The organism is Marinobacter profundi (genome assembly GCF_002744715.1).
Classification (GTDB): domain Bacteria; phylum Pseudomonadota; class Gammaproteobacteria; order Pseudomonadales; family Oleiphilaceae; genus Marinobacter; species Marinobacter profundi.
Map to the genome: position 1 here is coordinate 1 of NZ_KZ319369.1, position 115,343 is coordinate 115,343.

Annotated in this window: 97 protein-coding genes, 1 tRNA gene, 1 other RNA gene and 1 pseudogene (1 of these 100 running past the window's edge); 67 read left to right on the forward strand and 33 right to left on the reverse strand. The window is 60.5% G+C overall.

Annotation, left to right across the window (positions count from 1 at the left end):
* Positions 1–160: 160 nt before the first annotated feature.
* Entirely contained in the window at positions 161–925 is a 765-nt protein-coding gene (locus CLH61_RS05535) for a lysophospholipid acyltransferase family protein (RefSeq protein ID WP_099613728.1), read from the forward strand.
* A 20-nt stretch (positions 926–945) separates the two neighbouring features.
* Here CLH61_RS05535 and CLH61_RS05540 read toward each other — a convergent pair whose 3' ends face one another.
* Both CLH61_RS05540 and nhaD read right to left on the reverse strand, forming a co-directional pair.
* Positions 946–1,917: a calcium/sodium antiporter gene (locus CLH61_RS05540; RefSeq protein WP_211289074.1), complete on the reverse strand. Its 972-nt coding sequence runs from the start codon at positions 1,915–1,917 to the stop codon at positions 946–948.
* 9 nt (positions 1,918–1,926) lie between these two features.
* Positions 1,927–3,177 carry a sodium:proton antiporter NhaD gene (gene nhaD, locus CLH61_RS05545; protein WP_099613729.1) on the reverse strand — a complete coding sequence of 417 codons (1,251 nt, stop codon included), beginning with the start codon at positions 3,175–3,177 and terminating at the stop codon, positions 1,927–1,929.
* Positions 3,178–3,475: 298 nt separating this feature from the next.
* Here nhaD and mqo point away from each other — a divergent pair, with 298 nt between their 5' ends.
* Positions 3,476–4,960: a malate dehydrogenase (quinone) gene (gene mqo, locus CLH61_RS05550; RefSeq protein WP_099613730.1), complete on the forward strand. Its 1,485-nt coding sequence runs from the start codon at positions 3,476–3,478 to the stop codon at positions 4,958–4,960.
* Positions 4,961–5,038: 78 nt separating this feature from the next.
* Here the strand turns inward: mqo and CLH61_RS05555 are convergent, their stop codons facing one another.
* Both CLH61_RS05555 and CLH61_RS05560 read right to left on the reverse strand, forming a co-directional pair.
* On the reverse strand, positions 5,039–5,740 hold the full coding sequence (locus CLH61_RS05555; protein WP_099613731.1) for an outer membrane beta-barrel domain-containing protein: 702 nt from the start codon (positions 5,738–5,740) through the stop codon (positions 5,039–5,041).
* Positions 5,710–6,507, reverse strand: coding sequence for an SH3 domain-containing protein (locus tag CLH61_RS05560; protein WP_099613732.1), 798 nt, complete (start codon positions 6,505–6,507; stop codon positions 5,710–5,712). The genes CLH61_RS05555 and CLH61_RS05560 overlap by 31 nt, the downstream gene beginning before the upstream one ends.
* Before the next feature lie 441 nt (positions 6,508–6,948).
* On the opposite strand from CLH61_RS05560, the gene CLH61_RS05565 reads away from it, so the two are divergent.
* The 11 genes from CLH61_RS05565 to CLH61_RS05615 all read left to right on the forward strand — a co-directional run bounded on the left by CLH61_RS05565 (position 6,949) and on the right by CLH61_RS05615 (position 19,865).
* Positions 6,949–7,581 (forward strand): AraC family transcriptional regulator, encoded by a 633-nt coding sequence (locus CLH61_RS05565; protein ID WP_228152547.1) that lies wholly within the window; start codon positions 6,949–6,951, stop codon positions 7,579–7,581.
* 4 nt (positions 7,582–7,585) lie between these two features.
* Positions 7,586–9,406, forward strand: a complete 1,821-nt coding sequence (locus CLH61_RS05570) for a tetratricopeptide repeat protein (RefSeq protein ID WP_099613733.1) — start codon at positions 7,586–7,588, stop codon at positions 9,404–9,406.
* Entirely contained in the window at positions 9,396–12,242 is a 2,847-nt protein-coding gene (locus CLH61_RS05575; RefSeq protein ID WP_170003612.1) for a tetratricopeptide repeat protein, read from the forward strand. Before CLH61_RS05570 ends, CLH61_RS05575 begins: the two co-directional genes overlap by 11 nt.
* Positions 12,223–13,101, forward strand: a complete 879-nt coding sequence (locus CLH61_RS05580) for a tetratricopeptide repeat protein (RefSeq protein WP_099613735.1) — start codon at positions 12,223–12,225, stop codon at positions 13,099–13,101. The genes CLH61_RS05575 and CLH61_RS05580 overlap by 20 nt, the downstream gene beginning before the upstream one ends.
* Before the next feature lie 9 nt (positions 13,102–13,110).
* Complete coding sequence (locus CLH61_RS05585) at positions 13,111–13,422, forward strand: hypothetical protein (protein WP_211289075.1); 312 nt, start codon at positions 13,111–13,113, stop codon at positions 13,420–13,422.
* Positions 13,423–13,498: 76 nt separating this feature from the next.
* On the forward strand, positions 13,499–14,164 hold the full coding sequence (locus CLH61_RS05590) for a MotA/TolQ/ExbB proton channel family protein (RefSeq protein WP_099613737.1): 666 nt from the start codon (positions 13,499–13,501) through the stop codon (positions 14,162–14,164).
* A 19-nt stretch (positions 14,165–14,183) separates the two neighbouring features.
* Positions 14,184–14,714, forward strand: a complete 531-nt coding sequence (locus CLH61_RS05595) for an ExbD/TolR family protein (protein ID WP_099613738.1) — start codon at positions 14,184–14,186, stop codon at positions 14,712–14,714.
* Complete coding sequence (locus CLH61_RS05600; RefSeq protein WP_099613739.1) at positions 14,711–15,214, forward strand: ExbD/TolR family protein; 504 nt, start codon at positions 14,711–14,713, stop codon at positions 15,212–15,214. The genes CLH61_RS05595 and CLH61_RS05600 overlap by 4 nt, the downstream gene beginning before the upstream one ends.
* 15 nt (positions 15,215–15,229) lie before the next feature.
* Positions 15,230–16,177, forward strand: a complete 948-nt coding sequence (locus tag CLH61_RS05605; protein ID WP_099613740.1) for an AgmX/PglI C-terminal domain-containing protein — start codon at positions 15,230–15,232, stop codon at positions 16,175–16,177.
* A 74-nt stretch (positions 16,178–16,251) separates the two neighbouring features.
* Positions 16,252–19,170 (forward strand): hypothetical protein, encoded by a 2,919-nt coding sequence (locus CLH61_RS05610; protein ID WP_099613741.1) that lies wholly within the window; start codon positions 16,252–16,254, stop codon positions 19,168–19,170.
* A 17-nt stretch (positions 19,171–19,187) separates the two neighbouring features.
* The gene (locus CLH61_RS05615; RefSeq protein ID WP_143752096.1) at positions 19,188–19,865 is read left to right on the forward strand and encodes a hypothetical protein; all 678 of its coding nucleotides are present in this window, start codon (positions 19,188–19,190) and stop codon (positions 19,863–19,865) included.
* A 164-nt stretch (positions 19,866–20,029) separates the two neighbouring features.
* Here the strand turns inward: CLH61_RS05615 and CLH61_RS05620 are convergent, their stop codons facing one another.
* Together CLH61_RS05620 and CLH61_RS05625 are read right to left on the reverse strand one after the other, a co-directional pair.
* Complete coding sequence (locus CLH61_RS05620) at positions 20,030–20,275, reverse strand: hypothetical protein (protein WP_099613743.1); 246 nt, start codon at positions 20,273–20,275, stop codon at positions 20,030–20,032.
* A 170-nt stretch (positions 20,276–20,445) separates the two neighbouring features.
* Positions 20,446–22,020 (reverse strand): hypothetical protein, encoded by a 1,575-nt coding sequence (locus CLH61_RS05625; protein WP_099613744.1) that lies wholly within the window; start codon positions 22,018–22,020, stop codon positions 20,446–20,448.
* A 275-nt stretch (positions 22,021–22,295) separates the two neighbouring features.
* Between CLH61_RS05625 and CLH61_RS05630 the strand changes: the two genes are divergently transcribed.
* A complete protein-coding gene (locus CLH61_RS05630; protein ID WP_099613745.1) occupies positions 22,296–22,814 on the forward strand; it encodes a hypothetical protein in 519 nt (172 codons plus the stop codon).
* 62 nt (positions 22,815–22,876) lie between these two features.
* Positions 22,877–23,755 carry a hypothetical protein gene (locus CLH61_RS05635; protein ID WP_143752097.1) on the forward strand — a complete coding sequence of 293 codons (879 nt, stop codon included), beginning with the start codon at positions 22,877–22,879 and terminating at the stop codon, positions 23,753–23,755.
* 62 nt (positions 23,756–23,817) lie between these two features.
* Here the strand turns inward: CLH61_RS05635 and ssrA are convergent.
* The 3 genes from ssrA to smpB all read right to left on the reverse strand — a co-directional run bounded on the left by ssrA (position 23,818) and on the right by smpB (position 26,191).
* Positions 23,818–24,184: a transfer-messenger RNA gene (gene ssrA, locus CLH61_RS05640) on the reverse strand.
* Positions 24,185–24,267: 83 nt separating this feature from the next.
* On the reverse strand, positions 24,268–25,665 hold the full coding sequence (locus tag CLH61_RS05645) for a WS/DGAT/MGAT family O-acyltransferase (RefSeq protein WP_099613747.1): 1,398 nt from the start codon (positions 25,663–25,665) through the stop codon (positions 24,268–24,270).
* Positions 25,666–25,708: 43 nt separating this feature from the next.
* On the reverse strand, positions 25,709–26,191 hold the full coding sequence (gene smpB / locus CLH61_RS05650) for an SsrA-binding protein SmpB (RefSeq protein WP_099613748.1): 483 nt from the start codon (positions 26,189–26,191) through the stop codon (positions 25,709–25,711).
* A gap of 178 nt (positions 26,192–26,369) precedes the next feature.
* Between smpB and CLH61_RS05655 the strand changes: the two genes are divergently transcribed.
* From CLH61_RS05655 to CLH61_RS05665, 3 genes are read left to right on the forward strand one after another with little or no spacing between them, the layout of a single operon-like run.
* Positions 26,370–27,977 carry a sodium-dependent transporter gene (locus CLH61_RS05655; RefSeq protein ID WP_099613749.1) on the forward strand — a complete coding sequence of 536 codons (1,608 nt, stop codon included), beginning with the start codon at positions 26,370–26,372 and terminating at the stop codon, positions 27,975–27,977.
* Between the two features lie 38 nt (positions 27,978–28,015).
* On the forward strand, positions 28,016–28,462 hold the full coding sequence (locus CLH61_RS05660) for a type II toxin-antitoxin system RatA family toxin (protein WP_099613750.1): 447 nt from the start codon (positions 28,016–28,018) through the stop codon (positions 28,460–28,462).
* A complete protein-coding gene (locus tag CLH61_RS05665) occupies positions 28,459–28,743 on the forward strand; it encodes an RnfH family protein (protein ID WP_170003615.1) in 285 nt (94 codons plus the stop codon). The genes CLH61_RS05660 and CLH61_RS05665 overlap by 4 nt, the downstream gene beginning before the upstream one ends.
* 15 nt (positions 28,744–28,758) lie before the next feature.
* Here CLH61_RS05665 and CLH61_RS05670 read toward each other — a convergent pair whose 3' ends face one another.
* Positions 28,759–29,085 carry an outer membrane protein assembly factor BamE gene (locus CLH61_RS05670; protein WP_099613751.1) on the reverse strand — a complete coding sequence of 109 codons (327 nt, stop codon included), beginning with the start codon at positions 29,083–29,085 and terminating at the stop codon, positions 28,759–28,761.
* A gap of 120 nt (positions 29,086–29,205) precedes the next feature.
* On the opposite strand from CLH61_RS05670, the gene fur reads away from it, so the two are divergent.
* Positions 29,206–29,616, forward strand: coding sequence for a ferric iron uptake transcriptional regulator (gene fur / locus CLH61_RS05675; RefSeq protein ID WP_099613752.1), 411 nt, complete (start codon positions 29,206–29,208; stop codon positions 29,614–29,616).
* 196 nt (positions 29,617–29,812) lie between these two features.
* Here fur and recN read toward each other — a convergent pair whose 3' ends face one another.
* Positions 29,813–31,492: a DNA repair protein RecN gene (recN, locus tag CLH61_RS05680; protein WP_099614189.1), complete on the reverse strand. Its 1,680-nt coding sequence runs from the start codon at positions 31,490–31,492 to the stop codon at positions 29,813–29,815.
* A gap of 268 nt (positions 31,493–31,760) precedes the next feature.
* Here recN and grpE point away from each other — a divergent pair, with 268 nt between their 5' ends.
* The 7 genes from grpE to greA all read left to right on the forward strand — a co-directional run bounded on the left by grpE (position 31,761) and on the right by greA (position 41,687).
* Positions 31,761–32,342 (forward strand): nucleotide exchange factor GrpE, encoded by a 582-nt coding sequence (gene grpE / locus CLH61_RS05685; RefSeq protein ID WP_099613753.1) that lies wholly within the window; start codon positions 31,761–31,763, stop codon positions 32,340–32,342.
* A 133-nt stretch (positions 32,343–32,475) separates the two neighbouring features.
* Positions 32,476–34,401, forward strand: coding sequence for a molecular chaperone DnaK (gene dnaK / locus CLH61_RS05690; protein ID WP_099613754.1), 1,926 nt, complete (start codon positions 32,476–32,478; stop codon positions 34,399–34,401).
* An 81-nt stretch (positions 34,402–34,482) separates the two neighbouring features.
* Positions 34,483–35,607, forward strand: a complete 1,125-nt coding sequence (gene dnaJ / locus CLH61_RS05695; protein WP_099613755.1) for a molecular chaperone DnaJ — start codon at positions 34,483–34,485, stop codon at positions 35,605–35,607.
* 31 nt (positions 35,608–35,638) lie between these two features.
* Entirely contained in the window at positions 35,639–36,439 is an 801-nt protein-coding gene (gene dapB, locus CLH61_RS05700) for a 4-hydroxy-tetrahydrodipicolinate reductase (protein ID WP_099613756.1), read from the forward strand.
* 339 nt (positions 36,440–36,778) lie between these two features.
* Entirely contained in the window at positions 36,779–37,909 is a 1,131-nt protein-coding gene (gene carA / locus CLH61_RS05705) for a glutamine-hydrolyzing carbamoyl-phosphate synthase small subunit (protein ID WP_211289076.1), read from the forward strand.
* A gap of 75 nt (positions 37,910–37,984) precedes the next feature.
* Positions 37,985–41,203 carry a carbamoyl-phosphate synthase large subunit gene (gene carB, locus CLH61_RS05710; RefSeq protein WP_099613758.1) on the forward strand — a complete coding sequence of 1,073 codons (3,219 nt, stop codon included), beginning with the start codon at positions 37,985–37,987 and terminating at the stop codon, positions 41,201–41,203.
* 4 nt (positions 41,204–41,207) lie between these two features.
* Positions 41,208–41,687, forward strand: coding sequence for a transcription elongation factor GreA (gene greA / locus CLH61_RS05715; RefSeq protein ID WP_099613759.1), 480 nt, complete (start codon positions 41,208–41,210; stop codon positions 41,685–41,687).
* 92 nt (positions 41,688–41,779) lie between these two features.
* On the opposite strand, the gene yhbY is transcribed toward greA, so the two are convergent.
* Positions 41,780–42,091, reverse strand: coding sequence for a ribosome assembly RNA-binding protein YhbY (yhbY, locus tag CLH61_RS05720; protein ID WP_099613760.1), 312 nt, complete (start codon positions 42,089–42,091; stop codon positions 41,780–41,782).
* Positions 42,092–42,482: 391 nt separating this feature from the next.
* On the opposite strand from yhbY, the gene ftsH reads away from it, so the two are divergent.
* From ftsH to pnp, 13 genes are all read left to right on the forward strand, one after another.
* A complete protein-coding gene (gene ftsH, locus CLH61_RS05725; RefSeq protein WP_228152548.1) occupies positions 42,483–44,429 on the forward strand; it encodes an ATP-dependent zinc metalloprotease FtsH in 1,947 nt (648 codons plus the stop codon).
* 98 nt (positions 44,430–44,527) lie between these two features.
* Positions 44,528–45,361, forward strand: a complete 834-nt coding sequence (folP, locus tag CLH61_RS05730) for a dihydropteroate synthase (protein ID WP_099613761.1) — start codon at positions 44,528–44,530, stop codon at positions 45,359–45,361.
* Positions 45,358–46,701, forward strand: coding sequence for a phosphoglucosamine mutase (gene glmM, locus CLH61_RS05735; protein ID WP_099613762.1), 1,344 nt, complete (start codon positions 45,358–45,360; stop codon positions 46,699–46,701). Before folP ends, glmM begins: the two co-directional genes overlap by 4 nt.
* A 75-nt stretch (positions 46,702–46,776) precedes the next feature.
* Positions 46,777–47,559, forward strand: coding sequence for a triose-phosphate isomerase (gene tpiA, locus CLH61_RS05740; RefSeq protein ID WP_099613763.1), 783 nt, complete (start codon positions 46,777–46,779; stop codon positions 47,557–47,559).
* A 28-nt stretch (positions 47,560–47,587) separates the two neighbouring features.
* Positions 47,588–47,959: a preprotein translocase subunit SecG gene (gene secG / locus CLH61_RS05745; RefSeq protein WP_099613764.1), complete on the forward strand. Its 372-nt coding sequence runs from the start codon at positions 47,588–47,590 to the stop codon at positions 47,957–47,959.
* Positions 47,960–47,966: 7 nt separating this feature from the next.
* A tRNA-Leu gene (locus CLH61_RS05750) sits at positions 47,967–48,051 on the forward strand.
* A gap of 329 nt (positions 48,052–48,380) precedes the next feature.
* On the forward strand, positions 48,381–48,842 hold the full coding sequence (rimP, locus tag CLH61_RS05755; RefSeq protein WP_099613765.1) for a ribosome maturation factor RimP: 462 nt from the start codon (positions 48,381–48,383) through the stop codon (positions 48,840–48,842).
* 30 nt (positions 48,843–48,872) lie between these two features.
* Positions 48,873–50,366 (forward strand): transcription termination factor NusA, encoded by a 1,494-nt coding sequence (gene nusA / locus CLH61_RS05760; RefSeq protein ID WP_099613766.1) that lies wholly within the window; start codon positions 48,873–48,875, stop codon positions 50,364–50,366.
* Between the two features lie 17 nt (positions 50,367–50,383).
* Positions 50,384–52,951: a translation initiation factor IF-2 gene (gene infB / locus CLH61_RS05765; RefSeq protein ID WP_099613767.1), complete on the forward strand. Its 2,568-nt coding sequence runs from the start codon at positions 50,384–50,386 to the stop codon at positions 52,949–52,951.
* On the forward strand, positions 52,951–53,367 hold the full coding sequence (gene rbfA / locus CLH61_RS05770; RefSeq protein ID WP_099613768.1) for a 30S ribosome-binding factor RbfA: 417 nt from the start codon (positions 52,951–52,953) through the stop codon (positions 53,365–53,367). Before infB ends, rbfA begins: the two co-directional genes overlap by 1 nt.
* On the forward strand, positions 53,364–54,284 hold the full coding sequence (gene truB / locus CLH61_RS05775) for a tRNA pseudouridine(55) synthase TruB (RefSeq protein WP_099613769.1): 921 nt from the start codon (positions 53,364–53,366) through the stop codon (positions 54,282–54,284). Before rbfA ends, truB begins: the two co-directional genes overlap by 4 nt.
* An 89-nt stretch (positions 54,285–54,373) precedes the next feature.
* Positions 54,374–54,643: a 30S ribosomal protein S15 gene (rpsO, locus tag CLH61_RS05780; protein WP_091987887.1), complete on the forward strand. Its 270-nt coding sequence runs from the start codon at positions 54,374–54,376 to the stop codon at positions 54,641–54,643.
* 422 nt (positions 54,644–55,065) lie between these two features.
* Positions 55,066–57,171 (forward strand): polyribonucleotide nucleotidyltransferase, encoded by a 2,106-nt coding sequence (gene pnp / locus CLH61_RS05785; RefSeq protein WP_407657558.1) that lies wholly within the window; start codon positions 55,066–55,068, stop codon positions 57,169–57,171.
* A 161-nt stretch (positions 57,172–57,332) separates the two neighbouring features.
* Here the strand turns inward: pnp and CLH61_RS05790 are convergent, their stop codons facing one another.
* The 9 genes from CLH61_RS05790 to CLH61_RS05830 form a co-directional block, all read right to left on the reverse strand.
* On the reverse strand, positions 57,333–58,223 hold the full coding sequence (locus CLH61_RS05790; protein ID WP_099613770.1) for an alpha/beta hydrolase: 891 nt from the start codon (positions 58,221–58,223) through the stop codon (positions 57,333–57,335).
* A complete protein-coding gene (locus CLH61_RS05795; protein WP_099613771.1) occupies positions 58,193–60,061 on the reverse strand; it encodes an Lnb N-terminal periplasmic domain-containing protein in 1,869 nt (622 codons plus the stop codon). The genes CLH61_RS05790 and CLH61_RS05795 overlap by 31 nt, the downstream gene beginning before the upstream one ends.
* 92 nt (positions 60,062–60,153) lie before the next feature.
* A complete protein-coding gene (locus CLH61_RS05800; RefSeq protein WP_099613772.1) occupies positions 60,154–60,618 on the reverse strand; it encodes a DUF3015 domain-containing protein in 465 nt (154 codons plus the stop codon).
* Between the two features lie 196 nt (positions 60,619–60,814).
* Positions 60,815–61,516, reverse strand: a complete 702-nt coding sequence (locus CLH61_RS05805) for an ABC transporter ATP-binding protein (RefSeq protein ID WP_099613773.1) — start codon at positions 61,514–61,516, stop codon at positions 60,815–60,817.
* Positions 61,517–61,525: 9 nt separating this feature from the next.
* Positions 61,526–62,281, reverse strand: coding sequence for a high-affinity branched-chain amino acid ABC transporter ATP-binding protein LivG (livG, locus tag CLH61_RS05810; protein WP_099613774.1), 756 nt, complete (start codon positions 62,279–62,281; stop codon positions 61,526–61,528).
* A 6-nt stretch (positions 62,282–62,287) separates the two neighbouring features.
* A complete protein-coding gene (locus CLH61_RS05815; RefSeq protein WP_099613775.1) occupies positions 62,288–63,559 on the reverse strand; it encodes a high-affinity branched-chain amino acid ABC transporter permease LivM in 1,272 nt (423 codons plus the stop codon).
* Complete coding sequence (gene livH, locus CLH61_RS05820) at positions 63,559–64,482, reverse strand: high-affinity branched-chain amino acid ABC transporter permease LivH (protein WP_099613776.1); 924 nt, start codon at positions 64,480–64,482, stop codon at positions 63,559–63,561. Before livH ends, CLH61_RS05815 begins: the two co-directional genes overlap by 1 nt.
* A gap of 162 nt (positions 64,483–64,644) precedes the next feature.
* Complete coding sequence (locus CLH61_RS05825) at positions 64,645–65,757, reverse strand: branched-chain amino acid ABC transporter substrate-binding protein (RefSeq protein WP_099613777.1); 1,113 nt, start codon at positions 65,755–65,757, stop codon at positions 64,645–64,647.
* A 90-nt stretch (positions 65,758–65,847) separates the two neighbouring features.
* Positions 65,848–66,825: a TPR end-of-group domain-containing protein gene (locus CLH61_RS05830; protein ID WP_228152549.1), complete on the reverse strand. Its 978-nt coding sequence runs from the start codon at positions 66,823–66,825 to the stop codon at positions 65,848–65,850.
* Positions 66,826–67,170: 345 nt separating this feature from the next.
* Here CLH61_RS05830 and CLH61_RS05835 point away from each other — a divergent pair, with 345 nt between their 5' ends.
* Positions 67,171–67,665 (forward strand): MarR family winged helix-turn-helix transcriptional regulator, encoded by a 495-nt coding sequence (locus CLH61_RS05835; RefSeq protein WP_099614193.1) that lies wholly within the window; start codon positions 67,171–67,173, stop codon positions 67,663–67,665.
* Positions 67,666–67,712: 47 nt separating this feature from the next.
* Here CLH61_RS05835 and lon read toward each other — a convergent pair whose 3' ends face one another.
* A complete protein-coding gene (lon, locus tag CLH61_RS05840) occupies positions 67,713–70,163 on the reverse strand; it encodes an endopeptidase La (RefSeq protein WP_099613778.1) in 2,451 nt (816 codons plus the stop codon).
* Positions 70,164–70,348: 185 nt separating this feature from the next.
* On the reverse strand, positions 70,349–71,443 hold the full coding sequence (locus CLH61_RS05845; protein WP_099613779.1) for a fatty acid desaturase: 1,095 nt from the start codon (positions 71,441–71,443) through the stop codon (positions 70,349–70,351).
* Positions 71,444–71,578: 135 nt separating this feature from the next.
* Between CLH61_RS05845 and CLH61_RS05850 the strand changes: the two genes are divergently transcribed.
* From CLH61_RS05850 to CLH61_RS05860, 3 genes are all read left to right on the forward strand, one after another.
* Positions 71,579–72,628, forward strand: coding sequence for an AraC family transcriptional regulator (locus CLH61_RS05850; RefSeq protein ID WP_099613780.1), 1,050 nt, complete (start codon positions 71,579–71,581; stop codon positions 72,626–72,628).
* Between the two features lie 80 nt (positions 72,629–72,708).
* Positions 72,709–73,572: a thioredoxin gene (gene trxA, locus CLH61_RS05855; RefSeq protein WP_099613781.1), complete on the forward strand. Its 864-nt coding sequence runs from the start codon at positions 72,709–72,711 to the stop codon at positions 73,570–73,572.
* 51 nt (positions 73,573–73,623) lie between these two features.
* Positions 73,624–73,944 carry a hypothetical protein gene (locus CLH61_RS05860; protein ID WP_099613782.1) on the forward strand — a complete coding sequence of 107 codons (321 nt, stop codon included), beginning with the start codon at positions 73,624–73,626 and terminating at the stop codon, positions 73,942–73,944.
* A 76-nt stretch (positions 73,945–74,020) separates the two neighbouring features.
* Here CLH61_RS05860 and CLH61_RS05865 read toward each other — a convergent pair whose 3' ends face one another.
* Complete coding sequence (locus tag CLH61_RS05865; RefSeq protein ID WP_099613783.1) at positions 74,021–75,385, reverse strand: KamA family radical SAM protein; 1,365 nt, start codon at positions 75,383–75,385, stop codon at positions 74,021–74,023.
* Positions 75,386–75,962: 577 nt separating this feature from the next.
* On the opposite strand from CLH61_RS05865, the gene aceE reads away from it, so the two are divergent.
* The 3 genes from aceE (at position 75,963) to CLH61_RS05880 (ending at position 81,819) form a co-directional block, all read left to right on the forward strand.
* On the forward strand, positions 75,963–78,635 hold the full coding sequence (aceE, locus tag CLH61_RS05870; protein ID WP_099613784.1) for a pyruvate dehydrogenase (acetyl-transferring), homodimeric type: 2,673 nt from the start codon (positions 75,963–75,965) through the stop codon (positions 78,633–78,635).
* Between the two features lie 10 nt (positions 78,636–78,645).
* Entirely contained in the window at positions 78,646–80,304 is a 1,659-nt protein-coding gene (gene aceF / locus CLH61_RS05875) for a dihydrolipoyllysine-residue acetyltransferase (RefSeq protein ID WP_099613785.1), read from the forward strand.
* A gap of 261 nt (positions 80,305–80,565) precedes the next feature.
* Positions 80,566–81,819: an NADH:flavin oxidoreductase/NADH oxidase family protein gene (locus CLH61_RS05880; protein WP_099613786.1), complete on the forward strand. Its 1,254-nt coding sequence runs from the start codon at positions 80,566–80,568 to the stop codon at positions 81,817–81,819.
* A 63-nt stretch (positions 81,820–81,882) separates the two neighbouring features.
* On the opposite strand, the gene CLH61_RS05885 is transcribed toward CLH61_RS05880, so the two are convergent.
* Positions 81,883–83,025: a DcaP family trimeric outer membrane transporter gene (locus CLH61_RS05885; protein WP_099613787.1), complete on the reverse strand. Its 1,143-nt coding sequence runs from the start codon at positions 83,023–83,025 to the stop codon at positions 81,883–81,885.
* A gap of 161 nt (positions 83,026–83,186) precedes the next feature.
* On the opposite strand from CLH61_RS05885, the gene CLH61_RS05890 reads away from it, so the two are divergent.
* The 6 genes from CLH61_RS05890 to astB all read left to right on the forward strand — a co-directional run bounded on the left by CLH61_RS05890 (position 83,187) and on the right by astB (position 91,069).
* Positions 83,187–84,638, forward strand: coding sequence for an exonuclease domain-containing protein (locus CLH61_RS05890; RefSeq protein ID WP_099613788.1), 1,452 nt, complete (start codon positions 83,187–83,189; stop codon positions 84,636–84,638).
* 91 nt (positions 84,639–84,729) lie between these two features.
* Positions 84,730–85,944 carry an aspartate aminotransferase family protein gene (locus tag CLH61_RS05895; protein WP_099613789.1) on the forward strand — a complete coding sequence of 405 codons (1,215 nt, stop codon included), beginning with the start codon at positions 84,730–84,732 and terminating at the stop codon, positions 85,942–85,944.
* A 46-nt stretch (positions 85,945–85,990) separates the two neighbouring features.
* On the forward strand, positions 85,991–87,007 hold the full coding sequence (locus CLH61_RS05900; protein WP_099613790.1) for an arginine N-succinyltransferase: 1,017 nt from the start codon (positions 85,991–85,993) through the stop codon (positions 87,005–87,007).
* 28 nt (positions 87,008–87,035) lie between these two features.
* Complete coding sequence (gene astA / locus CLH61_RS05905; RefSeq protein ID WP_099613791.1) at positions 87,036–88,148, forward strand: arginine N-succinyltransferase; 1,113 nt, start codon at positions 87,036–87,038, stop codon at positions 88,146–88,148.
* A 49-nt stretch (positions 88,149–88,197) separates the two neighbouring features.
* Positions 88,198–89,679 (forward strand): succinylglutamate-semialdehyde dehydrogenase, encoded by a 1,482-nt coding sequence (astD, locus tag CLH61_RS05910; RefSeq protein ID WP_099613792.1) that lies wholly within the window; start codon positions 88,198–88,200, stop codon positions 89,677–89,679.
* 40 nt (positions 89,680–89,719) lie between these two features.
* Positions 89,720–91,069: an N-succinylarginine dihydrolase gene (gene astB, locus CLH61_RS05915; RefSeq protein WP_099613793.1), complete on the forward strand. Its 1,350-nt coding sequence runs from the start codon at positions 89,720–89,722 to the stop codon at positions 91,067–91,069.
* Positions 91,070–91,083: 14 nt separating this feature from the next.
* On the opposite strand, the gene CLH61_RS05920 is transcribed toward astB, so the two are convergent.
* Complete coding sequence (locus tag CLH61_RS05920; protein WP_228152550.1) at positions 91,084–91,764, reverse strand: TetR/AcrR family transcriptional regulator; 681 nt, start codon at positions 91,762–91,764, stop codon at positions 91,084–91,086.
* Between the two features lie 144 nt (positions 91,765–91,908).
* Here CLH61_RS05920 and CLH61_RS05925 point away from each other — a divergent pair, with 144 nt between their 5' ends.
* The gene (locus CLH61_RS05925; protein ID WP_099613794.1) at positions 91,909–92,997 is read left to right on the forward strand and encodes an efflux RND transporter periplasmic adaptor subunit; all 1,089 of its coding nucleotides are present in this window, start codon (positions 91,909–91,911) and stop codon (positions 92,995–92,997) included.
* Positions 92,994–96,020 (forward strand): efflux RND transporter permease subunit, encoded by a 3,027-nt coding sequence (locus CLH61_RS05930; RefSeq protein ID WP_099613795.1) that lies wholly within the window; start codon positions 92,994–92,996, stop codon positions 96,018–96,020. Before CLH61_RS05925 ends, CLH61_RS05930 begins: the two co-directional genes overlap by 4 nt.
* Positions 96,021–96,029: 9 nt before the next feature.
* Here CLH61_RS05930 and CLH61_RS05935 read toward each other — a convergent pair whose 3' ends face one another.
* The 5 genes from CLH61_RS05935 to CLH61_RS05955 are packed head-to-tail and all read right to left on the reverse strand — an operon-like array spanning position 96,030 to position 100,152.
* Entirely contained in the window at positions 96,030–97,076 is a 1,047-nt protein-coding gene (locus CLH61_RS05935; RefSeq protein ID WP_099613796.1) for a succinylglutamate desuccinylase, read from the reverse strand.
* Positions 97,077–97,087: 11 nt separating this feature from the next.
* Positions 97,088–97,810, reverse strand: coding sequence for an ABC transporter permease (locus CLH61_RS05940; protein WP_099613797.1), 723 nt, complete (start codon positions 97,808–97,810; stop codon positions 97,088–97,090).
* Positions 97,811–97,813: 3 nt separating this feature from the next.
* Positions 97,814–98,518: an ABC transporter permease gene (locus CLH61_RS05945; RefSeq protein ID WP_099613798.1), complete on the reverse strand. Its 705-nt coding sequence runs from the start codon at positions 98,516–98,518 to the stop codon at positions 97,814–97,816.
* Between the two features lie 47 nt (positions 98,519–98,565).
* Positions 98,566–99,321, reverse strand: a complete 756-nt coding sequence (locus CLH61_RS05950) for a transporter substrate-binding domain-containing protein (protein ID WP_099613799.1) — start codon at positions 99,319–99,321, stop codon at positions 98,566–98,568.
* Between the two features lie 60 nt (positions 99,322–99,381).
* Positions 99,382–100,152 carry an ABC transporter ATP-binding protein gene (locus tag CLH61_RS05955; RefSeq protein ID WP_099613800.1) on the reverse strand — a complete coding sequence of 257 codons (771 nt, stop codon included), beginning with the start codon at positions 100,150–100,152 and terminating at the stop codon, positions 99,382–99,384.
* A gap of 378 nt (positions 100,153–100,530) precedes the next feature.
* Between CLH61_RS05955 and CLH61_RS05960 the strand changes: the two genes are divergently transcribed.
* The gene (locus CLH61_RS05960; protein WP_099613801.1) at positions 100,531–100,734 is read left to right on the forward strand and encodes a hypothetical protein; all 204 of its coding nucleotides are present in this window, start codon (positions 100,531–100,533) and stop codon (positions 100,732–100,734) included.
* Between the two features lie 30 nt (positions 100,735–100,764).
* Here CLH61_RS05960 and CLH61_RS05965 read toward each other — a convergent pair whose 3' ends face one another.
* A complete protein-coding gene (locus CLH61_RS05965) occupies positions 100,765–101,541 on the reverse strand; it encodes an FCD domain-containing protein (RefSeq protein WP_099613802.1) in 777 nt (258 codons plus the stop codon).
* Between the two features lie 260 nt (positions 101,542–101,801).
* Here CLH61_RS05965 and dctP point away from each other — a divergent pair, with 260 nt between their 5' ends.
* The 12 genes and pseudogenes from dctP (at position 101,802) to CLH61_RS06020 (ending at position 114,392) form a co-directional block, all read left to right on the forward strand.
* Entirely contained in the window at positions 101,802–102,914 is a 1,113-nt protein-coding gene (gene dctP, locus CLH61_RS05970; protein WP_099613803.1) for a TRAP transporter substrate-binding protein DctP, read from the forward strand.
* Positions 102,915–103,015: 101 nt separating this feature from the next.
* Positions 103,016–103,729 (forward strand): TRAP transporter small permease subunit, encoded by a 714-nt coding sequence (locus CLH61_RS05975; protein WP_099613804.1) that lies wholly within the window; start codon positions 103,016–103,018, stop codon positions 103,727–103,729.
* Complete coding sequence (locus CLH61_RS05980) at positions 103,726–105,264, forward strand: TRAP transporter large permease (protein ID WP_099613805.1); 1,539 nt, start codon at positions 103,726–103,728, stop codon at positions 105,262–105,264. The genes CLH61_RS05975 and CLH61_RS05980 overlap by 4 nt, the downstream gene beginning before the upstream one ends.
* A gap of 21 nt (positions 105,265–105,285) precedes the next feature.
* A complete protein-coding gene (locus CLH61_RS05985) occupies positions 105,286–105,711 on the forward strand; it encodes a GlcG/HbpS family heme-binding protein (protein WP_099613806.1) in 426 nt (141 codons plus the stop codon).
* Positions 105,712–105,714: 3 nt separating this feature from the next.
* On the forward strand, positions 105,715–107,178 hold the full coding sequence (locus CLH61_RS05990; RefSeq protein WP_099613807.1) for an FAD-linked oxidase C-terminal domain-containing protein: 1,464 nt from the start codon (positions 105,715–105,717) through the stop codon (positions 107,176–107,178).
* Positions 107,171–108,235, forward strand: coding sequence for a glycolate oxidase subunit GlcE (gene glcE, locus CLH61_RS05995; protein WP_099613808.1), 1,065 nt, complete (start codon positions 107,171–107,173; stop codon positions 108,233–108,235). The genes CLH61_RS05990 and glcE overlap by 8 nt, the downstream gene beginning before the upstream one ends.
* Positions 108,236–108,248: 13 nt before the next feature.
* Positions 108,249–109,457 carry a glycolate oxidase subunit GlcF gene (gene glcF / locus CLH61_RS06000; protein ID WP_099613809.1) on the forward strand — a complete coding sequence of 403 codons (1,209 nt, stop codon included), beginning with the start codon at positions 108,249–108,251 and terminating at the stop codon, positions 109,455–109,457.
* 101 nt (positions 109,458–109,558) lie between these two features.
* Positions 109,559–109,708: pseudogene (locus CLH61_RS18540) on the forward strand (DUF4124 domain-containing protein); the annotation flags it as partial.
* 18 nt (positions 109,709–109,726) lie between these two features.
* Positions 109,727–109,993, forward strand: a complete 267-nt coding sequence (locus CLH61_RS18545) for a hypothetical protein (protein WP_228152574.1) — start codon at positions 109,727–109,729, stop codon at positions 109,991–109,993.
* Positions 109,994–110,083: 90 nt separating this feature from the next.
* Positions 110,084–111,277 carry a multidrug effflux MFS transporter gene (locus tag CLH61_RS06010; RefSeq protein ID WP_099613811.1) on the forward strand — a complete coding sequence of 398 codons (1,194 nt, stop codon included), beginning with the start codon at positions 110,084–110,086 and terminating at the stop codon, positions 111,275–111,277.
* Positions 111,278–111,311: 34 nt separating this feature from the next.
* Positions 111,312–112,277, forward strand: coding sequence for a LysR family transcriptional regulator (locus CLH61_RS06015; protein ID WP_228152551.1), 966 nt, complete (start codon positions 111,312–111,314; stop codon positions 112,275–112,277).
* A gap of 72 nt (positions 112,278–112,349) precedes the next feature.
* Positions 112,350–114,392: a TonB-dependent receptor domain-containing protein gene (locus tag CLH61_RS06020; protein WP_099613812.1), complete on the forward strand. Its 2,043-nt coding sequence runs from the start codon at positions 112,350–112,352 to the stop codon at positions 114,390–114,392.
* Positions 114,393–114,572: 180 nt separating this feature from the next.
* On the opposite strand, the gene CLH61_RS06025 is transcribed toward CLH61_RS06020, so the two are convergent.
* Positions 114,573–115,343 carry the 3' portion of a flavin reductase family protein gene (locus tag CLH61_RS06025; protein ID WP_170003618.1) on the reverse strand. It continues 246 nt past the right edge of the window, so only the last 771 of its 1,017 coding nucleotides appear in the window; the start codon falls outside the window, past its right edge — the gene reads right to left on this strand; the stop codon is at positions 114,573–114,575.

A 115,343-nucleotide genomic window follows, 5' to 3' on the forward strand; every position in this document is an offset into this window, starting at 1 on the left:
ATTTGCCGGTTAAAACCAAGATCGGCAAAAATCAGCGCTTATTCAGACCTTCCATAGATATAATTTATAGCGCTGGTTCGGAAATTGATCAACGGGAGTTTGCGGATGCAGCGCGCTATAATCGCCCCGGCCTGAATCCTCTGCAACCGGAAGGCAAGTTATGATCCGACTGAAGATGAGTCCCCTGGTGGAATCCGCCACCCTGCTGCGTCGCGCGGGCGTTGTGCTGGGTTCGGTCGGGTTGACCGCGCTTTACTCCCTGCTGGTTCTGCTGCGAGCCCTGTTTGGCCGCCTTGACCGGCGCATTGTCGACCAGTACACCCGGGAGTGGTCGGCGGCGCTACTGCGCCTGGTGCGGGCGAATCTGACGGTCCGGGGCGCCGTGCCGGATTTTGCCGACGGCCGCCGTTATATCATCATGTGTACCCACGCCAGCCACTATGATATTCCGGCCAGTTTTGTGTCCTTGCCGGGCTCCATCCGGATGCTCGCGAAAAAGGAGCTGTTCGGCATTCCGTTGCTGGGGCAGGCGATGCGGGCGGCGGAGTTTCCTTCAGTGGACCGGGCCAATCGTCACCGGGCCGTACAGGATCTGAAAAAAGCCCGCGAGATGATGGAGAGCGGCATTGTTTTGTGGGCCGCGCCGGAGGGCACCCGGTCGCCGGATGGCCGGTTGTTGCCATTCAAGAAGGGCTGTTTCCACCTGGCTCTGGATACCGAGGCGGTGATCGTGCCGGTTGCCATCCGTGGTATTCACCGGGTGTTGCCGGCGCGAACCTGGCAGATCAATCTTGGCCAGCCGGTGGATGTCCGGGTGGGGCGGCCAATCGATACGGCAGGCAGGGATAAAGAGGCGTTGGCGGAGCTGATGCAGGAAGTCCGCAGCAGCCTCGAGGAACTGCTGGGGAACGGCGAGGCGGAATAGCGTCCGCCCCGCCCTCCGGGTCAGCGCAGTACCGTGGAAACCAGGTAGGCGGTATAGCCGACGTAGCTGGCCAGCAGGATTCCCCCCTCAAGCCGGTTGATGCGGCCTTTCGGGCGGATCAGCCCGTAGCCCATGAGGAACAGCAGGGCAGTCAGGGCGGTCATGACCGACCAGTCCCGGTACAGCACTTCCATGTCCACGGCGAGCGGGTGAATGGTGGCGGCCAGGCCTACCACCGCCAGGGTGTTGAAAATGCCGGAACCGAGGATGTTGCCCAGAATCAGGTCATGCTCATTTTTCTTGACCGAAGCCAGCGCAGCCGCCAGTTCCGGCAGCGAGGTGCCCACGGCCACCACAGTCAGACCGATAATCAGGTCACTGATACCCAGGCTCTGGGCGACCGTCACGGCGCCCCAGACCAGGATCCGCGAGCTGACCAGCAACAGGGCGAGCCCGGCAATCAGCCACAGGATGGCGGTTCTCAGCGGCATCGGGTGCGCCGCCAGTTCCTCTTCGGTTTCCCCGACCAGCACATCATCCTTGCCGCGGATACCCTGGAAAATCGACCAGCCCATCACCACGCCGAACACCGCCAGCAGAATCCAGCCATCCAGGCGCGACAGCTCGCCGTCAATCAGCTGACTGCCGGCAATCAATGACAGTACAAACAGCAACGGCAGTTCTTTGCGCAACACCTGCGAGTGCACGGCAATCGGAGCAATCAGTGCGGTCAGGCCGACGATCAGCGCAATGTTGGTGATGTTCGAGCCGTAGGCATTACCCAGGGCGAGACCGGGGTTGCCATCCGAAGCCGCCATGGCGGATACCGCCAGCTCCGGTGCCGAGGTGCCAAAGCCGATGATGACCATGCCGATGAGCAGGGCGGGCATGCCGAGGTGCTTGGCGGTGGCTGCGGCGCCGTCCACAAACTTGTCCGCACTCCAGACCAGCAGAACCAGTCCGGCGATGATAGCAGTGACTGCCATTAACATAGAAAAACCTCAGTTGATGAACCGGCCGAGCAGGAAAACCCCTGCATAGCCCAGGGTGTAAGCCAGGAAAAGGTGGCCAAGATAACGTGCATAGGTGGCAAACGTCAGCCCCGGAATTTTACTCATGGCAACAATGCCGGCCGCCGAGCCAATGACCAGCAGCGAGCCGCCGACGCCAACTGCGTAGGTCAGCCCCATCCATTCGCCGGGCGACATCTCGATGCCGGCCTTGAGCAGGGCGGCGGTAAGCGGCACGTTGTCAATGATGGCGGAGAAGACGCCCATCAGATAGTTCGCGGCGAGTGGCGGCATGACATCGTAGATGGCCACCAGCGAATGCAGAATGTCGATTTCCTTGAGCATGCCCACCAGCAGCAGGATGCCGAGGAAAAACAGCAGGGTTTCGAACTCGATCACCCGGATATACTCCAGGATCGGGTCCAGGTCGCTGTCGTCACTCATGAAGCGGGAAACCAGGAACATGATCGACAGGCCGAACAAAAACATCAGTACTGGCGGCATGCTGAACAGCGCGTTGGCGGAGATGGTGGCCAGGATGGTGAGCAGGAACAGCGCGCCGATCACAATATCGACCCGGCGCACGTCGTTTTTCTTGGTGGCCAGGGTCACGGTGCCGGTCATGCCGCCGGACAGCAGTACTGCCAGCAGGAAAACGGTAATCGAGGCCGGAATCGCGAGGGTCAGCAGGGTGAGGATTTCCACCTTGTCGGCGAGGAAGATCATCAGGGTGGTGACGTCACCGGTAATCAGTGATACGCCGCCGGAGTTGACCGCGAACACCACCAGGGTGATGAAACGCAAGCGTTTTTTCAGTTCCAGGTCCAGCGACAGGATGAGCGAGCATGAGACTAAAGTGGCGGTGATATTGTCTGCCAAAGACGAGAAAATGAAACAGAACAGACCGGTCAGAAACAACAGTTTGCGCTCGCTTACCTGCCGGGGCATGATCAGATAGACCACATTTTCAATCATACCTTTCTTGTTCAGGTAGGCGACGAACGTCATGGCCGCGACCAGGAACAGCCAGAGTCCGGCTATCTCGGCAATACTTTCCGTCAGCCCAGCCGATATCTTTGCGGTCTCCGCTTCACCGCCACTGAAAAGAAACAGCAGTACCCAGGACAGGGTGCCGAAGAACAGCGTAACCTTGGCCTTGTTGACGTGAGTGACTTCCTCGAAGATCACCCCGAGCAGGGCAAGGATGGCAAGGGCCAGCAGGGTGGATTCCAGGGCGGGCATAATCGGTCCTGATACAGTGGTCGTAGTTCGTAGTTCGTAGGTCGTAAAGAGTGGCTGTAAATAGCCGGGACGCAAACGCGAGGCGGATTTTAGACCTTTGACCCGGCAGGGGCCAGTGGTCGTCGCACCAATAACCCGCGCCAACCAGTGCCGGTTGTTGTCACTGCGGTGTCAGGCAATTGAGAATCGCAATTTATTATCCGGTCAAAAAACGGGATAATCGCGCCAAAATTTCGAACAGGCCCCGCTGCTGATCGTGGCGAGGCGACAGGCTCAAAACTACTTAGGGTGATAACCAATGGCCGCAAGACAGGCAGATGTGGTGCTGGTCGGAGGTGGCGTCATGAGCGCCACCCTCGGCATGATGCTCAGGCAGCTGGATCCTTCCCTGGACATCATCATGGTAGAGCGTCTCGATCACGTTGCCCATGAAAGCACCGACGGATGGAATAATGCGGGGACCGGGCACGCCGGCTACTGCGAACTGAACTACACCCCCGAAACCGACGATGGCGATGTGGCCATCGAGCGGGCCCTGAAGATCAACGCATCGTTCGAAGTTTCCCTGCAGTTCTGGTCTTACCTGGTCGAGCAGGGCATGCTGCCGTCACCGTCTTCCTTTATCAACCGCACACCCCACCAGAGCTTCGTCTGGGGTGACAAGGACGTGGCATTCCTCAAGCGCCGCTTCGAGAATCTGAGTGCCCACCATCTGTTCCGGGAAATGGAATACACCGAATCCCCGGATGAGCTGGCACAGTGGATGCCCCTGGTGGTCAAGCATCGCGATCCGATGCAGAAAGTGGCGGCGACCCGGGTGCGGCATGGCTCCGATGTGGATTTCGGCTCGCTGACCCGCAGCATGGTCAAGTATCTGGAGAGTACGCCCAATTTCGAGCTTATGCTCAACCATCCGGTCCATTACCTGGCCCAACGGGATAACGGACGCTGGAAGGTGCGGGTCCGCGACCAGAAAACCGGTGAGACCAAGAAGCTGGAAGCCGGTTTCGTTTTCCTCGGCGCCGGTGGTGGTGCCCTGCCACTGCTGCAGAAATCCGGTATCGACGAAGCCAAAGGCTACGGCGGCTTCCCGGTCAGCGGCCAGTGGCTGGTCTGCCAGAAGCCGGAAATCGTGAGCCAGCACCACTCCAAGGTCTATGGCAAGGCACCCATCGGTGCGCCCCCGATGTCGGTTCCGCACCTGGACACCCGCATTATCAATGGCGAACCGGCGTTGCTGTTCGGGCCGTTTGCCGGTTTTACCACCCGCTTCCTGAAGCAGGGCTCGGTGTTTGACCTGTTCGGATCGGTCAAGCCCAACAACCTGTGGCCGATGCTGTCGGTGAGCAAGAGCAACATGGACCTGACCCGCTACCTGATCGGCGAAGTGTTCCAGTCCCACAGCGAGCGGGTGGAATCCCTGCGCAATTTCTTCCCTGATGCCCAGGAAAGTGACTGGAAACTGCAGAATGCCGGCCAGCGGGTACAGATCATCAAGAAATCACCCGATGGCGGCGGCAAGCTGGAATTCGGCACCGAAATCGTCGCCGCCCAGGACGGTACCCTGGCTGCTCTGCTGGGCGCCTCACCGGGTGCGTCTACCGCCGCCGATGCGATGATCGATGTGCTCAAACGCTGCTTTGCGGACAAGCTCAATACACCCGAGTGGCAGGAGCGGATGAAGGTCATGGTGCCGTCCTACGGCCAGTCCCTGGTGGAGGATGAGGCGTTGCTGACCGAGGTCCGCCAACGGACCCTGGCGACGCTGAAGCTGGTGGACTAGGCCCCGCCGCTTCCTGGAGCGCAAAAAGCCCCGGCGTGCTGACCCGCACGCCGGGGCTTTTTTGTGGTCGGAGTCACTTCAGAAAAACAGGGTGATTCCCGACGACAATTCGATATTGTGGGTCAGCTGGGACTCCCGGATCAGGTCACTTTTGAACATGTGGTCCCGGAAGTCCACGTGTACCGTCAGCCAGTCCAGCAGGACCACCCGGAAGCCGGTGCCGAAGGTGGTGGTGAAGTTGCTCTCGCCGCCGAATTCGGTGTTGCCAACCCCGCCCACCAGGTAGAACGCCGAGTTGAACGTCAGTGAGTCGCTGAAAAATACCTCGCCGGGGAAGATGTTGTAGCCCACCAGAAAATCGTAATAGGTGTAGTCCCGGTCCGAGTCCGTCAGCAGGCGGACATTGCTGCCACTGAGTTCCTCGAAGGAAGTCAGGCCGGCCTCGGTCATGCCGTAATTGAACTGGATGAAGAAGTCCTCGGTGGCATGGAAGGCCGCGCTGACGCCCATCAGCGGTTCGCTGCTGAAGTTGTCGATGGTCATCATGCCGGCGAAGGCGCCGATTTCGAAGAACTCCGCGTCGATGTCGGCCTCCCGGATGGTCCGGGGCTGGATTTCGGGTGTGATGACCTGCACCGGTGCCGGCTTGTCGGCGGCATCGGTTTCCTGGGCGGCGGTCGGCGTGGCCAGCATCATGCTGCCGGCCAGCGCCAGGGCTGCACTGACGCCAACACTACGGTGGCCCGCTTTCAGAAGAAGGTGTTCAGACCGATTTTCCATTCGCTTAAACCTGTGCTGTCAGAATTGGAGTCCACCGAGTAGACACGGTACTCGGCACGGATCAGGAAATTGCGCCCGATGTAGTAGCTGGCGCCGCCGCCAAAATGAACCGCATCGGCATCACCCAGCTCGCTGAGCAACACCTTCTGGCGGGCATCGAACGAGAAGCGTGATACCCCGGCCACGGCATAGGGCGTCAGGTCCCAGCGATGGAAGGGCTCGAGGATCAGGTTCGCGCTGTAGTAATCGCTGGTCACCGACTGGTTGTAGATCTTGCCGGCTTCGATTTCGGCCCCGGCCCAGGTCAGCGGGCGGAAGCCGAGGGTCAGGCTGAAGCTGGTGGATTTCTCGAACTGTCCGGTGGTGAAGCCTACCCGCCAGCTTGATGTCAGGTATTCGCCATGGCCGACTTCCGGGAGGTCGGCAGGGATGCCGGTTGGCTCCAGGGTGCGACCGAGCTGGGTTGCCTTGGTCCAGCCCTCCTCGCCGGAGGCGGCGCGCACCTTATACCAGTTGGTCTTGCGTTTGAGCAGCTCGACCTGTTCACCCTGCTCGATGACGTGGAACACCGGGTAGCCGCGCCCGGGAGCTGTGTGGAGTTCGATGAACGGATCCACCACCTCCAGCACCGCGCCGTCGCCAGCCGTTCCGGCCTGGGCGCCCAGGCCGGGCAGGAGGAGCATGGCCATCAGCAGGGCGCGGGCATGTCCGCGCTTTCGCCCTGCCGGTGGCCTACTGTGTTCGGGTTTGTCTCTGAGTACCGTCATTGTCCTGCCGTAACCGTTCCGGTCCCTGTGTAAAATAATGTTAAATCATGTAATTAATTGTTTTTGCAGAAAAAAATCACAAGTTGCTGGCGGACTCTGACGATCAAACAGATGTTGGGCAAGGGTCTTGCAGTGATTTCTTGAGGAAAGTCACAGAAACGGCAACCGATACACTTGTGCTACTTGGCAGGCCCGCTCTCTGTGCTAGTTTGTTTAACGTTATTTAACGAATGAAACATCTTCAAAAAGAACGCTGACCTTCCAAGCGAACGGGCCATTCGAAAAGAGCCCGGGAAACGAGTCAGTGACTTCAAAAGTCAGTCCCCGGGTTGTTCATAGTCTGGAGCCAGTGGCCGTTTAACGGTCGGGCAGAGGAGCACGACGGTGACTGTTAGAATTCAGGGAACATGCGGCCGGTCTGGCCTGGCCGGACTGCGGGCAATGTGGCTGGTACTGCTGGCGCTGATGGTAAGCCTGCCGGCAACCGGAGCTACCGCCGTAGAGGGTGATGAGCCTGCCAGTGAGGCTGTTGACGGTGCGGCGAAGCGCAGTGCCGCGGCGGCCACGATTGATCAGATTATTGAGACACCGCTGTCGGTGCGCAAAAGCCGTGAGCAGGCGCAGCGGGCGGTCAACGAACTGTCTCGGGATATTCAGGACCTGAAGCAGTCGGTGGTGGTACTGAACAAGGATCTTCGCGTGCTCGAGGAGGATCTGCTGTTTCCGGCCAACACCCGGCTGAGCGTGTTCCTGTCGCTCAACGTCGGTGAATTCTTCCGCCTCGAAGGGGTCGAGCTGAAGGTGGACGGCGAAACCGTCACCAGTTACCTGTACAGCGACCGTGAGCGGGAAGCCCTCGCCAAGGGCGGCATGCACCGGCTGCACCTGGGTAACCTCAGCGCCGGCGAGCACACCCTGTCTGCGTTCTTTATCGGGGCCGGCCCCAACGGTCGTGAATACAAGCGTGGCAGTACCCTCCGCTTCACCAAGGGCCAGGGGCCCAAGTACGTCGAGTTAAGCGTTGCCGACTCGGAAGCCCGTCAGCAGCCTGAATTCGCCGTGCGGGAGTGGTGAGGTCATGATGCGGAACTTCTTCGCCAGAACCCGCGCCGGCATCACCGGCGCAGCCTTCGGGGTCGCCGTGCTGGCGGCCACGCCGGCGGCTGCGGTGACCGCGGTGCAGGATCTCAAGTACGGCGCCATCCTGTTCGAGTTCTACCAGCAGAATTATTTCGAGGCGCTGGTGGAATATGCCTGGGCAGAGGATCAGGGCGGTATTGTCAATCACGGCACCTATCCGGAACTGCTGAAGGGTGGCGTCAGCCTGTCCTACGGTCTGGATGCCCAGGCTGAAGACATCTTCACCCGGGTGGCGGAAGGTAACGTGTCCGAAGAGGCCCGCAATCGCGCCTGGTTCTACCTGGGCAAGATGCAGTATCTGCGGGGCGATGCAGTCCGGGCAGCCCGCAACCTGGCAAACGTTCGTGGCGCGCTGCCGGAGGACGTGGATGCGGAATACCGTTACCTGGCCGCACTGGTCAACGTGAAGCTGGGTTATTACGAAGCCGGCCAGGCGGTGGCCGACAGCTTCGATGATGACAGCCCGTTCGCACCTTATTTCTACTTCAACCTCGGTATTGCCTTTGGTGGCCAGCAGCAGCCGGACCGCGCCATTGCTGCGCTGGAGCGCGCGGTGTCCTTCGAGGACGAGAACGCGGAACTCCGCCGCCTGGCTGACCGGGCCCGCATGGCGTTGTCCTACCTCTATGCCGGTCGGGAGGATATGGCGAACTCCCGGCTCCAGCTGTCCCGGGTGCGTACCTCCGGTGCCTATTCCAACCGCGGCCTGCTGGGCGCCAGCTGGCTGGCGGTGAACGAGGGTGCTTTCCGTGATGCCCTCGGCCCGCTCGATACCCTGGCGACCCGTTCCATAGCCTTGCCGGAAGTCCAGGAAGCCCTGTTGCTGCGACCCCATGTTTATGAGCAGCTGGGGCTGAATGGTCGTGCCGCCCAGGGCTTTATCGATGCCGACGGCAAGTTCCGTGAAGCGCTGAAATGGCTGGCCACCGCCCGCGATTCTCTGCAGGGTGCGGACATCATGGAGCTGTTTGTCCAGAACCTGGACCAGGTGCTCGGCGAGAGCGACTGGTTCGGTCGCGCGCCGTCGGTGTCGGTCAACCATCTGTCGCCGTTCCTGGTGGAGCTGATGTCGGATCACAGCTTCCAGTCGGTCCTCAAGGACCTGCGGGACCTCTACGCCATCCGCAATAACCTGGAGGGCTGGAAGGCTCGCCAGGACGATTTTGACGTCATCCTGGCGGCGCGTACCGGCAGCCTGGATGGCGAAAGCCACAGCCAGAGTCTGTCCCGCCTGGGTCGCCAGGTCGACGAGGCCCGCCAGCGGCACGCAGCGCTGACCGCCCGGGCGGCACGGCTGTCAGGGGATGACCGGCAGCAGTTGCAGTGGCTGCTCGACGAGCTGGCGTTCGATATCCGTCGTGGTGAAGGCATGCTGGAGAGCCTGCGGGGTAGCGGCCAGTCCCTTGGCAGTGCCCGCTTTGAGGCCGACGTGGTGCGGATGATGGCGGCAGTGGATGACAACGTCGCCCGTACCGATGCCCTGATTGCCCACCTCGAGGATGTCATGCTCACCCTGGTGTCCACCGAGCTGGATATCCATGAGCAGCGCCTCAAGCACTACCAGGTCGAGGCCCAGCTTGCCAAGGTGCGGATCCTTGACCGTTCCCTGCTGGAGCTGGATGGCTCTGAGGTTAACCCCGACGCTAACTCTGAATTTAACCCCGAAGCCGCCCCCGCGAAGGCGCCGGCGGCAGAAGCCGTAACTTCGGCTAACCACGGCGATGACGCCGCGAAAGGAGAGGGTGACCATGCGATATAGTGTCGTCATGCTGGCCCTGGTGATCGGGGGCTGTGGCACCTTTGACGGTGGCAAGACCATCGGGCGCCTGCAGGAACGCAACCAGGAGCTGACCGATATTCCGCTGCCGCGGGTGATGCATGCAGACGTGCGGGAAGAATACCGCGAGCTGCTGAAGACCATCGAGGACCGCAAGCTCCAGGAGCAGATTGAGCGCCGGATTGCCAGTGTTTATATGCTGGAAGGTGACTACAACCAGTTGCGAGGCGTACTGCCCGGTGCCAACGGCTATTTCCCGGATGCCATTACCGCCTACCACGACCTGCTGGAGAAGTACCCGGCTTCTGCCGAGAACGCCGAGGCCATGTACCAGCTGTCGAAGGCCTACGATCTGGATGGCCGCGACCAGGAAGCCAAGGCCATTCTGGAGCGCTTCATCGAAGATCACCCCGAGTCCGGTCGCCTCGCCGAGGTCTATTTCCGCAAGGGTGATATCCACTTCCGTCACGAGGAGTACGAAGAGGCCGAGCAGGCGTACCGCTCGGTGGTTCGTATTGGCAAGGAATCCACCTTCCTCAACAACTCCTGGTACCTGCTGGGCTGGTCCCAGTACAAGCTGGCGGATTACGACAACAGCCTGATGTCCTTCTCCCAGGTGCTTGACCGGCTGGTGCCGGAGGACGGCAAGGTGGAGAAGCTCGACAACGTCAACCGCTCCCTGGTCGATGACACCATGCGCATCATGAGTGTCGGCCTGGCCTACGCCGGCGGTGCCAGCAAGATTGACAGCATGTTTGCCAACCGGCCGGAGAGTGCCAAATACACCTGGATCCTCTACTCCAGCCTGGGCAAGCATTACCTGGAAAAGGAACGCTACGAGGATTCCGCGTCGTCGTTCCGCGCGTTCGTGGTGCAGAACCCGGACTCCGACCGGGCACCGGAAATGCACGCCGAGATGATCCGTGCCTATGTCGACGGCGAGTTCTCCCAGCAGGTACTGCCGGAGAAGGAAAGCTACGTCCGCAACTACGGCGTGGCGTCCGAGTTCTGGCGCACCAAGCCGGCGGACATCAAGGCCAAGGTCATCCCCAACCTCAAGGTCTACATCGACGAGCTGGCCCGCCATTACCACGCCACCGGCCAGCGGCTGAAGCGTGAACTCGCCGAGGGAACGGTGAAAGCCGCGGCCCAGGTGGCGATGGCCAGCGAACAACGCACCAGCTTCCTAAAGGCGGCCGGGTTCTACGGTGAGTTCGAACAGACCTTCCCGGACGATCCGAAAGTGCCGGAAATGGTCTACATGCGTGCGGAAGCGGCGTTTGACGGTGGCGATTACCCCGCCGCCATCGCCGGCTACGAACGCAGTGCCTATGAGTTCCGTCACCCGAAGTACGGTCCTGATGCCGGTTATGCCGCCATCATCGCCTACCAGAAAGAAGTCGAGCGGATGATTGCCGCCGGCGGTGACGGCAGCGCCGAACTGGTGGCCTGGCGCAGCAAGGGGGTCGACAGCCAGCTGCGGTTTGTCCAGGAATACCGTGACGACGAACGCTCCGGCGCCGTGCTGGCCAAGACGTCCGAAGAGCTGTTCGCCCTTGGCCGTTACGAGAAGGCCCTGGAAGTGGCGACCGGTATCGTCAGCCGCGACGGCAAGGTGGATCCGGAGCTGAACCGCACCGCCTGGGGCGTGATTGCCCACAGCCAGTACGAACTGGGCGATTTTGCGGCCGCCGAAGAAGGCTACCGCAACCAGCTCCGTTACGTTGCTGCTGGCAGCAAGGAGCATAAGGACGTGACCGAGCGGATGGCTGTCACCATTTACAAACAGGGCGAGCAGGCGCTGGCGGCCAAGGACCTCAAGGGTGCGGTGGACCAGTTCCTGCGCATCAAGGCGGTGGCACCGGCAACCGATGTGCGGGTAATTGCCCAGTTTGATGCGGCAACCCATCTGATGACCCTGGAGGACTGGGACCGTGCGCTCACTGAAATGAACGAGCTGCGCCGGTTGTTCCCCAACCACAAGCTGGCGGCCGACCTGTCCCAGAAGATTGCCTGGGCCTACGAGCAGGACGAACAGTGGCTGCGGGCTGCCCGCGAGTATGAGGACATCTACCGCAGCCACGGCAAGGCCGAGGTGCGCCGCGACGCCCTGTTCCTGTCTGCGGAGCTGTATGAGAAGGCCGGTGAGGACCAGCAGGCTCTGGAGTACTTCAAGAAGTGGGCCTTCGACTACGAAGAACCCTACGACACCCGCATGGAAGCCCGTTACCACGTCGCCTACCTGTACAAGCAGATGGACGATCTCAACCGGCATCTGTACTGGCTGCGCCGGGTGATCGATGGCCACAACAAGGCACCGTCCAACTGGCAGAGCGACCGTTCTGCCTGGCTGGCGGCCTGGGCCAACAATGAATACGGCGACTACTGGCGCATCGAATTTGACCGGGTGAAGCTCCGTCATCCGCTGAACGCCAGTATTCCGCGCAAGAACGAAAAGCTGAAGAACGCCCTCGATCGGTACCAGCAGGCGGCCGAATACCAGGTGCTCGACCAGACCACCCGGGCGTCATTCAATATTGCCGACCTTTATGGCCAGTTCGCGCGGGAGCTGATGGATGCGCCGCGCCCTGCCGGCCTGAGTTCGCTCGAGGCCATGCAATACGAACTGATTCTGGAGGAGCAGGCCATCCCGTTCGAGGAGCTGGCCATCGAGGTTCACCAGGCCAACATCGAGCGCTCCTGGAGTGGCATGTTCAACAGCTGGATCGGGAAGAGCTTTGCCGCCATGGCCAAGCTCAACCCGGCCCGATTTGATAAACAGGAAGTACAGGTGGCTTATGGCGATGGTATCCGTTAATTCCGTGCGCACCGCCGGAGTGCTGGCGGTTCTGCTGGTATCCGGTTGCGCAACTCTGATGCCGCAGGGCACAGGCGAGACTGGCCAGACGACACAGACGCGCCCGGCAGAGCCGGCAGTGGTGGCCGCGGTTGTTCCCGTTACCGATACCTCGGCCACCCTGCCCGTGCAGGAATATTCGGCGGACGGCAAGAAGGTCGCCTATGTGGCAGCGCCGAATCCCTACCTGGCGGCGCCTTCCGAGGTGCCGCCGGCAGCCGTGGCGGCATTCCGCACAGCCAGCCAGTTGATGGCCGATGAAAAGTACCGGGATGCCCGCAAGGCGTTCTGGGCGATGACCAATGACTATCCGACCTTGTCCGGTCCCTGGGTCAAGCTGGGCGAAATCGCCGACCTGCGGGAAGACCCGGAGCGGGCCGAGAAGGCATTCCGCAAGGCCCTCGAAATCAATCCCGAGAACGTCAATGCCTATATGGCGCTGGCGCTCCACCAGCGTCGCAAAGGGGATTTTGCCGGCGCCCGGGAAACCTACCTGACAGCCCTGGGGCTGTGGAAGGATTTCCCCGGCGCTCACCTTAATCTGGCGATTCTCTATGACCTATACCTGAACCAGCCGGAACAGGCACAGCCCCATTACGAAGCCTACGACTTCCTGACCGGAGGCAACGACCCGAAGGTTGGCAACTGGCTGATTGAAGTGCGTCGCCGCACCGGGATTGAAACCAGTTTTATCGATAACCCACCCCCCGCACCGGAACCTGAACTGGCACCGGAGCAACCGGCGGCAGAGCAACCGGCGGCCGAAGAACCCGTAGCGGCAGAAGCCGGCACCAACAGCGGGCCCGCAGAGCAAGGCTAGGAGAACACCATGCGAACACACAGCATGCGACCGGCTTCCCCCCTGGTCGCGGTCACGGCTCTTTTGTCCCTGATGTTTGTCGGGGAGGCATTCGGCCAGGACAAGATCGACCTCGAAAGCACCTTTGTGGGGGATAAGGAGCAGCCGTCGGTGAGCTATTTCATTCCCTGGAAGCCACCCGAAGGCCCGGAAAAACTCTACCGTTCCATCACCTCGGTATCCGGCAAGGTGTTTGAGGTGGTCGACCGGGATGTGCATTCAAGAACCATGCAGTTTTATGACGAACTTTCTCTGGAACAGCCCTCCGGGCCAACCAGATAAACGCCCAGGCAATACGAAAACTGACGTAACCAGCAAATAACCAACCAGACAAGCAGCTAGCTGTGGAGTGATAACCATGAACCTGTACTCGACAATTGTTTCTTTCTTCCAGGAAGGCGGTGCCTTTATGTTCCCGATCGCCCTGGTCCTGATGGTGGGCCTGGCCATTGCGGTTGAACGCTGGCTGTTCCTCAAACGGGCCTACAGCGCCAACAAGGCCGCCTACAGCACACTGCTGCCGCTGGTTAACAGCAGCAAGTTCGACGAAGCAGAAAAGGTCGCGGAAAACAACGGTTCTGCAATTGGCCGGCTGATTGCGGTGGGTCTCGATACCATGCGCTCTTCGCCCCGTCGTGACGATATCCATGCCGCCATGCAGGAAGGTGTGATGGAAAGCATTCCCCGGCTTTCCAAGCGCACCAACTACCTGTCCATCCTGGCCAACGTGTCCACCCTGCTGGGACTGCTCGGTACCATCATCGGTCTGATCGCGGCGTTTACCGCGGTTGCCAACGCCGACCCGGCTGACAAGGCCACCCTGCTGTCCCAGTCGATCTCCGTAGCCATGAACACCACCGCCTTCGGTCTGATTGCGGCGATTCCGCTGCTGCTGATCCACTCCCTGCTGCAGAACAAGACGCTGGAAATTGTCGAGAGTATCGAAATGGCCGGTGTGAAGTTCCTCAACTCCATCGTGCGCAGCAACCGTGGCTCCGTGGCCACCCGCGAGTCAGACGCCTGATCAACAGTGGTGCAAAACTATGTTTGCAAAACGAAGAGAGCCTGAAGAGTCCGACATCGATATCACTGCGTTCATGAACCTGATGATCGTGTTGGTGCCGGTGCTGCTGATGAGCATGGTGTTCAACCATATTTCCATCCTGGAGCTCAATCTGCCGGACCTTACCGGTGCCCAGACCGCCAGCGCGGAAGAAAACCGCCAGCTGGAAGTGGTGGTGCGGGAGTCGGGGATCGAAGTCTATTACCCCAGTGGCCGGCTGGTAAAAGCCATCGACAACATCAAGTCAGAGGATGGCAGTGAAGACCGCCACGATTTCCAGACCCTGTCCAAAGTGCTGCAGGAAATCAAGCGCCAGCTGGCGGCCAAGAACATTGCCAAGCGCGATGCGCTGCTGCTGTCCGAGGCGGGCGTCACCTACCAGTCCCTGGTGAGCACCATGGATACGCTGCGGGCAGCCAAGACGGTGGTGGTGGCCGAGGCAGTGGATGTTGAGCTGTTCCCGGAGATTTCCCTGGGTGATGCACCCAAGAAGAAGGGGGCCAAATCATGAGCGGGAAAATTACCTCGTTCGGCCTGCAGACCAGCCGCCATCAGTTCATGAAGCCGGCCAAGCTGAACCTGGTGTCGCTGATGGACATCTTCACCATCCTGGTGTTCTTCCTGCTGCTGAACTCCGGCACTAACGAAATCCTGCGGGTCAACGACATTACCCTGCCGGATTCCACTGCCCAGGAACAGCCCAGGGAAACCACGGTGGTGATGATTACCGATGAAGAAATCCTGGTGGATGGCCGGCCGGTGGCGGCGATGGTGGATGTGGTCAACAGCAACGGCCTGATCGACGGGCTGATGGCGGAGCTGAAGTTCCAGGCCTCCAAGCGCACCGAGTTGACCGAAGAAGAGAAGCAACTCGGTCGCCAGGTGACCATCCTCGGTGACCAGGAAATTCCATACGAGATCCTCAAGCGGGTCATGCTGACCTGCGCGAAAGCGAACTATCGCGATCTCTCCATGGCCGTTTCACGGGTTTCCGGAAGCAGCGGCGCCTAAGCCCGGGGGATATCGATGACGACACTGACAACTACACCCTATGAGTTTGCCATGCCGTGGGAGGCCAGTGGTGAAGAGGACAGTCGCTTCAAGCGCATCCTCAAGCGCCTGTTGCTGCTGTTCCTCCTGCTGGCCCTGGTGTTTCCGTGGCTGCCGCTGCCGGAGATCGACCGGGAGGAGAAGGAGCGGATTCCGCCCAGTCTCGCCAAGGTGCTGATCGAGCAGCGCACGGTGGCCCCGCCACCGCCGCCGCCCCCCGAGCCGGTGGCCCAGGAAAAGACCGAGCAGCCCAAGCCGGAAGCCACCCCCAAGCCGGCTCCGAAGAAGGAAGTGCAGGCGGCGCGGGAGAAGGTTTCCAAGATGGGCGTCGCGGCGTTCTCCAATGAGCTGTCCTCGCTGCGCAGCTCACTGGACGTAGCGAAGCTGCAGGCCCGTAACACCAACGTCACCACCGGCGCCGCGGCCAAGGCCGCCCGCAATGTGCTGGGTGCCACCTCGGCCACCAAGACCAGTGGTGGGGTGAACAGCTCGGTGATGAACAGCACCGGAACCGGCACCCAGCTGGCCAGCCATTCGGCTACTGCGGTGGACAGCCCGATCGGTGGCGGCACCGGAGGTGTCGGTGGCGGCGGCAGTGGCAGCGGTGGTGGGAAGAAGGGCTCCACCGTGGACGGCGGCCGCGACATGGAGTCCATCCGCCGGGTGTTCGAGCAGCACAAGGGCGCGATCTACGCCTTGTATAACCGGGCCCTGCGGAGCGATCCCAGCCTGAAAGGCAAGTTTGTGTTCCACATCGTGATCCAGCCGGACGGCAGTATCTCCAGCATCAAGCTGGTGGACAGCCAGCTGGGTGACCAGATGCTGGAAATGAAACTGCTGGCACGGATTCAGATGATCTCCTTCGGACCGGAGGACGTCGCTGCCACACCGGTGAATTACAAGTTTGATTTCATGCCTGGCTGACAGGCGACTGGTGCCCCGGTTTGAACCGGGGCACCGCCAAGGTTTCTGTGGTTCAGGAGCTGGAGAGGAAAGTCATGAACACATTGCGCAGGAAAGTGACCGGTCTGGGATTCGCCGGCCTGGCATTGCTTGGACTGAGCGGCTGCTTTGAAGGCGAGCTCAGTGAGAACGAACAGAGCATCATGTCGGATCAGCCGTTCGCCTACGTGGTGCGGGACTATCCGGACATGGGCGATACTTCGTCGCTGAACTTGCGGCCGCCGCTGGATCCGCGGGCCCCCTATGCCTTCAATCCGGGGGCGAAGCTGATGGTGCGCGACCGGATTGCCCTGAGTTCCTCCGAGCGCAATATCCTCGACCGCTACTTTGGCGGCAGCGGCTACGACGTCAAGGACCTGGACGTGTCGGCCGATGGCGAGCGGATGGTGTTTGCCGCCCATGGCCCTGCCGGTAACGCCTCACACAGCACCTGGAACATCTACGAATACACCTTTGCCAGCGGCGAGATCCGGCGCATCTTTGCCGATGACGACGTGGCCAATGCCGGCGAAGACACCAACCCGACCTACACCAACGAAGGCCGGATCATTTTCTCCTCGTCCCGCCAGCATGGTCGTGGTGACTGGCGCCTGCTGGACCTGCGGGAGTATCTGGAAGACTTCAATGAGCCGGCGTCGCTGCTGCACTCGGTAAACCGGGATGGCAGCAACCTGGCGCAGATCACCTTTGGCCAGTTCCACGACATCGAGCCGGGTACCATGAACGACGGCCATGTGGTGTTTATCCGCTTCGGTCGCATCTACGAGACCCTGCAGGACTGTACCCTGGAGAACATTGATAACCCCAACTTCAACACCCATCCCCACGGTGGCGGCTACGGTCAGGGCAATGGCAACGGTTTCCCCTCCGGGCTGGAAGAGCCGAAAGAGTGGACCGTAGAGGACAAGTGCGGCGCCTCGCTGGCCGGCCAGGTGGAAGGTGAACGGGTTTTTGTCGAAGACGTGCTCAGCATGTACCGCATCACCCCCAGTGGCGGCAACGTACACCGCTACTTTGGCAGCCTGAGCGAGGAATTCTCCGATGCCTCATTCATCCACTACATGGATCCGATCCCGCTGGATGACGGCAACCTGCTGACCATCATGCGCCACGTCTACAACCCGATCTATGGTGGCGACGTGGTCAAGGTGAACAGTGCCAACTTCTTTGCGGTGGGCAAGCCGGTGGCCGAATCGGTGATCGGCGAGGCGGAAGAATCCATGACTCCGGGTCTGGTGAACTTCTATCCCAGCCAGGTTTCGCCAGCGGGCTGGTACAGCGCCGTTGCGCCCTATGGTGACGGTACCGGCCGTCTGCTGGCCAGCTGGGCCCAGTGCCTGGTGACCGACAGCACCATTACCGGCGCCTGCGAGGGTTCCTCGACCGTTGATAACCTCGGCGAACCGCAATACGGCATCTGGATGGTGGATCCGGCGCAGAATACCCGGCTGCCGGTGGTGCGTGGTCACCAGAATGCGCTGTACACCGACGTGGTGATTGCCGACCGCAACGAACTGGCCCGCCCCTACACCGGCAACCAGCACAATCTGGACCTGGAAGAGAATACCGCGCTGTTTCACATCCGCAGCGTCTACGACATGGACGGCGCCGATATGGCGGCGTTGTACGACGGCGGCATCGAAACCCGCCGTGATCCGTCCCTGACCCATCCCGATGACCGTTCCGAGCGGTTTATCCGGGTCCTGGGCAAGCGCAGCATTCCACCGCTGCTGGAGCAGGCCATCCTCTCCGACCCGATTCTCAACCCGGCGGAAGGCCCGCAGCCGCCGCTCGGGCTGACTCCGCTGATCGGCTCCGGTGATCGCAATCTTTATGACATCCTGTCCTACGCCATGGTGGAGCCGGACGGCTCGGCGATGGTGAAGGTGCCGGCGGATACCAGCTTCACCTTCGAAGTGGTCAACAAGTATGGCAAGCGGGTCGACCTGATTGCTGCCCCCGACTACAACTACAACTACCTGATCCAGCACCCCCAGTCCCTGCTGCTGGAAAATGGCGAAGTGCTGAAGTGTTACGGTTGCCATGACCCGGAAGTGGACATTCCCCACGCCCGGACGGACGTGGAACTGGCCTCGGCCAACCCGGGGGCGCCGGCCGCTGCCATGCCGTTCCCCAATGCCAACCCGATGATCATCGCCCAGAACTGGAAAGACACCATGGCGGAGGCGCTGGTGGACTCGCTCAGTTATCTGCCCACCACCTGGGCCGACGACATGCGTTACGAGGATTTCTGGAGCAACCCGCCGGATGCCAGCTTGGCCTTCAGCAATCCCTATTCCGGGCTGACGACCCCGGTGCCGGCAAACGATCCGTCGTGCCTGACCAACTGGACGAGTAACTGCAAGGCCACCATCAACTACGTCGAGCACATCCAGCCGATCTGGAATGCCTGCCGGGTGGACCCGAACCAGAACGTGGTGACCTCGTGCCAGAACTGCCATCGCGCGGCCGAGAGCAAGTCCTGCGCTGCAGGAGTCGGCGGCGGCGGCCCCGGCACCGGCCTGATGCTGGGCTCGGGCAACGCGTCCTGGGACGGTCGCCAGCTGGAGTCGTATGTCGAGCTGTTCAAACCGGATTATTACATCCGCGAGACCACGACCGGAGACTGGGTGGAAGTGGATGAGACCAATCTCGATGCCGAGTGTCCGGACGGTATCCAGGGTGACATGACGGTGTTGCCGGATCCGGGAGTGTGCTTTGCCCGTCGCCTGATGAGCGCCCGTGGCGCCATTGCCAGTGCCCGTTTCTTCAGCCTGTTTGATAACGACCCGGACGACGACGAGTACCAGGTGGAAACCACCGGCACCGAGGCGATCCGCCAGAGTCATATGGGCATGCTGAGCAGGGCCGAACTGAGGCTGATCGCCGAGTGGCTGGACACCGGTGCCCATCTCTTCAACGATCCCGACAAATTCGAGTTCCCGGTGGAATAACAAGAAGGAAAACGACCGTGACAGTAGCAATGAGCCAGACTGACGTCATCTACCTGGACAGCTGGGCGCTGCCGGACTTCGAGCTGGAGCGCCAGGGCTGGGGTATCCCGCCGCGGGAATCCTGGCAGGTGGACCGCAAGTTCCGCCAGATCCATGCCGCGCGCAAGAGCAGCACCCTGTTCAAACGCTTTAACCGGCATTACCTGGCGATCTCCCGCCACCGCGGCCGCAGGGAACTGCCGGAGCAGGTCATCGACCTGGCGTTTGTCGAAGCCGAGGCCCGCGAGGTGCGGGATTTCAAGGCCAGGTTGTGGTTGCTGGCGGCCTGCCTGCTCACCATTCCGGTGGCGTTCACCGGCCTGATGCCGGTGGCACCGCTGTGGATGTTACCGCCGGTGCTGATTGCGGTGGCGCTGGTGGCCGTTGCCCTGCGGCTGCGCAAACATCATTACGAGTTCCGCGCCCTCAACAGTGACGTGGTGGTCTTTACCGTGGATGCCGGCGTGCCGGCCAAGGAAGACGCCGAGGCCTTTGTCCGCGACCTGTCGCTCAGCATCGCGGATGCCCAGCGGGTACTGCCTGCGGGCAAACAGCGGATTCCGGTGGCGGTGGCGGAAATGCGCCGGCTGGCAGAGCAGGGAATCATCAGCAAGGACGACTACGAAGCCATCAAACGCAACTGGTTCCGCAGCTGACGCCTGCGGCCTCTACCCCGTGTTGCGGGTGGGGGGGTGAGGGAAGGGTGCCGGTTTGCCCGCGCAAGCGGGAAACCGGCTTAAAGGGACAGACCCAAGGTCAGTCCCTGTCGACTGTTCCACTCAGGGACTGACCTCAGGTCTGTCCCCGTTGGCGGTCCAGGCTACAGCTTGGCGAAGGCCGCGTCGAAATCGGCAGCGGCGGCATCGGTAAACTCGAAAGTTTGCCGGATATACGCCAGGGTGCTCTTTTCGGTCTCGGTAACGCCGGGACCATCCTGGGCGGATTTGAACAAATCGGCCACTTCATCCTTGGAAAGCTTGCCCTCACCGCGGCCAGTCGTGTGCTTGCGGGCGAGATCCAGCAGTTCTTTTTCGTATTTTTGACCGTCTATCGTTTCGTAAGCCATAACCAAACAACTCCATTTGACATCTGATCAGCACTAACCCGAACGATTCGCTGCCCGGGCCGGCAGTGAGGGCGAAAGCACGGACCACAAAACCGAACGTTCATTAACATCCAAGCACACAGACCATGGTTGCGCAAATTTTGACCTTGCCGGGCCCGTGCTGGGGCTGATCAGTGCTCGGGAAAGCTCGTCCAACCCTCCAGCCAGCTCTTCGATGCCACCGGACTGATTGCACCAAAGTACACCGCAGACTCATCAAAAAACTCGCTTTGTGGCGGCGGGGTCGCGGTCTGCATGTGCTTCATCAGCACCTTCGGCACAAAACTTGGATTAACCTCGTCAGCGGCGCTGGCGAACAGCGCGGATTCCACTTGCGATTCGTTCCTGTTGCGGGCGGTTCCCAGCCACGCCTGCTCGTCAAAGCCGAAGTCATCATCCTCGGCTTCGTGGTCGATCTGGCCTAGGTGCCCGATACTGGCGAACAGGTTGTTGCTGAAGGTCAGCAGTGAGCGGCTGGTCAGTGACAGGGCGTCATCCCGGGTGTCGAGCGCCTCGATACCGAAGCTGTCGATCAGCATGTTATGGAAATGGCCGCCGCTGCCTTCCCGCAGCACAATCGCCCGGTGTTTCTTCTCGGACACCCCCGCGCCCACCAGCGTGACATTGTAGAAGCTGGGTTCGGAGCGGGGCAGGGCTTCGTGTTTTTTGCCGTTGTTGTCACCCTCGAAGGCATTGTCGCCGGTGGCCTTGTGTTGCTGGATGACGGCAAACTGGACGTTACCGGTCCAGCCCCAGTCCCAGTCGATACTGTCGTCACCGGCACCGGTCACCACAATGTTCTTGAGGTCGACACTGCCGCCGAACATCTCGATGCCATCATCCAGTGAGCGATGCACCTGGACGTTGCGCACAATGGTGTTCTTGCCGCAGCCGCCAAGCGTTAGGCCATTGAGTTCGTTGTCCTTGTAGACCTCGAAACCGGCAAACTCGATCCGGGTGAATTCGATGACGCCACAGGAGTGCTCCCCATCCTGGCCGCCAAACGCGCCCCGGGCCTCCCCTTCGGGCAGGCCTTCAATGGCGGCACCCGGCTGGTTGACCGGCGCCTTGCCGAGCAAGACCACTCCACCCCAGTCGCCCCGGCCGCGGCTGCCTTTGGCCTCGGCACTGGTGAACACAACCGGGCTCTCGGCCTTGCCGCGGGCAAACAGTTTGGCCGACGGCGTGACAATCAGCGCCGCGCCGTTCTCGCCTTCAATGGTGACGCCGGGCTCTATGGTCAGGCTGGCGTTTTCGACGTAAACGGTGTCTGTAAGGACGTAGCGCTTTCCGGATGCCCAGGTGGTGTCTGCGACGATGTCCGAATCGATGCGGACCACCCGGTTCTCAAAGGCCGTGAAGCCCACGGCGACGCCCGCCATCGCGGCGACTGCCAGTACCGCCGGGAAATTGCGGCGGAGCCAGCTTCTGTTCTCAGAGCGCTCGGCTGGGGTAATCGCCAGCCGGTTGATGCTTTCTTTCACCATCAACGGCTGGTTGTCATCGTTGGCCCGGATTTCCCTCACCAGCGCCTTGAGCTCTTTTGAACCGGATTGCTCGACGCGCCGCAGCACGTCCTGGCGATAGGCCGGCTCCTTCAGCAGGGTGTTCAGGTGCACGAACTCGATGCCGGGGCAGCCGCCTTTATCAATGCGACGCTTCAGGCGCCAGAGTTTTTCGACAAGTAGGGAAGAATCTCCAGACATTTGCTACCGCTCTCTTAAAAAATGGTAAGCAAGAGTCTAGGAAGGTTTGATGACTGTCCTGTGAAACCTGTCGTTGCAGACGGGTCGTTGGCGGTTCAGGTCAAGCCCGCCGGTCGGTATGATGCAGTTCACATAATGGGTCTGGTGGCGATGTTCCGCAGGGGGTGGCGGCGGCATTCCGCCGGCGAATCTGGGATAATTGACGGCCTTGCCCCAGGCCCACCGTCGAATGTGAGCCCGACGCTGAATTGATGCCACATAGAAAGGATTTGTTTATGAAAATCAGTAGTATTCTTTGTGTTTCCGCGCTTTCTCTTGGCCTTTCGGTGCTTGCCCCCGTTGCACTGGCCGATCGTGGAGCGAGTCCGGGTGAGCGCCTCGCTGATGAGATTGTCGGGGACATCATCGACCGTACCGCGGATGCGGCGCGGGATGAGGTTCGTCGCCAGATCGGTATTGACCCGCTGGAGCGTGGTTATGGCGACCATGAGCGCTCCCACCGTGCCCCTTCGAGGCTATCCGATGAAACCCGCCGTGAGCTGTATGCCCTGGATGAAGAGCATGACCGCAAGATTTCCCAACTCGAACGCGAGCTGGAGCAAAAGCTGAACAAGGCGGAAGCCGAGTTTCGCCGGGAAGCGGCAAGGGAAGACAAGCCGGAGAAAATTGCCGAGAAGCGCGACAAGCTGCGCGAAAAAGTCGACAAAGCCCACGACAAGTTTGAAGAAAAAGTGCGCGAAGAGAATGATCGTTTCGACCGCAAGCGCAACAATCTTCTGTCCAAACACGATTGATGACCAAGTCCAATCACCGGCCAGTGACCTGGCCGGTAGTCCCGATCATGGAGTTTCCCCTAATGATGCGCAACGTTTTCAAACTGGCCGCCGTGTGGCTGTCACTGTTCTTGCTTACCGCCTGTAGCGGACCTGAAACCCCCCAGGAAGTCACCGAGGCCTTCTGGCAGGCGGTCATGGAAGATGATGCCGATGGCGTGGCCCGTTACTCCACCATGGCCACCCCGGCCGAGTACCCGCAGCTGGAAGCTGACTGGTCGGCTGCAAGCCTGGCGCTGGGCCGCACCGTTATCGAAGAGCGTGAGGCTACCGTGGTGACGGTCTTCAAGGGGATCGAGGGAGCCGGCGACGAAGGCCGGGAAGTGGCGACCTATCTGGTCCTGCGGGATGAGCAATGGAAAGTAGACTACCAGCCCACCGCGGATGCCTTCGCGGCCCGCTCGGCCCTGCAGAAGTTTGTGGGCGAGCTCGGCCGGCTGAGTGACCAGATCAAATCCAGTTTCAGCCGCTCGTCCGATGCCCTGGCAGAACGGATGGACGACATGGCCAGCGAAATGCGGGCCCTGTCAGACTCCGCCACCGCAGAAGCCAGCGCCGCACTGGAAGAATACAGCGAGCGGCTGCGGAAACACATCGAGGAGCTCACCGAGTCCCTCGAAGAGGCGCTGAAGGACGAAAAACAGGCCAGCCCCCAGGACCGCGAACTGCTGGAAACCTCCATCCGCGACCTGAACACCCGCAACGCGCAACTGGAAGACCCGGATTTCGAGTCCATTGCCGCCAGCAGCACCACCGTTGCAGAAACCCGCGTGCGCCTCCAGGCGCTGGATCAGCAGGTCTTTGCCGATTACGAGGAGGACTGGCAGGAGTGGGTCGAGGACATCGAACAGGACGTCAACGACCTGCTTGAGGATATCCGGGCGGGGTTGCGGAAAGGTTAATAGAAAACTGCGCTCGAGAAACGAGAAAAGCCCCTGAAATCAGGGGCTTTTCTCTTGGAAGGTGGTGGAGACGGCGGGAATTGAACCCGCGTCCGCCAGCACTAGGCCTTGAGATCTACATGCTTAGTGTCCTTCTATTGATTTAACCTCAGGCGACCCGAAGGCCAGGGTGCGAGAGGCGAGCTCTTTGAATCTTAGCCGTTAACCAGTGAGCTCTGGTTAGCGGAGCATCCTATTAGCGATGACGTCCTGGAATGTAGCTACTGAGTTATAGGCATCTCAGCCAGGACGACTGGAACGGCTTACGCCGCCAGTGCGTAGTTTTCGTCGTTTGCGACTATTAAATTGCAGCTTTGGATTTACGAGATTGGCTGCCATCTCGACATGCACCCAAGGGTTCGTCACCAGCGTCGAAGCCAAGTCGTCCCCTCTTGACTGAGTATATGTGGGTGGCTACCGAAACTTCAAGGGCCGTGCCGTTAAAAGCCAAAATCAGGGCTGCGCAGTTGTACCTACCCGGCGTCCTGCTTGCCGGTCACGCTGCCGTGGCGGGTTGCCCGTTCCAGCAGTTCGGCAAAGCTCTCGCGGAAGTAGCCGGTGAGGGCTTCCGGGTCCGCCTGGATGCTTTTATCGAGGGTGATGCCGAACTGGACGGTCCCTGCGTAGCTCAGCACGCTCATGCCGATTCCGATGTCGCCGCTTTGCGGTACCCAGAACATGGGCTGCTTGAGCCGGGCACCGGCCAGGTACACCGGTTCTTTCGGGCCCGGAACGTTGGTCAGCACGGCTGAGGCCTTGTGGCTGAGCAATTTCATGGCCCGACGTTCTAGCATGTCCGGGCCCTGGCCAAACAGGTCCAGCAGGCTGTAGGTCACCTGGGCCTGGTAGGAGCGTTTCAGCCGGTTCATGTTCTCCTGCACCTGGCGAAAGCGCATGATCGGATCCGTCACTTCCACCGGTAGGGTAACCAGCACCAGACCGAACTGGTTGCCGAGGGTCTCGATGGGCTTGTTCAGCGGGCGCAGGTTGAACGGCACCGCCACCCGGATGCCGCAGGGGGGGATGGCTTCACCGGTTGCCAGGAAGTGCCGGTGAACGGCCGCGGTGACCACGCTCAACAGCACGTCGTTCACGGTGCCGTTCAGGGAGCGGGCACACAGCTTGACCTCGGCCAGGCTCAGTGGCGTGGCCCAGGCCACCCGTTTGCGACCGCTGAGTGCCCGTTTCAGTCCGGTCCGGGGTTCGAAGGGGGCGAGGCCCAGCTTGACCAGGTCCAGGGCAATGTTGCCGGCTGCGCTGGCCAGTTTGATGGGGTAGTCCGGCTCGCGGGCGACGGATTGCATGAACAGTCGGCCTTGCTCAAGGGCGGTCTGGCCGCTGTCGATGACCCGGCGGGCAAACTGCTGCAGGCCCAGGGTGCGGGATCGTGCGGCCTCCTTGATCGGTACGATGTGGTGGACCTTGGCGTCGGGCGTCGGGTCGGTCAGTGACAACAGTACCCGTACCAGGGAGATGCCATCGGCAATGCAGTGGTGGATCCGGATCAGCAGGGCGCAGCCACCGTCATAGCGGTCGATGTAGTGCATCTGCCAAAGTGGCCGGTTAAAGTCCAGGGGCGTGCTGTTGAGGTCGCTGACCAGTTGCTGCAGATCCTGCTGGGTGCCCTTGCCGGGGAGGGCGATGGTATGGATATGATTGTCGATATCGAACAGCGGGTCGTCCTGCCAGAACACCTTGTCGCCTTGTTGCACGACCCGCTGGCGGAAACGGCGGAAACACAGGAAGCGTTCGTTGAACACCCGTTTCAGCCGCTTGAGCGTGATTGGTTGGTCGAGAATCAGTACACCCGAGATCATCATGGGGTTCTCGACGCTTTCCATACGCAACCAGGCGCGGTCAACGGCGGACATTGGAGTCTGCTGTGGCAAGATGATCCCTCCCTTCAGGCTCAGCTCAGGCCCCGTTGGCCTCGCGAATGACCCGCTGCTTCTGCCGGTTCCAGTCACGCTCCTTCTCGGTGGCGCGTTTATCGAACAGCTTCTTGCCTTTTACCAGGGCAATCTCGCACTTCACCTTGTTGTTTTTCCAGTACAGCGCAAGCGGAATGCAGGTGTAGCCGCTCTGGTTCACCTTGCCGATCAGCTTGGCGATTTCCTTGCCATGCAGCAGCAGCTTGCGGGTGCGGGTCGGGTCCGCAATGACGTGGGTCGATGCGGTACTCAGCGGCATAATGTGGGACCCCAACAGCCAGGCTTCGCCGTCCTTTAGCAGCACGTAGGCATCGGTGAGCTGGCCCTTGCCGGCGCGCAGTGATTTCACTTCCCAGCCGAGCAGCGCGAGCCCCGCCTCGAAGCGTTCCTCGATATGGTACTCGTGTTTGGCCTTTTTGTTCAGGGCGATGGTGTTGCTGGGGGTTCCGGGCTTCTTTTTGCTCATGTATCGGTAATCCGGGGTTCGGATGATGAATGCGGCCGGTAGTCACGGTTCCGGCAAAGCCGCCATTGTAGCCCAGGAGGGGCAAGGCGGTCACGAAATCGGCAGATTGTGCGGCGATGGTCGTCCCGGTTTGATGACTTCCGCTACAATACCGATTCCATATGATTCAGGGTTCGGAATGCCGACACCATACGAGACAGCCATCGGGTCGTGGACCCGGCGATCCACTTTTTTCTGGGCAGCGACGGGGGCGACCGTCGGGCTCAGCAACCTGTGGCAGTTTCCCTACCTGGCCCGCAGTCATGGTGGCGGCGCCTTCATTCTGATCTACCTGGCCTGCCTGCTGCTGGTGACCCTGCCGCTGATGTTGACGGAAACCGCTATTGGCCGCCATTCCCGTCATGGCATCGTGCTGGCGATGGACGGTCTCATCCGCAGTGCCCGCCAGCCCCGCTGGTGGATGTGGGCCGGTCGCCTCAGCATCCTGTCGGCGTTCCTGGTGCTGTCGTTTACCGTGGTGATCGGTGCCATCTGCCTGGCCTATGTGTTCTATGGTGCGCTCGGGCGCTTCAGCCCGGGCGACGAACTGGGAGCGGCAGCCCTGCTCAACGATCTGGTAGCCAATCCCTCCGACTACCGCGAGTTCATGGCCTGGCACGGTTTCTTCATCGTGCTGGTACTGTGGGTTTCGGTGCAGGGTGTGGTGGGCGGTCTCGAGCGTGCGCTGCGGGTGGTGGTGCCGGGGTTCCTGGTCCTGCTGCTGGCATTGCTCCTGTTCAGCGCCCGCCATGGGGATGTGCCGGCGGCGCTGCAGCACATGCTGTCGTTCCGCACCGACGATGTGACCTGGGCCAGCCTGCGGGCGGCGTTGTTTCATGCCTTCTTCACCCTCGGCCTGGGCATGGGGGTCTGGGCGATCTTCGGGTCCTATATGCCGGCGATTGCACCGCTCAAACGGTCTGTGGTTGCAGTGGTCCTGATGGATACCCTGATTGCGGTGATGGCGGGGCTGGTGTTGTATGCCCTGGTGTTGCCCCATGCGCCCGCGTCGGGGGAACAAGGCTTCGCCCTGCTGTTCCTGGCCTTGCCGGTCAGCCTGGCGGAACTGCCGGGCAGCCAGTTTGTCACAGCGGCGTTGTTCCTGTTTGTGGTGCTGGTGGCGTGGACCACCTCGCTGGCCCTGCTTGAACCGGTGGTGGGCTGGTTTCGCGAATGGACCGGGGCGCCCCGTGGCTGGAGCGTCTTTATTATTGGTTCATTTACCTGGTTTGTCGGTCTTGGCTCGATGTTTTCCTTCAACATCTGGTCCGATCGGGTGCTGTTGGGCGGTACCCTGTTCCGGTGGCTGGAGATCATTGCCAGTGGTTTGCTGATTCCGGTGGTCAGCATCCTGCTGGCGGTGTTTGTCGGCTGGATCCTTACCCGCAGCCTGGCATTCCGGCTGATCGGCAAAGCTCCCGGGCTGCTGGCCCGGATCTGGTATTGGGTGCTGCGGGTGGTGTTGCCCCTGGTGGTTGCCATGATTGGTGTGTCCTACAGCTACGCATCGCTGCGGAACCTTTGTGACAACGGCTCGTCCGGCGTCTGGTGCCAGCCGGTGGAAGTCACCATGCCGGGCTTGCGGGAACCGTTCAATGCCAGTGGGGAAGCTGCAGAAACGCGCAAGGGTGGTCCGGGCATCGACACCCCGGGGCCGCTGGATCAGCGCCGTCCGCCGCGCCGGCCGGCCCCGGACCGTGAGGAAAATGCCCCCAACCCGGAGCAGATGCTTTATCATAGTGCGTGAAACTCGAGTCGCACTATTAACTCAGGACTGCAGCATTAATGCCCCATCAGATCGATAAATCCGCCTTGGTGATGCACTCGGCAGAGCGCATGTTCCACATCGTCAATGATGTTGCCCGTTACCCGGAGTTTCTGCCCTGGTGTGCCGGTACGGAAATCCACCAGCAGACGGATTCGGAAGTCATGGCATCCATCGAGATTGCCAAGGGAGGTGTCCGCCACCGCCTCACCACCCGCAATCAGTTGCTGGTGCCGGCGGGTATCGAGATGACCCTGGTTGACGGGCCGTTTCGTGATCTGGCGGGGCGCTGGCATTTCCAGTCGCTGGATGCCAACGCCTGCAAGGTTGTTCTCAGCCTGCAGTTCGAATTCTCCGGGTCGCTGGCGCGCATGGCGTTTGGCACGGTGTTCAGCCAAGCCGCAAATACCATGGTGGATGCCTTCTGTCGCCGCGCTGACGAGGTGTATCGCGGGGTAACCGCATGATCCGGGTCGAGGTTGCCTATGCGACGCCGGAGCGACAGGAAATCCGCCAGCTGGAAGTGCCGGACGACGCAACTGCTTACGATGCCGTGGTGCTCTCGGGAATTACCGGGGTGTTTCCGGAAATCGATCCGGAGAGCAATGACATGGGGGTGTTTGGCAAGGTGGTCAAGGAGCCGAAGACTCACACGCTGCGGGAGGGTGACCGGGTCGAGATATACCGGCCATTGAAGATCGATCCGAAACAGGCCCGGTTGAACCGGGCCCGAAAGAAGGAAATCTGAGCCGAGGCTTTGCCGTCAGTAAGCCGGGGTTTCTTTCAGCAGCTCTGCCTCGTGGTGGGTGTAACGGTCGTTTTCGTAATAGACGACCACCCGCTGCTCCCGGATGTCTCCGCCGCCCTTCTGGAACGTATAGATGTAGTATTCCTGTGACGGATCCACCGGGCTGATCATGATGGGCGTTCCGAGAACCGAGTGGACCTGGCTGCGACTCATGCCGGCGGCCAGTTGAGTCAGCTCTTCTTCGGTCAGGATGTTGCCCTGCTGTACGTTGATCTTGTACACGCCGGGAAACGCACAGCCTGCCATAATGAGAGTGAGAATGAGAGCTGTGAGCTTTTGCATCGGTGGGGGAAATCCTCTATCTTGAAATCGCCTGCCCCGGGCAGGTGTGACACGGGTTAACCGTTAAATGCGGCTTCATCATACCGGAAGCCGGGGACACACCAAAGAGTGAAGAGCAACATGTCATCTGAAAACGCCGAATTACGCAAAGTCGGTCTGAAAGTCACACTTCCGAGGGTGAAGATCTTCAACATCCTTGAAAGCGCAACTGAACATCATCTCAGTGCGGAAGATGTGTACAAGAAACTGCTGGAGCAGGGGGATGACGTGGGTCTGGCGACGGTCTACCGGGTTCTGACCCAGTTCGAGGCCGCGGGCCTGGTGCTGCGCCATAACTTCGAAGGCGGTCACGCGGTTTTCGAAATGGCCCGTGACGACCATCACGACCACATGGTCTGTACCCAGACTGGAGAAGTGGTCGAGTTTGTCGATTCGGTCATTGAAGAGCGCCAGAAGAAAATCGCTGCAGAACATGGCTTTGAAATTGTTGATCACAGCCTGATTCTCTACGTCAAGCCCATCGGTAAGTAAGTCCCGCCGCAGTTCAGGTTCGGGGTTGCTGCCCCGGGCCCTCCCTTGCTCCGTCGTTTGCTGTCAGCCAGACCCGGATGGTAATGGCCTGCCAGCCATCTACCTGTCGCCCTCAGGCAAAAAAAGGCGGGCAAATGCCCGCCGGAAAGCTCTCAGGGTCGAGAGGGGAATGTGTGCTCTTTTGCAGTGGCCGCCCTCAGTGGTGGGTGGCCTGGCCCTTGCTGAACATTTCCCTGGCGTGGGCAATGGTCTGTTCGGTCATGTCCACCCCGCCCAGCATTCGCGCTACTTCGCTGATGCGGCGCTGGTCGTCAAGTGATTCGATGCGGGAGAAGGTGGCATCCTGCTCGGTAAATTTGCTGACAAACAGGTGTTGATGGCTCTGGGCGGCTACCTGGGGCAGGTGGGTGACGCAGAGTACCTGGCCATTGCTGCCCAGGGCCCGCAGCAACCGGCCGACCACTTCCGCAGTACCGCCGCCGATACCCACATCCACCTCGTCAAACACCAGGGTCGGGGTGGTGGACGTCTGGGCAACCACCACCTGGATGGCCAGGCTGATCCGTGACAATTCACCGCCTGAGGCAACCTTGGCCAGCGGCCGGGCCGGCTGACCCGGGTTGGCGCTCACCAGGAACTCGATGTCTTCAAGGCCATGTGGCGCCGGCTCAGTGCTATTGTCGCGGTTCAGGTGGGTGACAAACTGCATCGACGGCATGCCCAGCTGTGCCAGTTCGCTGGCAATGCGCTGATCCAGCTCGGTGGCTGCGGCCTGGCGCACGACCGACAGTTCGCTGGCCAGGGTGTCATAAGCCTGTCGCTGTTTCGCCAGTTCCTCCTCCAGCTGTTCGATGCTGCCTTCGCCCTGGTCGAGGGCGGCGAGTTCTTCGGCGAGCTTGCTGTGCAGCTCCGGCAGCTCCTCCGGATTGATGCGGTGCTTGCGCGCCATCTGGTAGATCGCGCTGAGGCGCTCTTCCACCTCTGCGAGGCGGGCCGGGTCAGCATCATAGTCTTCGACAAACCGGCGCAGATTGTCGCCGGCCTCACTGACCTGGATCTGGGCGTCGGTCAGCATCTGGATGGTTTCTGCCAGCGCCGGTACCTCCGTGGGGAGTTGCTCAAGCTGGTTGAGGGCCTGGCGTAACAGGTCGGCGGCGCTGTTGTCATCCTCGGTGCACAGCAGGGCGGCCTGGTGGCTGTTGTGAAGCACTGTGTCGGCGTGGCTGAGCTGTTCCTGCTCCTGTTCCAGTTGCGCCTGTTCGCCTGCTTCCAGGGCCAGGCGGTCGAGCTCTTCCACCTGATAGCGGAGCAGCTGCAGACGAGCTTCCGCTTCGTCGGCGTTCTGCTGGCGTTCGCTGAGACGGGTACGACTCCGCTGCCAGATTTTCCAAGCCTCCCGGGTCCGGGCGGCGAGCTCTTCGGCCCCGGCAAATTCGTCGACCAGCTTGCGGTGGGTGTCTTTGCGCAATAGAGACTGGTGCTGATGCTGGCTGTGGATGTCCATCAGCAGGCTGCCCAGGTCCCGGAGGTGGTTGAGGGGGCAGGGCTGGCCATTGATATAGGCGCGGGAGCGACCATCCCGGCTGATAACCCGACGCAGGATGCAGTCGGTTTCGTCATCCAGTTCGTGTTCTTCGAGCCAGGCTCTGGCTTCGGCGATGCGGGAGACGTCAAACGAAGCCGTGATGTCAGCGCGCTTGGCGCCGTGCCTGACGGCGCCGGCATCCGCCCGGCCGCCCATGGTCAGCCCCAGCGCGTCCAGCACGATGGACTTGCCGGCGCCGGTTTCGCCGGTCAGTGCGGTCATGCCGGCATTGAATTGCAGCTCTACCCTTTCGGCAATGGCGTAGTTTGAGACCGTGAGTTGCATGAGCATGCGGATCATCTCCCGTTTGCGATTGGCGGGCGCCGGCCTGGCACCCTCACAAAATACTGGTTGTGCATACAGTGACTGTGAATATATACAGGCTTTTGCCGGTTTGCAAACTCCAAATTAGTGGGCGGCAGCGCTTGAAACTGCTCAAACGGGCCCCATATCGGTTCGCAAGTTGTGTCAGTCCGGCCAGAGTTGTCCGGACGCCGTCATTAACCGGTCTTGCCCGCACAGGGGTGCCAGGGCCGCCGTCAATAATCAGGAGTAGCTGATGAGCGCTGACGAAAACCGTAACGAACAGGTCGAGGAAGAACTGAAAGGGGCGGCCGGGGAAAATCCTGGCGTTGAAGAGGGCGAGGCGACTGCCGGTTCCGCAGGCGAAGAAAGTGAAGTGGCTGTGCTGAAGGCACAGGTCCAGGAATTCCAGGACCAGATGCTGCGCTCCCAGGCGGAAATGCAGAATGTCCGCAGACGTGCCGAAATTGATGTTGAGAAGGCGCACAAGTACGCCCTCGAGAAGTTCGTGAAGGAGCTCCTGCCGGTGGTGGACAGTCTGGAAAAGGCGGTGGAGAGTACTGCCGGCAGCGAGGACGCTGGCGAGTTGGTGGCGTCCATTCGCGAAGGGGTGGAGATGACCCTGGGCCTGCTGATGAGCAGTCTGAAAAAGTTCAATGTCGAGCAGCTTGACCCGGTGGGTGAGCCGTTCGACCCGCAGTGCCACGAAGCCATGTCCATGGTACCGGCGCCGGGTGCTGAACCGAACAGCGTGGTTGCAGTGGTGCAGAAAGGCTATCTGCTCAATGAACGCCTGGTGCGCCCGGCGATGGTCGTCGTCGCCAAGGCGGCAGATTGATCAAAAGTTAACGAACAGGCTTGAAAAGCAGAGCAAAGCGCCAATATAGGCAGTAAACAGAGCGCGGGCCGGGGCAGCTCCCGGCAGCAAAGCAAATTGCCGGAACCGGATTGAAAACGAATCGGAGTGAATAATGGCTAAAATTATTGGTATCGACCTGGGAACCACCAACTCCTGTGTTGCCATCATGGATGGTGACAAGGTCAAGGTTATCGAGAACGCCGAAGGCGATCGCACTACCCCGTCCATCATCGCGTACACCGAAGACGGTGAAACCCTGGTTGGTCAGTCTGCCAAGCGTCAGGCCGTAACCAACCCGGCCAACACCCTGTACGCCATCAAGCGTCTGATCGGTCGCCGGTTTGAAGATGATGTGGTTCAGAAAGACATCAAGATGGTGCCCTACAAGATTGCCAAGGCCGACAACGGTGACGCCTGGGTTGAGGTGAAGGGCCAGAAGATGGCACCGCCCCAGATCTCGGCAGAAGTGCTGAAGAAAATGAAGAAAACCGCCGAAGATTATCTGGGCGAGAAGGTGACCGAAGCGGTCATCACCGTTCCGGCCTACTTCAACGACAGTCAGCGTCAGGCCACCAAGGATGCCGGCAAGATTGCGGGCCTGGAAGTGAAGCGGATCATCAACGAGCCGACCGCCGCTGCCCTGGCCTATGGCATGGACAAGCAGAGCGGTGACCGCACCGTAGCGGTTTACGATCTCGGCGGTGGTACCTTCGACCTGTCCATCATCGAAATCGCCGATGTTGATGGTGAGCATCAGTTTGAAGTTCTGGCCACCAACGGTGACACCTTCCTGGGTGGTGAAGACTTCGACCTGAAAGTGATCGAGTACCTGGCAGACCAGTTCAAGAAAGACAGCGGTATCGACCTGCGCGGCGACTCCCTGGCGATGCAGCGTCTGAAGGAAGCGGCCGAGAAGGCCAAGATCGAGCTGTCCAGCAGCCAGCAGACCGACGTGAACCTGCCGTACATCACCGCAGATGCGTCCGGTCCCAAGCATATGAACGTGAAGCTGACCCGTGCCAAGCTCGAGTCGCTGGTGGAAGACCTGGTCCAGCGCAGCCTGGAGCCGTGCCGGATCGCCCTGGAAGACGCCGGCATGAAGGCAAGCGAAATCGACGAGGTCATCCTCGTTGGTGGCCAGACCCGGATGCCGCTGGTGCAGGAAAAGGTTAAGGAGTTCTTCGGTAAGGAAGCCCGCAAGGATGTGAACCCGGACGAGGCCGTCGCCATGGGTGCTGCCATCCAGGCCGCCGTACTGTCCGGCGACGTAAAAGACGTCCTGCTGCTGGACGTGACTCCGCTGACCCTGGGTATTGAAACCATGGGCGGTGTGGCGACTCCGTTGATCGAGAAGAACACCACGATCCCGACCAAGAAATCGCAGACCTTCTCCACCGCGGATGACAGCCAGACAGCGGTTACCATCCACGTGGTTCAGGGTGAGCGTAAGCAGGCTGCCCAGAACAAGTCACTGGGCCGTTTCGACCTGGCTGACATTCCGCCGGCACCGCGCGGTGTACCGCAGATCGAAGTCACCTTCGACATCGACGCCAACGGTATCCTGAACGTGTCCGCCAAGGACAAGGCTACCGGTAAGGAGCAGTCCATTGTGATCAAGGCTTCTTCCGGCCTGAACGATGATGAAATCGAGAAGATGGTGCGCGACGCCGAGGCCAATGCCGAGGAAGATCGCAAGTTCGAGGAGCTGGTGCAGGCCCGTAACCAGGGTGATGCCATGGTTCACGCGGTTCGCAAGACCCTGAAGGATGCCGGCGACAAGGTTTCCGACAGCGAGAAAGAGTCTATCGAAGCGGCAATCAAGGATCTGGAAGAGGCGCTGACCGGTTCCGATAAGGAAGCCATCGAAACCAAGACCCAGAAGCTGACCGAGGTGTCCTCCGAGCTGGCGCAGAAGATGTATGCGGACCAGGCGGAGCAGGCACAACAGGCCGGTGGTCAGGAAAGTGCCCAGTCCGGCGCTGCGGACGATGCGGTTGACGCCGAGTTCGAAGAAGTCAAAGACGACGACAAGCGTTAATTCGGGCGTACTTCAGGCAGTCGGAAAACGCGGGGGGAACTTCCCGCGTTTTCCTTGTTTTATCAACAAGGTTTTCAGAGCATGGCCAAGCGCGATTATTACGAAGTTCTCGGGGTATCCCGGGACGCGGACGAGAAGGAAATCAAACGGGCTTATCGTAAGCTCGCGATGAAGTATCACCCCGACCGTAACCCGGACGATGAGGAAGCCGAGAACAAGTTCAAGGAGGCGAGCGAAGCTTACGAAATCCTGACGGATTCCTCCAAGCGTGCGGCATACGACCAGTTCGGCCACGCCGGTGTCGATGGCCAGGCCGGTGGCGGCTTTGGTGGTGGCAGCGGCAGTTTCTCCGACATATTTGGCGACGTCTTCGGCGACATCTTTGGTGGAGGCGGTCGCGGCCGCAACACCCGGGGCGCGGACCTGCGTTACACCCTGGAGCTTGACCTGGAAGAAGCCGTCAAGGGCAAGACCGTCCAGATTCGCATTCCCGGCCATAAGGAATGTGATGCCTGCGAGGGCAGCGGGGCGGAAAAGGGCTCCCGGCCAGAAACCTGCGGTACCTGTAATGGTATGGGGCAGGTGCGGATGCAGCAGGGATTCTTTACCGTGCAGCAGGCGTGTCCGACCTGTCGCGGGTCCGGCCAGATCATCAAGAACCCCTGTAAGGTCTGTCATGGTCAGGGTCGGGTTCAGGAAGAGAAAACCCTGTCGGTCAAGGTGCCCCCCGGGGTCGATACCGGTGACCGGATCCGTCTCTCCGGAGAGGGCGAAATGGGCATGGATGGTGGCCCGTCCGGTGACCTGTACGTGCAGATTGCGGTGCGTGAGCACGCTATCTTTACCCGCGATGGCCGTAACCTCTACTGTGAAGTACCGATCAGCATCGTGGATGCCGCCCTCGGTGGCGAGCTGGAAGTGCCGACACTGGATGGCCGGGTGAAGCTGAAGATCCCCGCGGAAACCCAGACCGGCAAGTTGTTCCGCCTGCGTAACAAGGGCGTCAGTCCGGTGCGTGGTGGCCCGGCAGGGGATTTGCTGTGCCGGGTGATTGTGGAAACTCCGGTTAATCTGACCAAGCGCCAGAAGGAACTGCTGGACGAGTTCCAGCAAACCCTCGATGCCGGCAGCGGCACCCAGCATGCGCCGAAGAAAACCTCGTGGTTTGAGGGCGTGAAGCACTTCTTCGACGAAATGAAATTCTGACAGAGCGTCAGCCAATTAAGGGAAAGCGAACATGAGGGTAGCAATCATCGGCGCCGCCGGGCGCATGGGAAAGGTGCTGATCGAGGCGGTTGACGGTACCGAGGGCCTTGAGCTTGGTGCGGCCATTGTTGAGCCGGCCAGTTCGCTGATAGGTGCGGATGCCGGCGAACTGTCGGGGATTGGCAAGACCGGTGTCCAGCTGGCTGGCAGTCTGGGTGAGGTGAAGGATGACTTCGATGTGCTGGTCGATTTCACCTTCCCGGACCTGACCCTGGAAAATGCCGAATTCTGCAAGGCCAACGGCAAGATGCTGGTGATCGGAACCACCGGCATGACGGATGCCGAGAAGCAGCAGCTGGCGGTGGCTGCCGAGCGCATTCCTGTGGTGTTCGCCCCTAACATGAGCGTGGGGGTAAATGTGGTGCTCAACCTGTTGCGCACGGCTGCGGCCACCCTCGGCGATGACTACGATGTCGAGATTATCGAGGCCCACCATCGCCACAAGAAAGATGCCCCGTCCGGCACTGCACTGCGGATGGGTGAGGTGGTTGCGGACGCCTTGGGGCGCAATCTCGGGGAGTGTGCGGTCTATGGTCGCGAAGGCTTCACCGGCGAGCGCACCCGCAAGGAAATCGGCTTCGAGACCATCCGGGCCGGCGACGTGGTTGGTGATCACACCGTGTTGTTTGCCACCGAAGGCGAGCGTATCGAGATCACCCACAAGGCCAGCAGCCGGATGACCTTCGCCAAGGGCGCCATGCGCGCCGCACTGTGGCTGGCCGGCAAGCCGGCAGGGCTCTACGACATGCAGGATGTGCTCGGACTGAAGTGACAAGCCGAAGGTAACAAGGTAAGTAGAAACCGTCGCCTGGCTGGTTCGGGGCTTTTTGCATGGACAGAATCCGCCCTGTTTTTTATAATGAGGCGGTTTAACTGCACCAAGCGTAGCTTTGACAACGCTGAGGAACTGCGGAAACCGGAGCTTTCCAATCCCGGATTCCGGTTCCCTGACAACAAAAAGCGGGACGGAGTGAATGACTCCCTCTCGCTTTTTTGCGACCTGAATTTGCGCTTGCGTTCCTGTTCGTGACGTTGGGGGTCAGGGTTCTGTGCCACAAGAACCCGGCCCGATTCGGAACTAACGATACGCCACTCGATGAGGATACAAGCCTTGAGCACACCAGCAATCCTTGCACTCGCAGACGGAAGCCTGTTTTACGGCACCGCCATTGGCGCTGAAGGAGAAACCAGCGGCGAGGTGGTTTTCAACACCGCCATGACCGGCTACCAGGAAATCCTGACCGATCCGTCCTATTCCCGCCAGATCGTTACCCTGACATACCCCCACATCGGTAACACCGGCGTGAATGCCGAAGACGTGGAATCCGACCGCATCCACGCGGCGGGCCTGATCATCCGCGACCTGCCGTTACTGGCCAGCAGCTGGCGCAGCACCGGCTCCCTGGACGACTACCTGCGATCAAACAACATTGTTGGTATCGCCGACATCGATACCCGTCGGCTCACCCGTATTCTCCGTGACAAAGGCTCCCAGAACGGTGCGGTGGTTGCCGGCCCGAACGCTACCGCGGAGCGGGCCCTGGAGCTGGCGAAGGCCTTCCCCGGCCTGAAGGGGATGGACCTGGCCAAGGAAGTGACCGCCGACAAGGTCTGGACCTGGAGCCAGACTGAATGGAGCCTGGGTGAAGGTTACGGCGAACTTGCAGAGCCCCGTTTCAAGGTGGTGGCCTGGGATTACGGTGTGAAGCTCAACATCCTGCGCATGCTGGCGGCGCGCGGGTGCGATATCACGGTGGTTCCGGCCCAGACCCCGGCTGCCGAGGTGCTGGCAATGAATCCGGACGGTGTGTTCCTGTCCAATGGTCCGGGGGATCCCGAGCCCTGCGACTATGCGATCCAGGCGATTCGTGAGGTGCTGGAAACCGAGATTCCGGTGTTCGGCATCTGTCTCGGCCACCAGTTGCTGGCCCTGGCCAGTGGCGCCAAAACCATGAAAATGGGACACGGTCACCACGGCGCCAACCATCCGGTGCAGGACCTGAAAACCGGTACGGTGATGATTACCAGCCAGAACCATGGGTTTGCCGTGGACGAGAGCACCCTGCCGGCGAACCTGGAGGCGACCCACAAATCCCTGTTCGACGGCACCTTGCAGGGGATCCGTCGTACCGATAAGGCCGCTTTCAGCTTCCAGGGGCATCCGGAAGCCAGTCCCGGTCCCCACGACGTGGCGCCGCTGTTTGACGAGTTCATCCGGTCGATGGAAGCCCGCTCCGCCTGACGGCGAACGGACCGGATCATCAGCGCTGCCAAGGCGCTGCCAGAATTTAAAAGTTGCTGACAGGTTTACCAAGACATGCCAAAGCGTACCGACATTAAAAGCATTCTGATCCTGGGCGCCGGCCCTATCGTGATCGGGCAGGCGTGCGAGTTTGACTACTCCGGAGCCCAGGCCTGCAAGGCGCTGCGGGAAGAGGGTTACCGGGTTATCCTGGTCAACTCCAACCCGGCCACCATCATGACCGATCCGGCGATGGCGGACGCCACTTACATCGAGCCGATCACCTGGAAAACCGTCGCCAAGATCATCGAGAAAGAAAAGCCGGATGCCCTGCTGCCGACCATGGGCGGTCAGACCGCGCTGAACTGCGCGCTGGATCTGGAAAAGCACGGTGTGCTGCAGGAGCACGGTGTTGAGATGATCGGTGCCAACGCCGACACCATCGATAAAGCCGAAGACCGCAACCGTTTCGACCAGGCGATGAAGAAAATCGGCCTGGAATGTCCGCGCGCAGCGATCGCGCACACCATGGAAGAAGCCTGGAAAATCTCCGAAGACATCGGTTTTCCGTGCATCATCCGGCCCTCCTTCACCATGGGCGGCTCCGGTGGCGGTATCGCCTATAACAAGGACGAGTTCGAGGAAATCTGCACCCGTGGTCTGGACCTGTCGCCAACCAACGAGCTGCTGATCGACGAGTCCCTGATCGGCTGGAAAGAGTACGAGATGGAAGTTGTCCGGGACAAGAACGACAACTGCATCATCGTTTGCTCCATCGAGAACTTCGATGCCATGGGCGTGCACACCGGTGACTCCATCACGGTGGCGCCGGCACAGACCCTTACCGACAAGGAATACCAGATCATGCGGAACGCCTCGCTGGCGGTGTTGCGTGAGATCGGGGTTGAAACCGGCGGTTCCAACGTCCAGTTCGGCATTAATCCGGACACCGGCCGCATGGTGGTCATCGAGATGAACCCGCGGGTGTCCCGCTCCTCGGCTCTGGCATCGAAGGCGACCGGTTTCCCCATTGCCAAGGTGGCGGCCAAGCTGGCGGTAGGTTACACCCTGGATGAGCTGCGCAACGAGATCACCGGTGGCGTTACCCCGGCGTCGTTCGAGCCAAGCATTGATTATGTGGTTACCAAGATCCCCCGCTTCACCTTCGAAAAATTCCCCCAGGCGGATGCCCGCCTGACCACCCAGATGAAGTCGGTGGGCGAGGTGATGGCGATTGGTCGCACGTTCCAGGAATCCATGCAGAAAGCCCTGCGCGGTCTGGAAGTGGGCTCTGAGGGTTTCGACGAGCAGTTGGACGAGCTGGACTCGGAGAATTCCCGTGAGACCCTGACCCGCGAGCTCAACGTGCCGGGCGCCGAGCGGGTCTGGTACATCGGTGATGCGTTCCGTGCCGGTCTTACCGTCGAAGAAGTGTTCCAGCACACCAAGGTGGATCCCTGGTACCTGGTGCAGATTGAAGACCTCATTCGTGAAGAGCAGGCGCTGAAGTCGGCCGGCAAGGCAGACATTGACCAGGCCACGCTGTTCCGTCTCAAGCGCAAGGGCTTCTCCGATGCCCGGCTGGCCAAGCTGCTGGGCATTTCCGAGGTGAGCCTGCGCAAGCTGCGTCATGACCTTGGCATCCGCCCGGTCTACAAGCGTGTGGATACCTGTGCCGCCGAGTTCGCGTCCGACACGGCCTACATGTACTCCACCTACGAGGAAGAGTGCGAGGCCGAGCCAACTGACCGCGAAAAGATTGTCGTGATCGGCGGTGGCCCCAACCGGATCGGGCAGGGTATCGAGTTCGACTACTGCTGTGTTCACGCGGCCCTGGCCATGCGTGAAGACGGTTACGAAACCATCATGATCAACTGCAACCCGGAGACTGTGTCGACCGACTACGACACCTCCGACCGGTTGTATTTCGAGCCGATCACCCTGGAAGACGTGCTGGAAATCATCAACGTCGAAAAGCCCAAGGGTGTGATCGTGCAGTATGGCGGCCAGACTCCATTGAAACTGGCCCGTGGCCTGGAAGCCGCCGGTGTGCCCATTATCGGTACCAGCCCGGATGCCATCGACCGTGCCGAGGACCGCGAGCGGTTCCAGCAGATGATTGTCCGTCTGGGCCTGTTGCAGCCCCAGAACGCAACCGTACGCAGCCACGAAGAAGGTATCCTCGCAGCGCGTGAAATCGGCTATCCGCTGGTGGTGCGTCCGTCCTACGTGCTCGGTGGCCGCGCCATGGAGATCGTCTACGATGAGACCGAGCTGGTGCGTTACATGCGCAACGCCGTGCTGGTTTCCAACGACAGCCCGGTGCTGCTGGATCACTTCCTCAATGCGGCGATCGAGGTGGATATCGATGCCATCTGCGACGGCAAGGACGTGGTGATTGGCGGTATCATGCAGCACATTGAGCAGGCCGGCGTACACTCCGGTGACTCCGCCTGTTCCCTGCCCCCCTACACCTTGCCGAAAGACGTGCAGGACGAGATGCGCGACGCCGTCCGCAAGATGGCGATCGAGCTCGATGTTATCGGCCTGATGAACGTCCAGCTGGCCTGGCAGGATGGCAAGATCTACGTCATCGAAGTGAATCCGCGTGCTTCCCGGACGGTACCGTTCGTTTCCAAGGCGATCGGTGTCTCCCTGGCCGCGATCGCTGCCCGGGTCATGGCTGGTAAGTCGCTGGCGGAGCAGGGTTTCACCAAGGAAATCGTGCCCAGCTATTATGCGGTGAAAGAATCGGTCTTCCCGTTCAACAAGTTCCCCGCGGTGGACCCGATTCTCGGCCCGGAAATGAAATCCACTGGCGAAGTCATGGGTCTCGGTGACAGCTTCGACGAAGCATTTGCCAAGGCCGCGCTGGCGGTGGGTGAGCGGTTGCCGACCCAGGGTACCGCGTTTATGTCAGTTCGCGATGTGGACAAGCCGGGCGCCGCCAAGGTGGCCAGTGACCTGATTGACGCGGGTTTCAAGGTGATCGCCACCACCGGCACCGCGAAGGCCCTCCGTGAGGCGGGGCTGGAGGTCGAGCTGGTGAACAAGGTCCGTGAAGGTCGCCCGCACATCGTGGATGCCATCAAGAACGGCCAGGTGCAGCTGATCATCAACACCACCGAGGGCCGCAAGGCGATCTCGGACTCGGCGCAGATTCGCCAGTCCGCGCTGCAGACCAAGGTAACCTACACAACGACGCTGGCGGGCGGCGAAGCATTCTGCCGCGCCATCAAGTTTGGTCCGGAGCGCACCGTACGTCGCCTCCAGGACCTGCACGCAGGAAAGTGAGACTATGGCTGACAGAGTACCGATGACAAAGGTGGGTGAATCCCGCCTCCGTGAGGAGCTTCAGCGGCTGAAGTCCCAGGACCGGCCGCGGGTGATTGCGGCGATTGCCGACGCCCGTGAGCATGGCGACCTGAAAGAGAACGCTGAATACCATGCTGCTCGTGAGCAGCAGAGTTTCATCGAAGGTCGGATCCAGGAAATCGAGGGCAAGCTGTCTGCGGCCCAGGTGATTGACGTCACCGGTATCGAAAACACCGGCAAGGTGATTTTCGGCACCACTGTGCATCTGCTGAACATGGATACCGATGCGCAGGTGGTCTACCAGATCGTCGGCGAGGACGAGGCCGACATCAAGGCTGGCAAGATTTCCGTGTCATCGCCGATTGCCCGTGCCCTGATCGGCAAGAACGAGGGTGACGTGGTGGCTATCCGGGTGCCGTCCGGTACCGTGGAGTACGAAATCGAGCAAGTCGAGTACCTGTGATGTCAGCGCCCGGGCCAGGCCCGGGCGCTCTATCCCGGGCACAAAAAAGCCGGCGACAGTCTTCTGTAGCCGGCTTTTTTGTTGGGCGGCGGTCAGCCTTGATGGCGCAGCAGGTTGGACAGTTTGGGGTTGGGCTTCTTGGCCCGTCGCAGGATGACGGCGATCTTGCCGATGGTCTGCACCAGTTCCGCGCCGGCGCTCTCGCAGAGGGCGCTGATGGCTTCCTGGCGGGCCTCGCGGTCCTGGCTGGCGACCTTGATCTTGATGAGTTCATGATCATTGAGGGCGCGCTCCAGTTCCTCCTGCAGCCCCTCGGACAGGCCTTTGTCGCCCACAATGATCACCGGCTTGAGGTTGTGGGCAATGGCCCGGTACTGGCGGCGCTGTTCAGGCGAAAGACTCATGATGCAATCTCTTAATGGTCGCAATTAACAAAACGTCAGCGGCCAAGTAGCCGCCTAACCCGTATAATCGCGGGATTGTATCATGTACCGGTGGCCGTTGAATGGCAGAATTCACCTACCCGGTCGCGGTGCCTCCGGGAACGTTTTGGTGTCTCCGGAGTCTGAACAGGACGGGAAACCAGGTGGATGTGCCAGATAAACGGATGCCGGCATTGCATTTTCCGTTTGGTCGCCCCATATGGTTATCAGGGTGCGGTTGTTATCCCCAGGCTCAGGTTGCTGTGGTGGACCTTACGGATAGGCCATTTCTGGTGGATAAGCGTAGAATTAGTGTAAGGTGTCCAAAAGGCCCGCGGAATTTGCGGGGCCTTCAATTCACAGGTGACGATCCTTGAACGATATGGCAAAAAATCTGGTTCTTTGGCTGATCATAGCCGCTGTACTGCTGATGGTGTTTCAGAATTTCACGCCCACCACCAGCGGACAGCAGGTCAATTATTCACAGTTTGTAGAGATGGTGCAGGACGGTCAGATCCGCCAGGTCACCATTGACGGTCTGCAGATTCAGGGTACCCGTAACGACGGCTCCCAGTTCCAGACCATCCGGCCACAGGTGGCGGACAACAAGCTGATGGACGACCTGCTGGCAAATCGCGTCGAAGTCATCGGCAAGGAGCCGGAGCGTCAGAGTCTCTGGACCCAGCTGTTGGTCGCGGCATTCCCGATCCTGATCATCATTGCGCTGTTCGTGTTTTTCATGCGGCAGATGCAGGGCGGCGGTGGCGGCAAAGGCCCCATGTCGTTCGGCAAGAGCAAGGCCCGGCTGATGAGCGAGGATCAGATCAAGACCACCTTCGCCGATGTTGCCGGAGTTGACGAGGCCAAGGAGGACGTCAAGGAGCTGGTGGATTTCCTCAGGGATCCCAGCAAATTCCAGCGCCTCGGCGGCCGCATTCCCCGCGGTGTGCTGATGGTTGGCCCTCCCGGTACCGGTAAGACGTTGCTGGCCAAGGCCATCGCCGGCGAGGCCAAGGTGCCGTTCTTCTCGATCTCCGGTTCTGACTTTGTTGAGATGTTTGTCGGCGTGGGCGCCTCTCGGGTACGTGACATGTTCGAGCAGGCCAAGAAGCAGAGCCCGTGTATCATCTTTATTGACGAGATCGATGCCGTCGGTCGCCACCGCGGTACCGGTATGGGTGGTGGTCACGACGAGCGCGAGCAGACCCTCAACCAGTTGCTGGTCGAGATGGACGGGTTCGAGGGCAACGAAGGCGTTATCGTGATTGCAGCGACCAACCGCCCGGATGTGCTCGACCCTGCCTTGTTGCGGCCGGGCCGCTTCGACCGCCAGGTCGTGGTGAGCCTGCCGGACATTATTGGTCGTGAGCAGATCCTCAAGGTCCACATGAAGAAGGTGCCGCTGGGTGATGGTGTCGATCCGGCTGTTATTGCCCGCGGCACGCCAGGCTTCTCTGGCGCCGATCTTGCCAACCTGGTAAACGAGGCGGCACTGTTTGCTGCCCGCCGTAACCAGCGCCTGGTGTCCATGGAGGAGCTGGAGCTCGCCAAGGACAAGATCATGATGGGCGCCGAGCGCAAGTCGATGGTGATGAACGAGAAGGAAAAGCGGAACACCGCCTATCATGAATCCGGTCACGCCATTGTGGGTCGCCTGATGCCGGAGCATGATCCGGTGTACAAGGTCAGCATCATTCCCCGAGGTCGCGCTCTGGGTGTAACCATGTTCCTGCCGGAAGAGGACAAGTACAGCCACAGCAAGCGGTTCCTGATCGGGCAGATTTGCAGCCTGTTTGGCGGGCGCATTGCCGAAGAGCTGACGCTCGGTTTCGATGGCGTCACCACCGGCGCCTCCAACGACATCAAGCGCGCCACCGAGCTGGCCCGTAACATGGTGACCCGCTGGGGATTGTCCGAGAAACTTGGACCGCTGCAGTATGATACCGACAGTGAAGAGCCGTTCCTGGGGAGGGCCGCCAGCCAGGCCCATACGGTGTATTCGCCGGAGACCGCGCAACGCATCGACGAGGAAGTGCGCAACATCATCGACGAGTGTTACGAGAAGGCGCGGCAGTTGCTGCTCGACAATCGTGAGAAGCTCGACATGATGGCGGATGCGCTGATGAAGTATGAAACCATCGATCGCTTCCAGATTGACGACATCATGGAGGGTCGTACTCCGCGCCCGCCCAAGGGGTGGGGTGACAGCGGCCCGGGCGGCGGGGTGAAAGCCGGTGAAACTCCGGAATCTGCTGCCCCGCGTGCTGATGCCGATGACAAGCGCCAGCCTGGTGTTGGTCGGCCGGCGGGGGAGCACTGATCCGTCCGGGATCAGCATCCGCGAATACTGCCTGATCCACTGCGCCGCCCCTTCGGGCGGCGTTGTTTTTTGTACTCCAGTCACGCCGAGGTTTACACGTGAAGATGAATTTTGCTGGCCGCCAGATCGATCTGTCCCGTTGTCATGTGATGGGGATTCTCAACGTTACCCCTGACTCCTTTTCCGATGGCGGCCGGTTCAACCGGCTTGACGTGGCGCTCGATCGGGCGCGCCAGATCGTGGATGAAGGTGCGGCCTTCGTGGATATCGGTGGTGAGTCCACCCGCCCGGGCTCGGCGCCGGTTTCGGTGCAGGAAGAGCTCGACCGGGTCTGCCCGGTGGTCGAAGCGGTGGCGCGGGAGTTCGACACGGTCATTTCAGTGGATACCAGCTCGCCGGAAGTGATCCGGGAGTCGGTCAGGGTCGGCGCGGGGCTGATCAACGATGTCCGTTCGCTGCAACGGGACGGTGCGTTGGCCGCGGCCGTCGAGGCGGGTGTTCCGGTGTGCCTGATGCACATGAAGGGAGAGCCGAAAACCATGCAGGCGCAGCCGGAGTACCGCAATGTGTTGCGGGAGGTGAGTAGTTTTCTGATGGAGCGGGTGCGTGTTGCGGAGCAGGCCGGCATTGCCCCGGAAAACATTCTGCTGGACCCGGGATTTGGCTTTGGCAAGACCCTGGAGCACAATCTGCAGCTGCTGGCCGCCCAGGACCAGCTCCGGGTGCTGGGGTATCCCTTGCTGATCGGCATGTCCCGCAAGACCATGCTCGGCCAGATTACCGGTCGCGATGTTGCGGAACGGTTGCCCGCGAGCCTCGCGGTGGCGACAATATCCGCCCTGAAGGGTGCGTCCGTCATTCGTGTGCATGATGTTCGTGAAACCGTGGATGCCGTAAAAGTGGTAGCGGCAATGGAGGAAGTTGGTCGATGAGCGACAGGAAATATTTTGGTACAGACGGTATCCGCGGGCGGGTTGGCGAGGCGCCGATTACCCCGGAATTCATGCTCCACCTGGGTTGGGCGGCCGGCCAGGCATTCAAGCGTGACGGCCAGCGTAACAGCGTGCTGATCGGCAAGGACACCCGGCTCTCGGGTTACATGTTCGAGTCGGCGCTGGAAGCCGGGCTTGCCGCAGCCGGCGTTGACGTCAAGCTGCTGGGTCCGATGCCAACGCCGGCTATTGCCTACCTGACCCGCACCTTCCGTGCCTCGGCGGGTATCGTAATCAGTGCGTCCCACAACCCCCATCACGATAACGGCATCAAGTTTTTCTCCGCTGCCGGTACCAAGCTTGATGATGCGCTCGAGGCTGAAATCGAGCGCTGGCTGGACCAGCCGATCCGGGTCTGTGAGTCCTCCGAGCTTGGCAAGGCCAGCCGGATCGACGATGCCCCCGGCCGTTACGTTGAATTCTGCAAGAGCACGGTGCCGAACGAGTTCACCCTCGAGGGCATGACCATCGTGCTGGACTGCGCCCATGGCGCCACCTATCACGTAGCGCCCAAGGTTTTCCGGGAGTTGGGCGCGAAGGTCCATGTCATTGGCGCAGACCCTGACGGGCTGAACATCAACCTCAATGTGGGGTCCACTCACCTGGAGGCGTTGAAGGAGGCCGTTGCCGCACGGAAAGCGGACCTCGGCATTGCATTTGATGGTGATGGCGACCGTGTCCTGATGGTGGACCGCGATGGCTCGGAAATCGACGGCGACGAGCTGTTGTACATCATTGCGTCCCAGCGCCAGGCGGCAGGCACCCTCAAGGGTGGCGTGGTGGGTACGCTGATGACCAATCTTGGCGTGGAGTTGGCACTGCGGGATCGGGATATCCCCTTCGAGCGAGCGAAGGTGGGAGACCGTTATGTCATGGAGCGCCTTGTCGAGCGGGGCTGGGTGCTCGGGGGTGAGGGTTCCGGACACCTGGTGATCCGTGATTGTACGACCACCGGGGACGGTATCGTGTCGGCATTGCAGGTGTTGCTGGCGGTGTGGCGTTCCGGTCAGACCATGGCGGAGTTGCGCCAGGGCATGACCAAGTTGCCCCAGACAATGATCAATGTCCGGGTGGTGCAGCGCTTCGATCCACTGGCTCGCCAGGATATCCGCGATGCGGTGGCGGCCGCCGAGAAGCAGCTGGGGACGGCGGGCCGGGTGCTGCTGCGGGCTTCCGGTACGGAACCACTGATCCGGGTCATGGCGGAAGGTCGCGATGCCGCGGTGATTCGCCGGGTGGCCGCCGATCTTGCCGCGGTTGTCGAGGCGTCAAAGGCATGAAAATGCCAATAAATTCGGTTGTGTGGTCGGGTCGACTGCTGTATAGTTCGGCCTCCCTTAAGTCAGGGGGCAGTCATGCGCCGTAAAATTGTAGCCGGAAACTGGAAGATGAACGGGTCTGAGGATCTGGTTCGAAATCTGGTTAATGACGTCAGTAACGGCATGGCATCGCTTGAAAATTGCGTGGAGGTTGTTATCATTCCGCCCGCGCTGTATGTTCGCGATGTCCTGTCCCTTGTCGGGCAGCGCGAAGCGGCGGTCGCCACGGGTGTGCAAAATGTTGCGCCCTGGGACGCAGGTGCCTACACCGGAGAAATTTCCGCTGCGATGGCGGCAGATGTCGGGTGTCGATATGCTCTTGTAGGTCACTCTGAACGCAGGCAGTTGTTCGGTGAAACCGACGAGTTGGTTGCCGAGAAGGTCCGGAAGGTGCTTGCCAGCGGTCTTGCAGTCATTGTCTGTGTCGGCGAGACTCTGGCAGAGCGCGAGCAGGGAGTGGCGGAGCGTGTCGTGGCCCGCCAGGTTCGTGCGGCGCTGGCGGAGGTTGAGTCCGCCGACTGGCCAAAAGTGATCGTGGCGTATGAGCCGGTCTGGGCAATTGGCACCGGAAAGACGGCGACAGCGGCAGATGCGCAGGCCATGCATCAGGCCATTCGCAAAGAGCTTTCTGGGCTTGGTGCGCCGGAATCTGACGTTTCCGTACTTTACGGGGGCAGTGTAAAGCCGGATAATGCCGCCGAGCTGTTTGCTCAGCCGGATATTGATGGCGGGTTGATTGGCGGGGCATCGCTGATTGCCGATGATTTTCTGGGTATCTGCCAGGCTGCAAGAGATGCGGTAGCAGGTACTGACGCTTAAGAATTGCAGGATATTGCAGAGAGCTGTTATGGATTGGTTGGAAACACTGGTTGTCGTTGTGCACGTCGTTATTGCGGTGGCGCTGGTGGGTCTGGTGCTGATCCAGCAAGGTAAGGGCGCGGATGCCGGTGCTGCCTTTGGTGGTGGTGCTTCGCAGACCGTTTTCGGTAGTCAGGGTAGCGGCAGCTTCCTGACCCGGATGACCACCTTCCTGGCAATTGTGTTCTTTGTGACAAGTTTTTCACTGGCTGTTTTTGCCAAGCAGCGTGCTGAAGTGGCAGGCGAGGCGGGTATTCCGGTTGTTCAGGAAGTTCCTGCGGACGCTGTCGAGAATGCCGCTGGCGAGCAGTCTGGTGAGACCGAGAGCGGGGGCGATTCCTCAGTCCCCGAGCTCGAGTGAGGTTGTTGCCCAAGTGGTGGAACTGGTAGACACGCTATCTTGAGGGGGTAGTGGCGAAAGCCGTGCCGGTTCGAGTCCGGCCTTGGGCACCATATCTGACGGCTTGGTTTATCCAAGCCGTTTTTTTTGGTCAGTCCTTGACCACTGGCGTCGGCGTCCTTATACTCCGGCGATTATTGCGACTGGTTCTGGCTTTCCGTTGGGAATGCCGGAGCTGTCGGGACAGGCCAGGTGTCTGTCAGCAGGGGGCGGGTTGCATTGCATTATCCCCTGCGAGTTCTTGCAACAAAGAGCCCCGTGATGAAGGGGCTTTTTGCTTAAGGGGCCTGGCGCATCAGGCCCTCGTGCATAAAAAGGGCTGATCTACAGCCCTTTTTTTGTTTTCGGGGCCGGAAAAATCAGTAATGGAGACGGGATAACCTTGTCAGCCAAGCTTAGACAACTTGAAGAAATCCTGCGGCCGGTGGTTGAAGGCCTGGGCTATGAATACTGGGGGTTGGAATTCCGCTCCCAGGGGCATCAGTCGTTGCTGCGGATTTTCATTGATGATGCCGAGAACGGTATCAGTGTGGACGACTGCGAAAAAGTCAGTCGCCAGGCCAGCGGCGTGCTGGATGTGGAGGACCCCATCCAGACTGAATACACCCTGGAGGTTTCGTCCCCGGGTATGGACCGTCCGCTGTTTCGTCTGGAGCAATATGAAGCGTTTGCCGGCCACCAGGTCCAGGTCCGGCTGCGTATGGCGTTCGAAGGGCGCCGCAAGTTTTCCGGACTGTTGAAAGGTATTGAAGGTCAGGACGTGGTGGTCATTGTCGACGACCATGAGTACCTGCTGCCGTTCGACAGCATCGATAAAGCCAATATCGTACCGGTTTTTGAATAAGTCATCTGACTGTAAGGGCAGGGCAATCCAATGAGTAAAGAGATCTTGCTGGTTGTTGAATCCGTCTCGAATGAGAAGGGTGTCGATAAGGAGGTCATCTTCGAGGCCATCGAGCTTGCGCTCGCGACCGCGGCCAAGAAACGTTACGAAGACGAAGAAGCAGATATCCGGGTTGCCATCGACCGCCGCACCGGAGAATACGAGACGTTCCGTCGCTGGCTGGTAGTGGACAACGATGCCGTTCCTGCCCTTGGTACCGAGCTGACGCTGCAGGAAGCCGAGGAAATCGACACGGCACTCAAGCCGGGCGATATCCACGAGGAAAAGGTGGAGTCGGAAGCGTTCGGGCGGATTGGTGCCCAGGCAGCCAAGCAGATTATCTTCCAGAAAGTCCGTGAAGCCGAGCGCTCCAAGATTGTCGACAGCTATCGTGACCGGGTAGGTGAGCTGGTCTCCGGTACCGTCAAGAAAGTGACTCGCGACAACGTTATCGTGGATCTGGGCAACAACGCCGAGGCGCTGCTGCCACGGGACCAGCTGATTCCTCGCGAAACTTTCCGCATGGGTGACCGGGTGCGTTCCCTGTTGCTGGAAATCCGGACGGACCACCGTGGTCCGCAGCTCATTCTCAGTCGCACCAATCCGCAGATGCTGATCGAATTGTTCCGCATCGAAGTTCCGGAAATTGCCGAGGAGCTGATCGAGATCCGCGGCGCCGCCCGTGACCCGGGCTCCCGCGCGAAGATTGCGGTCAAGACCAACGATCGCCGTATCGATCCGGTCGGAGCTTGCGTTGGTATGCGGGGCTCCCGTGTTCAGGCTGTGTCCAACGAACTGGGCGGTGAGCGCGTCGATATCGTGCTGTGGGACGACAATCCCGCACAGCTGGTGATCAATGCCATGGCGCCGGCGGAAGTCGCGTCCATCGTGATGGACGAAGATCGTCACACCATGGATGTGGCGGTTGCCGAGGACAATCTGGCTCAGGCCATCGGTCGTAACGGCCAGAATGTCAGGTTGGCCAGTGAGCTGACCAGCTGGACCCTGAACGTGATGACCGAGGAAGAAGCCGGTGAGCGCCAGGAGCAGGAATACCAGCGTCTGCTGGAGCATTTCACCGCTAACCTGGACGTGGACGAAGAATTTGCCGGCATCCTGATCGAAGAAGGCTTCACTTCCATTGAGGAAGTGGCCTATGTGCCGATGGAAGAGATGCTGGCTATTGAAGGCTTTGATGAAGAAACCGTCAGCGAGCTGCGCCGTCGCGCCAAGGATGTCCTGTTGAACCAGGCCCTGGCCAGCGAGGAGGCCCTGGAAGGCGCTGAGCCGGCAGAAGACCTGCTGGCAATGGATGGTATGGACCGGGGGCTGGCGTTCAAGCTTGCCGGTATCGGTGTCCGGACCATGGAAGATCTTGCCGAGCAGTCTGTGGATGACCTGCTCGAAATTGAAGGTATGGATGAAGAGCGTGCCGGTCAGCTGATTATGACCGCGCGTGCACCCTGGTTTGAAGGCCAGGCTTAATCGGGAGGAGGACCAGTATGGCTGAAGTAACGGTAAAACAACTGGCCGCAGATGTAGGCGCTCCCGTGGATCGTTTGCTGCGTCAGATTGTCGAGGCTGGCCTTAAAGCCCGCTCCGAAAACGACTCGGTCACCAGTGATGAGAAGCAGCAGTTGCTGGCTTTTCTGAAGAAGAGTCATGGTGAACAGGACGCGGAACCGCGGAAAATTACGCTCAAGCGCAAAACGACCACGACCCTTAAAACGGGTGGTGCGGCTGGGCGTGCCAAGACAGTGAATGTGGAAGTGCGCAAGCGCCGCACGTACATCAAGCGTGCTGAAGTGCAGCCCGAGCCCGAGGTGGAAGCACCGCAGGCGGAAGAGCCGGTAGTTGACGCGGTACCTCAGGAGCCGGTTACCGAGGCTCCGGCGGTGACTGCCGAGGCGGCAGCGGACGTTCAGGCTGAAGCCGTCGCGGCGGAAGAAACCGCAGCGCAGGGCGAAGCAGCGGCCGAGCCGGCAGTCACTGCCGGGCAGGCCGGTGATGCAGTGCTGGCGCCGGAAGATATGCCGATTCCTCCTGCGGAGGATGGTGAAGGCAAAGATCGCAAGCCGAAGAAGAAGAAAGAAAAAGAGAAGATTCGCGAGCGTGTCGAAGAGACCGAGGAAGGCAAGCCCAAGAAGAAGTCTGCCGGGCACCGCGGTCCTCGCAGTCGGCCCGTTGAAGAGCCTTTGATCATCTCCGAGGATGAAGACGACTCCACGCTTCGTAAGCCGCTGCGTGCGAAAAAGAAACCCAAAGAGAAGCGTCATGGCTTCGAGAGGCCGACCAAACCAATGGTCAGAGAAGTAGAGATTCCGGAAACCATCACCGTTGGCGACCTTGCCCAGCGGATGGCGGTCAAGGCAGGCGATGTCATCAAGACCCTGATGGGTATGGGTGTCATGGCTACCATTAATCAGGCCCTGGACCAGGAAACTGCGGTCCTGGTGACCGAAGAACTTGGTCACACGCCGAAAGCGGTCAGCGAAGACGCTTTCGAGGAAGAGGTGCTGAGCGAATTCCACTTTGAGGGTGGCGACAAGGTACGGCGGGCGCCGGTGGTGAGTGTCATGGGGCACGTTGACCACGGCAAGACCTCCCTGCTCGACTACATCCGGCGCACCAAGGTAGCTGCCGGTGAGTCCGGTGGTATTACCCAGCACATCGGTGCTTACCACGTCGAAACCGATCACGGCATGGTGTCCTTCCTGGACACCCCGGGCCACGCCGCGTTTACCGCCATGCGGGCGCGCGGTGCCCAGTGTACCGATATCGTTATCCTGGTGGTGGCGGCCGACGACGGCGTTATGCCGCAGACCAAGGAAGCGGTGCAGCATGCCCGTTCCGCCGGTGTGCCTATCGTGGTTGCCATCAACAAGATGGACAAGGAAGAAGCCGATCCGGACCGGATCAAGAACGAGCTGGCGGCATTGGAAGTCATTCCGGAAGACTGGGGCGGCGACGTCCAGTTTGTTCCGGTGTCCGCGCACACCGGCCAGGGGATCGATGACCTGCTGGAAGCGGTGCTGCTGCAAGCGGAAATCCTCGAGCTGGTTGCGGTAAAAGACGCACCGGCCAAGGGTGTTGTGGTGGAGTCGAGCCTCGAGCGTGGTCGCGGTTCCGTCGCCACAGTACTGGTTCAGAACGGTACCCTGCGCCAGGGTGACATGGTTGTTGCGGGATCCTTCTTCGGCAAGGTCCGTGCGATGACCGACGAGGCCGGCAAGCAGGTCAAGGAAGCCGGGCCCTCCATTCCGGTGGAAATTCTCGGTCTCAACGGTACTCCGGATGCCGGCGACGAGTTCTTTGCCGTGGCTGATGAGCGCAAGGCGAAGGAACTGGCCGAGTTCCGCCAGACCCGTGAGCGCGAACAGCGCTTGCAGCGCCAGCAGGCTGCCAAGCTGGAGAACCTGTTCGAGAACATGGGCAAGGACGAGGTCAAGACTCTGAATGTGGTCATGAAGACCGACGTTCGCGGGTCCCTGGAGGCCATTACCAAGGCCCTGCAGGACCTGGGTAACGACGAGGTTCAGGTCAAGATTATCTCCTCCGGTGTGGGCGGTATCGCCGAGACCGATGTCAGCCTGGCAATGGCGACCGGCGCGGTAATCTTCGGCTTTAACGTGCGTGCCGACAACGCGGCCAAGCGCCTGGTTGAACAGGAAGGCCTGGATCTGCGCTACTACAGCATTATCTATAACCTGATCGACGACGTGAAAGCCGCCCTCACCGGCATGCTGGCGCCGGAGTTCCGGGAAGATATCGTGGGTATTGCCGATGTGCGTGACGTCTTCCGTTCACCGAAGTTCGGCCAGGTGGCCGGCTGTATGGTGACCGAGGGTACCGTATACCGGAACAAGCCGATCCGTGTCCTGCGGGACAACGTGGTTATCTTCGAGGGCGAGCTGGAATCCCTGCGTCGCTTCAAGGATGACGTTGCCGAAGTCCGCAACGGTATGGAATGTGGTATCGGCGTGAAGGGTTACGACGTCAAGGTCGGTGACCAGATCGAGGTGTTCGATCGCGTCAAGGTCGAGCGCAAGCTCGAATCCACGGGGGCCTGATGCCAAGAGAGTTCAGCCGAATTGATCGCATCGGCGATCAGATGCAGCGCGAACTGGCGATGCTGATCCAGCGGGAGATCAAGGACCCGCGGGTCGGCATGGTCACGGTTAATGCGGTCAAGGTCAGTCGTGATCTCGGTTATGCCGATATCTATGTGTCGTTGCTGACCACGGAGGAGTTGACGGAAGACTCTCCCGAGGTCCGGGACTCGCTCGCCGTGCTCAACAAGGCGGCGGGCTTCCTGCGTGGCCAGGTCGGGCGGGCCATGAAGTTGCGGATGGTTCCCCATCTGCGCTTCCACTTCGATGCCCTGCTTGGCCAGAGCCGCCGGATGGATTCACTGATCCGCGAAGCGGTGGGTGAAAAGCCGCCGGTCGCGGCCGACCGGGATGACGATGCGGAGCAGGATTCTTGAGTCGCCGCCGCAAAGGTCGTGATGTCAATGGCATCCTGGTGATCGACAAGCCCGCCGGGGTGACCTCCAACGGCATCCTGCAGCAGGTCAAGCGCTTGTATGGCGCAGCCAAGGCCGGTCACACCGGGGCGCTGGATCCGCTGGCTACGGGGGTGTTGCCCCTGTGCTTTGGTGAGGCCACCAAGTTCTCGCAGATGATGCTCGACAGCGACAAGGCCTACATCGCAACGGCCCGTCTGGGGGTCAAGACCGAAACCGGGGACAGCGAAGGTGCGGTGGTCGAGGAGCGCCCGGTGCCCGCAGGGCTGGGCACTGACCTCCTGGAGCCGGTGCTTGACCGGTTCCGGGGCGACATCCAGCAAGTGCCGTCGATGTATTCTGCGCTCAAGCACAAGGGGCGGCCGTTGTACGAGTACGCCCGGGAAGGTATCGAAGTGGAGCGTCCGGCACGGCCGGTCACCATTTTCGAGCTGACGTTGCTGGACGTGCGGGACAACGAGCTGGATATTGCCGTCAGCTGCACCAAGGGAACCTATATCCGTTCCCTGGTGGAGGACATTGGCGAGGCGCTGGGTTGCGGCGCTCACGTGACTGCGTTGCGCCGCACCATGGCGTCAGGTTTTACCCTTACAGATGCCCATCCGGTGGCGGAACTTGAAGCCATGCGGGAGCGCGGCGAAAGTCTGGACGGCCTGCTGGTGGCGCCGGATGCGGCGCTGTCCATGTTCCCGGAGCAGGCGCTGAGCGGCGGGTTTTTGGAGTCGATATTAAACGGACAACCGGTTAGAATACCGGGTCAGCCCGTGGAAGGGTTCGTGCGCCTGTATGGCGACGGGCACTTTGTCGGGCTGGCAGAAGCGTTCCCGGAAGGGGAGAGCACCAAGCTGGTGCCTCGCCGACTGGTGAAGAGCAGCTGATCCGGTCTTACCGGGCAGGCTGCCTAGCCGGGCTGTAGAGATGCGTGGTCCGGCCGTACACGATTGCATCGCAAACCATGAGGTGAGTTATGGCACTTTCTGCCAATGAGAAAGCACAGATCGTTAAGGATTTTCAGCAAGGTGAAGGCGATACCGGTTCTCCTGAAGTTCAGGTTGCACTGCTGAGCGCCAACATCAACAAGCTGCAGGATCACTTCAAGGCCAACAAGCAGGATCACCATTCCCGCCGCGGCCTGATCCGGATGGTTAACCAGCGTCGTAAGCTGCTGGACTACCTGAAGCGCAAGAACGCTGACCGTTACCTGGAACTGATCCAGCGTCTGGGTCTGCGTCGCTAATCCGGTCGTCTGAACGACCTGTCGGCCGGCTTCCGGGTGTTCCCGGTGGCCAGCCAACAACCTGCAGGGGTCTCCGGATGCCTGCGGGTTGTGCTTCTCTCCCGCACAGTATCCGGGACTCAGCCGAGAACGGATGCGTTGCACTTAATGCTGCAGTTGGTTTGTCAGTAGTACCGAAGGAATCCCTGTCGTAATGGAAAGCCGAAATTGATAGCAGGTTGTTGAAAGGCCCGGTGCCGGCGGTCGACCGGATCGCGATCGGTTCCGGGGTTTTGCAACAGCCTGTTAGCTTTCAGACGGGTCCTCTTCGAATACTGCCACAACCTGCCTGCAGGCAAGCCGGTTTCACCGCAGGGGCGGCGGACCGGGTAAATTTTGCGAAGATAACTTCAGGAGTTGTTGTGGATCTGAATCTCAATCCCATCAAGAAATCGTTTGAACTCGGCGGCAAGACCGTCACCCTCGAAACTGGCCGTATTGCCCGTCAGGCGACCGGTGCCGTTCTGGTGACTGTCGATGACATTTCGGTACTGGGTACCGTGGTCGGCGCCAAAGAGCCCAAGCCAGGTCAGGGATTCTTCCCGCTGACCGTAAACTACACCGAGAAAACCTACGCCGTTGGCAAGATCCCGGGTGGTTTCTTCAAGCGCGAAGGCCGTCCTTCCGAGAAAGAAACCCTGACTTCCCGCCTGATCGACCGGCCGATCCGTCCGCTGTTCCCGAACGGCTACATGAACGAAGTGCAGGTTGTGCTGACCGTGATGTCCGCCAACAAGACCCAGGACGCCGACATTGCCGCCATGCTGGCCGCTTCTGCTGCCCTGGCGATCTCCGGCATTCCCTTCGATGGTCCGATTGGCGCCTCCCGTGTGGCGTTCACCAACGAGCGCGGTTACTTCCTGAACCCGACCTTTGAAGAGCTGGAAACCTCCCTGCTGGACATGGTCGTGGCCGGTACCGAAGACGCGGTTCTGATGGTTGAATCCGAAGCCAAGGGCCTGACCGAAGACCAGATGCTGGGTGCCGTGCTGTTCGCGCACCAGGAAATGCAGACTGCAATTACCGCGATCAAGGAATTTGCCGCCGAGAATGGCAAGCCGCGCTGGGACTGGCAGCCGGAAGCCGAGAATACCGAGCTGCTGAACGCCATCAAGGGCGAATTTGCCGGCGCCATTGAAGAGGCTTACAGCATTCGCGACAAGATGGCGCGTTACGCTCGCCTGGGCGAGATCAAGACCGCTGCCGTTGAGAAGTTCGCCGCCGAGGCAGAAGGTCAGCCGACTGCCGACGAGGTCAAGAAGTACTTTGGCAAGATCGAGAAAAACGTTGTTCGCCAGCAGGTTATTGACGGCAAGCCGCGTATTGATGGCCGGGACAACAAGACCGTTCGTCCGATCGCCATTGAAGTGGGCGTGCTGCCGAGCACTCACGGTTCTGCGCTGTTCACCCGCGGTGAGACCCAGGCCATCGTGACTGCTACCCTGGGCACCGCCCGCGACATGCAGATCATTGATGCACTGGAAGGCGAGCGCAAGGATCCGTTCCTGTTCCACTACAACTTCCCTCCGTACTCCGTAGGTGAAGCTGGCCGTATGGGCAGCCCGGGTCGTCGTGAGATTGGTCACGGTCGTCTGGCGAAGCGCGGTGTTGCCGCCGTCATGCCGACCATCGAGGAGTTCCCGTACACCATTCGTGCGGTGTCCGAGATCACCGAATCTAACGGCTCCAGCTCCATGGCATCTGTCTGTGGTTCCAGCCTGGCGTTGATGGATGCCGGTGTGCCGCTGAAGGCGCCGGTTGCCGGTATCGCCATGGGTCTGGTCAAGGAAGGCGACAAGTTTGCCGTTCTGACCGACATTCTGGGTGACGAAGACCACCTCGGCGACATGGACTTCAAGGTTGCCGGTACCAAAGACGGTGTTACTGCCCTGCAGATGGACATCAAGATCAACGGCATCACCGACGAGATCATGGAGATCGCCCTGGAGCAGGCCCACGCCGCGCGTCTGCACATCTTGGACGAGATGAACAAGGTTATTGCCGAGCCGCGTGCCGAGCTGTCCGCCCGTGCGCCGAGCATTACCGCCATCAAGATCAACCCGGAGAAGATCCGCGACGTTATCGGCAAGGGCGGTTCCACCATCCGTTCGATCTGTGACGAGACCGGTGCTTCCATCGATCTGGATGACGACGGCAATGTGAAGATTTACGCCGATAACCAGGAAGCAGCACAGGCTGCGGTCAAGCGGGTGATGGAAATCACCGCAGAGATCGAAGTGGGTGCTATCTACAAGGGCCGCGTCGAGCGCATCGTGGACTTCGGTGCCTTCGTCAACCTGCTGCCTGGCAAAGATGGTCTGGTACACATTTCCCAGATCTCTGACCGTCGCATCGAGAATGTCACTGACGAGCTGAGCGAAGGTCAGGAAGTTCTGGTCAAGGTACTGGATGTGGATAACCGTGGCCGCGTGAAGCTGTCCATGAAGGAAATCAAGGAAGGCGACCAGCCGACCGATTTCGGAGCCTGATAGCGTTACGCTAACCGGCTGAAGAAAACCCGCCTTTCCTTCCGGATTGGCGGGTTTTTTGTTGTTGGGGGTTGTGCTCTGAGGTTGTGGACTGAGGTTGTGTCCTTAGATTGTGGCGAGGGTGCTGCCGTCGGGCGCCGCTTGCCTGTGACAGCGCCGGCCTAGTTGGTGGCGTTCCGGAGGAAATCCAGCAACGCCTCTTTATAGGCAGGTATGACAAACGTCGCGGCATGAGGGGTATCGGTCTGCAGAAACGCTTTCGGCTGTCCGGCCGCCTCATACAGCGCCTGGCCGTGATGGAAGGGAATGATGCCGTCCCTCGCGCTGTGGATGACCAGCACTGGCACCGGACTGATGTCAGCGATGAGCTCGGAGCCTTCGTACTCGGCCGGGATGGTCCAGCTCAGTGGAGCCTGCAGTGGCCAGGTGAGCCAGAACAGGCCGAGCTTTTCCCGGGCAATATTGCGAAAGCCGGAGAAGGTTCCATCCAGCGCCAGCGCCTCCACCGGGGGCTGTTCGTCGCGGAGGGTCCACTCCCGCACCAGCGGGATGGCGAGCGCCCCGCCAAGGCTCTGGCCGAGGATGATCAGGGGGGTGTCGCCTCTGGCAGGGCGCCGGGCAAGCCAGCGCAGGCCGGTTTCAACATCGTGCAGGGCGCCCTCGATGTCAGTGGCGCCGGAGGACTTGCCGTAGCCACGATAGTCGATGGTGAAGACGTTATAGCCTTCAGGGGGCAGCCAGGCGACGTTGAGTATGTGGCTGCTGATGTTCTGGGCGTTGCCATGGAGGAAATAGATCGTACCCTTGGCGTTGCCCTCAGGACCTTGAGCGGGCAGCCACCAACCGTGCAGCGTTTCGCCATCGGCCGTGTCGAGGTAGATGTCCTGGTAGCTTAGGTTGAGCCGGTCCGGGGTAATGTAGGTTACGTTGTCCGGATAGAAGAACACGCTGCTGCAGCTGGCCAGCAGCGTGCTCAGCACCACCAGTGCGCCCTGCAGGCGGTATCGGATGGCGCAGCGTGTCAGAAGTAGGCGTGCAATCCGGCCTGCCATAGGCTCTGGTACCTGTCGAAGTGATCTTCCCGGGTGAATTCGGCAAACAGGCTGAAGTCCCGGCCAAAGTGCCAGCTGCCTTTGAGGTAGGCCTGGTCCTGGCGGTGCTGGCTGGACACTATCCAGGCTTTGGTCTTGAGACCGCCGGCCAGGCTGAACCGGTTGTTCTGGTGGAGCACGCCCAAATCGGCACCGGGCGCAACATCGTAGCCCCGACGCAGGTCGTCATCAATCTCCAGGTCAGCGGTGCCGATCGCAAACGCCTGGGTGTTTGCGCCAAGGCTCCAGCTGCCCCCTGCGCCGCCTTCCAGGTAGGGGGCCAGCACTCGCTCGCCACCGGCGTCGGTGCGTCGGCCGCCAAAGCCGACCTGCCAGGACAGCGGCGAAAAGAACTGGTCTCGCGGTGACAGGGAGCGGATCTCCACCCCGGTGAGTTGTTCGACCTGCAGTTCGTCGTTGTCCGTGTAGTAGCGGGCATCCAGGCGCAGGAACTGGAGTTGCGCGCCGCTGCGGTAACCCGCCGGGGGATCCAGGACATCGTGATAGGCCGGCCGCAAGGTCAGTTGGCTGAAGTTGCGGTTGCCGTGGCGCCCGCCGCCGAGGCTCAGGCGGAAGGTGTCATGACCCTGGTCATCGCGGATTTCCGGCTCGGGTGGAGTTTCGGGCCCGGCGATCCCATGAATCTTGCTGCGCGCCCGGAGCAGGTCGTGAGACAGCGGTGCTGCATGTTCCCTGGGCCAGCCTTCAACCTCTGTCTGGTAACGCACATAGTCGTAGGTGGCGTCGAGCAGGCGCGCCCGCTGGGAGGGCGGCAGGTTCTGAACTTCCGTGTCATCGACGTGAACGTAACCGTTCGCCACTGCTGCGGCAATAGTCTGGTGACGGTCCGGCAGGGTTGCCAGGCTGTAGCTCACCGAGGTAGCCGCCGATGGCCGGTAAAACACGCCTGCCACCAGCGCTTTGTCAACCACCCAGCGTACGGTGTCGGAGGGGATGGCGTGAGTACTCACTTCGCCGAGCAGGTCTGTACCCGGGCGGGCGACGTCGATAAGCGCCAGCAGTCGGTAGGCACAGTTTTCGTCAAAGAAGTAGTAATCGAAATTGCGATCGCGGATCTCCCAGGCATGATCCAGCAGCAGGGCAACTTCCTTCGGGGTGAGGTTCAGCTGGTATTCCCAGAGGTCCCGGTGCTCGATATCCGAGTACAGGCGGATTTTCTCGTAGTACGGCTGAATGGTGGTAATGCCCGGGTAGCCGCCGAAGATGCCCTTGTAGGCAAACAGGATTTCGCTGTCGTGGGCGGCGGCATCGGCGGCATAGGAAATGGTGTTGGCCAGTAGCAGGTTGGTTTCGTCGTCATCCTGGGGCGGATCCAGCCGCAGGAAGGTATGACCGAACATGGACGACGGGCTGTTGAGATAGGACGCCGCGAATACCAGGGTGACGGTCTCGGTGTTGAGTTCTGCCGTCCAGGCGTCGAGTTCCGGGCATGCTACCGGGGTGTCAGGCAGCGCCAGTTTTTCCCGCAGCCACTGGTCGCGGGCGGGGAAGCGGCAGCGGGCATGGTCATCGCCGCCTCCGGGCTGGCGGATGGCGGCCAGGGTTGCCTCCAGCTCGGCGGCGGGGGAGTGTTTGCCCTCCGGGCTGAGGAAAAAGTCCGCGTCATCGGCCTGGCTGGTATAGCCGCCGCCAAAGGTGTTCGACTGGTAGTGGCCGAGCGTGAGCCAGGCAGGATCGAGATGAAGGGGTCGGGATTCCGGAGTGGTCTGGGCCAGGGCGTGGTGGCTGCCCGCAGCCAGCCAGAAACAGGCCAGCCCGTAGCGAAGCGAAGCGTGCATGGAAACTCGGTTGGTTCGGAGTGGATCCGTCGAAGCTACCCGGCACCGGGAAGGTGCCAGGCATGCTCCTGCTCAGGCAGTACCGGCCGGGATCAGGCCGCGACGTACTTGCTCAGGGTTGCGTCCTGCTCAAGCAGCGCAACGATCGCGTCTACGGCTTCACCGGAGGTGGTGTCGGAAGACGGGAAGATGGCGGCAAAGTTGTCCTGCAGAACCTTGCGGAATGCGTCGCGGTCGGTCGCCTCGACGCCCAGCAGAACGGCCAGGGTGTCCAGGTTCTCGCCGGAGCCGCGGGACATGTCACGGGCTACCTTGTCGATGTTGCTGTCCATGTACATGGCCATGGATTGCACAGACTGGTTGGTCTGGCAGCCCAGGGTGCCGGTGGTCATGCCGAACGTCTGGTTACCAAAGGTACCGTTGGTGGTTGCTGCCAGAACGTGAGGGGCAATACCGGACTGGCCCTTCCAGATCATGGCGCCAACGCCGCAGCCCGGCTGGGCAAAGGCCATGGAGGATGCACCCAGAAGAATTACACCTGCGATCAGTTTTTTCATTATTAACTCCTTGCTGTGGTTAGCTCTCGTCGCAATCGCACTGAATCCGGCGCGGGCCGGCATCCAGGGCGTTAACGGCCCTGACTGGTTTCCATCAGAGGCAGGTAGACCGTTGTTGAGAGTATAGTCGAGAAATAAAAAAGGCCAACCATTCCCTATGTTACGGAATGTGTTGGCCTTTTCTGAGACCGAAAGGTCAGCCTCCGAGGTAGGCGTTCTGGACGTCCGGATTGGCCAGCAGGTTGGCCCCGGTATCGTGCAGCCGGATTCGCCCGGTTTCGAGCACATAGCCACGGTCCGCCAGGCCAAGGGCCTGGTGGGCATTCTGTTCCACCAGGAACACGGTCATGCCTTCGTCGCGGAGTTGACCGATGATCTCGAAGATCTGTTTGATCACCAGTGGTGCCAGGCCAAGGGATGGCTCGTCGAGGATGATCATGCTCGGCTTGCTCATCAGGGCACGGCCAATGGCGAGCATCTGCTGCTCGCCGCCGGACATGGTGCCGGCGCGCTGGTGTTCCCGCTCCTTGAGGCGGGGAAACAGCTCATAGACGTAGGCCTGGCTCTTGCGGATTTCTGCTTTGGTGTTGAAGAACCCCCCCATATGGAGGTTTTCTTCCACGGTCAGTCCGGAAAAGATCCGCCGGCCTTCCGGCACAATGGCGATTCCGGAACGCATGATGCTGGCGGTCGGCTCACGGGTGATATCGCGCCCTTCGAGGATGACCCGGCCAGAGGTCGCCTGGGGCGAACCGCAGACCGTCATCAGCAGGGTGGTCTTGCCGGCGCCATTGGCACCGATCAGCGACACGATTTCCCCCCGGTTCACTTCCACCGACACCCCGTGCAGGGCCTCGATCTTCCCGTAATGGGTATGGACATCTTCCAGTGCTAGCATGGACATAACTCAGGCCTCACCCAGGTAAGCTTTGATCACATCGTCATTGTTGCGGACTTCTTCCGGCGTACCGCTGGCCAGTGGGCGTCCCTGGTTGATGACGTTGATGCGGTCCGAGATTTCCATGACCAGGCTCATGTCGTGCTCGATCAGCACCACCGAGACGTTGTAATCCTCTTTGAGGCTGACAATCAGCTGGTTGAGGTCACGGGTTTCGGCCGGGTTCAGGCCCGCCGCGGGCTCGTCGAGCATCAGCAGCCGCGGTTCGGTAACCATGCAGCGGGCGATTTCAAGCCGCCGTTGCTGGCCGTAGGCCAGGTTGCCGGCCTCCCGGTTGGCCAGGTCGATCAATCCCACACGTTCCAGCCAGTAGGCGGCGCGGTCAAGGGACTTCTGTTCCCGCTTGCGGTAATTGGGGGTTTTCAGCAACCCGGAGATAAGGTTGGTGTTGAGGTGACGGTGCTGGGCAACCAGCAGGTTTTCCACCACTGTCATTTTGCCAAACAGGCGCACGTGCTGGAACGTGCGCACCATGCCCATGCGGGATATCCGGTAATCCGGCTTGCCCTGGATCTCCTGGCCGTCAAAGATGATCTGGCCACCCGTCGGCTTGTAAAAACCGCTCATGCAGTTGAATACGGTGGTTTTACCCGCACCGTTGGGGCCAATGATGGAAACGATTTCCCGCTCCTGGACGTCCAGTGACACCTGATCGACTGCCAGGAGGCCGCCAAAGCGCATGGACAGATTCTTGACTTCAAGCATCGTCCGTCACTCCTGTTTCTTGAGTTCAATGTGGGTGCGACGCATGGGCATCAGGCCCTGCGGACGCCAGACCATCATCAGTACCATGGCGGCACCGAAGATCAGCATGCGGTATTCGGAGAACTCCCGCGCCAGTTCCGGCAGGATGGTGACCGCGATGGCGGCCAGAATGACGCCGATCTGGGAGCCCATACCCCCGAGAACCACGATCGCCAGAATGATGGCGGACTCAAGAAACACAAAGGATTCCGGGCTGATGAAGCCCTGCTTGGAGGCAAACACCGTGCCGGCAAAACCGGCAAAGAAGGCGCCGATGGTGAACGCCGACAGCTTGACCGCGGTACGGCTGAGGCCGAGTGAGCGGGCGGCGATTTCGTCTTCCCGCAGCGCTTCCCAGGCCCGGCCTACCGGCATCCGCATCAGGCGGCGGATCACCAGCGCGGTAATTACCGCCAGCACCAGGGCGATGAGGTAGAGGAAGATCACCTTGTGTTCGCTGCTGTAGGCAATGCCAAAGGTTTCGTGGAACGAGGTATTGCCTTCCTCCCGGACCCGTCGGCCAAACTCCATGCCGAACAGGGTCGGATCGGGAATGCCGCCAATGCCGTTGGGGCCACCGGTGAGCTGGGTCCAGTTGTTGAGCAGGATACGAATGATTTCACCGAAGCCGAGGGTCACGATGGCCAGGTAGTCGCCTCGCAGCCGCAGCACCGGGAACCCGAGCAGGAATCCGAAGGTAGCGGCCAGCAGGGCGCCTATTGGCAACGCCAGCCAGAACGATACGCCGAAGTACTGCGAGAGCAGGGCAAAGGTGTAGGCGCCAACGGCGTAGAAGGCCACATAACCGAGGTCCAGCAGGCCGGCAAGGCCGACGACCACGTTCAGGCCGAGGGCCAGCATGATGTAGATCAGCACCAGCGTACTGAGGTCAACCGCGCCACGGGACGCCACAAATGGCCAGATCAGTCCGGCAATGATCAGCAGCGTGAGGAAGGCGCTTTTCAGGCGCTCCCATTTGGCCTGAGGCATCGGCTCGCGGTTGGCGAACGGGCTGATGGGCGGGAGTTTGCCCAGGGTGCCCATGATGCGGTCGCGGAACAGTTGGAACAGGAACACCGCCACCGCGGCCAGCAGGACCGAGATCACTGTGGTGGTGTTGGCGCCGGTCAGCACCACATTGGTGCCCCAGGCTTCCAGGTTGAGCCCGAGAATCGGGTAGGAAATGACGAGTGTAACAACGGCACAAAACAGTGCGTGCCTGAGATTTTGAGTAGCCATCAGATCTTCTCCACCTCCGGTTTGCCGAGCAGGCCGGTGGGTTTGAAGAGCAAAATCAGGATCAGCAGGCCGAAGGACACGACGTCCTTGTATTCACCACTGAGATACCCCGAGGTCATGCTCTCGGAGACCCCGAGAATCAGCCCGCCGAGCATGGCGCCGGGTATGCTGCCAATGCCGCCCAGGACCGCTGCGGTGAACGCCTTCAGGCCGGCAATGAAACCGAACAGGGGATCGATGGAGCCGTAGTACATACCCAGCAGCAGGCCGGCAACGGCCGCGAGCGCGGCGCCAATGACGAAGGTGGCGGCGATGATGCGGTTGGTGTCGATGCCGAGCAGGCTGGCCATGCCGATGTCCTGGGACACTGCCCGACAGGCGCGGCCGGTGCGGGAGCGGGAAATAAACAGCGACAGCAGCGTCATGCAGATCAGCGTGGTCACGAAGATGGTGATTTGCATGTAGGAAATCGAGGTCTGGAAGGCGTCTCCGGAACCAAACTGGAAGCCGCCTTCGATCAGGGCGGGGAAGCCGATGTTGCGGGAGCCCTGGGCGAGGTGGACATAGTTCTGCAGGAAGATCGACATGCCGATGGCGGAAATCAGCGGGATCAGGCGGTGGCGTCCCCGGACCGGCCGGTACGCAATTCGTTCCACGGCCCAACCCATGGAGCTGGAGACGATCATCGCACAGATCAGTGCAATGATAAGCACCAGGGGTAGCCAGGCGACGCCCAGGGTGGCGAGTCCGGTAATGGTGATGAGGGCGGTGTAGGCGCCGATCATATAAATTTCACCATGGGCAAAGTTGATCATGCCGATGATGCCGTAAACCATCGTGTAACCGATGGCGATCAGGGCGTAGGCGCTCCCGATCGTTAGCCCGTTGATGAGCTGCTGGAAGAAGTAGAGGAGGTCTTGCATTCTTATTGGACTCCGGAAGCCTGCTCCCTCCACTGACCACAAACTGCAACCCGGGGTGCCGGGGGCGTCGCGGAAAGGATCGCCGGGAGCCTAGAAAAACACCTTCTCCCGGATCACGGTGAGAAGGTGCTCTATTTATTACCGTTAATTAACGATTTTGGCTCAGTTTACCGGAGTTTTGCTGCCATCTGAATGCCATTCGTACACGACGAACTCGAAGGACTTCATATCCCCCTTCTCGTCATACTGAACGGTACCGATCGGTGTCTGGAAGCTGCCGCTGCGAAGGGCCTTGGCCACGTCTACCGGGTCGGTGGACTTGGCCTGTTCGATGCCGTTGGCAATCAGCTGGACCGCGGTGTAGGAAGTCAGCACGAAGGGGCCGGAGGGGTCTTCGCCCTTGGCTTCGAACGCCTTGACCAGTTCCTGGTTCTCGGCTTTCTGGTCGAAGCTTGGTGGCAGGGTTACCAGCAGGCCTTCGGCAGCGTCGCCGGCGATGGTATTGATGTCCTTGTTACCCACGCCTTCCGGACCCATGAACTTGGCGTCCAGGTCGCCCTGGCGGGCCTGGCGCAGGATCAGCCCCAGCTCGGGATGGTAGCCGCCGTAGTAGACGTAATCCACACCGGCCTGCTTGAGTTTGGTGACCAGGGACGAGAAGTCCTTGTCACCGGCGGTAATGCCTTCAAACATGGCTACTTCCACGCCGGCGTCCTGCAGGGTGTCGCGGACCGCCGTGGCAATGCCTTCACCGTACTGCTGCTTGTCATGGACCACAGCAACACTCTTTGGCTTCTGGCTGATCAGGTAATTGGCGGCCACCGGGCCCTGCATGCTGTCCAGGCCGATGGTGCGGAACACCAGTTCGTAACCGCGTTCGGTAATGTCCGGACTGGTCGACGCCGGAGTAATCATCAGAATGCCTTCATCCTCGTAGATGTCGGATGCCGGCTGGGTAGAGCTGGAGCAGAGGTGGCCGACCACAAAGCCGACACCTTCGTTGACCAGACGGTTGGCAACGGTGACCGCCTGTTTCGGGTCGCAGACGTCATCCACCTCGACGGCTACCAGTTGTTCACCCATGACGCCGCCGGCCGCGTTGATCCGTTCAATGGCCAGGCGGGAGCCGGAGAATTGCATGTCGCCATACTGCGCCACCGGGCCGGTCATCGGGCCGGCAATACCGATCTTGATCTCTGCGGCAGCGTGTCCAGCGCCCATCAATGCAATGGAAGCGCCTACCGCGGTAACGAGTTTCTTCACAGGTGTTTTCATTGGTTCTGTCCTACTTTGGGTCAGGGTTATTCTTATGTTCTCAGAGGTTTAAACAAACACTACGCCTCCGGTCTTGTCAAGCCGGATGGTTCAGTCATCGGATCGCTCCGGCTCACCGGTGAACACCAGCGCCCGGAAATTGTCGTGGTCGTGGAGGCGGGCGAAACTCGGGTCTACCGAGGCATCGTCACGATAGGCCTCGGAGATCTCGATGGCCTTGCCCAATGTGTTGACGGCATCTTCCCAGCGACCGATTTCGGCATAGGCGCAAGCCAGCTGGTAGTGGGCATGGCCGTTATCCGGCGCCAGTTTGAGCGCCCGCAGACAAAGACTGATCGCCCACAGGGGCTCCTGCAGCTCCAGCACGGCATCCGCCTTGTAGCTCAGCGCCTCCACGTCGTCAGGGCGCAGGTCGAGAATCTGGTCGTACACGGAAATCTTGTTCTGCTGTGAGGTTTCCTGGCTGGCCTTGAGCCACAGTGAGTGCACTTCGTTGGTGCGTTCGATCTCCTCCTGGTTCTGGTGGATGATGTCGGACTTCTGCTGCAACTGCTCCTCGATGACCTTGAGGCGTGCCTCGTACTCCACGACCAGTTCGTTCACCCGCTTCTCTGCCAGGCTGGTGAGCTGGTTACGCATGTCGCGGATGGAGTTCCAGCCGATAAGGACCAGAATCGAGGTGGCTCCGGCGATCAGGTAGAAAAAGTAGGTTACGGTATCGCTGGCGTAGGACATGGTCTTGTCGGCAACGGACAGCTCTTTGTCCACCACTTTCTCGATCAGCTCGGCACGGGTGTTCTGCATTTCCTTGCGCAGGGCCTTGCTTTCTTCAAGCAGGTAAAGCTCCACAAACGGTGTGTACATGGGCTTTTCCAGCGTCTCGATGCGGGCTTCCACATCCTCGGCCGTCAGCTCCTGGTTGGCGTTGGCGTCCTCCTGGGCGTACAGCTGGACGCTGAAAGCCAGGCTGACGAACAGGCCTGCCAGAATGGCTATCAGGCGGTGGGGCCGGAAAGTGGAAACGCGGTCGCGGACCGACAGGCGGGCGTACGGATTGTGATGGGTCATCAGGCCGTGTCCATGTTGCTGAATTTCAAAAGGGTAGAGACCTTAGCATAGCGGGCGGTCAAAATAATGCCGGTGGCCGGCGTGCGCGGTAGCTACCCGCCACGTTTGCCTGCGCCGCGGTGCAATCGCCTTGTCTCAGTGGATTCCACCACTTGCAATCCGTTTAGTAAAGACCTCTAATAGTTAGTGGTATAAATAAATTGTTTGGCAGGTTGAACCCGCCTGACTGGATTGGGAGGTTTCGCCGCAATGCAGGGGCAAAAGATTTTGTACTCGAAAAAGCCCGGCGCCTATAATTCCGGCTTTTACGAACCATCAGGTCCGGCCGGTGCCGAGAGGAACACAGTGAACAATTACGATCAGGTATTAGTGGCGCTGCGGCGGGTGATCCGGGCCACCGATCTGCATTCCAAGCGTCTCAGCAAGCACGCCGGCCTGACCGGGCCGCAATTGCTGATCATGCGCACGATCAGGGAGCTGGGTGAAGTCACTATTGGCACCATAGCCGACAAGGTCAGCCTCAGCCAGGCGACGGTGACGACCATCCTCGACCGCCTCGAGCATCGCAAGCTGGTCTACCGGGTGCGGAGTACCCAGGACAAGCGCAAGGTCCATGCCCACCTCACAGAAGAGGGCGCGGAGATTCTGGCGCGGGCACCGAATCCGCTGCAGGAAGATTTCATCCAGAAATTCCAGAGCCTGGCTGAATGGGAGCAGACGATGATTCTGGCCTCCCTGCAGCGGGTTGCGAATATGATGGACGCCGACGACATCGATGCCTCACCGGTCCTGGATGTGGGCTCGGTGCTGAAGGACGACGGCTGGAAAGAGAAAGCCTGAACGCGGGTCTGGCCATGGACGATGCCCGGTCGTCCATGGCGGGTGTTTCAGTGCACGCTGGAGCCCTTGCGGGGCTTGTTGCCGAAGCAGACCTGGAACACGTCGTTATAGTGCCTGGCAAAGTTCACTGACAATCCCTCCTTCAGATAGTCCGGCAATTCCTCGTAGTCCCCGCGGTTCGCTTCCGGCAGGATCAGGTTGGCAATCTTCTGGCGGCGGGCAGCAATCACCTTCTCGCGAATACCACCCACCGGCAGCACCTGGCCGGTCAGGGTCAGTTCCCCGGTCATTGCCAGATTCTGTTGCGGGGCTTCCTTGCGGGCAATGGACAGCAGGGCGGTGGCCATGGTCACCCCGGCGCTCGGGCCATCCTTGGGTGTGGCCCCTTCCGGCACATGCAGGTGGACAAAGGATTTATCGAAGAACGTCGGATCGCCTTTGAAGCGTTTCAGATTGGACGACACAAAGCTGTAGGCAATCTCCGCGGATTCCCGCATCACATCCCCCAGTTGCCCGGTCAGCTTGAAGCCCCGCTGGTTACTGTGAATCCGCGAGGCTTCAATGCTGAGAGTGGCGCCCCCCATGGCCGTCCAGGCCAGACCGGTGACCACGCCGGTGCCCTTGAGGGACTTTTCCTTCCGGAACGGTGGCTGGCCAAGGTAACTGACCAGGTCCGCCACGCCGACTTTCACCGGGGTATCGGGATCTTCCAGCAGCTTCACGATGCCTTTACGGATGATCTTGTGCAGGAGTTTTTCCAGGTTGCGTACACCGGCCTCGCGGGCGTAGCCATCAATCACCTGTTTTAGCGCCGCATCGCTGATGCCCAGCTGCTTTTTCAGCAGACCGGCCCGCTTCAGCAGGCGCGGCACCAGGTAATGCTTGGCGATCGCCAGCTTCTCCTCGGCGATGTAGCCAGACAACCGGATAACGTCCATCCGGTCCAGCAGCGGCCGCGGAATGGTGTCCAGCTGGTTGGCGGTACAGATGAACAGCACCTTGGACAGGTCCATGCGGACATCCAGGTAATGATCGAGGAATTCCCGGTTCTGTTCCGGATCCAGGGTTTCCAGCAGCGCCGACGCCGGGTCTCCGTGGTAGGAAGCGCCAATCTTGTCGATCTCGTCCAGCATGATGACCGGATTGGACACTTTCGAGTCTTTCAGTGCCTGGACGAATTTGCCCGGCATTGCGCCAATATAAGTGCGGCGGTGGCCCTTGATCTCGGCCTCGTCCCGCATGCCGCCAACACTGAAGCGATAGAATTTGCGCCCCAGCGCGTCCGCCACCGAATGGCCAATCGACGTCTTGCCAACGCCGGGCGGGCCGACCAGCAGCAGGATCGAGCCGCTGATCTCGCCCTTGAAACTGCCCTCGGCGAGGAACTCGATAATCCGGTCTTTGACGTCGGTGAGACCGTCGTGGTCGCGGTCGAGGATGCGCCGGGCCTCCGCCAGGTCAAAGTGGTCAGGCGAGGTTCTGCCCCAGGGCACCTGGGTAATCCAGTCCAGGTAGTTGCGTGTAACGCCGTATTCCGGCGAGCCCTGCTCCAGGACCTGGAGTTTCTGGATTTCATCCTTGAACCGCTCCTGCACCGCCTCCGGCGGATTCAATTGGGCCATGCGCTCTTCAAAGCGCTCCACGTCGGCAGTTTTGTCGTCTTTTGCCATGCCCAGCTCACGCTGGATCACCTTTAGTTGCTCCCGCAGGAAGAACTCGCGCTGGTGCTTCTGCACCTTCTCGTTCACTTCCTCGTTGATCTCGGATTGCAGGCGGGCCACCTCCTGCTCCTTGCGCATGAGCAGCAGGACTTTCTCCATACGCCGGAGCAGAGGCACGGTATCCAGCACATCCTGCAACTCCCGGCCCGGAGCGCTGGTCATGGATGCGCCGAAATCCGCCAGCGGCGAGCTGTCTTCCGGACCAAAGCGGGACAGGTACTGCTTCACCTCTTCACCGTACAGCGGGTTGGTGCGCAGCAGTTCCTTGATGGCAGCAATGATGGCCAGGGTGTAGGCCTTGAGTTCATCGGCCGGTTCTTCCGGCTCCTCCGGGTATTCCACTTCCACCAGGTAGGGCGGGCGGCGGCGCAGCCACTGAACAATCCTGAACCGCTGCATCCCCTGGGCAATAAACTGCACCTTGCCACCTTCGCTCTGGGCATGGTGAACCTTTACCGCGCACCCCATGGTTTCCAGGTCATCGCTGGCGGGAATGCCGGTTTCGGATTCCGGGTTTTCCACAAAGCAGATGCCCAGAACCTTGTGCTCGGTTTCGCCCACCCGCTTCAGGGTTTCCTGCCAGGGATTCTGGTTGACCACCACCGGCTGCACCTGGGCCGGGAAGAACGGCCGGTTAGACACCGGCAACACATACATACGCCGCGGCCTGGCTTGCTGCGGCAGAATCAGGCTTTTGCTGTTCTCGTCTTTGCCGATGTACTCGGTCACGTCGTTTTCAAATTCTTCCAGGGAGTCTTTGCGGTTCTCGTCATTCATGCCGGATTGCTCTCAAGGCTGAGTGGTTAAAGACCTATGTGACGGCATTGGCGGGATTTTCAAGATGCGGCAAGGCGGATGGTATCGGCGTTGGGAGTTTAAATGTGAGGAATTGCGGAGGGCAGAGACTCAGGGCCACATCGGGAAGGTGTAGCCCTGAGTGTTAGCGCTATCGGGTTCGACGCTCAGGCCGTGCGGCTTTCGCTGCTGACGCTCTGTTGGTAGAAGCGATTGCCCCGGATAAACGTGCCGTAGTCGTTAAACCGAACACCCATCTCTTTCATTACTTTATGGGCGGCTGGTGCGGTCCATTGGCGGATGTAAAACGGCTCCCGCACGGCAAAATGGTGAATGGCATGGGTGCTGCCAAAATTGAAGCAGAACGCCTGCATCGGAACCAGCCACCAGGGGTTAAGAACCTGACACTGCTGCATCACGTTGCGGGCTTCAACATCTCCGTAATAGTGGATATTGGAGCTGATGAAGTGCAGGCAGAAGGTGCGCAGGAACGATGGCAGCATATAGACCACGGCAAAGGTATTCAGAATCCCAAGCGCGCTGGCAAATTCACCGGTCAGGGTAATGGGTGAGCCCACAACCTGTGCCGAGAACAGCACCACATGGATGGCAATCCAGCCATGAAACAACAGGTAGTAAAGGTTGCCCAGGGGGGCATAGGCCAGCAGTTGCTGGATGCGCATTTTCTGAACCTCGCCCCGGGATTCCGGTTTCTGGGAGCGGATATACGCCTTCACCGCACGCTGCATGGTTAGTGGGCGCATCAGTACTGCCATCATGTTGTCACCGGTCATCAGCAGCCGGCGTAGCCCCCAGCGCTCACCGTTGGTGATGCCTCGCTCTTCCAGGTCGCTTTCGGTACCACTGTACTTGTGGTGGTGCAGGTGCAGATTGCGGCGCACGAAAGGGCTGACCGTGCTTGCCCGTGCCAACCAGCCTACGGCCAGCATCAGGCTGTTTACCCTGGGGCGGTTTTTGAAGTACATCAGGTGGATCAGATCGTGTTCCAGTTCATGGATGAAGGAAGCGAAAATGGCGGTTACAGGAATGCACAGCCACCAGGGAATAATGTCCATGACATACAAAGTACCGCTGGTAATCATGCCCAGAAGCGAGACCACCATAATGGAGGCGCCAATCAGATTCTGGTGCTTTTCAAGCCACGGATGACGGCGCCGTAACGCCCGGCCTTCCTCCAGAATGGTCTTGCGAATGTGATCGGTTTTTTGGGCATCGGTCATGGTGCTTGGATCTAAAGACATGGTTTGACCTATTTAACGGGGGTTATCGGCATCCAGGTACCTGATCCTGGCATCTACAGTTGCTATTGTGGGTGAGGTGGTGCCCAAGCCGGGTATGATCAGACGACAAAAAACGATCATTAGACGACAACTACAATGACAACAGTTTCTATCGTTTCCAGCCAACCGACCGTTCCGGGGACCTACGTACTGCTGCTGATGGATGTGGCCGAACGCTGGAATATAGCGGCAGACAAACTGCTGGCGGGGGAAGGCCTGCAGTCGGAAGACTGTTTGCGCAGTGGTTTCCGGTTGCCTCGGGACAGCTTCGCCAACTTGATAGAGCGGGCGATCAGCCTGACTGGGGAGCCGGGTATCGGGTTTTTGCTGGGCCTGCAGATGCGGGTGTCCTGCCATGGGGTCATTGGCCAGGCCGCGATGGTAGCGCGCACCCTGGGAGAGGCACTGGAAATTGCCAGAGCCTATTTCGACATGCCCTCTTCGGACCTTCAGTTACGCATTGAGCGTGAGTCAGGGCACGAGGGCGACATTGTACGGCTGAGCCTGGGGGAACGAGATGAGCGCTATCGGCTGAGCGAAGTAGGCGCGCAGTTTCTGCTGACCGGATTTGCAGCCATGGCTGAAGCCCTGACTGGCCGAAAGCTCAAAGGAGAAGGCGTAATGAGATTCCCCCGCCCTCCCTATATGGAACGATATGACCATCTGGTTGCCGGCAAGCTCCATTTCGACGGGGCCTTCGACGGTTTTATATTTGATGCGTCGATTCTGGATTACCCCCTGGTGATGTCAGACCCTGTCGCCGCCCGGATTGCCCGGGAGCAGTGCAAGGAAGAGCTGGGCCGGCTGGGTGGAGGACGTTCGCTGGCTCAGCAGGTGCGAGACCTGGTGTTTGACGAGGAGTTGGGTTTCGCGTCTATGGAAGAGGTGGCGGAGAAGCTGAATACCACCCCGCGCACGCTGCAGCGTCGTTTGCAGGCTGAAGGGGTGGTCTTTCGTCAACTGGTGGAGAGCATTCGTCAACACCATGCGGAGCGGCTGTTGTTGCTCAATCAGAAAAGTATTGGAGAGGTGTCTGACTTGCTGGGCTATTCTGACGTTACCAACTTCAGCCGAGCCTTCCGGCGCTGGGCAGGGTGTTCGCCGCGGGATTACCTGAAACGACGTGTGGCGGGCCAGCGGCCATGAGCAGTGTCCGCCTGGCTTGAATTTTCGTTGCCTGACCCCATTACCGATCGTAATCCATGTCTTATTAACCGGGTAAATATATGACCGCTTCGCCGTATATCTTCGACGCCACCGCCGACAACTTTCAGCAGAAGGTGATGGAAGCCTCCGCCACCACGCCAATCCTGGTGGACGTATGGGCCGAATGGTGCGCGCCTTGTAAGCAGCTGATGCCGATTCTGCAGAAGCTGGCGGAGGAGTATCAGGGCAATTTCCAGCTGGCCAAGGTGAATGCAGACGAGCAGCAGGAGCTGACGGCTTCCCTTGGTGTGCGAAGCCTGCCGACGGTGATCCTGGTGAAGAATGGCCAGGCGGTGGACGGCTTTAACGGTGCCCTGCCGGAAAGCGAGATCCGTAAGGTGCTGGAGAAGCACATCGAGGCGCCGGCAGAAGATCCTTATCAGAAGGCCCATCAGTTGTGGGAGGCCGGCGACGTCGACGGCGCGCTGGCGATCCTGAGCGAACTGAACCAGAAGGATCCGAACAACCTCAAGGTGCTGATCGACCTGGCCCAGCTGAAAGCGGAGACCGGTGACCTGGCCACGGCCGAACAGGTACTCGACAGCCTGCCGCCGGAGGAAAAGCTGCAGCACCAGGCCCGGCAGCTGGCCGCCCGCATCAAGTTCATGAAACAGGCCGGTGAACTGCCACCGGTGGCCGAGCTGGAAAAGATCCTCGAAGCCGACCCGAAGAATCCCGAAGCGCTGCACCAGTTGGCGTTGCAGCACGTATTGAAAGACAACAATGCCGCCGCCATGGACCTGCTGATCCGCCTGATGCAGGCCGACAGCAAATACAAGGACGGCATTGCCAGAACCACGCTGGTGGAGCTGTTCGACAAGCTGGGTAACAACAATCCCGATGTCCGCACCTACCGGCGCAAGCTTTATACGCTGATGCACTGATCCCGGACCGCGCCGGAGTCAGGCGTTGGCCCTGACTCCGGCACCGCCAGCATGCTCAAACTGCCGCCCCAACCTGACCACTGCGAGCTCTGCCAGCGTCCGGTCGCCGGGCTTACCCGCCACCACCTCATTCCCAAACACCTGCATCGCAAGAAGCGCTTTCAGAAGCTGTTCCGCAAAGACGACCTGATCACCCGCACCCTGTGGGTATGCCGACCCTGTCACAACGCCATTCACGCTGCCCGGCCGGAGTATGAGCTCGGGTTGTATTACAACACCCGCGAAAAGCTGTTGGAGCTGGAGGAGCTGCGGACGTTTGTTGCCTGGCTGCGGGACAAGCCTGAGGGGTTTGTGCCAAAGCAGCGGCGATAGTCGGGCGGATTTGTATGAGGCATCATAAATCATAGAAACCGGGCGCGGTGCCCGGTTTCTCAGTCAACGGCTTTAGTTAGCCATTCCCCTTCTTCATCTGCTCGTACTCGTCCTCGAAGAAAAACTTCTCCTCTCCGAATGCCGGTTCCAGCTCATGCAGCCAGGTGGCGGTATCGCTGTATTTGGCGAAGAACGGGCGCTGTACCCAGTCCGGGTTACGGCCCTGGAGGAAGCGCAGGACGAAGACTTTCTCGCCGTTGATCTCGGTGATGCCCTGGATTTCCACCTTGCCGGGGCCTGCGCTCATGCTGGGGCCGCGGGCGGTGCGGGCCAGGCCTGAGACCTGCTTCATGGCCTCGCGGTAGATGTTGTAGGCCTCGGCCAGGGGCACCTCGAAGTAGTTCTTGGCGCCGGTGTCCCGCTCGACGAACATGTAATAAGGGATGATGCCCAGCTTCACTTCCTTCTTCCACAGCTTCGCCCAGGCGTCGGCATCGTCGTTGACGTGCTTGATCAACGGACCCTGGGCGCGGATTTCAGCACCGGTGGCGCGGATGCGGCGGATGGCTTCTTCCGCGATGTCGGTGGTGATTTCCTGCCAGTGGTTGTAGTGGGCCATGATGGCCACGTGCTTGCCGGCGTCGACCAGTCGGGCGAACAGCTCGATCAGCTCGTCAGCATCCTTGTCCGTCACGAACCGGTACGGCCAGAAGGTCAACGCCTTGGTGCCGATGCGGATGGTCTGGATGTGGTCGAATTCCGGCTCCAGCAGCGGCTCCAGGTATTGCACCAGGTTCTTGGTCTTCATCACCATCGGGTCGCCACCGGTCACCAGCAGGTCGGTCACTTCGGTGTGTTGTTTCAGATAGCCGTGCAGCTTCTCGGCTTCGGTGCTGGACATCTTGAGGTCTTTGTCACCGACAAACTGCGCCCAGCGGAAGCAGAAGGTGCAGTAGGAGTGGCAAGTCTGACCCTGGGCCGGAAAGAACAGCACGGTTTCCCGGTACTTGTGCTGCACGCCGTCCAGTACCTCGCCGTCCAGCTCCGGTATGTTCATTTCCATCTGGCCGGCCGGATGCGGATTCAGCTCGTCGCGGATCTCCTTGGCCGCGGCCTGGATATCTGCCTTGTCAGCACCTTCCCGGTGCAGTTTTGCCATCCGTTCGAAATGTTCATCCTTCAGCATGCCTTTTTGAGGAAAGACAAGTTGGTAGATGGGGTCGTTGGGTACCTTGTCCCAGTTGATGAGTTCGTTAATGACGTACTCGTTGACCCGGAAGGGCAGCACGCTGGCCACAACCTTCATTTCGAACAGGGTGTCTTCAGGGAGCTGCTGGATGATTTCAATCTTGTCGAGCTGGCGGTCTGTAAAGACCTTGAAGCGTCGTTCCTCGAATTCGGTGGTCGGAATCCGGTTCGGAAAGGTGACGATGGAGTTCATAGATCGCCCTCTGGTTGTAAGCAAAATGTCAGGAGTACGTACTTTCAGTTACTGGTCGCGCACTCCGCTGGTTAAAAAACGGGCAGGGGAGTATACCTAAAAGTAAATTCATTTTCAGGTCTAATTAAATATTCGGGGAAGTGGCGTGCCAAAGACCGCTTCGCTGGTGCCTGGATGGCGCCTGCAATCTATATGTAGTGGTAATCGTAAAAAGCTTCGGGGTGGTGTCGTTTAGTGTGGCAAGCTTTGAGCTTTGGTAATAATCCTACTACATTCGTCTGATCAGGCTTGTTTGCTGCTGGAAAAAACGTCATTCTACGAAAGTAATACTAAAAAATGAGTTGTATAGACGGTTAAGCTCATCAAACTTGATGTTTTTCTCTAAATTGTAGTAAAAATACTACAAATTTCGGGTTCGTGAGTTTGAAGGTCTTGGGCCGGCCGGACGGGCAAGTCCCGCCAGCTGATCTATGCTGTAGTCAGGCTGATACCTATAAAAACTCTGCATTTCACGCTGCATCCTGCAAGGCTGCCAGTCAGCCGTGCGCAGCACTTTTGATGCCAAGGGGAGGGTTTGATGTACCGGGACGAAGATCCAATTGAGACCAGTGAATGGCTCGACGCGCTGGAGTCTCTGATCGAGGAAGAGGGTGTTGAGCGCGCCAAATATATTCTTGAGCGGCTGTCCGAGCGGGCCAGTCGTGATGGCACCGAGTTGCCGTATTCTATTACCACACCTTTCCGCAACAGTATTCCGGTAACCCACCAGGCGGGTATGCCGGGCGACCTGTTTATGGAGCGGCGCATCCGTTCGCTGATCCGCTGGAATGCGATGGCCATGGTCGTTCGTGCCAACCAGCGTCCCGGCGACCTGGGTGGCCACATTTCTACTTTCTCCTCGGCTGCAACCCTGTACGACGTAGGGTTCAACTATTTCTTCCACGGTGGTGACGAGAAGCGGGAATCCGACCTGGTGTATTTCCAGGGGCATTCCGCGCCGGGCATCTATGCCCGTTCTTACCTGGAAGGCCGCTTTGAGGAAAAACAGCTGGATAAATACCGGGAGGAAGTGGACGGCGAGGGGCTGTCTTCCTATCCGCACCCCTGGCTGATGCCTGACTACTGGCAGTTCCCCACCGTTTCCATGGGTCTTGGGCCGATTCAGGCGATTTACCAGGCCCACGTCATGAAGTACCTGCACAGCCGTGAGCTGATCGATATGGATAGCCGCAAGGTCTGGGCCTTTATCGGTGACGGCGAGTGTGACGAGCCGGAAACCCTGGGTTCGATCTCCAAGGCGGGCCGCGAGAAGCTCGACAACCTGGTCTTTGTGGTCAATTGCAACCTGCAGCGTCTTGATGGTCCGGTGCGTGGTAATGGCAAGATCATCCAGGAGCTGGAAGGTGTCTTCCGTGGTGCCGGCTGGAATGTTATCAAGCTGGTCTGGGGCCGTATGTGGGATCCGCTGTTCGAGAAGGACGTGAATGGTGTGATGCAGCGCGCCATGGACGAAGTCTGTGATGGCGACTTGCAGAACTACGCCCATAACGGTGCTGCCTACACCCGTAAGGAGTTCTTCGGCAAGTATCCGGAGCTCGCCAAGCTGGCGGAAGATCTGTCTGACGACGAAATCAACAAGCTTAACCGTGGTGGCCACGACCCCTACAAGATCTACGCCGCGTATCACAAGGCGATTCATGAGGCGAACGGTCGCCCCACGGTGATTCTTGCCCACACCATCAAAGGCTATGGTTTCGGCGAGGCGGGTGAGGCCCAGAACACCGCGCACTCACTTAAAAAGCTCGACATTGAGACCCTGAAGGCATTCCGCGATCGCTTTGGCATCCCGCTCAAGGATGATGAGCTGAAGGCGGTGCCCTATTACCGCCCGGCCCCGGACAGCCCTGAGCTGGTGTACATGAAGAAACGCCGGCAGGACCTGGGTGGCTTTTATCCCAAGCGCCGCAAGGACTGTCAGCCACTGCAGATTCCCGAACTGGACGTGTTCAAGCAGGTTCTGGAAGGCTCCGGGGATCGCGAAATCTCCACCACCATGGCCTTCGTGCGGATCCTCAGTGCGCTGGTCAAGGACAAGCGCATCGGCAAGCGCGTGGTACCGATCGTCCCGGACGAAGCCCGCACCTTTGGTATGGAGGGCATGTTCCGTCAGCTGGGCATCTACACAGCCGAGGGCCAGAAGTACGTGCCCCAGGACCGTGACCAGATCATGTACTACCGGGAGGACAGGAAAGGCCAGATTCTTCAGGAAGGCATCAATGAGGCAGGTGCCATGGCGGCCTGGATGGCGGCGGCAACCTCCTACAGTACGAACAACTTCCCGCTGATTCCGTTCTACGTGTTCTATTCCATGTTTGGCTTTCAGCGCGTTGGCGACCTGGCCTGGGCATCCGGTGACATCCAGGCTCGTGGTTTCCTGGTGGGCGGTACCGCTGGCCGGACTACGCTGAATGGTGAGGGCCTGCAACATCAGGACGGCCACAGCCACATCCTGGCCAACACTATCCCGAACTGTAAGGCTTACGATCCGGCCTATGGCTATGAAATGGCCGTGGTGGTGCGCCAGGGTATGAAGGAGATGTTCGAGGAGAACAGGAACGTTTTCTACTACCTGACCATCGAGAACGAAAACTACGCACAGCCCGCCATGCCGAAGGACTGCGAAGACGGCATTATCAAGGGGATGTACAAGTTCGAGTCGGTTGAAGCCAAGGCGGCCAAGGGCAGCAAGAAGGGGCCGCGGGTCCAGTTGCTGGGCTCCGGTGCCATCCTTAATGAGGTGCGCGCCGCGGCACAGATGCTGAAAGACGATTACGGCATCAGCAGCGATGTGTGGAGTGTCACCAGCTACAACGAGCTGGCCCGCGATGGTCAGCACGTAGAGCGCTGGAATCTCCTGCACCCGGATGACAAGCCCAGAAAGGCCTATGTCACCCAGTGCCTGGAAAAACAGCAGGGCCCGGTAGTGTCGTCCACTGACTACATCAAACTGCACTCCGAGCAGCTGCGCTCGTTCATTCCCAAGACCTACCTGACTCTGGGCACCGACGGCTTCGGCCGCAGCGATACCCGCGAGAAGTTGCGCCACTTCTTTGAAGTGGATCGCTACTACGTGGCGGTGACCGCCCTGTCAGCTCTGGCGAAGGACGGTGAGGTCAAGCAGGAACAGGTTCTCGAAGCCATGCGCAAGTACGGAATCGATCGCAATAAAACGAACCCGGTGCTGAGCTAAGGAGACCGCCATGAGTGAACAGGAAATCAAGGTTCCGGATCTCGGCGGTGCGGACGAGGTCGAGATCATCGAACTCCTCGTCAGCGAGGGAGATACGGTAGCCGAGGAAGATCCCATCCTGACTGTCGAGTCAGACAAGGCGTCGGTAGAGTTGCCGGCGCCTGTTGCCGGCAAGGTCATCCGCATCACCGTCAAAGTGGGCGACAAGGTCCGCGAAGGGGATGTGATCGGCATCGTTGCCGCCAGTGGCGGTGCTGAGGCTGCCAGCGACCAGGTTGAGAATGACGAGGCGACGCAGCCGGCGCCCGTCGAACACCAGGAAAAGCCCGCAGCCAGTTCGGAAGACAAGCCAGCCGCTGCGAGGAAGTCCGGTGGCTCCCGTCAGGAGACTGTCCGGGTGCCGCAGCTGGATGGCTTCGACAATGTCCCGGTGATCGAGATCAACGTCAGCGAGGGCGACACCATCGAGGTGGATGATCCACTGGTGACGGTGGAGTCGGACAAGGCCACCATGGAAATTCCTTCGCCGTTTGCCGGCAAGGTTGGCAAGATCCTGGTCTCCGAAGGGGACAAGATCTCCGAGGGTCATGAGTTGCTTGAAATGACCGTGGAGGAGGCGGGCGACGGCGGTGAAGCGGAAGCTGAGTCCGCACCGCCAGCCAAAGCTGAGGGCTCCGAAAAACCGGAGGCAAAATCGCCAGCGGCAGAGCCGGCAGTGCAGCCTGTTGCAGCGACCTACGCGCCGCCAGTACCGGGTGCCAAGGTGCATGCTGGCCCCGCCGTGCGCAAGCTGGCGCGGGAATTCGGTGCCGATATCGCCCGCATCAAGGGCAGTGGTCCGAAGGGCCGGATCCTCAAGGAGGATGTCCAGGCGTATGTGAAGGGTCAGCTGCAGCAGACCCAACAGGGCGGCGGTGCAGTGGCTGCAGGTGCCGGAATCCCGGGCGTCAAGCTGCCGGACTTCAGCCAGTTTGGTGAGATCCAGCGGGAAGGCATGTCCCGGATCATGGCGGCGACCGCGACCAATATGCAACGCAGCTGGCTGAACGTTCCTCACGTCACCCAGTTCGATGACGCTGACATTACCGACATGGAGGCCTTCCGCAAATCCCAGAAGGCAGCCGGCGAGAAGAAGGGCGTCAAGCTGACGCCGTTGCCGTTCCTGCTCAAGGCCTGCGCCCATGCGCTGGCCCAGCTGCCGCAGTTCAACGTGGCCCTGGACATGGAGCGCAAGGAAGTGGTGCGCAAGCAGTACATCCACATCGGTATTGCCGTTGATACTCCCAATGGCCTGATGGTTCCGGTCATTCGTGACGTGGACAAGAAGGGGCTCTGGGAACTGGCGGCAGAAGCGGCGGAACTGGCCCAGAAGGCCCGTGACAAGCAGCTCAAACCGGCGGAGATGCAGGGTGCCTGCTTTACCATCACCAGCCTCGGTGGCATCGGTGGTACCGCGTTCACACCGATCGTGAACACGCCGGAGGTGGCTATCCTGGGGGTCTCCAAGGCAGCCATGAAGCCGGTCTGGGATGGTAATGCCTTCCAGCCACGGCTGATGTTGCCGTTGTCCCTGTCTTACGATCACCGGGCGGTGAACGGCGCCGATGGCGCCCGCTTTACCAACCTGCTGTGTGAGTTCCTGGGGGACATCCGGACCCTGCTGTTGTGATTGCCCGGTAGTTCCTGGCTGGTTGGCCTTTGGCACTCCCCTGATTTCCAGGGGAGTGCCTGGGGTCAGCACCCGGGTTCAGTGCTCGGGTTCAGCACCTGAGTCCATCCCCTGATTCCACTTCTGCGTCCGCTCCTGGTTCACCCCGTTTTGGCAGTGGATCTGCAGCCCTGATTACCGGTCGTTGCTGCCAATGTACGACCCGCGCGCCCGGGTTCACTATGGTCTCCTGGACAAACTATCCAATTCCATAGGCGCCCCATGACTCCTGCTGAAATCCTTTCTGCACCGCTCAGATTCCGCAATGGCTCGGTGCTCCCCAACCGTTTTGCCAAGTCCGCCATGAGCGAGACCCTCGGCACGATTGACAACCACCCCACCAGCGATCTGGCGACCGTGTATCGGGCCTGGGCCGAAGGAGGTAGCGGGTTGTCCATTACCGGCAACGTGATGATTGATCGCCACCATATCGGGGAGCCGAAAAACGTGGTGGTGGAAGACGCGTCGGACCTGGAGCTGCTGTCTGCCTGGGCGAAGGCGGGGCAAGTGGGGGGCGCGCAAATCTGGATGCAGTTGAACCATCCCGGCAAGCAGAGCCCGAAGCTGCTGAATCGAGCCCCCGTGGCGCCAAGTGCAGTTGCGTTCAGGAAGGAGCTCCGCAGTATGTTTGCGACACCCCGGGCGCTGACCGGGGCGGAGATCGAGGACATCATCCGTCGGTTTGCCCGCAGTGCGGAGGTGGCAAAACAAGCGGGTTTTGACGGGGTACAGATTCATGGCGCCCATGGTTACCTGGTGAGCCAGTTCCTGTCGCCACATCACAACCAGCGGACGGATGATTGGGGCGGGTCGGCCGGGAAACGCCAGCGATTTGTACTGGAGGTTTACCGGGCGATCCGGTTGGCCTGCGGTGAGGATTTCAATATAGGGATCAAGCTGAATTCAGCGGATTTCCAGCGCGGAGGCTTTACCGAGGGCGAGTCGCTGGCGGTCATCGAGGCGCTGGTGGCGGAAGGCATCGACCTGGTGGAAATCTCCGGTGGCAACTATGAGAACCCGGCCATGGCAAAGGGCGGGGACAGTGGTGAGGTCAAAGCCAGCACCCGGGCCCGGGAGGCGTACTTTCTGGCGTTTGCGGAACAGGTGCGTCAGCGGGTCGATGTCCCCCTGATGGTTACCGGGGGCTTCCGTACGGCGGAAGGCATGGCCGAGGCGGTCGCTTCCGGTGCCACCGATCTGGTGGGGCTGGCGCGTCCACTGGTAGTGGAGCCTGACCTGCCCCGCCGGATCATGGCTGGCCAACCCTTCACCAGCGCCGTGCGCCCGATCAGGACCGGTATCCGGGTGATTGACGACATGGCATTGATGGAGGTGAGCTGGTATACCCGCCAGATCGGGCGGATGGCAAGCGGCAAGGCGCCCCGCAAGCATGACCGTGGCCTGTGGTCGTTGCTCGAGGTGCTCGGGGTCATGACGACCCGGAGCGTGAGAACCCGCCTGCGGGCAGGGGAATAAACCGCAAACAAAAACCCCGGCCGAAGCCGGGGTTTCTGCTGAGTCAACGTCTGAAAGGAAGGATCAGAAGTTGTACTGGGCTGCGAACATCAGGCGGTTTGCGTCGCCGTCGTCACCGTTCACTTGCTCAGTCTTCAGGTACTGGTATTCAACACCCATCATGACGTTCTTGACCGGAGTCCACTTGTAGTTGGCCATGATGGCTGAGTTAGTCTCAGTTTCTCCGCCAACTGCCAGGCCGTCGTCTTCCGCATCGTCCCAGTCCATGGTGGTCATGCCGTAGCCGATGTTGATGCTGCGACCGCCGCCCAGGTTGATGCCGGTACCGATGCTGCCGGCGTAGCCCGCGATGGTTTCCACGTCGCCATTGGCGCCGATATAGGCATCACTGCCGAAGTAGTTGTCGCCGGAGCGCCACAGGTAGCTGTTGGCACCGTCGCTGTAGTTCAGGGCGCCGTGAATGTCGATCATGTCAGTGATCTGCATCTTGGCGGCGACGAAGGCGCCGAAACCGAAAGCGCTTTCATCGTTGGTGCCGGTGTCATAGCCGACCTGGTGTGCCAAAGCAGCGGCTGAGTAGGACATTCCGCCAGCTTTATCTTCCAGACGGATGGTGAAGGTTGGCATGCCATCTTTCTTGGCGGCCTGAACTGCGGCATCGCCATAAAGCGAGCTCTGCGGATCTTCTGCAGAGATGGACAGTGCGCCGGTGGTGTAACGCAGCTGCGCAGTACGACCCTGGTAACCGGCAGTGCCCGGCAGGGAATCGAAGTCCAGCGTTGCGGTGTTGCCTACGAAGCTGTTGTAGTTGGACCAGGTCTGACCGGCCAGCACGCCATTGTAGGAGCCGTAGCCGTGACGCAGACGCAGGGTACCGTTACGGAAGTCACCCTCGATATTGAAGGTTACGCCCTCGGGGGACGTGGTTTTCACGCCGATCCGGCTCTGGACCGCATCCGCATCAAAATAACCGGTGGCTTCGTTGTTCTCGGCGGCACCAGTGTTGATCATGCTGAAGTTGCCGGATTGTGTGGTTGAGCCCACATCCTCGTCAATGTCGTAAACGGCGTTCAGACGCGCATAGCCATAGACACTGGTGTTCCAGCCGCCCGCGTCAAAGCTGACTGCGCCAGCCTGACCTGCCACGCCAAAAATCGCCGCAGCAGCCGTTGCACGGATGGCCATTCTCAATTTGTTGCTTTGCATCGTTGTTGTCTCCACACATTATTGTTGTTGGACCCACTTCAACTTAGTTACCAATTCATGACATTTCAAATAAATTCGATCTTTACTTAGACGAATGTCTAAACAGGCATTTTGTTGAAATACAGACGTCTGGGACAGCATAGCTTGCGTACAGGTTTTTTATGGCAGGAATAAACATTAAATTTTCATCCACCACCTTCGCCTTCCTCGATATCGAGACCACCGGCGGCTCGGCGGCAACCGACCGGATCACCGAGATCGGCATCCGTTTCTGGCGGGACGGAGCGGTGGTAGGTGAGTGGCAGACGCTGCTGAACCCGCAAACCCGCATACCACCCTTCATTGAGCAGCTGACCGGGATCTCCAACCCTATGGTTGCCGCGGCCCCGCTGTTTGCCGATATCGCCGATGAGCTGGAGGCGCAGCTGAACGGGGTGGTATTCGTGGCCCACAATGCCCGCTTCGACTATGGCTTTATCAAGTCGGAATTCCGGCGCCTGGGGCGGCTGTTCGGCGCGAAGGTGCTGTGCACCGTCAAGCTCTCGCGCAGACTGTATCCGGAGTTTCGCCGCCACAATATGGATGCGCTGATCGAGCGCCATGGTCTGCATACGGTACAGCGTCATCGCGCCATGGGGGACGTTGCTGCAATGCTGGAATTTTTCTGCCATGCCCTGGCGGAGCATGGGGAGCCGAAGGTCAGTGCAGTGATCGGGGAGCTGCTGCAACGGCCGAGCATTCCTTCCAACCTGCCTGTGGATGTGCTGGCGGATTTGCCGCGGGGCCCCGGGGTATACCGTTTTTACGGTGAGAACGATGTCCTGCTCTATGTCGGCAAAAGCACCAACATTGCCCAGCGGGTGGCGTCACACTTTTCCGGGGACCACAACAGCAGCAGGGGCGTGCGGATGTCAGAAAGCCTGCGCCGGGTCGAGTGGACCGAGACCGCCGGTGAGCTCGGGGCATTGCTGCTGGAGCTGAAACAGATCAAGAGCCTCAAGCCGCTGTTTAACCGGCGTTCCCGTGCGGCCAAACAGCTGGTGAGTATCGAGCTGGTTCGTGGCGACGAGGGTTATCTGCAGGCGCGGCTGGTGCGGGAAATCGAACCGGATCGGCTGGGCAGTTATTTTGGCTTGTTCCGCAGCAAGCGGGATGCGGAGCGGGCGCTGGGTGGCATTGCGGCAAAAAACGAGCTGTGCAACAAGTTGCTGGGCCTTGAGCCGGACCATCCCGGGCCGTGCTTTCAACGGGCGCTGGGACGGTGCATGGGCGCCTGTGAGCAGGCGGATGATGTGGCGCGCTACAACTTGCGTATGCAGATTGCATTTCATGGCCTGCGGTTGCAGACCTGGCCCTGGGCGGGGCCGGTCGGTCTGGTGGAGCATAACGAGGCCAACGGTCGCACCGACATTCTGGTGTTCTACAACTGGATGCATGTCGCCACCGTGCACAGTGAGGAGGCGTTCTTTGACCTTTCGCTGAGGGGGCAGGCGGTGACCTTTGACCTGGATTCCTATAAGTTGGTGGTCAAGGCGCTGATGGGGCGGAATGTCCGGCCGGCACGAATTATCGAGTTGCCCGCAGCCGGTGTGCCAGATGTGCTGATGCCCTGACTGTCGTATGATGGAGTGTCCGCACAGCTGCCGGCCCGTAGCCACGGATGTGCTGCTATTTTATGTCTAACCGCTTGCTTGAGAGATCCGCATGAACAAAGAACCCGTCAGTCGCGAACTTTTCGATGAAGTCATGGTGCCCAACTACGCCCCCGGCACAGTTGTTCCGGTGCGTGGCGAGGGCTCGCGAATCTGGGGTCAGGACGGCCGCGAGTTCGTGGATCTGGCAGGTGGTATCGCGGTGACCTGTCTCGGGCACTCCCATCCGGGGCTGGTGGGTGCGTTAACCGATCAGGCGGAAAAAATCTGGCACCTGTCCAACGTGATGACCAACGAGCCGGCCCTGCGGCTGGCAAAGACGCTGTGTGACCTGACGTTTGCCGAACGGGTATTCTTTGCCAACTCCGGCGCGGAAGCCAACGAGGCGGCCTTCAAGCTCGCCCGTCGTTATGCCTGGGAACATTTCGGCCCGCAGAAACACGAGATTATCTCGTTCACCAATTCGTTCCACGGCCGCACCCTGTTTACCGTCAGTGTGGGTGGCCAGCCCAAATACCTGGAAGGCTTCGAGCCGGCACCGGGCGGCATTCACCATGCCGAGTTCAACAACCTGGAGTCGGTAAAGGCATTGATCTCGAAAGAGAAGACCTGCGCGGTGGTGGTGGAACCGATTCAGGGTGAGGGCGGTGTCATGCCGGCGGATCCGGCGTTCCTTGAAGGCTTGCGCCAGCTCTGCGACGACAACGACGCCCTGCTGGTGTTTGACGAGGTGCAGACCGGCGTTGGCCGCACCGGACACCTGTATGCCTATGAAATGTACGGCGTGGTGCCGGATATCCTGTCCAGCGCCAAGGGCCTCGGCGGCGGCTTTCCGGTATCGGCCATGCTGACGACGGCGAAGGTGGCCGCCAGCTTCGGTGTCGGTACCCATGGCAGCACCTACGGCGGCAACGCGCTGGCCTGTGCGGTGGCGCAGAAGGTGATTGATACCGTCAGTCAGCCGGAGATCCTGAAGGGCGTCAAGGTCCGTTCCGAGCGGTTACGCAAGGGCATGATGGATATTGGCGTCCGTTACGGGGTGTTCAGCGAGGTCCGCGGGGCTGGCCTGTTGCTGGGTTGTGTGCTGACGGAGAGCTGGCAGGGCAAGGCCAAGGATTTTGTCAGTGCCGGCCTTGATGAAGGCGTTATGGTGCTGGTGGCAGGGGGCAATGTTGTTCGCCTTGCCCCGTCGCTGATTATCCCCGAGACTGATATTGAGGAAGCGCTGTCCCGTTTCGAAGCGGCGGTGGCGAAACTCTGTCAATAACGCTCTGTCCCTGACCCATGGTCATGGACTCAAAGGGGGCTGACCTATGTGGCTGGTGCGACCGGCTCAGCCGGGCGACCTGAATGGGATTCGTGACATCGCCGAGACGCAGGGCCCGAGGTTGTCCTCGACCCTGCCGCGGCAGGAAGAGAACCTGGCCGCGAAAATCCGTCAGTCGGGCCAGGCGTTTGCCGGCCAGCTGGCAGCAGGGGATGCTGCGCGCTTTCTCTTTGTCCTTGAGGATCTCGATACTGGCCGCATCCGGGGTGTTTCGGGCATTGATGCCCGGGCCGGTAATGGTCAGCCCTTTTACAACTATCGCCGCGACGCGCTGATCCACGCGTCCCATGAGCTGGGTATCTCCCGTCGGGTAGAGGTGCTGTATCCCTCCCATGCCCTGACTGACCAGACCCTGTTGTGTGCCTTTGCCATTGATCCTGCGTTGAAGCAGACGGACGCCTTCGAGCTGTTGTCCCGGGCGCGAATGATGTTCATCGCGGGACATCGGACGATGTTCAGTGACCGGATGGTGGTCGAGATTCAGGGCGTGCAGAACAGCAGCGGTGCGGTGCCTTTCTGGGACAGTCTGGGCCGGCACTTTTTTGATATGGATTTCGAAACCGCCGATCGGTATTCGGGCATGCTCAGCCGCACCTTCATCGCCGAACTGATGCCCTCCAACCCCATCTATGTGACCCTGCTCAGTCCCGCCGCCCAGGAGGCCCTCGGGCAGCCCCATACCCTGACCAGGGCGACCATGGAACTGCTGCTGCGGGAGGGATTCCATGCCGGTTGTTACCTGGACATCTTCGATGCCGGTCCCGTACTGCAGGCCCGGACAGATGCCCTGAAAACCATTGTCACCAGTCATTGCCGGGAACTCCATGCCGCCACCGCTGACCAGGGTGAGACCTGCCTGCTGGCAACCGGTGACGGCGCGGCCTTCCGCTGTACCCTGGCTTCGGTCAGTGAAACCCTGAAAGGCGAGGTTCTGGTGCCGGTGAAAACCTGGCAGGGTCTGGAGTGCAGCTCCGGGGACCGGGTAAGGATTGCGTCGCTGTGATGTTGCGGGCTGACGGGAGGATGAGTCGATGCTGGTAATCCGTCCATTGCAGGAAACCGATCTGGACGATCTTTTCCGCATGGCTGGCAGTGCGGGTAAGGGGTTAACGACCTTGCCAGCAGATCGCGGGATGCTGGAGCGCAAAATCAGTCATGCCCGGGATACCTTCAGTCAGCGCTGCGCGCCCGAGGCAGGGCTGTACCTGTTTGCGCTCGAGGACATCGCGCTTCGGCGCTGTGTCGGGATCAGCGGGATCCAGGCGAGGGTGGGGCTCGATGAGGTGTTCTACAATTACCGCCTCAGCGTTACCGTCAATGCCTCGCGGGAGCTGGGTGTGCACGTGCGTACGCCAACCCTGCACCTGACCAATGACATGACCGACACAACCGAGATCTGCTCACTGCTGCTGGCGGACTCGCACCGGGGCGGTGGCAATGGCCTGCTGCTGTCCCGCTGCCGTTTCATGTTTCTGGACGATTTCCGCAAACATTTTTCCGACAAGGTGTTCGCGGAAATGCGCGGGGTGTCTGATGGCGGGGGCCAGAGCCCGCTGTGGGATGCCCTGGGCAGCAAGTTCTTTGATATGGAGTTCGCCGAGGCGGACCGGCTCTCGGGGTTGGGCAACAAATCGTTTATTGCCGAATTGATGCCCAAGTACCCGATCTACCTGCCCATGCTGCCACCGTCTGCCCGGGCAGTGATCGGGCTGGTTCATGACAACACCGTGCCGGCGCTGAAAATGCTCCAGGCGGAAGGGTTCAACTTCAATGGTCTGGTGGATATCTTCGATGGCGGCCCGGTGGTGGAGGCCTTTGTCCACAATATCCGGACTGTCCGGGACGGCATTAACCGCCACGTGCTGGTACGGCACCAGCCGGTAAACCTGCAAGTGCCCGTCGAGGAGCGGGTGATGGTGTCCAACCGTTCGTTCCGCGACTTCCGGGTGACTACAATCCCGGCGCAACTCATCGGGCCGGATACGGTCAGCCTGCCCCGCAATGTTGCCGACGCCCTGGGGGTAGAGTCCGGTGACCCGGTGCGCCTTGCCCCCTTGAAAGGGTCATGGCCGTCACCCATTCATTCAGTAAGGGACTATCACAAGCTCGACTACGGCCCCCGCGACTTCTCCTCCCGGGGATAGGTGACGTTGGGACACCGGACAGGTTTCTGATCAATACAGGAGGTGCATCATGACGACAACACTGACGGGCGAGCTGTACATTGACGGACTCTGGCTGCAGGGGCATGGCGCCCCGTTTGAGTCCCTGCAGCCGGTTACCGGAGACGCGGTGTGGGACGGTAACGAGGCCAACATCGAAGATGTCGATGCCGCGATTCGCGAAGCCCGTCGCGTCTTCCCGGACTGGCGTCGCAAACCGTTTGCAGAGCGCCGGGTGGTGGTTGAGGCTTTTGCCCGCAAACTGGAGGAGCACAAGGAGGAGCTGGCACACCAGATTGGCCTGGAAACCGGCAAGCCGCTGTGGGAATCCCGCACCGAAGTCGCGGCAATGATCGGCAAGATTGCCATCTCGGTGCAGGCATATGACGAGCGCACCGGCCATCGGGAGGCCGATGTTGCCGCTGGTCACGCCGTTCTGCGTCACCGCCCCCATGGCGTGGTGGCTGTGTTTGGCCCCTACAACTTCCCCGGGCACCTGCCTAACGGCCATATCGTGCCGGCTCTGCTGGCGGGCAATACGGTGGTGTTCAAGCCCAGTGAGCAGGCGCCGGGGGTGGCGGAACTGACCGTGCGGCTGTGGGAGCGTGCCGGCCTGCCGGACGGCGTTATCAACCTGGTGCAGGGCACCGCCGGCACCGGCCGGACACTGGCCAGCCATCCTGGCATCGACGGCTTGTTCTTTACCGGGAGTTCGGCGGTAGGTCAGCTGCTGCACGAGCAGTTCGGTGGTCAACCGGAGAAGATTCTGGCCCTTGAAATGGGCGGCAATAACCCACTGATCATCCAGGATGTGGCGGATGTGGATGGTGCGGTGCATCATGCCCTGCAGTCGGCGTTCCTGTCCGCGGGGCAGCGTTGTACCTGTGCCCGGCGCCTGCTGGTGCCGGTTGGTCGTAAAGGCGATGCCGTGGTAGAGCGGCTGGTGGAAGTGGCGGGCCGGATCCGGGTTGGCGAATTTGATGCCGAGCCTCAGCCGTTCATGGGTTCGGTGATTTCCCCGGCAGCGGCGGAGCGGCTGCTCGCGGCACAGCGGGCGATGGTGGCAGCGGGTGCCAGGCCGCTGCTGGAAATGACCCGGTTACGGGAGGGCACCGGACTGCTGTCGCCGGGTATTCTGGATGCCACCGGTGTGGACCTGCCGGACGAAGAACATTTCGGGCCCTTGCTCACTGTCTATCGCTACCAAAGCTTTGACGATGCCCTGATGCTGGCCAACAGCACCCGCTTTGGTCTCGCCGCCGGCATTCTCAGCGATGATCGCAAGCTGTACGAGCGCCTGCTGGAGGAAGCCCGCGCCGGTATCGTCAACTGGAACCGGCCACTCACCGGAGCCAGTAGTGCAGCGCCCTTTGGAGGCGTCGGAGCCAGCGGCAATCACCGCCCCAGCGCATACTATGCGGCCGATTACTGTGCCTGGCCCATGGCCTCGCTGGAGGCGGTACACAGTGAGATGCCGGACAGCCTGGCGCCGGGGCTGGATTTTGGCGGTTAATTGTTTCCGGATAATCCCTGGCGGGAGATGAGGTAGCTGAATGCCCGAACACGCGGTTGAAGCCAATTTTGATGGTCTGGTAGGGCCGACCCACAACTACGCCGGCCTGTCCTGGGGTAACGTGGCGTCCAGGTCCAATGTCCATGCGCAATCCAATCCCCGGGAGGCGGCACTGCAGGGGCTGGCCAAGATGAAGCGGTTGGCGGACCGCGGCTATGTGCAGGGCATATTGCCACCCCACGAACGACCGCATCTGCCAACCCTCCGGCGGCTCGGGTTCAGTGGCCCGGATGCGGCGGTGCTGGCGACGGTGGCAGGGCAGGCTCCGGAACTGCTGGCTGCGGTATCGTCGGCGTCGGCCATGTGGACGGCCAACGCGGCCACCGTGTCACCCAGTGCCGATACTGCCGACCACCGGGTGCATTTCACCCCCGCCAACCTCAGTGCCAAGTTCCACCGGTCCATTGAGCCAGCTGTCACCGGCCGGGCCTTGAAAGCGATCTTCGGCGATGAGGCCTATTTTGCCCACCATCCGGCGTTGCCTTCGGTCAGCCAGTTTGGTGATGAAGGGGCGGCCAACCATACCCGATTGTGCGGCAGCTACGGTGATCCGGGTGTGGAGCTGTTTGTCTATGGCCAGGTCGCTTTCAACGAGGATGCGCCGGCACCCTGCCGCTTTCCGGCCCGCCAGACCCTGGAGGCCTCTCGGGCCGTGGCCCGGCTGCACGGGCTGAGCGACCGGCACGCCGTTTTTGCGCAACAGAACCCGGACGCCATTGACGCCGGCGTGTTTCACAACGACGTCATTGCCGTGGGCAACGGCAACACCCTGTTCTATCACGAGCTGGCGTTTCTGGATGAGGCGCGGGTGCTGGCTGATATCCGCAACCGGCTGACCGGCACCGAACTGATCCCGGTACGGGTCGGCAGCGACGATGTTCCGCTGGCCGACGCGGTGGCCTCCTATCTGTTTAACAGTCAATTGCTGGCCAGCGATACCGGCATGTTGCTGGCCGTCCCGGGGGAGTGCCGTGAGATTCCTTCGGTGAGTGCCTATCTCGATCGCCTGGTTGCCTCCGGCGGCCCGATCTCGGCGGTGGAGGTGTTTGACGTCAAGCAGTCGATGCGCAACGGTGGCGGACCGGCCTGCCTGCGATTGCGGGTGGTGTTGCAGCCGGATGAGCTGGCTGCCATGCATCGAGGGGTGCTGTTGACCGATGCGCTCTATCAGCGCCTGACCACGTGGGTGGAGGCCCATTACCGGGACCGCCTCAGCCAGGATGATCTGGCTGACCCGCTGCTGCTCGATGAGGTGCGCGCGGCGCTGGACGAGCTGACCGGTATTCTGGGCCTCGGATCGATCTATGATTTCCAGTTGGGGGCTGGGTAAGTGTTCGTTGCCGCTCAGGACGCGGCAATGGATGAGGTCAGCATGTCCATGGTGTGACGGATCAGTGCGTCAGCCGGAAACTCCGGGTTGCCGCCGTGTTCGCCGATTTCGCTCTGACAGAGCAGGATCACACCGTGCAGTGCTCCGCGCAGATAGAGGGCAGTCTCCATGGCATCACGAATCCGTTCGCGGCTCATGGTGCCGTCTGCCAGCCCAAGCCTGATCGCTCCCACCATCAGTTCCATCAGTTCCATTTTGGAGCAGAACATGTCCTCTGCCTGGCTGGCGTCCGCCTCTGCCATGGCGGTGGAGGCCTTGGTCAGTGCCGAGAAATAGTCCGGTTCGTCGAGGTAAAACCGGTAGTAGGCCGCGCCCATGGCGCGGATTTGCTCCAGCCCGTTGCTGGCGGTGTCACGTGCCTCGCGGAACCGCCGGCTCAGGCTTTGGCCCGCCCGCAGCATGATACCCCGCTGAATGGCGGCCTTGTCCTTGAAATACACATAGAGCAGGGCCCGGCTCAGCTGGGCGGTGCGGGCAATGTCGTCCATTGAGCAGCGCTCGTAGCCTTTTTCGGAAAATACCAGCTCTGCCGCATCGAGAATGGCATCGTACCTGGCCTGCTTTTCCTGTTCCCGTCGTGTTTTCAGTTGCTCGCTCATCTTGTATCCCGTTCCGCCGATGCTGGTTTGCATCATAGCGTTTTCCGGATTAAAACTGTTTATTGACAAAGTGTCAAAGAATGACATTATGTCGGAAATGATAGATTGATGGCGGTTTTACCGGGGCGCCGATGTGGTGCGTCCGGGCGCAGGACCGTAAACAACGCGGACGGACGAACCATGAACATCAAAACAACACTGGCCGGCTTTCTGGTGGCGACTACCGTAGTAACATTTCTGGCCGGGTGCCGGTCCCCCGCCAGCGGTCCGCAGACGGCTGCGCCGCCGGTGACCGTGCGGGCTGCCGAGGTGATGGTCAGCGATGCCGATGGCCTGCCGCTGCGATTTTCCGGAGTGGTGCGGGCTACCCAGCGCGCCACCCTGACCTTCCAGGTGAGCGGTACCTTGCGGCAGCGGGCGGTGGAGCTGGGGCAGACGGTTAAAGCGGGTGACCTGCTGGCGAGCGTTTACAACCCCGCGCTGGAGCCGGCCAGGGATTCCGCCAGGGCAAGGCGGGATGAGTTGCAGACCCAGTACGAGCAGGCAGTGCGTGAATGGGACCGTTCCCGGCTATTGCACCAGCGCGGCGTGGTTTCCGAGCAGACCCTCGAACAGATAGCCGCCCGGCGTGACGGACTGAGAGCCAGTGTGGCGACTGCTGAGGCGGCGCTGGCCGAAGCCAGCCGGTTACTGGAGGAGAGCCTGTTGCGTGCGCCGTTTGCAGGCCGTGTCGAAGCGCTGCTGGTGGAGCAAGACGAGTTTGTGGCGGCGGGCCAGCCGGTGATGCGGTTGTCCTCCCCTGAAGGCCGGGAGGTGGAAATCCGGGTGCCGGCGTACATGGTCAGCCAGGTTACCCTTGGTCAGTTGTTGCCGGTTTGGAGTGTACAGGATCGTCAACAGGCACCGGCGAGCGGAGCCGTGGTCGAGATTGCCCAGCCGGGGGCCATTCGCGGTGAGCTGCACCCGGTGCTGGTGAGCTTGCCGGCGGAAACCCTGGAGCCGGGGGAGCCGGTTGAGGTGGGTATTACGCCCCGTCATGGGCAGGCAACGACGGTTCCCCTGTTGGCGGTGATGCGGTCCGACGCCGGCGCCGGTGCCAGCGTGTTCCGGGTGCGGGATGGCGAGGTACGGCGGGTACCGGTTGCGGTGCAGCGGGTGATTGGAGAGCGGGTTGTGGTTGATGCCGGCGAGCTGGCTGCCGGCGACCAGGTAGTATATGCCGGGCTGACCCGGATCGCTGACGGTGATGCGGTGGAGATCCGGCAATGACCTCCCGTCTGCTGAATGGCCAGCGCCTGTTGGGTATGGTGGTTACCATGCTCTGTGTGCTGGGTATTGCTGCCTACAGCACCATGCCGCGGCAGGAAGATCCGTCTTTTCCCTACCGTGCGGGCCTGATTACCGCGAGTTATCCCGGAGCCAGCGCCGATGCGGTTGAACGGCTGGTGTTACGGCCGTTGGTGGACGAATTGCGGCAGGTGGAGGAGGTGGACTTCTCCCAGGGCACGGCGCGCACCGGCGTCGCCATTGTACGCATCCGACTGAACGACACCATTTACGATACAGATCCGGCGTGGGACCGGGTTCGCCAGGCCATGGAGCGGGCACGGCAGGAGTTTCCCGCGGATGTCGGCCAGATGGTTCTGGACGACCGGATGATCGACATTCCGGCCATAGTGCTGGCAGTGGGCGGCGCGGCGTCGGTAACCGAGCTGACGGCGGTGGCGGAGCGGCTGAAGAACAACCTGACGGATCTGCCCGGGGTTTCCCGAATCGAACTGGACGGCGACGCGGATGAGCAGATTACCCTGGCACTGGATGATGCAGCGCTTTACCGGCTGGGGATCTCACCGGCTCTGATCATGGATACCCTGGCCCGCCGCAACCAGACTATCTCCGGTGGTTTCGTGGTCGTGGATGGCCGGCGGCTCTCGGTATTGCCCAACAGCGAATTTGCCGACATAGACGCCATCCGCGCCACCCCCATCGAGTTACCCGACGGTTCCCAGGTGCCACTGGCTGCGGCGGCCGAGGTCTGGCGCGGGCCGGCGGAGCCCCGGCAGCCGGAGACCTGGTTTGATGGTGAGCGGGTGGTGCTGGTGTCCATTATCATGGAGGAGGACACCACCGATGCCATCCGCTTTGGCGCCCGGGTGCGGGAACGGCTGGCCTCGGTGCGCGCGGATTTCGAGCCCTACGAGATCCGCGAGATGTTTTTCCAGCCCGACAAGGTCGAGCAGCGGCTGGACAACCTGGCCTGGTCCCTGGTGCTGTCGGTTGTCATCATCGTGGCGGTGGTGTTCACCGGCATGGGGATCCGAATGGGGTTGCTGGTGGCGTCAATCCTGCCGATGGTGGCGCTGATCAGCATCGGCCTGTATGACCTCGGTGGCGGCGTGTTGCACCAGATTGCGGTGATCGGCATGGTGATATCGCTCGGTATCCTGATCGATAACGCCATTGTGATTGTCGAAAACATCCAGGGCAATCTCGACCGCGGCATGCGCCGGCTGGACGCCCTGCAGCGTTCGGTCCGGGAGCTGGCGGGGCCCCTGGGCGCCTCTACCGGCACAACCCTGGCCGCCTTCGCACCGCTGCTGCTGTCCAAGGGCGGTGCCGCCGACTTTACCCGCGGTGTCCCGGTGATGATCATGCTGACCTTGTCCGTCAGCTACCTGCTGGCCATTTCCGCCGTGCCCCTGCTGGCGGCCCGCTTTCTCAAACCTCGCAAGGCCGCCAGCCGGGACCGGTTGACCGGTCTGGCCCGCTACCTCGGCAGCCTGGTTTTTCGTCGTCCGGGCATGCTGATTGCGCTGGGCGGGGGGCTGGTGGCGGTCAGCCTGGCGCTGACGCCGTTCATGGCCCAGCAGTTCTTTCCCAATGCCGACCGCCCGCAGGTTATCGTCGAACTCTACATGCCGGAGGGTACCGATCAGGAGCGCACGGCAGTGGTCGCCGCCCGGCTTGAGCAGGCGATCCGCAGCCGACCGGAAGCCCTGACGGTGCATCGCTTCACCGGTTTTACCGGACCAAGCTTCTACTACAACCTGCAGCGGGCGCCCCAGGCACCCAATCGCGGGCGGATTGTGGTGGCCACGCCCGCGCTTGAGGATACCACCGGGCTGATCCGCTGGATTCGCGCCTACGTCAGTGAACAGTTGCCTGAACTTGATGTGACGGTTGGCACACTGGGCCAGGGGCCGCCCCGCGCCGCGCCGGTCGAGGTGCGGGTGTACCACAGCAACGATGAAAGCCGTGCCAGGGCGGTTGAGCAGCTGTTCGCCGCGCTGCGCCGCGTTGAAGGTACCGTTGATGTGCGTCACGACCTTGACCTCGGGGTGCCCAGCATTGCCATCAACGTGGATGATGCCAGTGCGGCGCGTTATGGCCTGACCCGGGCCGACGTTGCCCGCAGCCTCTATGGCCAGAGTTTCGGGGTAGTGGCGGAACAGTACCGCCAGGAGGATGATCCCATTCCGCTGGTGCTGCGTTCCCGTGAAGGCACCAGCCTGTCCCTGTCCCGCCTGTTGTCAGTCAATATCTACAACAGCCGCGGCGACGCCATACCGCTATCGGCGGTAGCGACGGTAGCAACCCGTTGGGAGCCTGCCGCCCGCTACCTGCGCAACGGTGTACGGATGAATACGGTGACCGCCAACCTGCTGACCGGTTACAGCTTCAGCCAGGCGCTGGACGGCCTCCAAGGCATCCTGGCGGAGCAACCGCTGCCTGCGGGTACCCGGCTGGAAATGGGCGGCGACGCAGAGGGCTCCGGGGATGCCAACGGGGCATTGCTGACGGCGGCACCCATTGGCGTCTTGTTGTTACTGTTCTTCCTGTTGCTGCAGTTCAACTCGTTCCGCCGGGTTGGCATTATCCTGCTGACGGTTCCCCTGGCCACCGTGGGTGTCTTCCCGGGGCTGGTGCTGTCCGGTTCCCCCTTTGGTTTCCAGTCCCTGTTGGGGGTGATTGCGCTGGTGGGAATTGTGGTCAACAACGCCATCGTGCTGCTCGACGTGATGGACCGCGAGTTGGCGACGGGCGAAGATATCGGCAACGCCATGCGCAAGGCGGTCGAACAGCGCACCCGGCCCATTCTGCTGACCACCGCGACCACGGTCGCCGGGCTGTTGCCGCTGGCGTTCTCCAGCTCGACGCTCTGGCCGCCGATGGCCTGGGCGATCATCAGCGGCTTGCTGGCGTCTACGGTGCTTACCCTGCTGGTGGTGCCTGCGGTGTGTACCAAGGTTATCCGGGGAGCAGTACCGGCACCGGAAAATGCCCCTGCCTGAAGGTTCTGATCAGGCCCCGAGCTGCTGGAGGGGCCTGATCATCAACCCTGCCCGCTGGCCAACCGGAACCTCCCGGTTGGGGAAGACAATCGCCTCCGGTGAGGTGCCAACCCGGTAACAGGTGGTGGCGTCTTCCCAGATCACCGTGCCTGGCGCGAACTCGGTAAAGTTGGCGACATCGTCGGGAACCCGGAGGCGGAATGACGGCCCGGTATTGAGGATCTCGTGAACCACCTCGAACACCGTCAGATGATCGAACGGCGGGCTGACCTCCGGCGCCGGCTGACCGCACAGGCGCCGGCGCAGGGCGTCGCCAAAACCGCGGAACCGCCGCAGATCGTTACGTCCGAATGGCTCGACCTTGCCCAGCTCCACGGTAAAACTCTCCGCGCCCAGCACCGACGACGAGAACGATGCGAAGGTGGTGGCTTCACGGTGCTGAAGCAGCAGGGTTTCGACTTCGGCTTCCAGCAGGAAGCGACATTGCGGGCGCGGTACCCGGCGACCCTTGATGAAGGGGTAGAGGGCAAACTTCTCCCGTTTTGAGGGCCGGATGGCGGTATGCAGGTCGTAGTGGGACAGATTGTCCGGGTGCAGGGTCGCAAACCGGCGGCAGGCTTCTTCCAGCAGTTGCGCCCGTTCTGCTTCGGCCAGGCCCCGGTAAGCCGGCTGGTGGTAGGCGCCATTGAACAGCCGGTTCATGTTCGCTGCGCTGAAGCGTTCACCGGCTTTGAGGGCTGGCGGGTTACCCAGAATGAGCAGGGTGGGGCAGGCCAGTGGCCACCGGCCTGCCAACAGCTCCGTGACCAGTCCGTTGAGCACCTCGACCGGAGCGGTTTCGTTGCCATGAACCCCGGCAGAAACGATCAGGGCTTCGTTATTGGGGTTGGCCCGGTCAGCGGGTGGGCAGGCATAGAGCAGGCCGGCAGCCTGGCGGGTGATCCGGGTGCCGTCGGCCAGCCGGGCCTTTTTCGTCGCCACCGGAAGACCGGCGTCGGCCAGGGTGTGGGCCAGCCAGTCCGGTGCGCTGCCGAACAGTTCGGTGGTGATTGCCATGGGACTCCCCCTCAGGAGCCTGCGGGCCTCTGATGCTTCAACAGATGATTTTCCAGCTTGCGGAAGACAAAGACCAGGATAAAGGTCAGCATCATGTACAGCAGCGCGACGAAGATGAAGGCATCAAACGGCGCATAGAACCGTGAGTAGATGTCCCGGGCAGCGCCGGTCAGGTCGACAATGGTGACTACGCTGGCAATCGCGCTGGCGTGCAGCATGAAAATCACTTCGTTGGAGTAGGCTTGCACTGCCCGTCGTGCGGCGTTCGGCAGGATGATCCGCCGCATCCGCATGGCCCAGTTCATGCCGAAGGCCTTGGCTGCCTCGATTTCGCCGTTCGGGGTGGCCACAATCGCCCCGCGAATGATTTCCGTGGTGTAGGCGGCGGTGTTGAGGGTGAACGCCAGCAGGGCCGGGTAGAAGGGCTCGCGGAAGATCGTCCACCAGAAGGTGTCCTGGATGCCGGGAATCTGGGCAACGCCGTAATAGATGATGTACAGCTGGATCAGCAGGGGGGTGCCGCGGAACAGGTAGGTGTACAACCACACCGGTCCGGACACCAGTGGATTCTTTACTGTGCGCAGAATGGCCAGGGGCAGGGCCATCAATAGCCCGATCACCAGGGACAGGAACACCAGCTGCACCGTCGTTACCAGTCCGTCCCAGTAATGCATCAAGGTGGTGGCATTAAAGATGTCGTTGTGGTTGAGCAGTTCGGCAATAAACTCGGGCATCGATCAGTCTCCGTGCACCACACCGACATTGGCGCGCTTGTCGAGCCATTTGATAAACAGCTCGGAACCTGCAGTCAGGCCCAGATAGACCAGTGCCACCGGAATGAAAAAGTGGAAAGGCATGCGCTCGGCCTTGGCGGCCTCTTCCGCCACCCGCACCATATCGGTGAGACCGATGATGGACACCAGCGCGGTTGTCTTGAGCAGTACCTGCCAGTTGTTACCGATGCCGGGCAGGGCGTGGCGCAGCATCTGCGGCAGCATCACCCGGCGGAAGGCGTGCCAGCGGGTAAATCCGTACGCCCGGGCCGCTTCAATCTGGCCCTTCTCTACCGCCAGGAAGGCGCCGCGGAAGGTTTCCGTCATGTAGGCGCCAAAAATCAGTCCGATCGTCACCACTCCGGAAATGAACGGATCAAACTGGAAAAAGAAGTCGATTTCGTAAAGTTCGTACAGCAGGTCCGACAGGTTGTTAACCGCCACCTGGCCGCCATAGTAGAACAGCAGCATCATCACCAGGTCAGGAACGCCACGGATCAGTGTCGTATAGGCGGTGGCCGTGTTGCGTAACAGGCGGTTGCCGGACAGCTTGGAGGAGGCTCCGATCAGCCCGAGAGCCAGGGCTACGGCCAGGGACAGGAAAGCGAGTTCAATGGTGACAATCGCCCCTTCCATCAGGGACGGCCCGTAGCCTTTCAAGTCGAACATGGAGGATTCCGTGTTTCAGGGGCGGCGGGAGGCCGCCCCCGACTGGGTTACATCTTGATGTCGTAGGTAAAGTATTTCTTCATGATGGCATCGTAGGTGCCGTCATTCTTCAGCTTCTTCAGGGCGGCATTGACCTTGCCGGCCAGGTCCTTGTCACGCTTGCGCATGGCAACGCCGACGCCCTCACCCAGTTTGACCGGGGTGCCGACTTCCTTGAAGCCTTCCTTGCTCATCACTGTCTGCTCGCCTACCGGATAGTCCACGAAGACCACATCCAGGCGCTGGCCTTCCAGGTCCAGAACCATGTCGTCTGCAGTAGTGTAACGCTTGACGGTGACCACACCGCTGAGCTCTTCGGTCACGTAGGTGTCCATGGTGGTACCACGCTGGACACCGACCACCTTGCCTTTCATGGCGGCCTTGTCGGTCACATCGGTGTTGAAGTCGTTACGGGCAAACCAGCCGCCCGGGGTGTTGTAGTAGGGCTCGGAGAACAGCACGCGCTCGGCACGCTCCGGGGTGATCGACATGGACGACATGATCAGGTCGAATTTGCGCGCCAGCAGGCCGGGAATCATGCCGTCCCAGGACTGGATCACGAACTCGCATTTGGCCTTGAGCTCTTCACACATGGCTTCGGCCAGCTCCACTTCAAAGCCGGTCAGTTCGCCGTCGGGGGTCTTGTATTCGAAGGGCTCGTAGGGCACGTCGAAGGCAATGCGGATGTCTTTCCAGTCAGCGGCCTGGACACTTCCGGTCATCATGGCGAGCGCACAGCCCGCGGCTACAATCAGTCTCTTCATGTGTCACTTCTCCGTTTTATCTGCCGGTTGGCTTTATTATCAGCGCAGGTTTGCGCCCACTTAAAACTTGGGAGCCAGGAATTGCTTCATCCGCTCCGAGTCCGGGTGATCAAAGACTTTCTCCGGCGAGCCCTGCTCCTCGATAATGCCCTGATGCAAAAACAGGACCTGAGTGGAGACATCCCGGGCAAACGCCATCTCGTGGGTGACCACAATCATGGTGCGGCCCTCTTCCGCGAGACTTTGCATGACTTTCAGTACCTCGCCCACCAGTTCCGGATCCAGCGCCGAGGTGGGCTCGTCAAACAGCATTACCTCGGGCTCCATCGCCAGGGCCCGGGCAATGGCCGCGCGCTGCTGCTGTCCGCCGGACATCTGCGCCGGGTAATAATCCTTGCGCTCATAGATGCCCACTTTCTGCAGGTAGGCCTCGGCCCGCTCGATGGCCTCCTTGCGGGGTACCTTCAGCACATGTACCGGCGCCTCGATAATGTTTTCGAGCACCGTCATGTGGGACCACAGGTTAAAACTCTGAAATACCATGGAGAGCTTAGCGCGGATCAGCTCAACCTGCCTGTTATCGGCAGGAATCCGCTCGCCTTTGCGGTTGGTGGTGAACCGGATTGGGTCACCGTGCACGATAATGTCGCCCGACGTCGGGGTTTCCAGCAGGTTGATGCAGCGCAGAAAGGTGCTTTTTCCGGAGCCGGAACTGCCGATCAGGGAGACAACATCGCCCTTGCGGGTTTCCAGGGAAACGCCTTTGAGCACTTCCAGCTTGTCAAAGGTCTTGTGGATGTCCCTGCAAATAAGGGGCGCTTGCTCCGCCATGTATTGCTCCTGGATGCTGTCAGCTACCGCTGGCGTTTCGGATTTTTGTATGACAGTACACGAAATTGGTCATCCGATGAACATTTGCCGCCTCCGGACGGGTCGGGGCGGTGGCATTCCTGGGCCGGCAAAAACAAAGGCGCATGTTGTACGGATTGTTGTCTTTGAAATCAATACCTATGTTGGCTTAATCGCGGCATTTCGGCGCACAACTGTACCTGTTTGTTGTTGCGGCCCTGTTTTGTCGATTAATGTAAAAGCTTGCCAAGTCATGACGCAGTTCACGTATTGCCGGTGACGGGCTGGCGAAAGCAGGGGACAGCCGTAAACTGCAGGAAACGACAAAACACTCATTGTTGAGTTGAAAGGGGTTGCGGGATGGGCGTACCGCAGAATGTGGTGCTGGAACGGGGATTGCTGCGGGTTATCGAACGCCCCGTCCGGCCGGGTGAAGATAACTTCGCCGGCTGGGAGCTGGCCTATGACGTCGCCATCGACGGCCATGAGGTGCTGCACTCCTTCCTGTCCCTGCATGAAGCGCTCCAGTTTGTTGACATGGTGGCGCCCGCTACCGCGGACTGAACGGCCTCTGGTGTCGCGGTCGCTGCTCTATTACTCCTGATTTGCAACATCCTTCCTGCATTCCCCGGCAGTGGCCGGTTTCGCGGACGTTCCCTGCGACACGCCCATCCGGATAACCTCGTCCCCCTGCTGTTCAATGCGCTGCATCGCTTCCCGGACGTATCGCACATGCGCCATGGCGATCCGTTGCGCCGCACGGGCCTGGCCGCGCAGCACGGCGTGGTAGAGCTGACGGTGGTGTTTGCCAATCTGGCTGCGCAGGTCCTCCTTCGGGTTCAGGTTGGCTACCGAAGCCTGCACCGTCAGTAACATCAGATTTTTCAGGCTGCTCAGGATATGGACCAGAACCGGGTTGTGAGACGCCTCAACAATGGCCTGGTGAAACGCGTGATCCGCCGGGGCATTACTCAGCGGGTCGGCCGCCTCCAGCCGTTCAAAAGCCTTGGTGATCCGGTGCAGGTCGGAACGGGTGGCGCGCTCGGCGGCGAGCTGGGCAGCCTGGCCTTCGAGCTGTTCCCGTACTTCCAGCAGGTCGTAAAGGGTGCGGGGGTGGCCGCTGAACATCTGCATCAGCGGGCGTTCATCCTCCGGGCCGGGAACAATCTGCGACACAAAGGAACCCTTGCCATGGCGGGTTTCAATAATGCCCCGACCCTGCAATTCGTGCAGCGCCTCGCGGATGATGGACCGGGACACGTCAAGCCGGGTAGCCAGCTGTCGCTCTGACGGAATCTTTTGCCCCGGTGCCAGCCCGCCGTCCAGAATCAGCCGTTCCAGCCGGTACGTTATTTCCTGTGCAATGGGCATCTGCTTGCCTGCTTTGTGTTGAACCGGTTTCGCCGGATCTGGTGGAACTTGTTTTCGCTGTGCAACACACACCGATGGCCGCGTCGTCAGCTTTTACCGTTGCCAGTGCTCCCATCATAGCCTAAAAAACTGGTCCGACCAGTTGGCAATTCGCTGGACTAAACGCCCCATGACTACGAATATCTTTAGGGATACTGGTCGAGGCCAGTGCGCTGACCCTGATAACAAGCGTCATAACAATAATGGATGGAGATGTTCTAATGACTAGCAATAACAACGTTGAGGGAAGCAAGGCTCCGCGCCGCAGCTTCCTGAAAGGCGTGGCTGTCGCTGCCGCTTTCTGCGGTGCTACCCTGATGGGTGCCGGGCAGGCCCATGCTGCGACTACCTGGAAGATCCAGTCGGTATGGGATGCCGGAACCGTGGGTTACGACCTCTTCGAGGAGTGGTGTAACAGCATGGAGGAGAAGACCGGTGGCGAACTGATCTTCAAACCCTACCCCGCCAAGGCCGTGGCCGCTGATAACAACGCGCTGTTCGATTCCGTCCGCAGCGGTGTGTTGCAGGGCATGAACCCGTTCACCCTGTACTGGTCCGGCAAGATACCGGCATCGGTGTTCCTGTCCTCCTATCCGGCCGGCCCTGACCAGCCCCACCAGTGGGACACCATGTTCTACTCCATGGGGATGCTGGAAAAAACCCGCGAGATCTACAAGAAGTACGGCCTGTTCTACGTCGGTCCGATCCAGCACGACGCCAACATCATTCACTCCAAGAAGCCGGTGAACAGCCTGGCCGACCTCAAGGGCATGAAGATCCGTGTTCCGGGCGGCATGGTTGCCGAGGTGTTCCAGCAGTTCGGTGTGTCCACCGTGAGCCTGCCGGGTTCCGATATTTTCCCGGCGCTTGAAAAGGGCACCATTGATGCGGCGGACTACGTCGGCCCGGCCGTTAACTACGAACTGGGCTTCTCCCAGGTGACCGATTACATCCTGTTCGGACCGCCCGGCGTGATGTCTGTCTACCAGCCGGTGGATCTGATGGACCTGACCGTGAACCTGCGGGCCTGGAACAACCTGGATCCCAAACTGCAGAAAGTGGTCGAGGAAGAAGTACGCAACTACTCCCAGCGTCATTACCTGACCATCCAGCAGCGCAACATCGAGGCGATGGAGAAGTTCAAGGCAGATGGCGATACGGTTTCCCGTCTCAGCCAGGCTGACCTGGAAGAGTTCCGTCGTGCCGCAATTCCGATCTGGTACAAGTGGGCGAACAAGGATGAAGACGCACGTGCGATCTTCGACATGCAGCTCAAGTACATGATGAACGACACCGTCGGCTACGTCGACGAGGAAGACATCAAGGGCATGTAAGCCTGATTCACGGTCGTAACACAACAAAAAGGGGAAGGGCAGGGAGCTCACCGGAAGGTAACTCTCTCCCTTCCCTCTTCTGTGGTTGAGGTAGTAACAACATGTCGCAACTTGAAGGTTTCGGATTCGTATTGCCGCACTGGTTCTATTGGGGCTGGCTGGCGGTAATGCCACTGATCATGATGGCGTGGGACCGCTGGACCTTGTCCCGTGGAGGTCAGGCCATCGACAAGAATGCCCTGGCCAACCAGAAGCTTCACGAAATTGAAGCGGAGATGTCAAAGACCATCGAGCTGCAGTACGAGGGTAACTGGTTTACCCGGATCGTTGACTGGATCAGTGAGAAATCTGGGGTGTTTGTCTCATTCTGGACCGTTAACGCTGTGTGCTTCTACTTCTTCGAAGTGGTGATGCGCTACATCTTTAACATGCCGACCATCTGGGTTCACGAGGCGAGCTTCCTGCTGCTGGGGATGCAGTACCTGCTGGCGGGCGCGTTCACCCTGCTGCATGGCGGGCATGTCCGGGTCGATGTGATCTACAACTTCCTGCCGGTTCGCGGCCGGATCGGGATGGATATCTTTACGTCGATGTTCTTTTTCATGTTCGCACTGGCGCTGGTGATCACGTCCTGGACGTTCTTCGAGAACTCCTACTCCATGGACGAGAGAACCGTCGAGACCTGGGGCATCCAGTACTGGCCGGTGAAGGCCATGATGCTGCTGGGTTCGGTTCTGATCCTGTTGGCGGGTGTATCCAAGCTGGTTAAGGATATTGCCCTGTTTGTACAACTTGGCCGGGAGCAGCGCGCATGAGCACTGGCACCGTTTCCACCAAGCCTTCCGGCAGCCTGTCCGGAAAGCTCGGCACCTGGCTGATGATCATTGCCACCGTGGCGCTGGCGTTCATCACCCTGGTAGAAGTCATTAATATTCTGTTCTATGACCCGTTCAGCGACGACAAATTCCTGTTCAAGCTGGCGGGCAGTCTGGCGGACGTCAAGATAGGTCCGCTGACCTACCTGATGTTCGGTTCCCTGCTGGTGGCCCTGATGATGGGCTTGCCGCTGGCCTTTGTCACCGGCGGTCTGGGGGTGGCCTTCATCTATCTGGTGGGCGACTCGCTGATGCTGAACATCGTGCCGAGCCGGATCTTCCCGATGATGACCAATTCGGACCTGGCCGCGATTCCGCTGTTCATCTTCATGGCCTCCATGCTGGAGCGGGCGGGCCTGATCGAAGAGATGTTCAACGTGGTTTACAAGTGGATGGGTGGCATTGGCGGCGGTCTGGCCATCGCGACCATCGTGGCCTCGACCATCCTTGCAGCCATGGTGGGCGTCATCGGCGCGGCCGTGGTGACCATGGGGATTATTGCCCTGCCGGCCATGCTCAAGCGCGGCTATGACCACAAGATCGCCCTCGGTTCGATCATGGCGGGCGGCACCCTGGGTATCCTGATCCCGCCGTCGATCCTGGCGATCCTGTATGCGGTGGTAGCCCAGCAGTCGGTGGGTGAGCTCTACCTGGGGTCGGTGATTCCGGGACTGATGTTGTCCGGGCTCTATGTTGCCTATGTGTTCATCCGCGCCAAGCTCAACCCGAAACTGGGGCCACCCATTCCCGAGGAAGAGCGGATTGGTCTGAAAGACAAGCTGCTGCTGCTGAAAGACCTGATTGCGCCGCTGATCCTGGTATTCCTGGTGCTGGGCCTGTTGTTCGGTGGGGTGGCGACGCCCGTGGAGGCGGCCGGTATCGGCTCCTTCGGCGCGATCCTGGTGGCCTGGAAGCATGGTGCTTTCTCCATCGCTACCCTGCGTGAGGCTTCCGTGACCACCGCCAAGGCCTCCGCCATGGTGCTGTGGATCATGTTTGGTGCCTCGGTGTTTGTCGGCTTCTACATCCTGCAGGGTGGCCAGGAGTTCATCACCAACTCCATTCTGGGTACCGGTATGTCCGCCTACGGCATCCTGTTCCTGCTGATGGTGCTGCTGGTGGTTCTCGGCATGTTCCTGGACTGGGTGGGCATCCTGTTGCTGGCGGTACCGATCTTCATTCCTATTGTGAAAGCGCTGGAGTTCCCGGGCCTGTTCGGCTTCCCGCCGGTGGCTGGCGATGATGTGGTGTTGTGGTTCGGCGTGCTCTACCTGGTGAACATGCAGATGTCGTTCCTCAGCCCGCCGTTTGGCTACGCGCTGTTCTACATTCGCGGCGTCTGTCCGCCGGAAATCTCCATGGGCACCATTTTCCGCTCATCGCTGATCTTCCTCGCGATCCAGGCGCTGGGGCTGTTCATCTGTATCCTCATTCCGGGCGTGGTTACGTGGCTGCCTAACCTCGTTTACGGCTGATTTTTCAAGGAGTAACTGATTATGTTGTCTATCAAGAGACTGGACCTTGCCGATGCCAGGGTGCTGATCGAGGGCGCTGCCAACAAGGCCCGCGAGATTGGTGTGCCCATGTGCATTGCGATTGTTGATGAGTCCGGCAACCTGATCGCTTTCGAGCGGATGGACGGGGGCAAGATCACCAGCGTGACCATCGCGCAGGACAAGGCCTTCACTGCGGCAGCGGCCAAGAAGGCGACCCACGACTACAACGCGGTTAACGTCCCCGGCAGCCTTGCCTTCGGTATCCATACCGAAGTTGGCGGTCGCGTCAGTTCCGTGGGTGGCGGTATGCCGGTGGTGGTCGATGGCGACGTGGTTGGCGGTATTGGCCTGAGCTCCGGTACACCCCAGCAGGATATGGACTGTGCCCAGGCTGGAATTGATCACTTCCTGGCAAACCGCGGATAGAGTATGACTACCAAGCCGAAAGTCAGCAAAGCGGCGCTGGCGGAACAGTTCCGGGGCTTTATTGACCCGGACTATGTCATCACCGATGACGAAACCCTGAAGCCGTACGAGTGCGATGGTCTCGCCATGTACTGCGAGATGCCGATGCTGGTGGTATTGCCGGAAACGGTGGAACAGGTCCAGCGGGTAATGCGCATCTGCAGTGAGTACGGCGTTCCGGTGGTCGCCCGTGGTGCCGGCACTGGCCTGTGCGCCGGCGCGATGCCCCACAAGGAAGGCGTGGTCCTGTCACTGGCGAAGTTCAACCGGATCCTCAAGATCGATCCGCTGGAGCGGACGGCGCGGCTGCAGCCCGGCGTGCGTAACCTGGCGATCAGTGAGGAAGCGGCGCAGTTCGGGCTGTATTACGGCCCGGACCCGTCCTCCCAGATTGCCTGCACCATTGGTGGCAACGTGGCGGAAAACTCCGGTGGCGTGCATTGCCTGAAGTACGGCCTGACGGTGCACAACCTGCTGAGTGTTGAACTGATCACCATGGAAGGGGAGCGCATTACCATCGGCAGTGACGGCCTCGACGCCTGTGGCATGGACCTGCTGGCGCTGATTACCGGCTCCGAAGGACTGCTGGGGGTGGTGACCGAGGTGAAGGTCAAGCTGCTGCCGAAGCCGGAAGTGGCCCAGGTGGTCATGGCGGGTTTCGACAGTATCGAAAAAGCCGGCGATGCGGTGGGCGGCATTATTGAGCATGGCATTATTCCCGGCGGCCTGGAAATGATGGACAGCCATGCCATTGTCGCGGCGGATGACTTTGCCCAGGCCGGTTACCCGCGGGAAGCCAAGGCCCTGCTGCTGTGTGAAGTGGATGGCACCGAAGAGGAAGTCCACGAGCACATTGCCGAGGCCGAAGAGGTGTTTCGCAAGCTCGGAGCGACGTCGGTACGGACGTCGCAGAGCGAGGAAGAGCGGGCGCTGCTCTGGAAAGGGCGTAAGTCTGCCTTTCCGGCCGTCGGCCGGATCTCGCCGGACTACTACTGCATGGACGGCACCATCCCGCGCCGGCAGCTGGCGCGGGTTCTGCTGGAAATGGAAAAGATGTCAGACGAGTATGGCCTGCGGGTGGCCAACGTCTTCCACGCCGGCGACGGTAACCTGCATCCGCTGATCCTGTTTGATGCCAACGTGCCCGGTGAATTCGAGCGCACAGAAGAGTTTGGTGGCCGCATTCTTGAGCTGTGCGTTGAGGTGGGCGGTTGCATTACCGGCGAGCACGGTGTCGGCGTCGAAAAGATCCGCCAGATGGCGGTGCAGTTCAATGATGAGGAGCTGCAACAGTTCCACGACGTCAAGGCTGCTTTCGATCCGGCCGGTATCCTCAATCCGGGCAAGGGTGTTCCCACCCTGCGTTTCTGCCAGGAGTACCGCTCTCTCGAACACAAACACGAACATACGGAAGCCGACCATGGCTGATATTTCCCAACAGTTACAGGAGCAAGTCCTCCTCGCCCGCGATGCGGGCCACAAACTCAATATTGTCGGTGGTGGGACCAAGTCATTCATGGGGCGCACCGCCGATGCGGATGCCGGCACCCTGAACACCGGCGAGCATACCGGGGTTGTTGAGTATCATCCGGTGGAGCTGGTACTCACCGTGCGTGCCGGTACATCCCTGGCCGAGATTGAGGCGACCCTTGCCGAGCATGGCCAATGCCTGCACTTTGAGCCGCCCCGCTTTGGCGAAGGCTCTACCATCGGGGGCACCCTGGCCTGCAATCTGTCGGGCCCGGCGCGGCCCTGGTCCGGCTCGGTGCGGGACCAGGTGCTGGGTGTCCGCCTGCTCAACGGTAAAGGAGAACATCTGCGTTTTGGTGGCCAGGTGATGAAAAACGTGGCCGGCTACGATGTGTCCCGGCTGCAGGCCGGCGCCATGGGTACCCTCGGGGTGATCACCGAAATCAGCCTGAAGGTCATGCCCAAACCGGCGGCGTCGATGACCCTGGTACAGGAAATGGACCAGGTGGACTGCATCCGCTATATGAACAGCCGTGCCGTGGAACCCAAACCCATCACCGCGGCTTGCTGGGTGGACGGCAAGGTTTATCTGCGGCTGTCCGGAGCCCGCTCTGCCGTCGAGGCAACCGCCGCCAAGTGGAGCGGGGAAGTGCTGGAGCAGGGCGACGAATTCTGGCGCCAGATCCAGCACCTGCAGCACGACTTTTTTGCCGGTGATGCACCACTGTGGCGGCTGTCGGTCAGCTCGGTGGCAGCCAACCCGGATCTCAAGGGGCCGTGGCTGATCGACTGGGCCGGTTCCCAGCGCTGGTATCGCGGCGAGCAGGAGCTCGGGCGGATGGAAGCGCTGGCCAAGGCGGCGGGCGGTCAGGCCAGTCTGTTCCGTGGCGGCGACCGCAACGGCGAGGTGATGAACCACCAGCCGGAAGCCCTCAAGGGCATTCAGCGCCGTCTCAAGAATGCCTTTGATCCGGATAATATTTTCAACCCCGGACGTCTATACAGCTGGTTGTAAGAGCAGGTACACGATGCAAACCAATCTCGTTCAGCAATTTGCCAATACGGCAGAAGGGCAGGAGGCCGAGTCCATTCTGCGGGCCTGTGTCCATTGCGGTTTCTGCACCGCCACCTGCCCGACCTATCAGGAGCTCAATGACGAGCGCGACGGCCCCCGTGGCCGGATCTACCTGATGAAACAGTTTCTTGAAGGGGCGGAGATCACCGAGAAGACCCGTGAACACCTCGACCGCTGCCTGACCTGTCGGAGCTGTGAGACCACCTGTCCGTCCGGCGTCAAATACGGCCGGCTGGTGGACATCGGCCGCGGCCTGATCGAAAAGGAGCTGCCGCGGAGCCCGAAGGAGAAATACCTGCGCTGGGCGCTGACCCGGGTGCTGCCGAACCGCAGGCTGTTCGGCTTGATGCTGCGTCTTGGCCAGGTGTTCCGTCCGGTCCTGCCGGAGCCGCTGCGCAGCAAGGTGCCGCCGCGGAAGGAAGCCAGTCCCTGGCCTGCCGCCAGCCATAGCCGCATCGTGCTGGCCCTGGCGGGCTGCGTGCAGCCATCGGCAACCCCCAACACCAACGCCGCCGCGGCGCGGGTGCTGGACAAACTCGATATCACCATGGTCGAGGCGCCGCAAGCGGGCTGCTGTGGCGCGGTGAACTATCACCTGTCCGAGCATGACCGTGGCCTGGAGCAGATGCGTCGTAACATTGATGCCTGGTGGCCGGCCATTGAAGCCGGTGCGGAAGCCCTGGTGATGACTGCGTCCGGCTGTGGTGCCATGGTGCAGGATTACGGCCACCTGTTGCGGGACGACCCGGTCTACGCCGCCAAGGCGCAGAAAGTCAGCGAACTGACGGTGGACCTGGGCGCCTTCCTGCTCAAACAGGACCTGGCGAAACTCAAGATCGGCCAGAATCCGGGCAAGGTGGCGTTCCACTGCCCCTGCACCCTGCAACATGCCATGAAGCAGAACGGTGTGGTGGACCAGGTGCTGCGCAAGGCCGGGGTGGAACTGGCCGAAACCCGTGACAAGCACCTGTGCTGTGGTTCCGCCGGCACCTATTCGGTGATGCAGCCGGAGATGAGCCAACGCTTGCTGGCCAATAAGCTGAAGGCCCTGACCATCGACAATCCGGACCGCATTGTCACTGCCAATGTCGGTTGCCAGATGCACCTTGAGACCAAGGCCCAGGTGCCTGTCCAGCACTGGATTGAACTGCTGGACAGCTGAATCGGTCTGCAATTTCCGCTAGAGTGACAAGCCGGGGTCGGGCAAACGGTATTGCCTGGCCCCGGATTCGTTTGAAACGCCACTTCACAGGATGTGAACCCATGCCAAGGATCAAGGCCGTGACCCTGCTTTGTGTTTTGTTGACGACCCCCGCTGCCGCCGAGATTTACCGTTGGAAAGATGCCAGCGGTGTCATTCATTTCTCTGACATACCCCCTCGACATGAACACCACTCCCGGGTGCAAGTGCCGGACCCGGTCACCATTCCCATGAGTGACACTGTCCGTCAGTCGGAAAACGTCCGTCAAAGCCGGCGCGCGGTTGGCAAACTGTTGCAGCCCGAGCGTAAGAACCGATACGCACAAGCGGACAAGACCGCCGCAGCACAGGCAGCCCGCTGCGAAAAGCACCGCCAGCAACTCGACCGGATCCAGTCGCAGCTGCGGGCAGGTTACAGCAATGATCGCGGCAACCGCCTGAGAGAAAGGCGCCGTAACCTGAGCCAGCGGTACAGCCGCGAGTGCGTGTTGCGGTAAGCTGAATTTGTATAGCGGGTTTCGCTAACATCCCATTGCCATTTGATAATAATTATTGTTAGCTATCTACCCTGTTTCCGGAGGTAGATCGTGTCCCATTTTCAGCTTGCGTTGCTGCTTGGCATGACCGTTGCGCTGGGGCCGCTGGCCCTGGACGCCTATTTGCCTGCATTCCCGGATATCGCCCGCGGTTTCGGGATTCCCCATGCCGATGTCGGTCTTACCCTCAGTGCCTATGTGGCGGTTCTGGGGTTGGCCCAGTTGGTGGGCGGGCCGCTGTCAGACCGCTATGGGCGGCGGCGGATTCTGCTGATTGGCCTGGGGGTGTTTGCGGTGGCGTCGGTGATGGTGGCCCAGGCCGGCACACTGGGTGAGATGATCGCCTGGCGGATTGTCCAGGCCATGGGCGGCGCCTTCTGTGCGGTTTCCGTTCCGGCCATCGTGCGTGACCAGGTGGGTGGCCAGGAGGCCGCGCGGCTGTTCGGGCTGATTGGCCTGATCATGTTCATTGCGCCCGCCGCAGCGCCGGGCCTTGGTGCGCTGATGCTGGCACTGGGGGATTGGCACTGGATTTTCCTGGTGCTGGCGGGCTATGGAGTGTTCCTTGCGGTGGTGCTGAAAATCGCGCTGTTCCCGCGCCTGGCTGCCCGGCCGCGAACCACCACGCCGGTCCGGACCCTGGTGACCAATTACCTGCTGGTGCTGCGCCACGGCACCACCATGCGCTTTGTTGGCATCCAGGTGCTTTGCTTCAGCTCCATGATGTTGTTTATCACCCATGCCTCGTTTATCTATCAGGAGTGGTTCGGGCTGTCCAACGGCCTGTTTTCCCTCCTGTTCGCCGCCAATATTGTGCTGATGGCCGCGCTGAACCTGCTTAACCGGCCCTTGCTGGCAAGGTTTTCCTCGGTGGTGCTGCTCAGGGTGCAGGTGATGGTGCAGTGTGTGGCACTGATTGCGCTGGTTGGCGTGGTGCTGCTGGACGGCCCGATCTGGGCGGTGGCGCCCTGCATAATTGCCGCCGTTGGCTGCCAGGGCGGGATTGTGCCAAACAATATGGCCAACGCCCTGGATTTCTTCCCCCACATGGGCGGCACCGCTGCGGCCCTGCTGGGGGCTTCCCAATTCACTCTTGCCGGCGGCATCAGTGCGTTGTCATCTGCGTTCGGTGGCGATGCCTTGCTGCCGATTGCCGCCAGTATGCTCGCCTGTTCGGTCGGTGCCGTGCTGCTGGTGCTGGGCGCACCGCAGGCGGTGGCGCGGGAGAAGGCCGCAGAGGCCTGACCGGGTCAGCGGCCGGCGGAACCAGGATTGCCAGATGTGGAACAATAAAATGTACGACTTCTCGGAGCTGGAGGCGTTCGTTTCGGTAGTACGGACCGGCAGCCTGACGGCCAGCACCCGCGAGCTGAACCAGGCCAAATCCACCCTGAGCCGAAAGATTCGCCAGCTGGAAGCGGCCGTTGGCCAGCCACTGTTGTTACGGCAATCGCGACGTATTGTTCCCAACGAAGCCGGGCGCGTGTTCTATCGCTACAGCAGCGACATTCTCGAGCTGGCGGCCCGCGGGCGGGAGGCGCTGGATGAACTGAAAGAGACGGTCAGCGGCCAGCTTCACCTGCGCTGCCACGAGGCTTTCGTCCGGGGCTGGTTTGCGGGCGTGGTGCAGTCGTTTCTGGACGAGTTCGAGGGTGTCCGGGTGACCGTAAGCACCCAGCAGGCGGTGCCTGTGGAACTGGAGAACGGGGTATGCGTCTGGCTTGGCGAGGTGGGTGAAACCTTGTTGCGCCAGGAAATCCTTGGCGCCCTGACCCAGGGACTGTTCGGCAGCCCCCGCTACTTCGAGGATCATGGTGTTCCCCGGTCACCGGGGGATCTTGAACAACATCGTTGGGTCGATATGCTGGGTACGGCAGAGCAGGGACTTACCCTGCAGCACCCCAGGCTGGGTTCCTATCCAGTTGCTACGCCGGTCCGCAGCTTCACGGTGGATCAGTTCGTGGTGCAGGGCGATGCCATAGCCTGTGGGCGCGGACTGGGGCTGATGCCGCACTGGTTGGCAGAGCGGCGGCTCGCGGCGCACCCGGACGACTTCCGGCTCTGCCTGCCAGAGTGGCGGGGCCCGGTGCTGCCGGTCACACTGCTCTATCCCCATGGTAACCTGCCCCGGCGTATCCGGGCCTTTATTGACCATCTCCGTACGGCGGTCCCCCTGGCGTGGCTGGGTTCGGCACTGGTCGCAACAACCGTTCCGGAATCCGGAACGCATCATACCGACACTTGAACGCTAACCTTGTGGTAATGTTTCGCAATTGATAATTATTCGCATCAATTGCAGCCAACAAGGAGTTTGTCTATGCGTTGCCGAATGTCTTTGCTTGCCTCGGCCATGGCTCTCGCATCCGCAGGGCCTGCTGTGGTGGCGCAGCCGCAGCCCACGGTCCAGCCCATAGAACTGGGTGAAATCGTGGTGACCGCTGCCGGTTTTGAGCAGAACATCCGCGATGCCCCGGCCAGTATCTCGGTGATCTCCGGCGAGGAGCTGGCCAAGAAGTCCTACACCGGCATCGTGGATGCGGTGAATAACATTCCCGGGGTGTATGTGACCGGCGGCGGTGGCGCCCAGGACATCAGCATCCGCGGCATGACGTCCAACTACACCCTGTACCTGGTCGACGGCAGGCCAGTGTCGGCGGGCCGTTCGGTCAACACCAATGGCCAGGACGGCGGCAAGCAGATCGCCCTGCCGCCGATCTCCATGATCGAGCGGGTGGAGGTCATTCGCGGGCCCATGTCGTCCCTCTACGGCTCGGAAGCCATGGGTGGTGTCATCAATATCATCACCCGTAAACAGCACGGTGAGTGGTCGGGTACCATCACCTCCGAATACACCAGATCCTTCAACGATGTCAGCAACGACGCTCGGCAGACCAGCCTGTTTACCGGAGGAGCACTGGTAGACGGGCTGCTCAGTGCGCAGCTGAATGCGGCTTGGTCGGGTGACGATGAAAGTGACTTCGCCGGTGCCGATGATGCGGCCCGCAGCACCCCGGAGAGCAAGCGCCGGCAGGCAGGTGCGAAATTGACCCTGACACCGGATGCCCGCAACGAATTTTCCGCCAGTTACGATTCCTCGCGCCTGGACGAAACCGGCACACCCGGACGGAGCATTGCGGCAGACGAGACCGGCTCCCGCTATGTCTACGACAAAGACGTTTACGTGTTGTCCCATGCCGGCAACTATGGCCAGTGGCTGAGCAGGAGCTTTGTCCAGCACGATGTGTCCGAACGGGTGCAGGACCAGACCAAGAAAGAACAGGTGTCGATGGTCGACAGCCAGGTGACCCGTTTTCTGGGTAACCATGTGGTGACCGTCGGTGGCCAGTACAAACAGGAAAAACTGACCGATGAGACCAACGGTTTGCTGACCGCCGGCATCCCGGGTGCAGTCCGCAGTGTCGACCGCTGGATTGCGGCGGTGTACGCGGAAGTGGAGTGGGGCGTGACTGACCGGCTGTCGGTGACTACAGGCCTGCGCTACAACGATGACGAGCTGTTTGGCGGCGAGCTGTCACCACGGGTCTATGCCCTGTACGACCTGGCTCCGGAATGGACCCTCAAGGGTGGTGTTTCGACCGGGTATCGTCAGCCGGGCCTGGCCGATGCCACCGAAGGATTTGGCCGGGGAACCGGCGGCAGCGGATCCCCCGCGCCACACCCGCGGGCACTGATCATTGGTAATCCGGAGCTGGACCCGGAATCCAGCACCAGTTACGAAGCGGGTGGGGTCTATAACAACCGGGCACTTGGCCTGAATGCCAGCCTGATGGTGTTTCACACCGAGTTCGAAGACAAGATTGCGGAAGACCGGTTTTGTGTGTCGCCCGCCGGTGACAGTGATGACCCCGCGACCTGGACCTGCAGTTTCGGCGGCAATGATTACCTGTTTCTCAGCACCCGCAGCAACATTGATGAAGCCGAGATGCGCGGTGTCGAGCTTACGCTGGATTACCAGCTGACCGATGCGCTCACGCTCAGCTCCAGTTACACCTACACCCGCTCGGAGCAGAAAACCGGCGAGTTCCAGGGCGAACCCCTCAACAAAACGCCGAGGCACATGGCCAATGCCAGTCTCGACTGGGATGCCAATAGCCGTCTGAACCTGTGGCTGCAGGCCAACTACCGGGGAGAAACCTCCGACTACCTCGACCGCACCAGCATGGCCGCCGGCACACCGGCATACACCCAGATGGACACCGGTATGCTGTACCGATTGACCGACAACGCCAGAGTGACTGCCGGTCTCTATAACCTGGCCAATAAAAAAATCACCAACGACGAGTACGGTGTAGTGCTGGATGGCCGCCGCCTGGCGCTAGGTCTGACCGTAGACTTCTGACACAGGAACGGCCATGCCAGCGTCCGGAACATGGCTGCCTGGTGCTGCAGCAACGCTGGATGGCCTGTGACGTTATGTCGGCGAGCAAGTTGAGGTGATGCAGGCGGTGAATTATCCGCCTGCAGTCCGAGGCAGGTGGATGCTCTCGTTCGGCAGCGATCACTGGCAGGGCTGGCTGGTTCAGAGGGCATCCACTTCTATTACGCAAGGGCCCCGTGGCCTTGCCTGGCAGCAAAGAACATATCCTTGCTGGATTTCGGTTTCGGTCAGGAAATCGATATTACCAGGTGCGACCTGTCCAGAAGTGCAGTTAGCGCAGCAACTTCCACATTTGCCTTGTTCGCAGCCAGCGGGTAGCGCCAGTCCAGCCGCTTGGGCAGCCGCCAGAATCGTTTGGGTTTCCGCCACCCAAAGGCGGTGTTCAGCACCACCGATCCTGAGAATGACATCGTGATAACACTCGTTCGTTGAAGACCCGGGCGAGTCGTCTTCGTCGGAAATGAAAAGCTCCTGATAGCAGTTGCCGAAGCACTCCGGATTCTTTTGCACCGCGATACGGGTTTGTTTCATCCAGGCGTTGGGGCCACACAGATACACATCGGGTTTGTGGCAACCGGCAAGAGCCATCAAGGACTTCTCCAACTGATCTTCAGTTATATGGCCATTGTCACTCGTGTGCCAGTGATGGACGATCAGTCTGTCAGCATATAACCCGGCCAGTGCCTCCAGTTCGTCATAGAAAATGGTACTTTCCCGATTGGGCGTCACATAGAACAGCCGGCACTCAACGGAAGTCCGTTGCAGCATGTGCCTGAGCATCGATATCACGGGGGTAATGCCACTGCCGGCTGCAACCCCAAGGAAAGCCTGTTCAGGATCCTGGATAAAGAAGCTGCCATGGGCACGGCTTCCGGCGATCAACGTACCCACCTGCAGCTCCGACGTGACATA

Bases quoted from the DNA above. Each gene is read 5' to 3' on its own strand.
- CLH61_RS05535 (WP_099613728.1), top strand. From the start codon at position 161: ATGATCCGACTGAAGATGAGTCCCCTGGTGGAATCCGCCACCCTGCTG.
- CLH61_RS05540 (WP_211289074.1), bottom strand. From the start codon at position 1,917: ATGTTAATGGCAGTCACTGCTATCATCGCCGGACTGGTTCTGCTGGTC.
- nhaD (WP_099613729.1), bottom strand. From the start codon at position 3,177: ATGCCCGCCCTGGAATCCACCCTGCTGGCCCTTGCCATCCTTGCCCTG.
- mqo (WP_099613730.1), top strand. From the start codon at position 3,476: ATGGCCGCAAGACAGGCAGATGTGGTGCTGGTCGGAGGTGGCGTCATG.
- CLH61_RS05555 (WP_099613731.1), bottom strand. From the start codon at position 5,740: ATGGAAAATCGGTCTGAACACCTTCTTCTGAAAGCGGGCCACCGTAGT.
- CLH61_RS05560 (WP_099613732.1), bottom strand. From the start codon at position 6,507: ATGACGGTACTCAGAGACAAACCCGAACACAGTAGGCCACCGGCAGGG.
- CLH61_RS05565 (WP_228152547.1), top strand. From the start codon at position 6,949: ATGTGGCTGGTACTGCTGGCGCTGATGGTAAGCCTGCCGGCAACCGGA.
- CLH61_RS05570 (WP_099613733.1), top strand. From the start codon at position 7,586: ATGATGCGGAACTTCTTCGCCAGAACCCGCGCCGGCATCACCGGCGCA.
- CLH61_RS05575 (WP_170003612.1), top strand. From the start codon at position 9,396: ATGCGATATAGTGTCGTCATGCTGGCCCTGGTGATCGGGGGCTGTGGC.
- CLH61_RS05580 (WP_099613735.1), top strand. From the start codon at position 12,223: ATGGCGATGGTATCCGTTAATTCCGTGCGCACCGCCGGAGTGCTGGCG.
- CLH61_RS05585 (WP_211289075.1), top strand. From the start codon at position 13,111: ATGCGAACACACAGCATGCGACCGGCTTCCCCCCTGGTCGCGGTCACG.
- CLH61_RS05590 (WP_099613737.1), top strand. From the start codon at position 13,499: ATGAACCTGTACTCGACAATTGTTTCTTTCTTCCAGGAAGGCGGTGCC.
- CLH61_RS05595 (WP_099613738.1), top strand. From the start codon at position 14,184: ATGTTTGCAAAACGAAGAGAGCCTGAAGAGTCCGACATCGATATCACT.
- CLH61_RS05600 (WP_099613739.1), top strand. From the start codon at position 14,711: ATGAGCGGGAAAATTACCTCGTTCGGCCTGCAGACCAGCCGCCATCAG.
- CLH61_RS05605 (WP_099613740.1), top strand. From the start codon at position 15,230: ATGACGACACTGACAACTACACCCTATGAGTTTGCCATGCCGTGGGAG.
- CLH61_RS05610 (WP_099613741.1), top strand. From the start codon at position 16,252: ATGAACACATTGCGCAGGAAAGTGACCGGTCTGGGATTCGCCGGCCTG.
- CLH61_RS05620 (WP_099613743.1), bottom strand. From the start codon at position 20,275: ATGGCTTACGAAACGATAGACGGTCAAAAATACGAAAAAGAACTGCTG.
- CLH61_RS05625 (WP_099613744.1), bottom strand. From the start codon at position 22,020: ATGTCTGGAGATTCTTCCCTACTTGTCGAAAAACTCTGGCGCCTGAAG.
- CLH61_RS05630 (WP_099613745.1), top strand. From the start codon at position 22,296: ATGAAAATCAGTAGTATTCTTTGTGTTTCCGCGCTTTCTCTTGGCCTT.
- CLH61_RS05635 (WP_143752097.1), top strand. From the start codon at position 22,877: ATGATGCGCAACGTTTTCAAACTGGCCGCCGTGTGGCTGTCACTGTTC.
- CLH61_RS05645 (WP_099613747.1), bottom strand. From the start codon at position 25,665: ATGTCCGCCGTTGACCGCGCCTGGTTGCGTATGGAAAGCGTCGAGAAC.
- smpB (WP_099613748.1), bottom strand. From the start codon at position 26,191: ATGAGCAAAAAGAAGCCCGGAACCCCCAGCAACACCATCGCCCTGAAC.
- CLH61_RS05655 (WP_099613749.1), top strand. From the start codon at position 26,370: ATGCCGACACCATACGAGACAGCCATCGGGTCGTGGACCCGGCGATCC.
- CLH61_RS05660 (WP_099613750.1), top strand. From the start codon at position 28,016: ATGCCCCATCAGATCGATAAATCCGCCTTGGTGATGCACTCGGCAGAG.
- CLH61_RS05665 (WP_170003615.1), top strand. From the start codon at position 28,459: ATGATCCGGGTCGAGGTTGCCTATGCGACGCCGGAGCGACAGGAAATC.
- CLH61_RS05670 (WP_099613751.1), bottom strand. From the start codon at position 29,085: ATGCAAAAGCTCACAGCTCTCATTCTCACTCTCATTATGGCAGGCTGT.
- fur (WP_099613752.1), top strand. From the start codon at position 29,206: ATGTCATCTGAAAACGCCGAATTACGCAAAGTCGGTCTGAAAGTCACA.
- recN (WP_099614189.1), bottom strand. From the start codon at position 31,492: ATGCTCATGCAACTCACGGTCTCAAACTACGCCATTGCCGAAAGGGTA.
- grpE (WP_099613753.1), top strand. From the start codon at position 31,761: ATGAGCGCTGACGAAAACCGTAACGAACAGGTCGAGGAAGAACTGAAA.
- dnaK (WP_099613754.1), top strand. From the start codon at position 32,476: ATGGCTAAAATTATTGGTATCGACCTGGGAACCACCAACTCCTGTGTT.
- dnaJ (WP_099613755.1), top strand. From the start codon at position 34,483: ATGGCCAAGCGCGATTATTACGAAGTTCTCGGGGTATCCCGGGACGCG.
- dapB (WP_099613756.1), top strand. From the start codon at position 35,639: ATGAGGGTAGCAATCATCGGCGCCGCCGGGCGCATGGGAAAGGTGCTG.
- carB (WP_099613758.1), top strand. From the start codon at position 37,985: ATGCCAAAGCGTACCGACATTAAAAGCATTCTGATCCTGGGCGCCGGC.
- greA (WP_099613759.1), top strand. From the start codon at position 41,208: ATGGCTGACAGAGTACCGATGACAAAGGTGGGTGAATCCCGCCTCCGT.
- yhbY (WP_099613760.1), bottom strand. From the start codon at position 42,091: ATGAGTCTTTCGCCTGAACAGCGCCGCCAGTACCGGGCCATTGCCCAC.
- glmM (WP_099613762.1), top strand. From the start codon at position 45,358: ATGAGCGACAGGAAATATTTTGGTACAGACGGTATCCGCGGGCGGGTT.
- tpiA (WP_099613763.1), top strand. From the start codon at position 46,777: ATGCGCCGTAAAATTGTAGCCGGAAACTGGAAGATGAACGGGTCTGAG.
- secG (WP_099613764.1), top strand. From the start codon at position 47,588: ATGGATTGGTTGGAAACACTGGTTGTCGTTGTGCACGTCGTTATTGCG.
- nusA (WP_099613766.1), top strand. From the start codon at position 48,873: ATGAGTAAAGAGATCTTGCTGGTTGTTGAATCCGTCTCGAATGAGAAG.
- infB (WP_099613767.1), top strand. From the start codon at position 50,384: ATGGCTGAAGTAACGGTAAAACAACTGGCCGCAGATGTAGGCGCTCCC.
- rbfA (WP_099613768.1), top strand. From the start codon at position 52,951: ATGCCAAGAGAGTTCAGCCGAATTGATCGCATCGGCGATCAGATGCAG.
- rpsO (WP_091987887.1), top strand. From the start codon at position 54,374: ATGGCACTTTCTGCCAATGAGAAAGCACAGATCGTTAAGGATTTTCAG.
- CLH61_RS05790 (WP_099613770.1), bottom strand. From the start codon at position 58,223: ATGGCAGGCCGGATTGCACGCCTACTTCTGACACGCTGCGCCATCCGA.
- CLH61_RS05795 (WP_099613771.1), bottom strand. From the start codon at position 60,061: ATGCACGCTTCGCTTCGCTACGGGCTGGCCTGTTTCTGGCTGGCTGCG.
- CLH61_RS05800 (WP_099613772.1), bottom strand. From the start codon at position 60,618: ATGAAAAAACTGATCGCAGGTGTAATTCTTCTGGGTGCATCCTCCATG.
- CLH61_RS05805 (WP_099613773.1), bottom strand. From the start codon at position 61,516: ATGCTAGCACTGGAAGATGTCCATACCCATTACGGGAAGATCGAGGCC.
- livG (WP_099613774.1), bottom strand. From the start codon at position 62,281: ATGCTTGAAGTCAAGAATCTGTCCATGCGCTTTGGCGGCCTCCTGGCA.
- CLH61_RS05815 (WP_099613775.1), bottom strand. From the start codon at position 63,559: ATGGCTACTCAAAATCTCAGGCACGCACTGTTTTGTGCCGTTGTTACA.
- livH (WP_099613776.1), bottom strand. From the start codon at position 64,482: ATGCAAGACCTCCTCTACTTCTTCCAGCAGCTCATCAACGGGCTAACG.
- CLH61_RS05825 (WP_099613777.1), bottom strand. From the start codon at position 65,757: ATGAAAACACCTGTGAAGAAACTCGTTACCGCGGTAGGCGCTTCCATT.
- CLH61_RS05830 (WP_228152549.1), bottom strand. From the start codon at position 66,825: ATGACCCATCACAATCCGTACGCCCGCCTGTCGGTCCGCGACCGCGTT.
- lon (WP_099613778.1), bottom strand. From the start codon at position 70,163: ATGAATGACGAGAACCGCAAAGACTCCCTGGAAGAATTTGAAAACGAC.
- CLH61_RS05845 (WP_099613779.1), bottom strand. From the start codon at position 71,443: ATGTCTTTAGATCCAAGCACCATGACCGATGCCCAAAAAACCGATCAC.
- CLH61_RS05850 (WP_099613780.1), top strand. From the start codon at position 71,579: ATGACAACAGTTTCTATCGTTTCCAGCCAACCGACCGTTCCGGGGACC.
- trxA (WP_099613781.1), top strand. From the start codon at position 72,709: ATGACCGCTTCGCCGTATATCTTCGACGCCACCGCCGACAACTTTCAG.
- CLH61_RS05860 (WP_099613782.1), top strand. From the start codon at position 73,624: ATGCTCAAACTGCCGCCCCAACCTGACCACTGCGAGCTCTGCCAGCGT.
- CLH61_RS05865 (WP_099613783.1), bottom strand. From the start codon at position 75,385: ATGAACTCCATCGTCACCTTTCCGAACCGGATTCCGACCACCGAATTC.
- aceE (WP_099613784.1), top strand. From the start codon at position 75,963: ATGTACCGGGACGAAGATCCAATTGAGACCAGTGAATGGCTCGACGCG.
- aceF (WP_099613785.1), top strand. From the start codon at position 78,646: ATGAGTGAACAGGAAATCAAGGTTCCGGATCTCGGCGGTGCGGACGAG.
- CLH61_RS05880 (WP_099613786.1), top strand. From the start codon at position 80,566: ATGACTCCTGCTGAAATCCTTTCTGCACCGCTCAGATTCCGCAATGGC.
- CLH61_RS05885 (WP_099613787.1), bottom strand. From the start codon at position 83,025: ATGCAAAGCAACAAATTGAGAATGGCCATCCGTGCAACGGCTGCTGCG.
- CLH61_RS05890 (WP_099613788.1), top strand. From the start codon at position 83,187: ATGGCAGGAATAAACATTAAATTTTCATCCACCACCTTCGCCTTCCTC.
- CLH61_RS05895 (WP_099613789.1), top strand. From the start codon at position 84,730: ATGAACAAAGAACCCGTCAGTCGCGAACTTTTCGATGAAGTCATGGTG.
- CLH61_RS05900 (WP_099613790.1), top strand. From the start codon at position 85,991: ATGTGGCTGGTGCGACCGGCTCAGCCGGGCGACCTGAATGGGATTCGT.
- astA (WP_099613791.1), top strand. From the start codon at position 87,036: ATGCTGGTAATCCGTCCATTGCAGGAAACCGATCTGGACGATCTTTTC.
- astD (WP_099613792.1), top strand. From the start codon at position 88,198: ATGACGACAACACTGACGGGCGAGCTGTACATTGACGGACTCTGGCTG.
- astB (WP_099613793.1), top strand. From the start codon at position 89,720: ATGCCCGAACACGCGGTTGAAGCCAATTTTGATGGTCTGGTAGGGCCG.
- CLH61_RS05920 (WP_228152550.1), bottom strand. From the start codon at position 91,764: ATGATGCAAACCAGCATCGGCGGAACGGGATACAAGATGAGCGAGCAA.
- CLH61_RS05925 (WP_099613794.1), top strand. From the start codon at position 91,909: ATGAACATCAAAACAACACTGGCCGGCTTTCTGGTGGCGACTACCGTA.
- CLH61_RS05930 (WP_099613795.1), top strand. From the start codon at position 92,994: ATGACCTCCCGTCTGCTGAATGGCCAGCGCCTGTTGGGTATGGTGGTT.
- CLH61_RS05935 (WP_099613796.1), bottom strand. From the start codon at position 97,076: ATGGCAATCACCACCGAACTGTTCGGCAGCGCACCGGACTGGCTGGCC.
- CLH61_RS05940 (WP_099613797.1), bottom strand. From the start codon at position 97,810: ATGCCCGAGTTTATTGCCGAACTGCTCAACCACAACGACATCTTTAAT.
- CLH61_RS05945 (WP_099613798.1), bottom strand. From the start codon at position 98,518: ATGTTCGACTTGAAAGGCTACGGGCCGTCCCTGATGGAAGGGGCGATT.
- CLH61_RS05950 (WP_099613799.1), bottom strand. From the start codon at position 99,321: ATGAAGAGACTGATTGTAGCCGCGGGCTGTGCGCTCGCCATGATGACC.
- CLH61_RS05955 (WP_099613800.1), bottom strand. From the start codon at position 100,152: ATGGCGGAGCAAGCGCCCCTTATTTGCAGGGACATCCACAAGACCTTT.
- CLH61_RS05960 (WP_099613801.1), top strand. From the start codon at position 100,531: ATGGGCGTACCGCAGAATGTGGTGCTGGAACGGGGATTGCTGCGGGTT.
- CLH61_RS05965 (WP_099613802.1), bottom strand. From the start codon at position 101,541: ATGCCCATTGCACAGGAAATAACGTACCGGCTGGAACGGCTGATTCTG.
- dctP (WP_099613803.1), top strand. From the start codon at position 101,802: ATGACTAGCAATAACAACGTTGAGGGAAGCAAGGCTCCGCGCCGCAGC.
- CLH61_RS05975 (WP_099613804.1), top strand. From the start codon at position 103,016: ATGTCGCAACTTGAAGGTTTCGGATTCGTATTGCCGCACTGGTTCTAT.
- CLH61_RS05980 (WP_099613805.1), top strand. From the start codon at position 103,726: ATGAGCACTGGCACCGTTTCCACCAAGCCTTCCGGCAGCCTGTCCGGA.
- CLH61_RS05985 (WP_099613806.1), top strand. From the start codon at position 105,286: ATGTTGTCTATCAAGAGACTGGACCTTGCCGATGCCAGGGTGCTGATC.
- CLH61_RS05990 (WP_099613807.1), top strand. From the start codon at position 105,715: ATGACTACCAAGCCGAAAGTCAGCAAAGCGGCGCTGGCGGAACAGTTC.
- glcE (WP_099613808.1), top strand. From the start codon at position 107,171: ATGGCTGATATTTCCCAACAGTTACAGGAGCAAGTCCTCCTCGCCCGC.
- glcF (WP_099613809.1), top strand. From the start codon at position 108,249: ATGCAAACCAATCTCGTTCAGCAATTTGCCAATACGGCAGAAGGGCAG.
- CLH61_RS18545 (WP_228152574.1), top strand. From the start codon at position 109,727: ATGAGTGACACTGTCCGTCAGTCGGAAAACGTCCGTCAAAGCCGGCGC.
- CLH61_RS06015 (WP_228152551.1), top strand. From the start codon at position 111,312: ATGTGGAACAATAAAATGTACGACTTCTCGGAGCTGGAGGCGTTCGTT.
- CLH61_RS06020 (WP_099613812.1), top strand. From the start codon at position 112,350: ATGCGTTGCCGAATGTCTTTGCTTGCCTCGGCCATGGCTCTCGCATCC.